A 91,683-nucleotide genomic window follows, 5' to 3' on the forward strand; every position below is an offset into this window, starting at 1 on the left:
GCCTCGACAGGCGCGGGGGCAGGGGCCGGGGCGGGCGCGACGGGTGCCACGGCAACCACGCGGTCGACGCCGACGGCGTCCTCGGGCATGACGAGGAGCCAGTTCGGATAGATGAGCCGTGCGAGCGAGAGCTCGTGACCGTCGGGCTGGTCCCGCGACCTGTTGAGCTCGTAGATCTCCTGGTACCTGCGACCGTCGCCCATGGTCCGCTCGGCGATGTCCCAGAGGTTGTCGTGGTACCGACCCTCCGGCGGGTGCACGACGTACACGCGCTTGCCAACGAGCTCCGCGCCCTGCTCCGGGCTCAGCTCGACCCCGCCCAGCTGGTAGGTGGTCCCCGCCTGTGCGACCTCGGGACCGGCCTGCACCACGGGCGCCGCCGGCGCCGTGACCTCCCCCGCGACGGCGGTCGAGGTGACCGCGACCGACGTCCCGACGTGCTCGACCGTGGTCGGCGCCGCGGCCGCCGTCGCCTGCCCCGCAGCGGTGACCAGCAGCAGGACCGCCGCGACGAGCGTGCGCGCGAGGCGCTGGCTCGGACCGGCCAGCGGGACGCGCGCGGGCAGCCCGACCCCGCGGACGGCGGAACGGAGCTCGACGATCACGCACACCGTGAACTGCAGCCACGCCAGCCAGACGACCCACAGGAGCACGCTCAGGAGCTGCGCGGTGCCGAGCGTCGCCGTGAGCTGGTCACGCGTCGGCAAGGACCTCGGGAGGCCCGGGACACCACCGAGCGCGATCAGCAGCGCGGGCACGCCGACCACGACCAGGAGCAGCACGAGTGCCGCACCGAAGGCGCCCGCGCGCGAACCGCTGGGCGCGGGGGGCGCGGGCTGGAAACGTCCCGGCCCGCTCTGCTCGGGCTGGGACCGTCGGGGGTCGACGCGTGTGCTCATGGTGCTCCCGGGAGCTCGTTGACGATGCCGACGGCGGCGCGGGCGGTCGCCTCACCGTCGACGGTGAACTCGTTGATCATGATGAGGCTGAGGAGCGACGTCGGCACGACCCGCGTGAGGACGACGTGCACCTGCGCCGCGTCCGCCTCGATGGAGACGATCTCGTCGGGACGATACCCGCGGGCGTCCAGGAAGCGCTCGGCGGCGTCGCGCGCCCCGGCGGGATCGATCCGGACGTCGCCGGTCGCGCGCAGCGTGTCGAGGTCCAGCACGTTGGCCCCGGCGCGGGCCGCCTGCTCCGCGTCGTCGGCGAGGGCCGCCCGCGCGTTGATGGCGCGACCGCCGTCGACCACGAGGCCGGCGACGACCATCAGGACCAGGACGATCCCGATGACGAAGACCGACGCGGTCCCGGACTCGTCGCCCCGCAGCCGGCGGTTCACGGCGCCCCCACGGACCGGTGCAGGTCGAGCGGGGCCGAACTCGTCGCCGAGATCGACGTCGAGCCGGGGAGCCCGAGCGCACCGAGGTTGGCGTAGGAGATGGCGCAGGTGACCGTGACCGTCAGCGTGCCGCCGGCGACGAACGCGCCGTCGAGCAGGACCGGCTCGCACTCGAGGGTGTCCGGGACGGTCGCGTCGAGCGCGTCCTGCGCGGCCAGCTGGGCGCCCTCGGCAGTGCGTGCGAGCGTCGCGGCGCGCACGGCCTCGCGCGCGGCTGCCTGCGTCTGCCCCTCGGCCGACACGTGCCGGCCGAACGCGACGACGAGCATGAGCAGCAGCATGAGCAGCGGGACGAGCACGACGATCTCGACCGCCATCGTGCCCTCGTCGTCCCGGAGCCTGGACGCGCTCACTGGTCCGGCCTGAACATCTCGACCGGACCCTGCACCACGGCCTGCACCCCGGGCGCCCAGCCGGGGATGATCTCCATCGACCGGCCGGTCACCGTCGCGCTGACGGTGCCGGGGTCCACGAGCACCACGTCCACGTCGACGTCGACGAAGGTGCCCTTGCCGATGGCCTCGGCGTAGTCCCGACCGCGCGCCTCGGCGTGGTCGAGGGCCTCGGGGGTACCGCCCTCGGCCCGCGCGACGCGGGCGGCCTCGCGGGCCGTCGCGCCGGCGATCTCCTGGCCGTACCAGCTGAGCGCGAACTGCACCACGAGGAACGTGATGAGCATGAGCAGGGGCGTGTAGAGCACCAGCTCGATCGCCGACGATCCGGCGTCGGGCGACGCGAACCGACCCCGGGCACCAAGGTGCCGGGGTGTCGGGCGCGCCGCCGCGGTCATGCCCCGCCGACCCCGCCGCCGCCGTCGGGCAGCTCGGGCACCTCGAGCTTGTCCGCGCTGTTGTTGACGAAGTTGTAGATCACCAGGCCGACCGCCGCGGCGATCGCGACGAGCACGCCGGTGATGATGACCCACTCGATCGCCGAGGCGCCGAGGTCGGGAGCGCTGCGCGCGCGGTCGAACCGGCGCCGCAGCTCCAGGTAGAGGAACCCCCACGGGGTTGCCAGGTTGTTCATTCGTCCAGATCCTTCCTTCTGCCGTCAGGGACGGGATAGGGGCGAGCGTGCAGGTCAGAGCCCTCCGAGCACACCGACCAGCGCCGGGTACATGAGGAAGATGAGGAACCCGACGCACAGCAGCAGCTGCGCGACGAGCATGGACTGCGAGCTCTCGCCGGCCCGGCCCTCGGAGTCGGCGAGCTCGCGGCGGCGCATCGAGTCGGCCCGCGCCGCGAGCGACTCGCGAACGCGGGCGCCGTCCTCCGCGACGAGGGCCAACGAGGCCGCCAGGTCGCGCAGCTCGTCGATGCGGAGCTCCTCCCCCAGCGCGCCCAGCGCCGACCACGGCGTCTGACCGCGCAGACGCGCGGCACCGAGCGCGTCGCGGATGCGCACCATCGCCCAGCCGTCGCTGAGCTCGGAGGCGCTCTGCAGCGCCTCCGGCACCCCGCGGCCGCCTGCGAGGCTCATGGCGACCAGGTCGAGGAACGACCCGACGACGTGCCGGAAGTCGCGACGGGCGTTGCGCGCCTGACCCGTCACGGCGAGCGTCGGCACCGACGCCGCCAGCAGGGCGATCAGCAGGCTCACGATCAGGGGCAGAGCCAGCGAGATCGGCGCGCCGACGGCGAAGAGCACCGTCCCCAGCACGATCGGCACGAACAGGCCGACGACCCCCGAGACGATCGTCACGGCAAGGTGGACGTCGAGCGGACGACCCAGGACGGCGAGGTCCGACCGCAGCTGGCCGAGCTGCACGCCGGAGCGAGCGAGCGACGTCGCGGTCCGCCGCCCCAGGTCGTGCATCCACCGCGAACCCGACGCGGCGCGCGGGTCGATGGCGAGGATGCCCGCGCGCTGCCGCTGCTCCGAGCGCTCGAGGTCGATCCGGGCCAACGTGGCGCCGGGCCGGTTGGTGGCCGGCGGCGCGAACGCGAGGACCATCAGCAGCACGCCGAGGCCCACGATTGCGCCGGCCAGCATCGCGCCGATCATCGGTCCTCCGTCACGACGAGGAACCGCGCGGGCGTGTCGATGCCCGACAGCCTCTTCATCCACAGGAACCCGCCGGCGAAGCACGCGACGACGACGAGCAGGACCACCTGGCCGAGCGGCGAGCCGTACGGCTCGACGAAGTTCGGGCTGAGGAACGTGATCGCCGCGATCACGAAGATCGAGAAGATGATCACGATCTGCGACGACCGTCGGGTGGCCGCGCGGGCGGCCGTCACGCGCTGCCGCATCTCCAGCTCGGCGCGGGCGGAGTCCGCGAGCGACGAGAGCACCTGCCGCAGGCCGGGCCCTCGCAGCTTGGCGTTCAGGACCAGGGCGGCCACGATGAGGTCCGCGCTGGGGTCGTCCAGGTCGTCGGCGAGCCGGCGCAGCGCGACGGGCAACGGCGTGCGCACCCGGAGGCGGTCCACGAGCAGCTGGAGCTGCGGCCGGATCGAGGGCGCCGCGGCATAGGCGGTCGCGGGGATCGCCTGCTCGAGCCCGACGGCCCCGGCGATCGTGTCGCGCAGCGACTCCGTCCACGTGGCCAGGCCCTCGAGCCGGGCCATCGCCTGGCGCTCCGCCTTCGCGCCGCCGAGCAGCGCGGGCGCGGCGACGACGAGCGCGGCCGAGGCGAGCGCGGCGACGGGCCAGCGCGTGAGGACGAGCACCAGCAGACCCACGCCGATCGCGATCAGCGTGCGCCGGCCCATCCGCTGCACGAGGCCCGGACCGGACGCGACGACCTTCGGCGCGCGCTCCCGCGGCCGCAGCGCGACGACGAGCAGGACCACGCCGGCGCCGACGACGGCGCCGAGCAGGATGATCAGGAGCGTGGACGGTGCGGGCATGCCGGTCATCTCCTCCCGACGTCGGCGAAGCCGGGGACGTAGCCCACGGCGACGAGCTCGTCGAGGCACGCGATCGGCGCCGCGGCCCGGGCGACCCCGTCCACCCCGGGCGCGAACACCTCGCTCGACAGCACGCGGCCGTCGACGCCGTTGATCTCACGGATGCTCGCCACGTAGCGACGGAGGCGCCCGCCCTGCTGGTAGTCGTTGTGCTTCTGCACGAACACGACGAAGTCGATGGCCCCGGCGATGAGCATCATCGTGGCCTCGATCGGCAGCCGCTCGGCGGACTGGATCGCGTAGGTCGAGATGCGGTTGAACACCTCGATGGAGCTGTTCGCGTGGATCGTCGACAGCGAGCCGTCGTTGCCCTGGCTCATCGCGTTGAGCATGGTGACGATCTCGTCGCCCAGGACCTCGCCGACGATGACACGGCTCGGGTTCATGCGCAGGCTGCGGCGCACGAGCTCGGCCATCGCGATCCGACCGTGGCCCTCGGAGTTGGGCAGCCGCTCCTCGAACGCGACGACGTTCGGGTGCAGGTCGGGGAACTCCCCCAGGCCCAGCTCGAGCGCGCGCTCGACCGTGATGAGGCGCTCCCCGGGCGGGATCTCGTTCGCGAGCGCGCGCAGGAGGGTCGTCTTCCCCGCGTTCGTCGCGCCCGCGATCATGACGTTCTTGCGCGCCCGCACCGCGGCCGACAGGAAGCCGGCGACGTCGGTCGAGACGGAGCCGAACCGCACGAGGTCGTCGAGGTGCACGCGAGAGAGCCGCGCGCGCCGGATCGAGATCGAGGGCCTCGCGCAGACGTCCATGACGGCCGAGAGCCGGCTCCCGTCCGGCAGGCGCAGGTCGAGCTGCGGGTTCGCGGAGTCGAACGAGCGGCTCGACAGGCCCGAGTACGCGCCGAGCACCTGCACGAGCTCGACCAGCTCGTCGTCCGAGTCGGCGATCGGCTGACCGCGCTCCTCACGCCCGTCCGCGTACTGCACGAACACGTTGTCATAGCCGTTGATGTCGATGTTCTCGATCTGCAGGTCGTCGAGCAGCGGCTGCAGACGACCGACGCCGTAGAGCGCGGCGTGGATGCCTGCCGCGATCTCCTCCTCCTCGGCAGGGGTCGGAGGGGTGCGGGCCGACGAGATCTCCGAACGGGCGTGCGCGTCGAGCACGCGGCCGATGACGGCGCGGGCGAACTGTCGCTCGTCCTCGGCCGACATGGGCGGCAGCCCCGTCGCGGCGTCCTCCCGACGCTGGCGCGCCAGGACGTCGGCGACCTCTTCGCGCAACCTGCGCACGAGTGCCTGGTCAAGCATGGTGGTTCACCCCCTGGTGTCCGTCGGCGTCGGTCACGCCGTTCCTGTCCGCACGGTGGCCCGCATGGACGCGAGCCCGCGGATCGGCTCCACGAGCTGGCGGGCCGACCGGACCAGCAGCGAGCGGTCGATCGCCCGGTCGAGGCGGCCGCCCAGCACGGCGGCGGCGCGCTCGTCGTGGGCCACGACGCCCAGCACCGGGTTGGTCAGGCCGCTGTGCGCCAGCAGGCTCTCGAGCTCGGGAGCCGCTCGGCGGTCCTTGGCGTCCGCGACGATCAGCACGCCGACGGGAGGACCTCCGCCGTTCGACGCGAGCCAGTCGGTCCAGGCGAGCCGCTCGCGCAGGTGCGCGTACGCCTCGACCTGCGGACGGACGACGAACAGGAGCACGTCCGCGGCCGTGACCAGCGGTGTCACCGGGCTGCCGACGGCGAGCCGGCCCACGTCGGCGACCACGGCACCGGGCTGGCGGACGAGGATCTCGCCGATCGTCGTCCAGACCGGTCCCATGCCGGCGACCTGCTCCGGACGGTTGACGCCGCACAGCACGTCCAGCCCGCCGTCGGTCAGCTGCAGGTGCGGTCCGACCGGAGCCTGATCGGTGCCGCGGCGCGCCGCGACCGCCAGCGACAGCAGTCCGCGTTCCGGGTCCAGCGGCTCGTGCGCGGGCGACCGGGACAGCAGCGCCGTGTCCCCGCCGGCGGGATCGGCATCGACGAGGATGGAGTCGCTGGGCCAGATCGACGCGAGCACGCGCGCGGTCGTCGTGACGCCCGGAGCACCCTTGGCGGAGGCCAGTGCGATGAGCACGTCAGCTGTCCTGGTCCAGCGGGACGCCGCGGGACAGCAGGACGACGGCGAGGTCGCCCGCCGCCGCGACCGCCGCGACGTCAGGTGCGTCGCTGCCCGACACGTTGAACGTCACGAACGTGGTGCTCGACGACATGCCACCGGAGTCGCTCGTCCGCGTCGAGCTGACGCGCGCCTGGTCCACGATCACCGAGCCGGCGCCGCCCGTCGCCGCGTCGCCGACCGCGACCAGCTGCACGAGGTCGCCCGCGAACAGGCCGTTGGCGGGCATGCGGCCCGCACCGATGGCGGCTCCCACGGCGACGTCGCCCTCCGGGATCCACGGCGTCTCGCTGATCATCGACGCGTCCAGGAGCTGCTTCTTCGTGAGCGCGACCCGGGTGTACTGGCCGACGACGGCGTCCTTGGAGGCGGCCGGGACGAGGATCGTGCCCTCGGACGCGACCGGCGTGCTGGTGAGGTCCTCCGCCGTCAGCTGCTTGCCGGCCGGCACGTCGCGAGCCACGACGAGCACGTCCACCCGGTTGTCGGCCCGCAGCGCGAGCAGCCCGGCGAGCGCGGCGCCACCGACGATCAGGAGCACGGCCAGGACGGCCAGCGCGGGCCGCCGCTCGCGCGGCGGGGGCGGCAGGCGGTCGCCGCGCTGTGCGGCGGGAGCCAGGCCGCGCTCCTCGCGGGCGCGTCGGCGGTCGTTGACGGTGTCGCGCGAAGGCGCGCCGGTGGAGCTGCTCATCTGGTCGTGTCACACCTCGCGTCGATCCGTCCGACGGTCGCCGGGACGTGTGAACTATAAGGCGACACTTCGGACATCGCCGGTCGTCACCGACCGGCGGATGCTCTGTCACCCATCTGGACGAGGGGCTCCACGCCCCGCTCGGGAGCCGTCTCCGACGCCGTGCGAGAGGCGCGTACCGCCGCTGACCAGCGAGTTCAGAACAGGACCGGCTGGGCTGAGCCGACCGTGGGCTCGAGCACGGGCATCTCGCCGGACGACATGCTCCCGGAGGGGTAGGAACCCTCCCGTGCACCGCCCGTCCGGCCCGCCCGGTGACCGGCCGGGTCGGCGAAACCGTGCCGGACCAGCAGCGGCCGGACGCGCGCGTCGAGCCAGCGCGCGTACTCGTGGGGCACGTACGCCCCCCGCCCGTACAGCGCCTCGTACCGGCGCACCAGCCCCGGCGCGTGCTCGGCCAGCCAGGCGAGGAACAGCGGCTTGACCGCGCCCCGCAGGTGGAGGGGAAGGACGGTGACCCCCGTCGCACCCGCATCGGCAAGCTTGGCCAGCAGGTCGTCGAGGTGCGCGCGGTCGTCCGTCAGCCAGGGCATCACGGGCGCGACCATGACCCCGCACGGCAGCCCCGCCTCGCGCACGGCCCGGACCAGCTCGAGGCGCGCCCTGGGCGTCGGCGTCCCGGGTTCCACCGCCTGCTGGAGCGCCTCGTCCCCGACCGCGAGCGAGATCCCGATGCCGACCGGGACGTGGGTCGACGCCTCGGCGAGCTGCGCGAGGTCGCGTCGCAGCAGCGTGCCCTTGGTAAGGATGGACAGGGGCGTCCCCGAACGCACGAGCGCCTCGATGATCCCGGGCATGAAGCGGTACCGGCCCTCGACGCGTTGGTACGGGTCGGTGTTGGTGCCTAGTGCGACCGGCTCGCGCCGCCACGACGGCCTGCCCAGCTCGGCCTTGAGCACGTCCACCACGTTCGTCTTGACGACGATCTGCGTCTCGAAGTCGCGACCGGCGTCCAGATCGAGGTACTCGTGGGTCGGGCGGGCGAAGCAGTAGGTGCAGGCGTGCAGGCACCCACGCGTCGGGTTGACCGTCCAGCGGAACGGCATGCGCGACGCCTCAGGCACCTTGTTGAGGGCGCTCTTGCAGGTGACCTCGTGGAACGTGACCCCGGCGAACTCCGGCGTCCGGACGCTGCGCACGAGCCCGGAGAGCGCGAGACCCGGCAGCGCGGCGTCGTCGGCCGCCAGCTTCTGCCCGTCCCATCGCATGCGTCCAGTCGAACACGTGTTCTAACGGGTGTCAACCGTCTGCGGTTGCCGGCGCGCCCCGTCTCCCGGAACCTCGTCGGATGGAGACGACGCAGCTCGCGGAGCGCAGTGCGACCGAGCACCCCCAGCGCGGGGTCGGGAGCGTGCTCGTCCTGGTCCTGCTCGTCGCGGTGAACGTCGCGGTCGGGGCCCTGGGCGGCCTGTCCACCGCGGACGCCGTCGACGGCTGGTACGCCGACGCCGACAAGGTGGCGTGGACCCCGCCGAACGGCGTGTTCGCACCCGCCTGGAGCGTCCTGTACGTGCTCATGGCGGTCGCGGCCTGGTTGGTGTGGCGTCGCGGCGGCTGGGCGCCTGCGCGCAACGCCCTGACGCTCTACATCCTCCAGCTGGCCCTCAACGCGGCGTGGACCCCGGTGTTCTTCAGCGGCCGGCTCGTCTGGGTCGCGCTGGCGATCATCGTCGCGCTCGACGCGGTGCTGATCGCCACGGCCGTGGCGTTCTGGCGGCACTCGAAGGTCGCGTCGTGGCTGCTCGGGCCCTACATCACCTGGGTGCTGTTCGCCACGACGCTCAACCTGGGCATCGCGGTGCTCAACTGACGGGCACGACCCGGGGCCACAGATCGTCGTCGGCGGGCGTCCAGACGGAGGCGTCGGCGTCGACCTGGTCGCCCGAGCGGATGTCCTTGACCTGGTCCGGTCCGCCGTCGGCACCGAGGAACCACACGAACGGGATCCCCCGGCGGTCGGCGTGGCGGATCTGCTTGCCGAACTTGGCCGCGCTCGGTGCCACCTCCACCGGGATGCCCCGCGACCGCAGCAGGGCCGCGACCTCGTCGGAACGCTCCCGTGCCTCCTCGGTGCCGACCGCGACCAAGACGGCGCTCGGCACGGACCGCGTCGCCCGCACGAGCCCGGCGCCGAGCAGCCGGGACACCAGGCGCGAGACACCGATCGACAGGCCGACGCCCGGGTAGGTGGTGGCGCCGTCGGAGGCGAGCGTGTCGTAGCGACCGCCCGAGCAGATCGAGCCGAGCTGCTCGTGGCCGACGAGGACCGTCTCGTAGACCGAGCCCGTGTAGTAGTCGAGCCCGCGCGCGATCTTGAGGTCCGCGACGACGACGCCGGGGGCCCGCACGGACGCCGCGCGGATCAGTGCGCCGAGCTCCGCGAGCCCCTCGTCGAGAAGGTCGTTGCTCACGCCGTGCGCGGTGGCGAGGTCGCGGACCGCGTCGATCACGCCCTCGTCGCTCCCGTGGATGGCGGCCAGCGCCAGGCACGCCCGGGCCTGCGCCTCGTCGGCACCCGCCTCGGCGACGAGCAGGGCCGCCACCTTGTCGGCGCCGATCTTGTCCAGCTTGTCGATGCTGCGCAGGACCGCCTCGACGTCGTCCAGCCCGAGGCCGCGGTAGAAGCCCTCGGCGACCTTGCGGTTGTTCACCAGGATCCGCACCGGCGGGACGCCGATCTCCTGGAGCGCGCCCAGCGCCGCCGCCATCACGAGCGGCAGCTCGACCTCGTAGTGGTACGGCAGCTCGCCGGCGCCGACGACGTCGATGTCAGCCTGCACGAACTCGCGGAAGCGGCCGTCCTGGGGGCGCTCGCCCCGCCAGACCTTCTGGATCTGGTAGCGGCGGAACGGGAAGGCGAGGTGACCGGCGTTCTCCAGCACGTAGCGCGCGAAGGGCACCGTCAGGTCGAAGTGCAGGCCCAGTCCGGCGGTCCGGTCGAGCTCCTCCTCCTGCAGCCGGCTCAGGACGTAGACCTCCTTGGAGGTCTCCCCCTTGCGCAGCAGCTGGTCGAGCGGCTCGACGGCTCGCGTCTCGATCCCCGCGAACCCGTGGAGCTCGAAGGTGCGGCGCAGGACGTCGAGGACGTGCTGCTCGACGAGGCGCCCGTCGGGCAGCCACTCGGGGAATCCGGACAACGGGGTGGGGCGGGCCATGGGGCCTGATCTTTCCAGACGGTTCAGGGCTGCAAGAACGGGTTGTGCGCGAGCTCGGACGCGATCGTGCTGGTCGGACCGTGCCCGGGGACCACGACCGTCTCAGGTGCGAGCAGCGCGACCACCTCGCGAAGGGTCTGCTGCATGGTCTCGTGGTCGCCGCCCGGCAGGTCCGTGCGGCCGATCGTGCCCGCGAACAGGACGTCGCCGGTGAACGCGAGCCGGTCCTCCTCCATCTCGACCAGGTAGAGCGTGGACCCCTCGGTGTGGCCGGGTGCGTGCCGCGCGACGATCCGCAGACCGCCGAGCTCGAGCGTCACGTCCGGGCTGCGCGGGTCGGCCGCGGCGCCGAACGTCTCGATGCGGGCCGGTGCCCGGTAGGTGGTCGGATCGAGCCCCGCCGCGGCCAGCGCCTGCGCCAGCGGGCCGCTCGGGTCGTGGACCGCGTGGCCGAGGACGCCCAGCGTCCCGAACGGGTCGGCGAGCCGGTAGGCGTCGGCCGCGTGCAGCACGACGGGCACGTCGAAAGCCTCCGAGAGGCGGGCCGCGTGCCAGGTGTGGTCGACGTGGCCGTGCGTCGCCAGGACGGCCGTCGGACGCAGGCCGCGCGTCGCGACGAGGTCCACGACGTCGTCGGCGACCCCCGCCCCGGCGTCGATGACGACGCACGAACCGTCGTCGTGGACAAGGACGCTGCAGCGCGCGCCGAACACCGGGGCGACGACCGTGATGACCTGCATGCGACGCACCGTAACGCGACCGACGTCCCGGCGTGTGGCTCAGATGGCGGAGGGCGCCCCCGCCTTGCCTAGACTGTCCCGGGTTGCTTCGTGCAGTGCGGCAGGTGAGGTGCCTGTCGTCGACGCACAACGATGCGAGGAGTAGGCGTGACCATCAAGCGCGAGCGCGAGTACGAGCGTCGCCGGTACGAGAAGTGGCAGGAGCGTCAGGCCAAGGCACGGGCCCGCAAGACGCGCCAGCGCTGGATCGTCGGGAGCATCGTCGCCGCCATCGTCCTGGTGATCTCGGCAGCCGGTCTCATCGTCCTGAACAACGACGACGGCACGCCCAGCGCGTCGCCGACCTCCCCCGCCTCGTCCGAGACGCCCGCCCCCAGCGACAACGCCGCGCAGGTGCCCGACCCGTCGCTCGCGCAGGCCCGCACGTGGACCGGACAGCTCTCGCTGACGCAGGGCGACATCGGGATCGAGCTGGACGGCGCCGCCGCGCCGCAGGCCGTCGCGAACTTCGTGACGCTCGCCGGCCAGGGCTTCTTCGACAAGACCAAGTGCCACCGCCTCACCACCGACGGCATCTACGTGCTCCAGTGCGGCGACCCCGAGGGCACCGGCATGGGCGGCCCGGGCTACTCCTGGGGCCCGATCGAGAACGCGCCCGCCGACGACATCTACCCGGCCGGCACCATCGCCATGGCCCGCCAGGGCGGCGACGGCTCCTCCATGGGCAGCCAGTTCTTCCTGGTGTACGAGGACTCAAAGATTCCCGCGGACTCCGCGGGCGGCTACACCGTGTTCGGCCACGTCACGTCCGGCCTGGACGTGCTCAAGGCCATCGCCGACGCAGGCACCGTCGAGGGGTCCGAGGCCCCGGTGTCCGACGTCATCATCGAGGGAGTGAACATCCAGTGACGCAGACCCCGACGCCCGGTCCCGTGCCCGACGACGCGGAGGTTCCCTCCGGGGGCGAAGCCGTCGACGCGCCGACCGAGGCGGCCGTCGTGTCCGACGCTCCTGACGCTCCCGAGGCCCTCGACGAGGGGGCCGTGGCCGAGGAGGTCGTCGTCGAGGACATCGTCGACGCGGTCGCCGACGAAGCCGACGATGCGGTCGCCGACGATGCCGTGGTCGTCGTCGACGAGACCGTGACCGACGCGGTCGCCGTCGTCGACGGTGACGTGGTCGAGGACGTCGTCGTGGTCGACGAGGTCGCGGTGGTCGAGGACGGCGACGTCGTCGAGACCGCCGAGGTGGTCGAGGAGACCCTGGTCGTCGACGGAGAGGTCGTGGCCGACGAGGTCACGGTCACCGACGAGGTCGTCGTGGCCGACGAGGTCACCGTGGTCGACGGGGCCGTGGTCGAGGACGTCGTGGTCGTCGACGAGGTCACCGTGATCGAGGACGGCGAGGTCGTCGAGGACACGGTCGTGGTCGAGGAGACCGTCCTGGTCGACGGAGAGGTCGTCGCCGACGACATCACGTCCGTCGACTCCGTCGCGGTCGTCGTCGAGGGGTCCGCTGCCCCTGCCCCCCGGCCGACGCCCGCGCCGCGGCCCAGCCCGCGTCCGCGGCCGGTCCCCCACCCGCCGGCCCACCCGGCACCCTCCGCGTCGACGGCGGCAGCCCCCGCCCCGGTCGCGCCCCCGCAGGACGCCGCCGAGGCCGCTATCGCGGCGACGTTCGGCAGCGTCGACGACGAAGGCACCGTGTCGGTCCGCGAGGCCGCCGGTGAGCGCGTCGTCGGGCAGTTCCCGGGTGCGACGAAGGACGACGCCCTCGCGCTCTACGTGCGGCGGTTCCTGGACCTGCAGGCCAAGGTGGCGCTCTTCGAGGCCCGCCTCGGTGCCGCCGACCTGTCGGTCAAGGAGATCGACCAGACGCTGGCCAAGCTGACCGAGGAGCTCGCCGAGCCGGCGGCCGTGGGCGACCTGGACGGGCTCCGCGCCCGCCTCGAGGCCCTGCGCGCCACCGCCGCCGAGCGTCGCGCGGTCGCCGAGGCGGAGCGCGCTGCGGCCCGCGAGGCCGCGGTCGTCGCGCGCACCCAGATCGTCGAGCAGGCGGAGAAGATCGCCGGCACCGACCCGTCGCGGATCCAGTGGCGCCCCGCGGGCGAGCAGCTGCGCACGCTGCTCGACCAGTGGAAGGAAGCACAGCGCTCCGGCCCGCGCCTCGACCGCCCGACCGAAGAAGCCCTCTGGAAGCGGTTCAGCCACGCGCGGACGACGTTCGACCGCGAGCGTCGGCACTTCTTCGCCGAGCTCGAGACCCGCAACGCGTCGGCCAAGCAGGTCAAGGAGTCGCTGGTCGCCGAGGCCGAGCGCCTGCAGTCGAGCACCGACTGGGGGGCGACCGCGGGCGTGTTCCGGGACCTCATGGTCCAGTGGAAGGCCGCGGGCCGTGCCAGCCGCGCCGACGACGACGCCCTGTGGGCCCGGTTCCGTGCCGCGCAGGACGCGTTCTTCGCCGCGCGCGACGCCCAGTCGGCCGCGACCGACGAGGAGTTCCGCGCGAACCTCGAGGTCAAGGAGGCGCTGCTGGCCGAGGCCGAGGCGCTCCTGCCGGTCACCAACCTGGCGGCGGCCAAGCAGACGCTGAACCGGATCCAGGACCGCTGGGAGGCTGCCGGCAAGGTGCCGCGCGGCGACGTCCAGCGGATCGAGGCCCGTCTGCGTGCCGTCGAGGCGGCCGTGCGCGACACCGACCAGGCACAGTGGCGTCGCACCAACCCCGAGACGCGTGCGCGTGCCGAGGGAGCCGCGGCTCAGCTCGAGCAGGCGATCGCCGGCCTCGAGGCCGACCTCGCGAAGGCGAAGGCCGCCGGTGACGCGCGCAAGATCGCCGACGCGCAGGCCGCCCTCGACGCACGGCGGGCGTGGTTGGAGCAGGTCCAGCGCGCGGCTCAGGACGCGCGCGGCTGACGCTCCGCTCGCCATCGACGCAGGGACCGGGCCCGAGTGGCCCGGTCCCTGCGTCGTTCGTGGTTGCTTCCCACCCGTCCACAGGCAGCCCGTCCGGCCCCGTCAGGAGCGTCGAGCCGGGATGCTCGTCGGATGGACGTGCTTGCCCCGTACCGCTCGCGCCCCCTGGTGCTTCCGGAGACCTTCCGCCGGTCCGACGTCGGCGCGGCGGCCTGGTGGAGGCTGCTCGACGACGGCGTCATCCGCCCGCTGTGGGGTGAGGTGGCGATCGCGGCGGACCTCGACGAGACGCCCGAGCGCCGCTCGGTCGCGATCGCGGAGCTCGTGCCGGCCCGAGGGGTCGTCGGTCGCCAGACGGCGGTCTGGCTGCACACGGGCCGGTTCGCCCCGCGCAGGGTCGACGTGCTGGTGGCGTCGCGCGCGCGGCGGGCAGAGCCCGACCCGTTGCGGACGACGGCGGAGGCGACGTTCGAGGCGGGCGACGTGGTCCAGGTCGGAGCCGTCCGGGCGACCACCGTGCAGCGCACCGGGCTGGACATCTGCCGGCACCTACCGCCCGGTCAGGCCCTGCGGCTGCTCGAGCCGCTGCTCGCGGCGGGGTTCGACCCGGCACACGGACTGACGCAGCTCGGACGCCTGGCCGGGCACCGAGGGATCTTGGGTGCGAGAGACGTCCTGCGTCGCGTCGAGGAGCCGCGCGCTGCGGTCAGGCGCGGGTGACCGGGCCGTCGGCGGACTTGGCGCCGGTGACGCGGTAGACGTCGAAGACGCCCTCGACCTTGCGCACCGCGGCCAGCACGGACGCCAGGTGCGACGGCTCAGCCATCTCGAACACGAAGCGCGAGAGGGCGACGCGGTCCCGGGAGGTCGACACGGACGCCGAGAGGATGTTCACGTGCGAGTCGGAGAGCACGCGGGTGACGTCGGAGAGGAGCCTGCTGCGGTCGAGCGCCTCGACCTGGATCTGCACGAGGAAGAGCGAGGAGCTCGTCTGGCTCCACTGGACGTCGACCATGCGCTCGGGCTCGGCCCGGAGGCTGGCGACGTTGATGCAGTCGGAGCGGTGCACGCTGACGCCGGCGCCACGGGTCACGAAGCCGACGATGTCGTCCCCGGGCACCGGCGTACAACACTTGGCCAGCTTGACCCAGATGTCGTCGACGCCCTTGACGATGACGCCGGGGTCGCCGGTGCGGACCCGGCGCTGCGTCGAACCGGGCCGGGCGACCTCGGCGAGGTCCTCCTCGTTGGCGGTCTCCCCGCCCATCGACTGCACGAGGCGCTGGACGACGGTCGCGGCCGAGACCTGGCCCTCGCCGATCGCCGCGTAGAGCGACGAGACGTCGGCGTAGCGCATCTCGTTGGCGACGGCGACGAGCGACTCGTGCGAGAGCAGGCGTTGGATCGGCAGGTTCTGCTTGCGCATCGCCTTGGCGATGGCGTCCTTGCCGTGCTCGATGGCCTCTTCGCGGCGCTCCTTGGAGAACCACTGGCGGATCTTGTTGCGGGCGCGCGGGCTCTTGACGAACCCGAGCCAGTCGCGCGACGGGCCGGCGGTCTCCGACTTCGACGTGAAGACGTCGACGACGTCCCCGTTCTCGAGCGACGAGTCGAGCGGGACGAGCCGGCCGTTGACCCGCGCGCCCATCGTGCGGTGACCGACCTCGGTGTGCACCGCATAGGCGAAGTCGACGGGCGTCGACCCGGACGGGAGTCCGATGACGTCGCCCTTGGGCGTGAACACGTAGACCTCGGAGCCGGCGATCTCGAACCGCAGCGAGTCGAGGAACTCGCTGGGGTCGGCGGTCTCCTTCTGCCAGTCCACCAGCTGCCGCAGCCACTGCATGTCGTTGCCGGAGGCGTCGGGGACGGCGCCCTTGGCGCTCTCCTTGTACTTCCAGTGCGCGGCGACGCCGTACTCGGCCCGACGGTGCATGTCGTGCGTGCGGATCTGGATCTCGACCGGCTTGCCCTCAGGCCCGATCACCGTGGTGTGCAGCGACTGGTAGAGGTTGAACTTCGGCATCGCGATGTAGTCCTTGAACCGGCCGGGGACCGGGTTCCATCGCGCATGCAGCGCACCGAGGGCGGCGTAGCAGTCGCGCACCGTGTCGACCAGGACGCGGACGCCGACGAGGTCGTAGATGTCGGCGAAGTCGCGGCCGCGAACGATCATCTTCTGGTAGATCGAGTAGTAGTGCTTCGGCCGGCCGGTGACCGTCGCCTTGATCTTGGCCTTGCCCAGGTCGGCGCCGACCTGCTCGCGGACGGTCGCCAGGTACTCCTCGCGGGCCGGCGCACGCTCGGCGACCAGGTGCACGATCTCGTCGTAGACCTTGGGGTAGAGCGTCGCGAACGAGAGGTCCTCGAGCTCCCACTTGATCGTGTTCATGCCGAGCCGGTGAGCCAGCGGCGCGTAGATCTCGAGCGTCTCGCGGGCCTTCTTCTCGGCCGAGGCGGCCGCGACGAACTTCCAGGTGCGGGCGTTGTGCAGGCGGTCGGCGAGCTTGATGACCAGGACGCGGATGTCGCGGGACATCGCCACGACCATCTTGCGGACCGTCTCGGCCTGCGCCGCGTCGCCGTAGGTGACCTTGTCGAGCTTGGTCACACCGTCGACGAGCATCGCGATCTCGGGCCCGAACTCGCGGCGCAGCTGGTCCAGCGAGTAGTCGGTGTCCTCGACCGTGTCGTGCATGAGCGCCGCAGCCAGGGTGGACGGGGTCATGCCGAGCTCGGCCAGGATCGTCGCGACGGCGACGGGGTGCGTGATGTACGGGTCGCCGCTCTTGCGCAGCTGGCCGCGGTGCGCCTTCTCGGCGACGACGTACGCCTGCTCGACGACCGCGAGGTCGGCCTTCGGGTGGTTGGTGCGCGCGGCCTGGAGCACGGGCTCGAGGGCAGGGAACGTCGCACCGTTGCGCGCGCCGAACCGCCCGAGCCTGGAGCGCATCCGACCCGAGGGCGAGCCGGGCTGGGCGTCGGACACACCGTCGACGCCGGTCGCGGGCGTGCGGACGTCTTCTGTCATCGCACCCCCTCCCTCGGTCGAGGCGTCAGTCTACGACCGCGGGAGCACAGGAAACGCACCACGCGCTCCTCAGGGGACCGTGACCAGCACGTCGATCGGCCGGCCGCCGAGCAGGTCACGCCCGTTCAGCGCCTCGAGCTCCACGAGGAACGAGAGCCCGACGACGACCGCACCGCACCGCTCGAGGAGCTCGACGGTTGCGGCCGCGGTGCCCCCGGTGGCGAGGACGTCGTCGATGACGAGGACGCGCGCGCCGGCCGGGATGGTGTCCGGGTGGACCTCGATCGTGGCGGTCCCGTACTCGAGCGCGTACGACTGGGACGCGGTCGGTCCGGGCAGCTTGCCGGCCTTGCGGACGGGCAGCACGCCCGCGCCCAGGGCGAGCGCGACCGGCGAGGCGAACAGGAACCCGCGTGCCTCCATCCCCGCGACGAGGTCAACGGGTCCCTCGACGGCGGACGCGATCGCATCGACGACCGCCGCGAAGGCGTCGGCGTCGGCGAGCAGCGGCGTGATGTCCCGGAACAGGATCCCGGGCTCGGGGTAGTCCGGCACGAGCCGGACGAGCTCGTCGACGCGACGCAGCACGGCCGCGCGGTCGCGCCGGCCGGCACGCCCGACAGGGGCGTCCGAGGACGCCCCTGTCGGGTTCGAAGCGGTGTCGGGCTGGGTCACTTCTTGGTCGGGCGGCGCTTCGGCTGGGCCGCCACGCCCTGGTGCGAACCGGCCTTGAGCGCGCCTGCCGGCACGTAGGTGGGGCCGGAGAGCGCGAGCTCGCCGTCCTCCGTGGTCCCGCCGGCCGCCGCGGCGCGCACCGCGAGGATCTTGGCGGTGTGCGCCTTGATCGCGGGCTCCCGCTGTCGCAGCACGACCTCGAACGGCGTCGCCAGGAAGATCGACGAGAACGTGCCGATGAGCATGCCGACGAAGAGGGCGAGCGCGATGTCACGCAGCGTGCCCGCGCCGAGGACGACAGCCCCGACGAAGAGGATCGCGGCGACGGGCAGGAGGGCGACGACCGAGGTGTTGATCGACCGGACCAGCGTCTGGTTGACGGCCAGGTTGGCCTTCTCGGCGTAGGTCCAGCGCGACTGCTCGAGCGTGTCCGCCGTGTTCTCGCGCACCTTGTCGAACACGACGACCGTGTCGTAGATCGAGTACCCGAGGATCGTCAGGAAGCCGATCACCGTCGCCGGCGTGACCTCCCAGCCGACCGCCGCGTAGACGCCGACCGTGATGATCAGGTCGTGGAACAGCGCGATCAGCGCGGCGAGGGCCATGCGCCAGTTCCTGAAGTACACGGTCATGACGACGGTGACCAGGAGCAGGAACACGAGGATGCCGATGATGGCCTTCTGCGAGATGTCCTTGCCCCAGGACGGCCCGATGAAGGAGCTCGTGACGTTCTCGACCGGCACGTTGTAGGCCTCGGCCAGCGCGGCCTTGACCTCCTCGACCTGCGCGTTGTCGAGCGTCGAGGTCTGGATCCGCATGCTGTCCGCACCGACGGTGGTGACGCGCGGCTCCTCGTCGGGCGCGACCGACAGCACCGTGTCGATGGCGAGCTGCTGGTCCTTGTCGGACACGCCCGCGACGACGAACTCCGAGCCGCCGCGGAAGTCGATGCCGGGGTTGAGGCCCGGCTTGATCAGGAAGATCGCCGACAGGATGACGAGGATCGTGGAGATCGTGAACCAGATCTTGCGGCGGCCGACGATGTTGTACGAGCGACGACCGGTGTAGAGGTCGTTGCCCCACTGGGCGAATCCGGCGGCCATCAGTGCTCGTTCCCCTCGGTGCGCCCGGACTCGGGCTCGGACTCCTGCGGCGGGCTGTCCACGGGGGCGTCGGTCGGCTCGGCCGCCGCCTTCTTCGCGGCCGCACGACGCTCGGCGATGGTCAGGCCCGACTCGTTCGGCGCACCGACGGTGACCGGAACGCGGGACCCGGAGTCCGCCGTGCTGGGCTTCTCGGGCGCGTCCTGGACGTCAGAGTCCGACGACGTCACGGTGACGACCCGGCCACGACCGGCGTAGCGGGTGGTCGGGACGCCGAGCCGCCTCGGGTCCAGGCCCGACAGGACGTGGCCCTGGCCGAAGAACTTGGTCTTCGACAGGAGCTCCATGACCGGGTGGGTGAACATGAAGACGACGAGGATGTCGATGAGCGTCGTCAGACCGAGGGTGAACGCGAAGCCCTTCACGCCGCCGACAGCGAGGACGTAGAGCACGCTCGCCGCGAGGAGGTTGACGGCGTCGGACGCCAGGATCGTGCGGCGCGCACGCTCCCAGCCACGCTCGACGGAGGCGACGAGGGTGCGACCCTCGCGGAGCTCGTCGCGGATGCGTTCGAAGTAGACGATGAACGAGTCGGCGGTGATACCGATGGCCACGATCAGACCGGCGACACCGGGCAGCGAGAGCCGGTAGCCGTAGAGCCACGAGAGCAGCGTGATCACCGCGTACGTGACCGTCGCCGAGACCACGAGCGAGAACACCGTGACCAGGCCCAGCGCGCGGTACTGGAACATCGAGTAGACGACGACCAGGATCAGGCCGATGAGGCCGGCGATGAGGCCCATCCGCAGCTGCTCGGACCCGAGCGTCGCCGAGATCTGCGCCTCGCTCTGGACCTTGAACGTCAGCGGCAGCGAACCGAAGTTCAGCTGGTTGGCCAGGCTCGCGGCCGACTCACGCGTGAACGATCCGGAGATCACCGCGCGGCCGTCCGAGATGACGACGCCGGGCGCGAGGCTCGGCGCCGAGATCACGAGGCCGTCGAGCACCATCGCGAACTGGTTCAGCGGCGACGTCTGGGCCTGCAGGCGCGTGGTCACGTCGGTGAACTGGTCGGTGCCCTTGGAGTCGAACGTGATGTTGACGACCCACTCGTTGCCCGTGCCGCCGCTCGGGAGCTGCTCCAGGCCGGAGTTGGCGCCACTGATCCGGGCGCCCTCGATCTCGACCGGGCCCAGGATGTACTTGGCGGTTCCGTCCTGGTCGCAGGTGACGACGGCCTTGTCGGGGTCACCCGGGACGCCGCCCTTGCGGTTGGCGGGGTCGGTGCAGTCCAACGCGTCGTAGTCGGCCTGGACCTTCGGGGTGACGTAGTACGCGGCGTCGCTCGGGCTGTCCGGGGCGGCCTTTGTCGGCTCGTCGGACGGCTCCGCGTCCTCGGGCGTCGGCGTGGGGTCCGGCGCGGCCGCCTCGACACCGTTGGCCGGGATCGTCGACGAGGGGGTCGGCTCGGTCGTCGTCGGCGTCGGTGCGCCCTGGACGAGGACCGGGCGGAACTCCATCTGCGCGGACGTCCGGACGAGCTTGAGCGTCTCCTCGCTCGGGTGGCCCGGCAGGGAGACGACGATGTTGTTGCCCTGGCTCGTGATCTCGGCCTCGGCGACACCCGAGGAGTCGACGCGCTGGCGGATCACCCCGATCGCCTGGTCGATCGTCCCCTTGGGGAGGTCCTCACCGTCGGTCGCGACCGGGGTCAGGATGATCTGCGTGCCGCCCTCGAGGTCGAGGGCGAGGTTCGGCGTCCACGAGGCATCGGACCACTTGACGCCGGCGGCGATGGTCGCGAAGAGCGCGGCGATGATGATGCCGAGCGTGACCAGCGTGCGGACGGGCCTGCGGCGGCGGGTAGGAGGAGCCAACGGAGTTCTTCTCTCGTGCGCGCACCCGCGGCGGGAGCAGCGGGTGGGGTCAAGGTCCGGGCATCGTCGCCCGGACCGAAGGCGTTACTGCTTGTCTGCGTCCCCGTCCTTGCGAGCAGGGGGAAGCGAGGACAGGTCGTCGGGCACGTCGATCACCGTGTCGTCGGCGTCGTCGAGCTGGTCGACGTCGGACACCGTGTCGTCGGAGTCCTCGTCCTCGTCGGACTCGTCCTCGACCTCGTCGACGGGAGGCTCGATCTTCTTGGAGATCGCGGCGCGGATCCAGCGGCTCCGGCTGCCCGGGGCGGACTCGAGCGTGATGACGTCGTCCTCGACATCCACGACCGTGCCCAGCAGGCCCGAGTGCGTCATGACCTCGTCGCCGGGCACCAGGTTGTTGCGGAACTCCATGGCGGAGCGCTGCTGCTTCCTCGTCCGGCTCGACATGAACAGCAGGCCGGCCACGGCGAGGATGATGATGAAGAAGAGGGGGTCCACAGCTACGAGCTCCGATCAGGGTGACGTGTCCGCCCGCAGTCTAGGCGCAGCGGCTCGCCGCTCCAACGCACGACCACGGACAGAGGTTCCGACTTTCGCCGGATTCCCGGGCTGGAACGGGCTAGAACGGCCCGGACGCGACGCCCGGGCCGACTGAACCTAGCCGAAGAGCGTCCCCGCCGTGTGCGGGACGTCGAGGCCGAGATGCGTCCAGGCCGCGGGGAGCGCGACGCGGCCGCGGGGCGTCCGGCCGACCAGCCCCTCGCGCACGAGGAACGGCTCGGCGACAGTCTCGACCGTCTCGGGCTCCTCGCCGACCGCCACCGCGAGCGTGGTGAGCCCGACCGGTCCCCCGCCGAACCGCGTGCACAGCGCCGTGAGCACCGCGCGATCCAGGCGGTCCAGGCCGAGCTCGTCGACCTCGTAGACCTCGAGCGCCGACCTGGCGGCCGACAGGCTGAGCGTCCCGTCGCCGCGGATCTCCGCCCAGTCGCGGACCCGGCGCAGCAGCCGGTTCGAGATGCGAGGTGTCCCCCGCGACCGGGACGCGATCTCGGCGGCCGCCTCGTGCTCCAGCGGGACCCCGAGCAGCCCTGCCGACCTCAGGAGCACTCGCTCCAGCTCGTCGGTGGCGTAGAAGTCGAGGTGCCCGGTGAAGCCGAACCGGTCGCGCAGCGGTGCCGGCAGCAGGCCGGCCCGGGTCGTCGCACCGACGACCGTGAACGGCGGCAGCGCCAACGGGATCGCGCTCGCACCCGCGCCCTTGCCGACGATCACGTCGACGCGGAAGTCCTCCATCGCCACGTAGAGGAGCTCCTCGGCGGGACGCGCCAGGCGGTGGATCTCGTCGATGAAGAGGACCTCGCCCTCCTCCAGCGACGACAGGACCGCGGCGAGGTCGCCGGCGTGCTGGATGGCCGGCCCGCTCGTGACGCGCAGCGACGCGGCCAGCTCGGCGGCGATGATCATGGCGAGCGTGGTCTTGCCGAGCCCGGGCGGCCCGGACAGCAGGACGTGGTCGGGTGCCCGGCCCCGCGCCTTCGCGGCCTGGAGGACCAGGGACAGCTGGTCGCGCACCACGCGCTGGCCGACGAACTCGTCGAGGTTCCGCGGTCGCAGCGCCGCCTCGGCGGCACGCTCGATGTCGTCGGCCGCCGGGCGGACCAGCGACTCGGCCCCGAACCGCTCGGTGACCATCTCCTCGTCGTCGTCAGGCATGCCCACCGCCCAGCGTCCGCAGCGCGGCGCGCAGGACCCCAGCGACCTCGTCCTCGCCGATCGGCCCCTCCGAGCCCTCGAGCACGGTCGAGACGGCGTCCCCTGCGGCGCGGGCGGTCCAGCCGAGCCCGACGAGCGCCTCCACGACCATGTCGCGGCGGTCGCCCGGGACGGCCCGCGCCGGGGCCGCCGACGCCACGGGAGCCGGCACCCCGATCCGGTCCTTGAGCTCGAGCACGATCCGCTGGGCGCCCTTGAGGCCGATCCCGGGTACGCGCTGCAGCGCCTTGAAGTCCTCGTCGAGGACCGCGCGGCGAAGGCCGTCGGGCGTGTGCACCGCGAGCATGGCCAGGGCGAGCCGCGGCCCGACGCCGCTGACGGTCTGCACGATCTCGAACACCTCGCGCTCGTCCGTGTCGGCGAACCCGAACAGCGTGAGCGCGTCCTCGCGCACGAGCAGCGAGGTGGCGAGCTGCGCCGACGAGCCGACCCGCAGGCCGGCGAGCGTGGCGGGCGTCGCGTGCACCAGGAGACCCACGCCGCCGACCTCGACGACGGCCGCGTCGAGCCGTACCGCCTGCACCGTGCCGTGGACCGAGGCGATCACCGGGCACCTCCCTCACGAACGACGTTGCGCATGCGCACATGCTGGCACACGCAGACGAACAGGTGTACGAGTGACACGCGACGCGCGCACGCGTCGGCCCACGGGTGGTCGGGCGACGGCACCCTCAGCCGCGTCGTCGGGCCGCCTGCTCCGCGGACGCCCACGCGCGCTGCGCCGCGGTCATGGAACCGGGAGCACGCTGCGGCGTCCCGAGGGCGCCGGCGGGCCTCCAGATGTGGCAGACGGCCAGTGCGAGCGCGTCGGCGGCGTCGGCGGGACGCGGGAGCTCCTCCAGGTGCAGGAGGCGCTGGACCATCGTCTGCACCTGCGCCTTGTCCGCGCGGCCGTTGCCGGTGACGGCGGCCTTGACCTCGCTCGGCGTGTGCAGCGCGACCGGGATCCGACGACGCGCCGCGGCGACCATCGCGATGCCCGCGACCTGCGCGGTCCCCATCACCGTGCGCAGGTTCTGCTGGGCGAACACGCGCTCCACGGCGACCGCGTCCGGGGCGTGCTCCTCGAGCCACTCCTCGATCTGCTTCTCGATGTGCAGCAGCCTCTGGTCCACGTCCCACAGGGCGTCCGACGTCGCGACACCCACCGCGACCATGGCGAGGCGCCGCCCCGGCAGACCGTCGACCACGCCGAGGCCGCACCGGGTCAGGCCAGGGTCGACTCCGAGGACGCGCACGCCGTCATGGTCGCAGCCGACCTGACCGGTTCCCGGGAGGCAGCGCCGACGCGAGAGGGACCCGGCCGACCGAGCGGCGGGGTCCCTCTCCAAGCGGTGGCGCGGGACTCAGTCCTCGTTCTCGAGCTCCGCCATGACCTCGTCGGAGGCGTCGAAGTTCGCGTAGACGTTCTGCACGTCGTCGGAGTCCTCGAGCGCGTCGATGAGGCGCAGGATCTTGCGCGCACCCTCGGCGTCGACCTCGATCTGCGTGGCCGGCCAGAACACGACGTCGGCCGAGTCGTACTCGATACCGGCGTTCTGCAGCGCGGTGCGCACCGGGACCAGGTCGGTGGCCTCGGAGAGGACCTCGAACGCCTCGCCGAGGTCGTTGACCTCCTCGCCGCCCGCGTCCAGGACAGCCTCCACGACCGAGTCCTCGTCCGTGCCCTCCTTGGGGACGATGACGACGCCCTTGCGGGAGAAGAGGTAGGAGACCGAGCCCGGGTCAGCCATCTGGCCGCCGTTGCGCGTGAACGCGACGCGGACGTCGGACGCTGCACGGTTGCGGTTGTCGGTGAGGCACTCGACCAGCACGGCGATGCCACCGGCGCCGTAGCCCTCGTACATGATCGTCGTGTAGTCGGCGCCACCGGCCTCCTGGCCGGAGCCGCGCTTCACCGCGCGGTTGATGTTGTCGATCGGGACCGACGACTTCTTGGCCTTCTGGACCGCGTCGAACAAGGTCGGGTTGCCGGCGAGGTCACCGCCGCCGGTGCGCGCGGCCACCTCGATGTTCTTGATCAGCTTGGCGAAGAGCTTGCTCCGCTTGGCGTCGACCACGGCCTTCTTGTGCTTGGTGGTGGCCCACTTGGAGTGACCCGACATCGCTTCAGCTACCTCTTCTCGTCCTGCTTCTCGTCCCGCGCGACCTCGACCCCGGCTGCAGCGCCGAGCCTCACAGGGTGTCGCGGACGATCTCTACGAACAGTTGGTGCACCCGGGTGTCCCCGGTGACCTCCGGATGGAACGAGGTCACGAGCAACGGGCCCTGGCGGACGGCCACGATCCTACCGGCGGCCGGGCCCGACTCCACTCGCGCGAGCACGGTGGCCGCAGGGCCGACCTCCTCGACCCACGGTGCCCGGATGAAGACGCCGTGCACGGGTCGGACATCAGTGCCGTCGATCCCCCTGATCTCCAGGTCCGTCTCGAACGACTCGACCTGCCGGCCGAACGCGTTGCGGCGCACCGTGACGTCCACCCCGCCGAGGGTCTGCTGACCCTCGATGCCGCCGAGCACGCGGTCAGCGAGCAGGATCATCCCCGCGCAGGAGCCGTAGGCCGGCATCCCGGCGCGCAGGCGGGCGCGGACCGGCTCGAACAGGTCGAACGCGCGCAGGAGCTTGTCCATCGTCGTGGACTCGCCCCCGGGCAGGACGAGCGCGTCGACGGCGTCGAGCTCGCGCTCGCGGCGCACGGGCACGGCAGCGGCCCCGACGGCGGTCAGGGCGTGCACGTGCTCGCGCACGTCTCCCTGCAGGGCGAGGACTCCGACGGTCACGGTCACAGCGGGCGATCCTAGTTCGGGTCCGCCGATCGCGACCGCCGCGCTCAGTACACGGAGCCGCTCCGCTCGTGCCGACGCCGGTGCGCGAGCAGCGCCTCGACCTCGGCCTGCCGCGCGCAGGCGTGGTCGATCAGCGCCTGGTAGATGGAGAAGTTCTCGCGCAGGCCCCTGGTGTCGAGGCCTGCGACGTCCTCCGACTCGATCTGCCAGAGCAGCGAGATCAGCCGCTCCGGGTCCTCGTTGAGCCGCGGGAGTGGCGGCGGGACCGGGAAGACGGAGCCCTCCGGTGCACCGGACCGGTACCTGGACGGGAAGCTGGACGGAAAGCTGGACGGAAAGCTGGACGGGGGGTTCTCGGGCTGCGTGCTCATTCACGACCTCCAGGACTGGTGTTCGAACAAACGTACGGACACCCACTGACATCCGGCGTGCGGTCGTAGGCTCCGGGCTGTGACCGACGCCCTCGACACCCGCGCCGCCGAGCTCGACCGCCTGCACGCCCACACCGACCTGAGGGACCGGTTCTTGCTGCCGGCCGGCACCGTCTACCTCGACGGCAACTCGCTCGGGGCGCTGCCCGTCGGCGTGCCCGAGGCGGTCTCCCGGGTGATCCGCCAGGAGTGGGGCACCGACCTCATCGGCTCCTGGAACACGCACGGCTGGTGGGACGCGCCGCAGCGGGTGGGCGACGCGGTCGGGCGGCTCATCGGCGCGGCGCCGGGGCAGGTCGTGGTCGGGGACTCCACGAGCGTCCGCCTGCACCAGAGCCTGCACGCGGTCGCCGCGATGCGGCCCGGGGCCACCGTCGTGATCACCGAGGCCGACGGGTTCCCCACGGACCGCTACATCGTCGACGGCGTCGCCGAGCAGGTCGGCTGGCGCGTGGTCCGCTCCCGGCCGCACGACATCCCCGGGCTCCTGGACGGGGACGTCGCCGCCGTCGTCCTGTCGCACGTCGACTACCGCACCGGCGAGGTGCTCGACCTGCCGGGCCTGACCGCGGCAGCCCACGACGCCGGCGCGCTCGCGGTCTGGGACCTGTGCCACTCGGCCGGCGCCATGCCCGTCGACCTCGACGCCCACGGCGTCGACCTCGCCGTCGGCTGCGGCTACAAGTACCTCAACGGCGGCCCGGGCGCGCCGGCGTTCGGCTATGTCGCGCACCGGCACCAGGAGGCGTTCGTCAACATCGTCCCCGGCTGGAACGGGGACGCCGAGCCGTTCGAGATGGCCGACGAGTACCGAGGTGCCCCGGGCATCGCCCGGGCACGCATCGGCACTCCCCCGCTGCTGTCCCTGCTCGCGCTCGAGGCGGCGCTCGAGGCGTTCGACGGTATCGAGATCGACGACCTCAGGACGCGCTCGCTCAGCCTGACCCGGTTCCTGCGCGAGTGCATCGCCGCGGTGCTCCCCGACGCCACCTTTGCGTCACCGCAGGACGACGCCACGCGCGGCTCGCAGGTGGCGGTGCGCCACGAGCACGCCTACGGCATCGTCCAGGCGCTCGCCGCCCGCGGCGTGGTCGGCGACTTCCGGACGCCCGACATCGTGCGTCTGGGCGTTGCGGCGCCGTACCTGACGCACGCCGACCTGGTCAGCGCGGCGCGCGCCCTGCAGGCGGTGCTCCGCGCCGAGGAGCACCTCGACCCCGCATGGGCCACACGCAACGCGGTGGCCTGAAGGAGAGGTACGGGGCCGACCGCTACTCGCGAGCCAGCCCCAGGTGCCGCGTGACCCCGTCCCAGGCGGGCAGCAGGCCGCGCACCAGCGCGACCAGAGTGTCCGGGAAGACCTCGATGTCGACCCGCTCGAGGTCGTCGAGCGACCACCATCTCAGCTCGTCGATGACGTCCAGCTCGAGCTCGGTCCAGCCGGCCCTGTGCCCGTCGCCGAACGCGTCCGCCGGCACCCGCGCCAGGTAGAGCACCTCGTCCTGCCGGCAGTGCTCCGCGTAGAAGTCGAAGATCGCGGAGCGCGTGAACACGGGTCCGACGAGGTCGTCGGCGCCCAGCACGATGCCGGTCTCCTCACGCACCTCGCGCAGGGCCGCGGAGGCCGCGTCCTCACCGTCGTCGATCCCGCCGCCGACCGTGAACCACCAGCTGCGCTCGGGCTGGTCCACGTCGTGCCCGCGGATGAGCAGCACGCGGTCCTTCTCGTCGAGCAGGATGACGCGCGCGGCCTCGCGGAACAGCAGGCCGTCCTCGCCGCGCCTCCACTCCGGTCCCAGCCCGTGCACGGGTCCGCCGCCATCGGCGCCGGACCTCGGAGAGACGGCTGAGGCCGCGGACGGGGCGTGCSCGGCCGCCCCCAGCGGGGCCAGGCGACACCTTGGCGATCACGTCGGGGTCGTCGAAGAACGTGGTGGCCTTGACGATCGCGGCGGCACGCTCGGCCGGGTTGCCCGACTTGAAGATGCCCGAGCCGACGAAGACGCCCTCGGCACCGAGCTGCATCATCATCGCGGCGTCCGCGGGGGTCGCGATGCCCCCGGCCGTGAAGAGCACGACGGGGAGCTTGCCGGCCTCGGCGACCTCCTTGACCAGGTCGTACGGCGCCTGCAGCTCCTTGGCGGCGACGAACAGCTCGTCCTCCGGCAGCGAGGTCAGGCGGCGGATCTGGTCGCGCAGGGTGCGCATGTGGGTCGTGGCGTTGGAGACGTCGCCCGTGCCGGCCTCGCCCTTGGAGCGGATCATGGCCGCGCCCTCGGTGATGCGGCGGAGCGCCTCACCCAGGTTCGTGGCACCGCAGACGAAGGGAACCGTGAAGCCCCACTTGTCGATGTGGTGCGCATAGTCGGCCGGGGTCAGCACCTCGGACTCGTCGATGTAGTCGACGCCGAGCGACTGGAGGACCTGCGCCTCGACGAAGTGGCCGATGCGCGCCTTCGCCATGACGGGGATGGAGACGGCCTCGATGATGCCGTCGATCAGGTCGGGGTCGCTCATGCGCGCGACGCCACCCTGGGCGCGGATGTCGGCCGGCACGCGCTCGAGCGCCATGACGGCGACGGCCCCGGCGTCCTCGGCGATCTTGGCCTGGTCGGCGGTGACGACGTCCATGATGACGCCGCCCTTGAGCATCTCGGCCATCCCGCGCTTCACGCGTGCGGTGCCGATGACGCCGGCGTGCGTCGCGGTGGTGGGCTGGCTGTTCTCGCTGGTCACGTCGAGCCTCACAGATCGTGTGCGGGTGGAACCTGAACGGGATGGCGGCCGTGCTGGCCACGAACGACAATCCTAGACCGTGCGCGTCTGGCGTCACGTCAGTGCTGGTCAGTGACCGTCGGTGCTCGCCGTGGAACGCGCACCCGGCCGGCCGAGGGTCTCGGGCCAGGTGTCGTCGAGCTCGAGGGAGTGCGGCGCGGGTGCGTGACCGGCCAGCCGCAGCAGCCGCACGAGCGGTCCGCTGCGTGCGTGAGCGGTCTGCGCGACGGCCTCGTTGTGGAACCGGCGCGCGAGCTGGACCCGGTACCAGGCCGAGGCGAGCGCGTCCGCGAGCTCGTTCCCGGTCGGGTCGGCCCGCAGCGCGGCCACCTCGTCCGGGTCGTCGAGCACCTCGCGCAGCGTCGCCGACAGCTCGCTCTCGATCCGCCCGCGGTCGACCGGCGCGGGTCGCCCGTGCGCCGGGCGATCCTCGACGACGGGCAGCGCGCCGCGGTCGGCAGCGAGCAGCCGGCGCAGGTCGGCGGGCAGCGAGCCGTCCTCGGTCACGTCCGGACCACCGGCCGAGAGCGCCGCCCAGGCGGCCTCGCCGACGAGCACCGAGCTGACGGGGTCGAACAGGCCCGAGGTCGCCAGCTCGGCGGCCACTGTCGCGCGGCGGACGAGCTGGGCGTCCACCACGGCCTTGGACGAGGAGACCTTGCGGTGCAGCCGGTCGAGGCGCGAGGCGGCGACCCAGACCCACCACAGGACCAGTGCCAGGACGATCGTGATGTAGACGAAGAGCTCCGACCAGCTCATCGGACCTCGCTCCGTCCGCGCAGCCGCGCACCGCGCTGCGACCACGGGTCCTCGCCCACCGGCTCGCGGCGGTCGGCGACGACCATCTCGTACACGGTCAGCACCTGGTCGGTCACCACCGACCAGTCGTACTGGGGCACGACCTCCTGGGCATGCGCCCGCACGGAGTCGCGCAGCGCGGGGTCGTGCAGCACTCGGATCAGCGTGCTGGCCAGGTCCTCGCTGTCGCCCGTGGTGAACAGCACGCCCGCGGCACCGTCGTCGAGCACCCGGGAGAACGCCCCCAGGTCGCTCGCGACGACCGCGGCGCCGGCGCTCATCGCCTCGACGAGCACGATGCCGAAGCTCTCGCCGCCCGTCTGGGGCGCGCAGTAGATGTCGACGGACGAGAGCAGCCGGGCCTTGTCCTCGTCGGAGATCCCGCCGAGGAACTCGACCGCACCCGCGGCCTTCTCGCCGAGCAGCTCGCGCACCTCGTCGGGACCCGTGTCCCCGCGCCCCGCGATGAGGAACCGCGCCCCGGGGATCGCCGCGAGCACGCGCGGCACCGCGTCGAGCAGCACCGGCAGGCCCTTGCGCGCCTCGTCGAGCCGGCCGAGGAAGGCGATCGTGGGAGCGTCGTGCGTGCCCGTCCAGCGCTCGTCGGGCTCCGCGTCGATGAAACCCTGCGTGTAGACACCGTTCGGGATCACCACGGCGTCCCCGCCCATGTGCTCGACGAGCGTGCGGCGCGCGTCCTCGGAGACCGCGATGCGCGCCGAGATCTTCTCGAGCGACTGGCGGACCAGAGGGTACGCCATCTGCAGCGGTCGCGAGCGGATCAGCGCGGTGTGGAACGTGGCGACGATCGGCCCGTCGGCGATCCACAGGGCGAGCATGCCGAGGCTCGGGGTCACGGGCTCGTGCAGGTGCAGGACGTCGAACTCGCCCGCCGCGAGCCACTTGCGCACGCGGGCCGCGGTGACCGGCCCGAACGTCATGCGGGCGACGGCGCCGTTGTAGCGGACGGGGATCGCCCGCCCGGCCGCCGTCATGTACTCGGGGATCTCGGTGTCGTCGTCGGCCGGGACCAGGACGGACACCGAGTGGCCGCGCGCGATCAGGGCCTCGGCCAGGTCGCGGACGTGGAACTGGACCCCGCCGGGCACGTCGTAGGAGTACGGGCAGACGATGCCCACACGCAGGGGTCGCACGGCATCGAGCTGGCTCATGCCGACCGTTCCGCTCGCTCGAGCATGCTGGCGTAGCGCTCGGGGTCGAGGTCCTCGACGAAGACCTTCTGCAGCATGTGCCAGTCCTGGGGGTTGCGTCGGATCTCGGCGCCGAGCTGGTCGACCCATGCCTGCGTCAGCACCCGGACCTGGTCGGCGCGCGGGACCCCCTCGGGCACAGGGATCGGCTCGTGGAAGTCGATGACGATCCCCCACGGCGACCGCGCCGCCCTGCGCCGAGCCCCGGACAGCCGCTCGTAGGTGATCGAGGTGGTGACCAGCGGGGCGCCGGTCGAGATCGCCAGCGCCGCGGGGCCGGCAGCGAACCGGGCGCGCAGGCCGAACAGGTCGGCCTCGACGCCCGAGGCGGTCAGGTCACGGTCGGCGAGCAGCGGGATCAGGCCGGGTCCGCCCCGCGCCGCGCGCACCAGCCCGCGGAAGACGTCGCCGGAGCCCGTCAGAGGGAAGATCGTCAGGCCGATGCTCTCGCGGAACGCGACGAACTCCTGGAACAGCTCCTCCGGCTCGAGCCGCTCCGCGACGGTCGTCACGGGCGCGATCGCCCGGGTCGCCCACGCCCCGGCGAGGTCCCAGTTGCCCATGTGGCCGAGCGCCAGCACGACCGAGCGGCTGTCCTGCGTGTACGGCAGGAGGTTCTCCACCCCGATGCCGCGCACGCGCGCGTCGATCTGGCGCTGGCTCATCGAGCCGAGCGAGAACGCCTCGCCGAAGTACCGCATGTACGACCGCATGCCGGCCCGGGTCAGGCGGCGCAGCGAGCGGGCGTCGAGGTCGGGACGGGCGCGGGCGAGGTTCTTCTCCAGCTGGATCACGCCGCCCGTGCGGCGCAGCCACGTCACGTCCGCGACGAGCGTGAACGCCCCGCGCAGCAACGACCCGGGCACCTTGCCGGCGACCTTCCAGCCGGTCGCGTAGAGCCGCGCGACGTCCACCTTCACGGGGCGACCCCCGCCGCCGCCTGCCGGTAGACCTTGCTCATCCGCTGCACGATCGTGATGGCCGACGCGACGACCAGCAGGGACAGCACCACGGTCAGCACCACGACCGGTGCGCCGAGACCGACGACGAACGTCGCGACGAGCACGAGCAGGAGCCGGTCGGCGCGCTCGGCGATCCCGCCGGACGCGGTCATCCCGAGGCCCTCGGCGCGCGCCCGGGCGTACGGCACGATCGAGCCGAGGACCAGGCAGACGAGCGCGAGGACCGCGGTGAGCCGGTCGTCGCCGCCCGCGGTGAACCACAGGACCAGGCCTGCGAAGATCGCGCCGTCGCCGAACCGGTCCATCGTCGAGTCCAGGAACGCGCCCCACGGACCCGACCGGCCGGCCTGCCGCGCCATGACGCCGTCGAGCGAGTCGGTGAGCACGAACACCGTGATGATCAGCGTGCCCAGCAGCAGGTGCCCGGTCGGGAAGGCCCACAGAGCCGTGGCGACGACGACGAGCGTGCCGCCGATGGTCACCGCGTCCGGGGAGACGCCCAGCCTCAGCAGCAGCCGGGCCAGGGGCGTGAAGAGGCGGGTCATGGCGCCCCGCAGTCCGTTCAGCACGTCAAGATCATCCCTCAGTCACCCCGTTGATCGGACCCGGCCAGGCGGCCGCGAGGCGCTCCCGCGTGTCGCCCAGGAGCTCGGGCAGGGCCCTGCTCCGGCCGACGATCGGCAGGAAGTTCGAGTCGCCGCCCCAGCGCGGGACGACGTGCTGGTGCAGGTGGGCAGCGATCCCGGCACCGGCGACGTCGCCCTGGTTCACGCCCAGGTTGAAGCCGTGCGGACCGGAGACCTCCCGGAGCACGGTCATCGCGGTCCGGGTCATCGAGGCGACCTCGGCGACCTCCGCCTCGGTCAGCTCCGTGTAGTCGGCGACGTGCCGGTACGGGCAGACCATCAGGTGCCCTGAGTTGTACGGGTAGAGGTTGAGCACGACGAACGCGACCTCGCCGCGCGCGACGATCAGCCCGTCCTCGTCGCTGCGGGTGGGAGCACGGCAGAACGGGCAGCCCGGACCGGCCTCACGATCGGTCGGCTTGTCCTGCCCGCCCAGGTACGCCATCCGGTGCGGCGTCCACAACCGCTCGAAGCCGTCGGGCACACCGGCGAGGTCCTCCGAGGGCTCGCTGGCAGGCTCGATCTCGTCAGGCTGCACCCGTCAGACCTGCACGCGATCGCGCACCGCGGCGACGATGCGCTCGATCGCCTCGGCCACGGGCACCCCGTTGTCCTGGTGCCCGTCGCGGTAGCGGAACGACACGGCGCCGGCCTCGGAGTCCTCCCCGCCGGCGATGAGCACGAACGGGATCTTCTGCGTGCTGGCGTTGCGGATCTTCTTGCCGAACCGGTCGTCGGAGCGGTCCACCTCGGCCCGGATGCCCTGGGCCTGCAGCTGCGCGACGACGTCGTCCAGGTACGGCTCGAACGGCTCGGCGACCGGGACGGCCAGCACCTGTACCGGCGCGAGCCAGGCCGGGAACGCGCCGCCGTAGTGCTCGGTCAGCACCGCGAAGAACCGCTCGACCGAGCCGAACAGCGCGCGGTGGATCATGACCGGCCGCTGACGGCTGCCGTCGGAGGCCGTGTACTCGAGCTCGAACCGCTCGGGCAGGTTGAAGTCGAGCTGGATGGTCGACATCTGCCAGGTGCGACCGAGCGCGTCCTTGACCTGCACGGAGATCTTCGGCCCGTAGAACGCGGCGCCGCCCGGGTCCGGCACCAGGTCGAGGCCCGACGCCTCGCCGACCTGGCGCAGGGTCTCGGTCGCCTCCTCCCAGACCTCGTCGGAACCCACGAACTTCTCGGGGTTCTTGGTCGAGAGCTCCAGGTAGTAGTCGTCCAGCCCGTAGTCCTTGAGCAGGTCGAGGACGAACTTCAGAGTCGTGGTGAGCTCGTCGGCCATCTGCTCACGGGTGCAGTAGATGTGCGCGTCGTCCTGCGTGAAGCCGCGGGCCCGGGTCATGCCGTGCACGACGCCCGACTTCTCGTACCGGTAGACGGTGCCGAACTCGAAGAGCCGCAGCGGCAGCTCCCGGTAGGACCGCCCGCGGGCCGCGAAGATCAGGTTGTGCATCGGGCAGTTCATGGGCTTGAGGTAGTACTGCTGCCCGGCCTTGCGCACGTGCCCCTCGGCGTCGCGCTCCTCGTCGAGGGTCATCGGGGGGTACATGCCCTCCGCGTACCAGTCGAGGTGCCCCGAGATCTCGTACAGCTTGCTCTTGGTGATGTGCGGGGTGTTGACGAACTCGTACCCGCCCTGCACGTGCCGCAGCCGGCTGTAGTGCTCCATCTCCATGCGGATCACGCCGCCCTTGGGGTGGAACACGGCCAGGCCTGAGCCGATCTCCTCGGGGAAGGAGAACAGGTCCAGCTCGGTGCCGAGCCGACGGTGGTCGCGACGCTCCGCCTCGGCGATGCGCTCGAGGTACGCGCGCAGCTCGTCCTTGGTCGGCCAGGCGGTGCCGTACACACGCTGCAGCTGCGGGTTCTTCTCGCTCCCGCGCCAGTAGGCGGCCGCCGACCGGGTCAGCTGGAAGCCGTTGCCGAGCAGCCGGGTGCTCGGGATGTGCGGCCCGCGGCACAGGTCCTGCCAGACGACCTGCTCGGTCTCGCGGCCGGCGCCGCGCACGTTCTGGTAGATGCTCAGCCCGCCCAGGCCGACCTCGACCGACGCGCCCTCGGCTGCGGTCGGGTCGCCCTTGAGCCCGATGAGCTCGAGCTTGTACGGCTCGTCGCGCAGCTCGTGGCGCGCCTCGTCCTCGGTGACGTCCCACCGTCGGAAGGTCTGGCCCTCCTTGACGATCCGGCCCATGACCTTCTCGATCGCCTTGAGGTCCTCCGGGGTGAACGGGGTGTCCACGTCGAAGTCGTAGTAGAAGCCGTCGGTGATCGGCGGGCCGATGCCCAGCTTGGCGGTCGGGACGACCTCCTGGACGGCCTGCGCCAGCACGTGCGCCGCCGAGTGCCGCAGCACGGCCAGGCCGTCGGGCTCCTCGATGGTCACGGCCTCCACGACCGCGCCCTCGGGCAGCGGCAGGTGCAGGTCGCGCAGCTCGCCGTCCACGCGGACGACGACGACGTCACGCCGGGCGGAGTACAGGTCGGTACCCGTCGTCCCCGGCTCCACCGTGGTCGCGATCCCGTCGACGGTGAGGGTGATGAGCTCGGGCACCGGTACTGCCTCCTTCGTGGCGGCCCGCCCGGGCGGCGGGCCACTCGATGCTACCGGCGGCGACGCGGAGCGCCCGACGCCTTATAGGACGCCAGAAGGGGCCGGCCCGTGGGGCCGACCCCTCCTGATGTACGTGGGCGATACCGGACTCGAACCGATGACCTCCTCGGTGTGAACGAGGCGCTCTACCAACTGAGCCAATCGCCCATCCCCGCACCGTCACCCGTCAGTCCGACACGCCGTGTCGTCCGACGAGCACCATCAGCGGGTGATGTCGATGGAATGCTACCCGGCGGGCGCCGAGATTCCGAACTGGACGTCACGTGCGGCCAACCAAGGCCTGATCAGGGCATGTTCGCGCTCTCATCGACACGTTCGTGTCAACGAGCCGGTGGGTGCTGTGACCCCTCGCCCGTTCGGGAGCGCGTCCCTCCGGGTGAACTAGGGGTAGTTACCGGTCCAATCCGGCAATCGTCCTGCCATGATGGTGCCTCCAGCCCTTGCGAACAGGAGGACCCGATGACGAGCTCGACCTACGACGTCGTCGAGGTCGTCGCCATGCAGCTCATCGGATCCGACGCAAGCGTCATCCCGGTGAGTGCCGAGTTCTCGTTCCGAACCACCGATCCGTACACGGTCCGCGCGGTCTTCACCGGCCCGCACACCATGTCGACGTGGCTCGTCGGACGCGAGTTGCTCTCCCTGGGGATGCACGCCACCGCCGAAGCACCGGCGGGAACGGGCGACGTCCAGGTGTGGCGAGACGAAGACCCCGACTACACGCTCGTATCGCTCAGTGGGGTCGAAGGCAGCGCGCTGCTCGCCGCGCCCACCGAGCCGATCGAACGGTTCCTCGCGGGTACCGAGGCACTGGTGCCTCTGGGTACCGAGAGCGACCGCATGGAAGGCGAGATCACGGCGCTCATCGCCGCGTTGCTCACCGCCTGACGATCGCCCTCCTCGCGACCGGTTCCGCTGCCGCGGGGCCGGTCGTTCCATGCCCACGTCACGGGTCGAGGTCGTCGGCCAGGCGCTTCTGGAACAGCCGCTGCGCCTCCAACGACACCGGGCCGGCCGTCACGGTCTGCCCGTCCAGGCTGACGACCGGCGAGACGTTGCGGATCGAGCCGCTCATCATCAGCTGCGCCGTCCCGGCGGCCACCTCGTCGAGCACCTCGTAGCGCAGCTCCCCCGCCGCGGCCTCGCGCACCGGCAGGTCCTCCTGCGCCGCCCACTCGAGCAGCAGCTCGCGCGTGATGCCCGCGAGGCACCCGCTGGACAGCGGAGGCGTGACGAGCTCGCCCTCGCGCTCCACGAAGACGTTGGACGCGGTGCCCTCGCACAGCTCGCCGACCGTGTTGGCCAGCACGGCCTCGTCGGCACCGCGCCGGTACGCCTCGGCCACCGCGACGACGTTCTCCGCGTACGAGGTCGTCTTCAGGCCGGCCACGGCCGACCGCTCGTTGCGGACCCACGGCACCCGGACGACGCGCGAGACGGCCGACGGGGCGGCGGGGCCCGCCAGCACGAGCAGGCTCTGGTGCTGGTCCTGCGGGGGCAACCGGTTGGAGCCGAGCGGACCGACACCGCCGGTCAGCGTGATCCGCAGGCGCCCGGTCTCCGGGCCGGCCGCGGCCAGCACCGCCCGGACACCCTCGCGCACCGTGTCGAGGTTCGGTTCCGCCAGGCCGATGCCCAGGGCGGAACGCCGCAGGCGTCGCAGGTGACGGCTCAGGGCGAACGCCGTGCCGCCGTACACGGCGCAGGTCTCGAAGACGCCGTCGCCGACCGTGAGGCCGTGGTCCACGCCCGTGACCAGCGGCTCGTCGGGACCATAGAGACGACCGTCGGACCAGATCACCACACTCATCGCATCAGTCTGTCACCGGGCCGACGTCGACGTTGGACGCCAGGCCGACGAGCCGCGCGGCCTTGAGCTCGGTCTCGGCCCACTCGGCGCCCGGGTCGCTCCCCCACGTGATCCCCGCGCCCGTGCCGAACCTCAGGACGCCGTCGGACCACCAGAACGTCCGGATGCCGACGGCCAGCTCGGCCCGGACGCTGCCGTCGTCGGCGACCTCGATCCAGCCCACCGCGCCGCAGTAGGGCCCCCGCGCCTCCCGCTCGAGCGCCTCGATGATCGAGAGCGCCGACGCCTTCGGAGCACCCGAGACCGAGCCCGGCGGGTAGGTGGCGTCGAGCAGGCGGGCCCACAGGTCGGGGGCGGCCGCGACCTCGGGATCCAGCACGCCCTGCACCGTCGAGACGAGGTGTACGAGGCCCGGGTGACGTTCCTCACCCAGCAGCGTCGTCACCTCGACCGTGCCCGGCGCGCAGACGCGCTGCAGGTCGTTGCGGACCAGGTCAGTGATCATGACGTTCTCGGCGCGGTCCTTCTCGGTCAGCGCGTCGGCAGTCACGGCGGTGCCCTTGATCGGCCCCGACGTCACGACGCCGTCGCCCACCCGCAGGAAAAGCTCGGGGGACGCCGTGACGACCCACACGGGCTCGTCCGACGCCCCGACCGGCACGTGCACGCCTCCCGCGTACGGCGCGGGGTTGCCGGCGTCCAGGACCGCGGCCAGCGCGCGGGCGTCGGGCTCGTCGGCGAGGGGCGCCGAGAGGACCCGGCAGAGGTTCGCCTGGTAGACGTCCCCCTCGCGGATCCGGTCCCGGACACCCTCGACCGCGTCGACGTACGCCTGGCGGTCCAGCGACGACGTCCACGCCCCGGCGTCCGGACCGCGCCACGACGCTTCTCCCCCGGTCCGCGCCGGTCGCACCGTCGCGAAGCGCCACGCCCGGACGCGTCCCTCGAAGTCGCCGACAACGGCCCACCAGCCCGCGGTCAGCCGCTCGGGTCGGGCTCGCACGTCCACGACCTCGACCAGATCGGTCGCCTCGACCCCGGCGAACCAGGCGCTCCCGGGGGCTCGGACGCATCGCTCGGGCACCCGCACACGGTACAGACACCCTCAGAACACCCGCAGATCCGCACGGTTGCGCGCCTGGCGTGAGCCAGTTGGACTCTCGCCGACGTCGTCGGTTAGAGTTCGGGACGCACACGGAGCACCGGTGAAAACCGGCGGACGTGCTGTGCGGACGTGGCTCAGTGGTAGAGCATCACCTTGCCAAGGTGAGGGTCGCGGGTTCGAATCCCGTCGTCCGCTCGGAGGCAGACATCCTGATCGGCGCCAGCCGCTCTGGACTGCGGTCTCAGGGTGGAGTGGCCGAGAGGCGAGGCAGCGGCCTGCAAAGCCGTATACGTGGGTTCGAATCCCATCTCCACCTCGTAGGACAAGTGCAGTTTGTTGTGCCCCGGACCAACCTCCGGGCGATTGGCGCAGCGGTAGCGCGCTTCCCTGACACGGAAGAGGTCACTGGTTCGATCCCAGTATCGCCCACCAGCATCACCGCAGGTCAGAGGGCCGTCACCGAGTGATCGGGGCGGCCCTCAGTCATGCGCCCGCAGCTCGGGACACGCCACCCGGCCAGCCGTCGGAGCGACCGCCCGGGCCATCCGAGCCCCGGCGTGCCCGTCCCGGGTCGCGGTCGGCTCGGTCCGGGGCGAGCATCGCGGGATGACCTCTGATGCCGTCTCCCGGCTGTCCGCCGCCCTCACCGAGCCGACGCCTGGCAGCGACCCGCTGATCCGTCGGGTCGCGCGTACGGCGCTCGGCGCGGGCCTGGTCTTCGCCGGCGTCAGCCATCTGACGTTCGCGCGCGAGGAGTTCCAGGCGCAGGTGCCGAGGTGGTTCCCGGTCGGCACCGACGTCACGGTGCTGGCTTCCGGCGCTGTCGAGATCACGCTCGGGACCGCGCTCGTCACGCTCACGCGCCGGCGCGCCGCGGTCGGGCTGGTTGCCGCAGCGTTCTTCGTCGCCATCTTCCCCGGCAACATCGCGCAGTGGCGCGAGCGCAAGGACGGCTTCGGCCTCGACACCGACGACCGGCGCCTTGCCCGGCTGTTCTTCCAGCCCGCGCTGGTCGCCTGGGCGCTCTGGTCGAGCGGCGCGCTCGAGGCGCTGCGTCGTCGACCGACGACGTGACGACACCCGGCCCACGTGCCGCACGTTGTCGGGACGCGTCAGTGCACGGGAACGGTCGCCGTCAGAAGCGGTAGCTCGTCTGGCCGTGCGCCCCGCCGAAGACCAGGACCTTCTCGGGCGCGACGCGGTACACGACCGCTCCGCCCTCGGTCGCGCCGCCGGAGCGGCTGCGCTCCACGAAGACGTCGCCCTGCACCTCGAAGTCCCAGTCGTCGCCGTACTTGGCGTACCAGGCCTTCGCGAGGGACTGGAGCGCATCGGCGTCGGTGACCCTCGTCGCGACGCCCTCGACCACGACGTCCTTGCCGTTGTCCCAGCCGCCCGCGCCGCCGTTCCCGGCCGTGACGGCGACGTGCCTGTTGTTGTCGAGGTTGCGCTGCTTCTGCTCCTGCTCGCCGGTGCAGAAGGCGAACGCCCCGTCGACCCAGACGCCGACCAGCGGCACCGCATGGGGCCGACCGTCCGCGCGGACGGTGACGATCCAGTAGAGCTGCGCGTCGCTCAGGAGCCGCTCGATCTCGTCCCACGCCGGTGGCTCCTGGCTGGCGTCGCCGTACCTCGGGTCGATCACTCCGGTCGTCATGGCTCAGCCGGACCAGCTGAACCGGACGTCGAGGTTGGTGAACGTCGGGGGGCCGTCGCACAGGGCGGCGAGCTGGGCCGCGAACGCGTCGGTCTCGGGCCGCGCGGAGTTCTCCATCGCCGACTCGTAGGACTCGAACTCGACGATGTTGAGGTAGCGACCTGGGTCGTCGCGGTCCGCCGTCACCACCGCCCGGACCACCCTGGTGTCGGGCTCGCCCGCCCGGGCCGCGACGTACTCGTCGCCCAACGCCTGCACCTCGTCGATGCGGGACGTCCGGAAGTCGATGATCTGCACGAACCCCGTCATGGTGACCTCCTGTGTCGTCTCCAGGCTCCTCCGGCTCCGCTGCCACTTCAAGATGGCCGGGCTGCACGTCGAGGCTTCGGCGTGCGGCCGCAGGCACCTCGGGCCACGATGCGGCCATGGTTGTCCCCCGGGCGATGCTGTCTGTCGTGGCCCTCGCGGCCGTGGCCGGCTGCGCCGTGGGGTCGTCCTCGACCCGGGCGGACGACGCCCAGGCGCTGACCGACCCGCTCGAGCAGACGTCGTCGGCAGTCGCGACCGCCGAGACGACCGTCAACCTCCTGGGCGCCGGCCGGCTCTCGCGCGCCGTCGCCGACACCGCACTGCTCGACCAGAACGCGGTCCTCGAGGATGCGGCGTTCGCCGTCTCCACACTGGTGCCCACCGACGCGACGAGCGCCGGCTGGCAGGACGACGCGCTCGCCGCGGTCCGCCAGGCGCAGGCAGCCGTCGTCGGCGCGCGGGCCTGGACCAACGACGCAGGCGCAGGCGAGGACGCGGTCTCTGCCGCCCTCGCCTCGAGCGCCGACCGGCTGGACGAGCTCACGGCTCAGCTGGCGGTCGTGCCGTGAAGCGGCTCCTCGGCCTCGCGCTCGGGATCCTCACCGCGATCGGTGGGTTCCTCGACATCGGTGACCTGGTGACCAACGCCGTGGTCGGCTCGCGGTTCGGGCTGTCGCTCGCCTGGGTCGTGGTGGTCGGTGTGGTGGGCATCTGCCTGTTCGCGCAGATGTCCGGCAAGGTGGCCGCCGTCAGCGGCCGGGCGACGTTCGAGATCATCCGCGAGCGACTCGGTCCGCGCGCGGCCGGGGCCAACCTCACGGCGTCGTTCCTGATCAACCTGCTCACCCTGACGGCGGAGGTCGGAGGCATCGCCCTGGCGTTGCAGCTGGCCAGCAGCGTCGAGCCGCGGCTCTGGATCCCGGTCGCCGGCCTGGCGGTGTGGCTCGTGATCTGGCGGACGAAGTTCTCGATCATGGAGAACGTCACGGGGCTCGTGGGACTGACGCTGATCGTCTTCGCGGTCGCGGTGTTCCTCCTCGGCCCGGACTGGAGCGAGCTGGCCGACCAGGCGTTCCACCCGCGCGTCGCCGCCCAGGAGGGGCAGGCCGTCTACTGGTACTACGCGATCGCGTTGTTCGGTGCGGCCATGACGCCCTACGAGGTGTTCTTCTTCTCGTCCGGGGCGGTCGAGGAGAGGTGGACGGTGAAGGACCTGTCGCAGTCCCGCCTGAACGTGCTGGTCGGCTTCCCGTTCGGCGGCGTCCTCTCCGTCGCGATCGCGGCGTGCGCTGCGATCGTCTTCCTACCGCAGGGCATCGAGGTGTCGTCGCTGTCCCAGATCGTCCTGCCCGTCGCGATGGCCGGCGGCAAGCTCGCGCTGGCCGTCGTGATCGTGGGCATCGTCGCCGCGACGTTCGGGGCCGCCCTGGAGACCTCGTTGTCCAGCGGGTACACGCTCGCGCAGTTCATGGGGTGGTCATGGGGCAAGTTCCGACGGCCGTCGCAGGCGGCCCGGTTCCACCTGACGATGATCATCTGCCTCATCGTCGCCGTCGCCGTCCTGATGACCAGCGTGAACCCGATCGCCGTGACCGAGTTCTCGGTCGTGTTCTCGGCGGTGGCGCTGCCGCTCACCTATCTGCCGATCCTCGTCGTCGCGAACGACCCCGAGTACATGGGAAAGCACGTCAACGGGCGCCTGACCAACGGGTTCGCGCTCGTCTACCTGGTGATCATCGTGGTGGCGTCCGTCGCTGCGATCCCTCTGATGATCGTGACGGGAGCCGGCTCATGACCGACCTGCCCCAGGACGCCCATCCGCCCGGCCTCCTGCTCGACGCGCGTCTGCACCTGCTCGACCGGCAGATCCTCGACGTCGACGGCACACCGGTGTGCACGGTCGACGACCTCGAGGTGCACGGTCTCGACGGTTCCGACGAGCCCGACGGGTCGCAGGCCGCTGTCATCACCTCGCTGCTCAGCGGAGCGGTGCTGGCCACGCGCATCTTCGGAGGCCGTCCCCCGCCGTCGCGGTGGCACCGCATCCGGTGGACCCACGTGGCCGAGGTCGGCACCACGGTCCGACTCGGCATCCGGAGCGAGGAGCTGGACGTCACCTGGCCCGAGCGCTGGGTCCGCGACCACATCATCCGCCGCATCCCCGGAGGCAGCCATGATCCTGGGTGACCTCCTCGACGCGCCGGTGACCGGCCCCGACGGCAGCCGGCTCGGTTACGTGGTGGACGTGCGGCTCGTCCTGGACGGGCCGATCGACGGGCTGCTCGCCGCACCGCGCCTGCACGGACTCCTCGTCAGCCCGCGCACAGCGACGTCCTTCCTCGGCTACGAACGCACCGGCGTGCGCTCCCCCGCCCTCGTGGCGCGCTGGTTCGCGTGGCGACACCGGGGGACCTTCCTGGTCCGCTGGGAGGACGTCGACTCCGTGGCGCCCGGCGCGGTGCGGGTGGCGGAGGGCTTTCGCCGATTCTCACCCGCCCTGCCTGGTCCTCGCTCCACCGGCGCCGCCTGACCATGCACGAACGGCGCCGCTCCCGTGTCCGGGCGCGGCGCCGCGTGATCGGCTGCCTGCTCAGCGCTCCGGTGTCTCGACGACGTCGGTGTCCTGGTCCTGCAGGCCGTCGGCCTCGATCTTCTCGGCATCGGTCAGGTCGAGACCTTCGTCGACGTCCGTGCGGTCGGGCACGATCCTCTCGTCTCTCGTCATCCGTCCTTCTCCTTCGGTTCGGTCGCACAGGGAATCGACGCCCGGAGCGGGCGGTGGGACGTGCAGCTCGCCGGCACGAGGCGTGCTGCATCGCCTTGCTCGGACGGCTCCCGCCGGTCCGACCACCGCCCGTCCGTGGCCGGCGTCGACCAGCTCGGCGCTGGCCTCCGCCGTCGTGCGTGCGGGAGTGAGGCTCGCCGGTTCTTGGGAGCGTTCGGCCGACGTTCCTCCGGTTCCACCATCGGCGCCGGAGAGAACCAGGGGCGCGGATCCCGCACCGTCGGCTCGCAGGAACCGACGGTAAGCCCGCCCGCGAGCGTCCGCACGCCCAACGACGGTCAGTCGGGAGCAGCGAACTCGGCGAGGAACGCGGTGGCGTCACGCTCGACGAGGATCGGGACGAAGTCGCGCACCGCCGACCCGTCGAACTCCGCCAGCTGGACGTCGACCTGGTCGCGGATCAGCTCGCGGGAGAGCGTCGGGTATCTCGTCGCGATGCGCGCGACGACCTCGTCGATGGCATGGTGCTCGTCGTCGATGGGCATGGGGAAACGCTCGATCGCGGGGCGCGCCGACGCAACGGCGGGTGCCCGAACAAACACCGAACAGTTGGACACGCCCCGACACGCCCCGACACGCCCAGGCGGACGGATCCGAGGTGCGCCCGGGGTTCCGTGGCGCCCCGGCGCGATGCATCCTGGACCGATGTCGGAGTTCTGGGTGGTCGCCCACGGAGGCGAGCTCGACGGTGCGGTGGGTCTGCTCCAGCTCGACGGCGACCCGGCCGGCGAGCACCTCCTCTACCGGGGAGACGCGCTCGACGAGGTCCCGTACGTGGTCACGCCCGAGCTCACCACGCTGCCCGACGGTCGACCGGCGCACATCGCTCGTCGAGAAGCCTGATCAGGTCGTCCGCACGAGCGACGCGCTGCGGTACTGCACGGTGCCCGCAGCCATCGCCTCGGGGTTCCTGGTGCCGTCGAGCCCGGCGAACGGGCGCAGCGCCCGCTGGAACGGACGCGGGATCCACTCCCGCACGAGCGCGGCTTTGCGCGCGTCGTCGAGCCGCATCGCGTGCAGGACGTCCGCCGTGATGTCCCGGTCAGCGGTCAGCACGAGTCCGCTCGACGTGAGCTGGTCGCAGGTGGTGGCGACGTCGACGGTGTCGCGCAGGTCGGCCCACACGAACCGGCCGCCCGGCCTCAGGACCCGGTGCACCTCGGCGACGAAGGTCCCCATCGAGGCGTAGCAGTGTGACGACTCCACGTTGACGACGACGTCGAAGGACCCGTCCGGGAAGGGCAGCGCCTGCGCGTCCCCGCGGACGAACCCCAGAGCAGGACCGTGGCGGTCGCGGCGGGCCAGCGAGACCGCCGAGGCCGCAAAGTCGACACCGGTCGTCGAACGCGGCCCGAGGTACCTGCTCATCCACGACGCACCCCCGCCGCGACCCGACCCGACCTCCAGGACGTCGGAACCCGCGACGTCGACGCCGTCCAGGACGTGCGCGTACAGCTGGATGCAGAAGCGGTCGGGCTCGTCGGGGGCCTCGAGGTGCGTGGGCTCGCCGACCGGCGAGACCGGGGCGAACCCGTAGTTCATGAACGCCCACTCGGGGCGGCGCACCCGCGACCCGAGCAGCTCGTAGCACGCCCGCCACGCCACCTGCCGCATCCCCATCCGCGGACCCTACCGCCCGGGTCGGCGCGCACAGCCTGGGCACAGACGACGGTCGTACGCTGCGAGGGACGAGCCCTGCCCCCAGGAGGACACCGTGGCATCAGAGTCGAACGCCGCAGAGCCGGACCCCGCACCCGCCCCACTGCCTGCTGCCCCGCTCCCCTCCGCCCCCGCACCCCAGCGACCCGGATTCACGAGCGCACCCGTCGGCTGGGTCATCGCCGCGATGCTCGTGTTCTGGCCCACCGGGATCCCGGCGCTGCTCGCCTCCCACCGAGCGGCGCGCGCCTTCGGCGCCGGCGACGTCGGCACCGCCCAGCACGAGTCGGCGAACGCCCGGCGCTGGGGCATCATCAGCGTGATCGTCGGGGCGTGCCTCGTGCTGTTCTGGATCCTGGTGTCCATCGCCTGGTTCGCGATCGTCGTGCTCGCGGTGCGCCACGGCGACGGCGAGCTCTGGCACGAGCGGCCGGACTGGTCGAACGAGCAGCCGTTCGACGACTCCCACCAGATGCCGCTCCCGCCGCACTCGTCCCGCAACGGGTAGGACGGTCTGTCACGAGCCGCAGTCACGGTTCGTGACTGCGGCTCGTCTGCTGTGACCCGTCCCCCGATCGGCGGCCCACCGTTGCCAGCGATCACCCGCGCGGGTGCACCTCGCACGCCCGGCCGGGTGAAAAGTGGACGATTGTCCGGATGTGCGGCTGCCAATGACTGCTGTCACGTCGGATTTCACTTACAGTAGGGAACGTCAGCGAGACGGCAAACCCGCTGCAAGGTGGGGACGCAAAGCCACGGGGCCTACACGGTCAGCCGGGCTACCGAACAGACGGGACTTTCACATGGACCAGCGCGGCTACCCGCTCGACCCTTCCGAGGCGGCACGGACCAACGCACTCCCCACAAGCCGGCTCCAGGCGTGGACCGCCCTGGCCGCCCGAGCCCAGGCGCTCGCCCTCGTCCCCGCGCAGGGTGTTCGCGCCGCCTGACGGACACCGGCACGGGCGGCGACGCCCGACGGTCATGATGGAGCCGTGCCGCCGCCCGAGGTGACCCCCGCTCCCCAGTCGATGGTCCGACGCCTCGGCGTGCGTGACGCGGTCGTCGTCGGCATGTCCGCGATGATCGGCGCCGGCATCTTCTCGGCGTTCGCGCCCGCCGCCGCCGCGGCCGGCTCAGGCCTGGTCATCGGGCTCGCCGTCGCCGCCGTCGTGGCCTGGTGCAACGCCACGTCCTCGGCCCGGCTGGCCGCGCTGTACCCGACCTCCGGCGGGACCTACGTCTACGCGCGGCACCGCCTCGGGGACGTGTGGGCCGGCCAGGCGGGCTGGGCGTTCATCGTCGGCAAGACGGCGAGCTGTGCCGCCATGGCGCTCACGCTCGGGTCCTACGTGGCACCCGACCACGTCCGGCTCGTCGCGATCCTGGCGGTCGTCGCCCTCACGGCCCTCGGATGGGCCGGGGTGCAGCGCTCGACGCAGCTGAGCGCCGTCATCGTCGTCGTGTCGCTCGCCGCGCTGCTGGTCGTCGTGCTGGCCTCCGTCCGCGGCGGCACCGCGGACGTGGCGCACCTGCAGCCGTTCCCCGGTGGGGACGCCGCGGGCATCCTGCAGTCCGCCGGGCTCCTGTTCTTCGCCTTCGCCGGCTACGCGCGCATCGCGACCCTCGGCGAGGAGGTCCGCGACCCGGTCCGGACCATCCCGCGCGCGATCGCGGTGGCGCTGCTCGTCGTGCTCGCCGTGTACGCGGTCGTCGGGTTCGCTGCGCTGCTCGCGATCGGAGCGACCGGGCTCGCGGCGACGCCGGCACCGCTGCAGGCCGTCGTCGAGGCCGGCTCGTGGGCCGCGTGGTCGCCCGCCGTCCGGGTCGGGGCCGCCGTCGCGTCGCTGGGCGCCCTGCTCGCACTCCTGCTCGGTGTCTCCCGCACGGTCGTCGCGGTCGCGCGTGACAGGCCCTCGATCGCCCGACTGGCCCGGCTCCACGAGGTGTCCCGGACACCGCGCACTGCCGAGCTCGTGGTCGGGGCCGTCGTCGTGGTCCTCGTCGCGACCCTCGACCTGCGCGGCGCGATCGGCTTCTCGTCGTTCGGCGTGCTCGTCTACTACGCGATCGCGAACGCGTCCGCCCTGACGCTGCGGCGCGACGAGGGTCGGCCCCTGCGGGCGATCCCCGTGGTCGGACTCGTCGGCTGCCTCGTCCTGGCCTGCACGCTGCCGATCGGGGCGGTCCTCGCCGGGCTCGGTGTCGTGGCCCTGGCGGCACTCGAGTGGGCCGTCCGCCGCCGGCACGGGCGGGGCGCTCGCAAGCCCCAGGGATAGGGGTGCAGCGTCAGCTGCGCGCCCACTGCTGGTTCTTGCCGCCGTTGCACGTCCAGAGCTGGAGCTTGGTGCCCTTGCCCGTCCCGTGCCCGGCGGCGTCCAGGCACTTGCCCGACGCGATGCTCACGATCGTGCCGTCGGCCATGACCTGCCACTGCTGGTTGGCGCCGCCGTGGCAGGACCACACGATCACCGGCGTGCCGTCGGTCGTGCCGCTGCCCTTGGCGTCCAGGCAGCGCGTGCCGTAGATCATCAGCTGCTTGGAGTAGGTCGCGGTCCACTTCTGGTTGGTGCCGCCGCTGCAGTCCCAGAGCGTGACCTGCGTCCCGCTCAGCTGCGTGGAGCTCGGCAGGTCGATGCACCGGCCGGACTCGGCGCCCTTCACCAGGCTGGACTGTCCCGCCGGCGTCAGGGTCGGCGCCGAGCCGGGCACCTTGACCGGCTTCATCGACGGGGCCGTGGGCACGTCCGACGGGGCCGCCGACGTGTCCGACGGCGTCGGAGCGGCGGCGGGAGGCGCCGCCGGGGACTGCGCCGCGGGTGCCGGCGCCGGCGGTGCGACGGGGGTCTTCGGGTCCGGCGCAGCCACCGGGGGCTTCGGCGCCGTGGTCGGTGTCACGACCGGGGGCTTCGGCGACGTCGTCGGCTTCGGGGTCGCCGTCGGTGTGGGCGTCGGCTTCGGTGTCGGCTTGGGCGTCGGGGTCGGCGTCGGTGTCGGCTTGGGCGTCGCGGTCGGCGTCGGCTTGGGCGTCGGCGTGGGTGTCGGCGTCGGCTTGGGCGTCACGGTCGGCGTCGGAGTCGGCCTGGGCGTCACGGTCGGGGTCGGCGTCGGTGTCGGGTTGGCCGCTTGCGCGCCGTTCGCCAGGGTGAGGAGACTGCCCAGCCCGAGCACGATGGTCGCGAGCACCGTCACCGATCGCCTGAGCCTCGGACTGCGCATGTGACCTTCTTCGTGAACGCGGAAGGGTGCTCGTGCGAGCTACGACTCCCGAACGGGTGAACCGTCGGGATCATGTCGTGGGGCTTATGACACCGGGAAGCAGTTCTTGCACGATTGGTCCAGATGGCCCCGCCCATATCGGGCGGAACCTGGCGATTGAGACCCTGCCGTCCGGCACCCGATCGGCGCAGTCCCTGAGCGAGAGCAGGATCATGACCAGCCAGAGCAGAGCCGTCACCGCCCAGCGCTGGCGCAGCCGCAGGTCCGCGGCCGTCGGTGGCATCGTGTTCGCGATCCTGCTCATGGCGGTGCTGGTGATCATGCGCCTGGCCGTGGCCGACCAGGACCTTGCCGAGCTCGCCGAGAACCCCGGGCGGCAGCACCTCATCAGGTTCGCCCTGCAGCTCGTGCCGTTCGCCGGCATCGCGTTCCTGTGGTTCATCGGCGTCGTCCGCGACCAGCTGGGCGCCACCGAGGACCGGCTCTTCTCGTCGGTCTTCCTCGGCAGCGGACTGCTGTTCCTGGCGATGCTCTTCCTGGGCTCGGCGATGACCACGAGCCTGATCGGCATGGTGGCCAGCCCCAACCTCGACCTCGGCCTGTGGGACTTCGGCCGGCACACGACCACGACCCTGATCAACGTCTACGCGATGCGCATGGCCGCCGTCTTCACCCTGACCGTCAGCACGGTCGTGCTGCGGACCGCCTCGGTGCACCGCGGTCTCGCGTTCGTCGGGTACGGGGCGGCGCTCGTGCTGCTGCTGACCGCAGGGAGCGACCGCTGGGTCGAGCTGCTCTTCCCCGCGTGGGTCCTGGTGCTGAGCATCGCCATCCTCGTCACCGCCGAGCGCCCGCGCGTCGAACCCTAGAGCTCGACCGCATCCCGGGCGATCGGGCAGGTCATGCAGTGCCCCCCGCCGCGGCCCCGCCCCAGCTCGGCCCCGGTGATCTCCAGCACCTCGATGCCCGCGGCCCGGAGCAGGGCGTTCGTCGTCGTGTTGCGGTCGTAGGTGAACACGACCCCGGGCTCCACCGCGACCGCGTTGTTGCCGCTGTCCCACTGCTGGCGCTCCGAGGCGTACGCGTCTCCCCCGGTCTCGATCACACGCAGGCCCGGCAGGCCGAGCGCCCCGGAGACGACGTCGACGAAGGGCGTGGAGCCCTCGTCGGTCACGTGCACGCCCGCCGGGCCGCCGGGCCGCAGCGTGAAGGCGTGGATCTGGTCGACGATGCGCGGGTACAGCGTCACGACGTCCCGGTCCGCGAACGTGAAGACCGTGTCCAGGTGCATCGCGGCGCGCAGCTTGGGCATCCCCGCCACGACCACCCGGTCGGCGGCACCCTGCGCGAAGAGCGCGGCCGCCAGCTGCGTGATCGCCTGCCGCGACGTGCGCTCGCTCATGCCGGCGAGCACGGTCCCGTTGCCGACGGGCATCACGTCACCGCCCTCGAGCGACGCCTGACCCCAGTCGCGCTCGGGGTCGCCCCACAGCACGGTCGAGCCGACGAAGTCCGGGTGGAACCGGTAGACCGCCTTCATCAGCAGCGTCTCGTCGCGACGGGCCGGGAAGTACAGCGGGTTCAGCGTCACGCCGCCGTAGAGCCAGCAGGTGGTGTCGCGCGTGTAGAGCGTGTTTGGCAGCGGCGGCATGAGGTACTCGCGGGCGTCCGGCGACGACGCGGCGAGCACGAACTGGCCGGACCGCACGTCGGCCGGCAGGTCCTCGACCGCCAGCCCGCCGATCAGCAGCTCGACCAGCTCGGAGGGGCTCAGCTGCTCGAGGTAGTCGCGGGTCGCGTCGACGAGCTCGAGCCCGACGAGGTCCGGGACGATCTTGCGGTCGAGCAGCCAGTCCCGGGCGCCGGGGACGGCCATCGTCTGCGCCAGGACGTCGTGGAGCTCGAGCACGTCGACGTCACGCACCTTGAGCTCGTCGACGAACGCGGCATGGTCCCGCTGCGCGTTCTCGACCCACAGCACGTCGTCGAAGAGGAGGTCGTCGGCGTTGGTCGGCGTGAGCCTGCGGTGCGCGAGGCCGGGCCGGCACACCAGCACCGTCCGCAGTCGCCCCACCTCGGAGTGGACGCCGTACCCGGACGACCTCGTCGACATCGCTCGCTCCGCTCGTCGGCGACCCCGCGTCGGTGCCGCGGTTGCACCCCATTGACCCCGATCACCGCCGTCCGGTCAACAGGAGCGGCCGGGCCGTGCCCCCCTCGGGCCGTCCAGCCGGTGCGGGTCATCTCGTCGCTCGGCGCGCGAAGAGCACAGCAGTGCGAAACGATCCACCAGAACCCCCCAGAAATGCCCCGAATGGCACACCCCCTTGCCGGCCCACCCCGAAGGAGCGGTCCATGAACGACTCGTCCCCGCGCAGGCGCCGCCGCCCGCGCGCCCTCGTCGCCGCCCTCGCGGCTCTTGCCACCCTCGCCACGATGCTCGTCGGAGTCGCCGGTGCCAGCACCGCGTCGGCGGCGGGCTCGACCATCGTGGGCGTCGCGTCCCAACGGTGCCTGGACGTCGTCGGGCAGAGCCACACCAACAAGGCCCGCGTGAACATCTACGACTGCAACGGCCAGAGCAACCAGGGCTGGACCCTGACGGCCGCCGGCGAGCTCAAGGTCTACGACGCCGTGACCTGCCTCGACGTGGCCGGCCAGTCCACCACCGCGGGCGCGATCGTGCAGATCTACAGCTGCAACGGCGGCCAGAACCAGAAGTGGCGGCTCAACTCGAACGGCACCATCACTGCGCAGAACTCGGGTCTGTGCCTCGACGTCACGGGGAACGCGAGCGCCAACAGCACGCTCGTCGGGCTGTGGACCTGCAACGGCCAGAACAACCAGCGGTGGACCTCGCCGCTGTTCACACCCGACGCGACGCCCCCGTCGGTCCCCGGCAACGCCCGGGTGAGCAACCTCGTCTGCGACGCCGTGACGTTCTCCTGGAACGCCTCGAACGACAACGTCGGCGTGGCGTACTACGACGTCTACCACGACGGTCAGCAGATCAAGACGGTGAGCGGCTCGACCCTCACCACCGACCTGCCGGTCGTCGCCGGTGTGCGCTGGGGGCTGTACGTCAACGCCCGTGACGCAGCCGGCAACGTCTCGCAGGCCAGCACGACCGTCTACATCACGCCGCCGGTCTGCCAGATCGACACGACTCCCCCGTCGGCCCCGACGAACCTGGCCGGCACGGCCAGCGGCACGACGGTCACGCTGACCTGGACGCACGCCACCGACAACATCGGCGTGCGCGCGTACGACATCTACCGCAACGGCGCGAAGGTCGGCACGAACACCGGTACGGCGACGCTGCTGCCGAACAACACGTTCGTCGACAGCACCCTGGCAGCGAGCACGACCTACGCGTACTACGTCGTCGCGCGTGACGCACAGCTGAACTACGGCCCGAGCAGCAGCACGGTGAACGTGCGGACCGGCACCGCCTGCGGCAGCTCGATCTGCGAGGTCACGCAGATCGGCACGGACAAGGACATCCCCTGGGGTCTGGTCACGCTGCCCGACGGCCAGATCATGTACTCGCGCCGCGACGCGCAGAACATCGTCAAGCTCAACCCGACGACGGGCGCGACTCTCGACGTCGGCACCGTCCCGAACGTCCAGAGCACCGACGGCGAGGGCGGCCTGATGGGTCTGGCCATCGCTGCGACGTACTCGTCGGACCACTGGCTCTACATCATGCACACGACGCCGACCGACAACCGGATCGTGCGCATCAAGGTCGAGAACGACAAGCTCAACCTCTCGACCGAGCAGGTCCTGGTCAGCGGCATCCTGCGCAACAAGTTCCACAACGGCGGGCGGCTGCGCTTCGGACCGGACGGCAAGCTCTACGCGAGCACCGGTGACGCGCAGAACGGCGACAACGCGCAGAACCGGAACGGCCTCAACGGCAAGGTGCTGCGGATGAACACGGACGGGTCCGTCCCGTCGGACAACCCCTTCGGCAACCTCGTCTGGAGCTACGGCCACCGCAACCCGCAGGGCCTCGCCTTCGACTCCCAGGGACGCCTCTGGGAGCAGGAGTTCGGCAACGGGATCATGGACGAGACCAACCTCATCACCAAGGGCGGCAACTACGGCTGGCCGGCGTGCGAGGGCACCAGCGGCACCTGCGGCACAGCCGGGTACATCGCTCCCAAGCGCACCTACCCGACCTCCGAGGGATCGTGCTCGGGCATCGCGATCGTGCGTGACGTGGTCTACGTCGCGTGCGAGCGCGGAACCCGGCTCGTCCGCACGCCCATCGTCGGGGACGCCCTGCCCAGCGCGCAGTCCTACTTCAACGGCACCTACGGCCGCATCCGCACCGTGGAGCCGGCGCCCGACGGTGGTCTGTGGATGACGACCACCAACCTGGGCGACAAGGACAGCATCGCGAACAACAGCGACGAGAGGCTCTTCCACGTGACGCTCGGCAGCTGAAGCCGGGACCACGGCGGCCGGCTCGCCCTGGGGTGGGTCGGTCGTCGTCTGTCCGGGACGGACCACGCTGACCCGTATATTTCCGGCCATGAACATCGTCGTGGGCGCGGCCGTCCTCATCGTCGTCACCGCGCTCACCTGCACGGCGATGCTGTTCGTGCGGCGGCGGGCACCCGTGGGGAGCTTCTTCACGGACGGAGACCGCGCGTCGGGCGTGTTCGGCGTCCTGGCGACGGGGTTCTCGGTGCTCCTCGGCTTCATCATCTTCCTGGCCTTCGACTCCTACGACCAGGCGCGCTCCGGCGCGGAGGCCGAGGCGACGATCGTCGCGCAGCAGCTGGAGACGGCCCAGTTCTTCCCGGCGGCGACGGGCAAGCAGCTGAGCGGCGAGCTCGTCTGCTACGGCCGTTCCGTCGTCGGCACCGAGTGGCCCGCGATGGCGGACGGCACGATCGGGGACTCGATCAACCCGTGGGGCGTCGCGATGTTCCGCACGCTGCAGGACTTCACGCCCGGCAGCGACACCGAGCAGTCCGCGTACGACCGGTGGATGGACCAGACGGCCGACCGCGAGCAGGCCCGTGTCGACCGGGTGCACGGCGCCGAGGGGCTGATCCCGTTCCCCCTGTGGCTGGTCCTCTACGTCATCTCCGGCGTGATCTTCGCCTACATGCTGTTCTTCGCGGACCGCGGCGAGTCCCCCAAGACGCAGGTCATGCTCATGGGCAGCGTCACGGTCGTCATCACGCTGCTCCTGCTGCTCCTCACGTTCTTCGACCACCCGCACGGCGAGGGCTTCGGCAAGCTGCAGCCCACGGCGATGCAGCGCAACATGCGGGTCATCGACGAGGAGCTGACCGCCCTCGGCCTCGACCTGTCCCTCCCGTGCGACGCGGACGGCAGAGCCACCTGAGGCTCTCGGCCCCGACCTGCGGGTCTGACGTGCACCGATGGTCCTAGTATCGAGGCGCGGACGCCGGATCTGTCGGCTTCCGCCCGTACCGGCCGGACGCCCGCCATGCTCTCTTCCCGCACTTGGAGACAGTCGACATGCTCATTCAAACGTCATCCGGCAACGGTGGGATCCTGCTCTGGATGCTCGAGTTCTTCCTGTTCGTGATCTGGTTCTGGCTCCTGATCGCGATCTTCTCGGACCTGTTCCGGGACAAGAACACCGGCGGCGGCGTGAAGGCCCTGTGGGTCTTCTTCCTGATCATCCTGCCGTTCCTCGGGATCCTGCTGTACCTGATCTTCCGCGGGAAGGGCATGGGTGAGCGTGGCGCGGCCCAGGCCGCTGCCGCGCAGGAGCAGTTCAACGCGCAGATCCGAACGGCTGCCGGCTCGACCGACTCGGCCGCCGACCAGATCGCCAAGGCGAAGGCCCTGCTCGACAGCGGCGCCATCGACCAGGGCGAGTTCGACAAGCTCAAGGCCGCGGCCCTGGCCTGAGTCGCGACGAGCCGGCTGAGGTCCCGATGACGACACCTGGGCAGTCCATCGCCCTCGCGTCCCTGCTGAACCTGCGCGACATCGGCGGTTACCCGACCGCCGACGGTCGCCGGGTGCGCACGGGCGTGGTGTTCCGGTCGACGGACCTCAGCCGGCTCGACGACTCCGACGCGCCCGTCGTCGAGGCGCTCGGTCTGCGCACGGTCGTCGACCTGCGCACCACGCCCGAGCGTGAGGCCGCGCCCGACCGCCGCCTCGAGGGCGTCGACGAGATCGTGCTGGACGTCCTGGCCGATGCCGGCGGCGACGGGCCCGAGCAGCTCCTGACGCTCATGGCACACCCGGCGCAGGCCGCGGACATCCTGGGCGCCGGCAAGGCCGTGGCGCTGCTCTCGCAGGCCTACCGCCAGATCGTGTCGCTCCCCAGCGGCCTGGACTCCTACCGGCGGCTGTTCGGCATGCTCGCCGACGGAGACGACCTCCCGCTGCTGTTCCACTGCACCACCGGCAAGGACCGCACGGGCTGGGCGGCCGCGGCCACGCTCCTGCTGCTGGGTGTCAGCAAGGACGACGTGTCGTACGACTACCTGCTCACCAACGAGCAGCTCGTGCCTCACCTGCAGCCGCTGTTCGACCAGTTCACCGCGGCCGGTGGGGACGCGTCCCTGCTGAGCCCGGTCCTCGGCGTCCGACCCGAGTACCTGGCCGCGGCGCTCGACGAGGTCGAGACGCGGTTCGGCTCGATCGAGGGTTACTTCCGGGACGGCCTCGGCGTCGACGCCGACCAGCAGCAGCGGATCCGGGACGCCCTCACCGAGTGACCCGCCGGGTGGGCTCCGCCGCGAGCGGGTCCTGTGGCCAGGCGTGCTTCGGGTACCGCCCGCGCAGCTCCGCGCGGACCTGCGGGTAGCCGTTCCGCCAGAACGACTCCAGGTCCGCCGTGACGGCCGCGGGCCGGCCGGCGGGCGAGAGCAGGTGCAGGAGCACGGGCACCCGACCGTCGGCCAGCCGCGGCGTCTGCCGCCAGCCGAACGCCTCCTGCAGCCGTACCGCGAGCACCGGCTGGTCGCCGGCGTAGTCGACGTGCGCGGTCGAGCCGCTCGGCACCGGGAGCCGCTCGGGCGCCAGGACGTCCAGTCGGGAGGCGTCGGGCCAGGGCAGGAGCCGGCGCAGCGCCGACGTCACGTCGATGCGGTGCAGGTCGGAGGGACCGCGGGCGAGGTCCGGCCCGAGCCACGTGTCGAGCGTCGCCAGGAGGGACTCGTCGGACACGTCCGGCCACGGAGCACCGAGCGCACGGTGCAGGAAGGCCAGCCGTGCACGCAGCGCCGTCGCACCGGCGGTCCACCGCAGCGCGCCGAGGCCGGCCTGGCGCAGGCCCTCGCGCACCGCCGCCTGCACGAGCGTCGGGTCGGGGTTGGCCACCCGCGACGACGCCAGCTCGATCGCGCCGAGCGACCGCACCCGCCGCGCGACCACCCGACCGTCCTGCCAGGCGACGCGCTCCTCGTCGCGCACCAGCGCCGGGGCCGCCTCGAGCGCCAGGTCCCCGTCGAACGGGGCCGCCGAGCGGATCGTCGCGTCGCGTCGGGCCGCTCCCCGGTCGGCGTCCGCCACGGCGAGCCATCCGAACCCCGTGAGCGGCGACCCCGGAGGCAGGGTCGCGCCGGTACCGGACGCCATGAGGTACGCCGACCCGCCCGGCCGCAGACGGGCGATCCGGTCGGGGTGCGCGAGGGCGACGACGAACGCCGCGGCCAGGTCGTCGGTCAGCGAGCCACCGCGGGTCCGATCCGGCAGCGCGGAGAGCAGCCGCTCGGTCTGCGCCCGCCAGCGCTCCGTGTCGGGGCTGCCGCGCCGGACCTCACGAAGGGCGGCGACGAGGTCGCCACCGGGCGCGCGCAGGTCGTCGGACAGCATCGCGACGACCTCGGCGGCCCGCCGTGCGCCCACCGCCGGCGCGCCGTCGAGGAGGGCGCGGGCGAGCCGAGGGTCGGCAGGCACGGCCGCCACCGCGCGTCCGCGCTCGGTCACGGTGCCGTCCGCCGCGACCGCGCCCAGGTCCCGGAGCGTCTGGACGGCCGACTCCAGCGCGGCCGCGGGCGGCGGGTCGAGCAGCGCCAGGTCCGACCCCGAGGGGCTCCCCCAGCACGCCAGCTCGAGTGCGAACGCCGTCAGGTCTGCCGTGCGGATCTCCGGCTCGGGATGGGCCACGAGCCGCACGTGGTCCGCCTCCGTCCAGCAGCGGTACACGGCGCCGGGGCCCTCCCGCCCGGCCCGCCCGGCGCGCTGCTCGGCCGCCGCACGGCTCACGCCGACGGTCACCAGCCCCGCCAGCCCGCGCCGGTGGTCCGTGCGCGGCTGCCGTGAGAAGCCTGCGTCGACCACCACCCGCACGCCGGGCACGGTCAACGACGACTCGGCCACCGCCGTCGAGACCACCACGCGTCGGCGCGGACCGGGAGCAAGGGCCAGGTCCTGGTCGCGCGGCGGCAGTCGTCCGTGCAGGGGCCGGACGTCGGCGTCGACGCCCGCGAGGCGCCGCGACACGGCGCCGACCTCGCCGGCGCCCGGCACGAAGACCAGGACGTCGCCCGCGCGCTCGTCAAAAGCGCGGCGGACGGTCGCAGCCACGTGATCGAGGAACCCCGGCGTGATCCCGCGCTCGTCGGTGCGGGCGACGCGCGGCGGAGCAGGGCACCAGAGCACGTCCACCGGGTGCAGGGCGCCCTCGACGGCCACGACCGGCGCGCGACCGAGCAGGTCCGCGGTGCGGGTGGCCTCGAGCGTCGCCGACATCGCGACCAGGACGAGGTCGTCGCGCAGGTGCGCGCGGACGTCGACCAGGAGCGCCAGGGTCAGGTCCCCGTCCAGGTGCCTCTCGTGCACCTCGTCGAGCACCACCGCGCCGACCCCCGCGAGCTCGGGATCACGTTGGAGCCTGCGCAGCAGGATCCCGGTGGTGACCACCTCGATCCGCGTCCGGGCGCTGGTGCGGCTCTCGCCGCGCACGCTGTAGCCGACCGTTCCACCGACCGGTTCCCCGAGGAGGTGTGCCAGCCGGCGAGCGGCCGCGCGGGCGGCGATCCGGCGCGGCTGGGTGACGACGATGCGGCCCCGGACCGCGGCGGCGACGGCCGGCGGGACGAGCGTGGTCTTGCCGGTGCCCGGCGGCGCCTGCACGACGACGACCCCGTGGGCCAGGACCGCGGCCGCGACGGCGTCGAGCGCGTCCCGGACCGGGAGCTGCGGCGGGTCCGCCAGCAGCCTCGCGATCGGGTCGTCGTCCACGGCTGGAGTCTGCCCTGGTCCGGGCTGTGGTGACGACCGCGGACGCGTCAGCCGCCAGGGGGCCGGCCCGGGTCCCGGTCGTGCGTCGTGGCGTCCATGTGCTCGACCGCCGGAGCGGGCTCGTGCACATCCGCTCCGGGACGGTTCTCGGCGGCGGCCAAGGCGTAGTCCTCGGGCACCGCGACCTTGCCGGTGCCCTTGCGCCCGGTGGCGGACGCAGGACCGTACGGCTTGCGCGCGGCCCACCAGCACGCCAGGACGAGCGCGCCACCCGCGACCGCGTCGAGGAGCCAGTGGTTGGCGGTCAGGACGACGACGGCCGTGGTCATGGTGACGTAGCCGAACGCGAGGACCTTGAGCCAGCGCCGTCGGGCGAGGCACGCCAGGACGACACTCACCCACAGGGCCCAGCCGACGTGCATCGACGGCATCGCCGCGACCTGGTTGGTGACGGTGCTGGCGTTCTGCGCCTGCTCGGCCGCCGACGGCCACCAGCCGTACTGCGAGGTCGCGGCCACGGTGTCGATGTAGCCCGCGGTGAGCCGCGGCGGGGCCGTCGGGTAGAACATGTAGCCGAGCAGCGCGATGAACGTCGCGGCGAACAGCGCCGTGCGCGCGGGCCGGTACAGCGTCGGACGGCGGACGTACAGGATCACCAGCACGGTCCACGTGACGATGAAGTGCATCGTCGCGTACCAGTACGCCGAGAAGACCGTGACCGGTGTCAGCGGAGTGACCCAGTGGTTGATGGCGTGCTCGACGTCGATGTGCAGGAAGCGCTCGACCTCGAGGATGTCCAGCGCGTGGTGCCGGGCCGCGCCCCAGTCGCCGCCGACGACGAACCGGGTGGCGCTGTAGGCCGCGTAGAGGGCAACCACGAGGGCGAGCTCGCGCACGGCTGCGCGTCTCGCGACGTTCCGGGTGGGCCCCTGTTCGACCATCGCGTCCGAGGCTAGCGGACGGCTACGACATGAATTACGGGCGAGGCCCGTCGGATGGTGTGACATCCGTCAGCAAACCTTAAGGATCCGTTCGCCCGGGTCACTCCTCGATGGCACCTTCGACCGATCGCAGGTGCTCCCGGAACGTCAGGGCGGGTTCCCGGTCCCGCCGCGCCAGGAACTCCCGGAAGCGGACCTGCGACCGCAGCGGGGTGCCGCCACGGACGAGCTCGGCCTGGCGGCGTTCCGTGTCCCGGATCCGCTCGGCCGCATCGAGCACGGCGGTCGCGCGCTCGGCGGGCACGAACAGCACGCCGTCCTCGTCCCCGAGGACCAGGTCGTCCGGCCCGACCACCCACTCGCCGACGCGCGCCCACGTCAACGCGTCCGGGTGGCGCGGCTCGACGCCCAGCGGACCGGTCGGCAGCGCGCCCTGGCTGAACACCGGCAGCCCGATCGCTCGCAGGTCGACGGTGTCCCGGTGCAGCCCCCAGATCACGATCCCGCCGATCCCCGCGGCACGCGCCTCGAGCGCGACGAGGTCGCCCACGCACGCCCGGTCGACCCGGCCGCCGTCGTCGACGACCAGGACGTCGCCCTCCCCGGCCCGCTCGAACGCCTCGAGGAACACGTCGACCGACCCCGCGTGCTGCGCCGGCAGCACGCGGCCGAAGACCTTGCCCGCCGGGAACGCGGCCCGGACGTCGGCCGGCGCGCACCGCACGTCCACGCCGACGCGGATGCAGCCGTCGGCCACGTGCGCGCTGGTCAGGCCGAGCACCCGGTCCCGCAGGCCGCTCACGCCGCCGCCGCGCTCTCCGGGACCCGGTCGCGCGCCGACTCGACCGGCAGCAGGATCGCACCGAGCAGGAAGCAGACGGCCCCCAGGAAGGTGCCCGCGTTGACGAGGGCGAGGTTGGCCAGCTCGCCGGTCGAGCGCACGTAGCGCGAACCGATCGCCGACGCCCCGAACGCGATCGATCCGAGCATGTTGAGCGCGCTGATGCGCCAGCCGGTCGAGCGGTCCGAGCGCGGCAGGATCCCGCGGTTCACCTCGGAGTAGGCGAACCAGCTGGCCACGAGGAACGCGACCGAGCCGAGCGCGTCGGGTGCCCACACCAGGTGCCGGTCCTGCGCGAGGCTCAGGTCCGCGCGCGTCGCCGCGAACGTGGTGACGTTGAAGAACAGCGTCCCGACCAGCTGGACGAACGCCGCCCAGAAGTCCAGGCGGCGCGGCTTCCAACCGATGAGCCGGCGCAGCGGTCCGCGGGTCTGCCTGTCGACGAAGATCCCCTCGGGCGCCGCCACCGTCTCCCGGTACTGCAGGTAGGCGGCGCTCGTGAAGAAGATCGAGCCGACGAAGAAGGTCCACGCGACGATCTCGGGCGCGATGTTGTCGAAGTACACCGGCAGCGAGCCGAGCGCGAAGCAGACCGAGCCGACCGCGAACAGGCTGCCGATCCACCAGCTCATCGCGCTCGGGCGGCTCGCCCAGGTCCGCGCAGGGTCCAGGACGCGGTCCTCGAGCAGGCCCAGCCCCTTGCGGTGCCGACGTGAGCTCCAGTGCACCCGCGACCCGTCGGGACGCTCCAGCACGGCGCGGGTGACGAACGATGCCGGTCCGGACGTCTCGACGACCCGCCACCCGTCGGGCAGGTCGGGAACGGTGGTGGTGCTCGTGCTCATTTCTTGGTGAAGCCCGTGCGCGCCTTGCTCTTGGCGGCGGCGTGCGCGGGCGAGGTCCAGACGTCGGGCTTGCGGGTCTGGTCGTGCGTCGGCTGCTCCGCGACGAGTGTGTCGTAGGCCAGGTGCAGGTCCTTGAGCAGCTGCTCGACCATCAGCCGGCTCAGGTCGAGCCGGACGACGACCCGCATCAGGTGGGTCTCCTGCGCGTCCGGCGGCAGGCTGTACGCGGGGACGATCCAGCCGTCCTCACGCAGCTTGGCGGACAGGTGGTACACGTCGAAGCCCGGGTCCCCCTTGAGCGTGAACGTCACCACCGGCTCGGCCAGGCCCGGGTTGAGGATCTCGAACTTGCCGCTGGCCACCAGGCTCTCGTTGAGGAAGCGGGCGTTGGCCAGCATCGTCTCGACGATCGAGGTGTACCCGCTGCGACCGAGGCGCACGAAGTTGTACAGCTGCGCCTGGATCATCGCGGACCCGCGCGAGAAGTTGAACGTGTAGGTGGGCTGCGCCCCGCCGAGGTAGTTGACGCTGAAGACCAGGTCCTCGGGCAGCTTGGAGCCGTCGCGGAAGATCAGCCAGCCGACGCCCGGGTAGACCAGGCCGTACTTGTGCCCGGAGGCGTTGATCGAGGCCACCTGCTCGAGACGGAAGTCGAACTTGAAGTCGGGCTCGGAGAACGGCGCGATGAACGCACCGCTGGCCCCGTCCACGTGCAGCGGGACGTCCCAGCCCTTCTCCTTCTTGATGCGGACCAGGAGGTCGTTGATCTCCTCGATCGGGTCGGACTCGCCGATGTGCGTGGTGCCCAGCACCGCTCCGACCGCGATGGTGTTCTCGTCGACGAGCGGCTCGACGTCGGCCGCGCTGATCACGAACCGGTCCGGCTTCATCGGGATCTTGCGCATCTCGACGTCGAAGTAGTTGGCGAACTTGTCCCAGACGACGTGCGTCTCGGCGCCGAACACGACGTTCGGCTTGTCGGTCGGCAGCCCGGCAGCAGCACGGCGGTTGCGCCACGTGCGCTTGTGCGCCAGCAGGCCGAGCATGATCGCCTCGGAGGACCCGATCGTGGCGACGCCCACGACCTGGGCGTTGTCGGGCGCGTGGAACAGGTCGCCGAGCATGTGCACGGCCGCCTCTTCGACGAGGGACGCCGCCGGGTACTCCTCGTGGTCGATGTGGTTCTTGCGGATCGTGTCGTGGATGAGCTTCTCGGCCTGCGGCTCCATCCAGGTCGTCACGAAGGACGCGAGGTTCAGCGTCTCCCGGCCGTCGAGCATCAGACCGGTGTGCAGCAGCTCGTAGGCCTCGTCGGCATCGATCCCGTGCTCCGGGAAGGTGCCGCGGTCGATGTGCTCGCGGAAGCTGGGACGCCCGTGGATCGGGCCGAACACGTCACTGCTCTCAAGCTTCTTGCTCACCGTTGCTCCTCGAGTCCATCCGCGGGTCCCTGGGCCTGCTGCCTGCGGAGATGTGCACGTGCCTGCCTGCCGAACGTAGCAGCCGAACATGACGGTACGTCCCGGTCTGTGGCGACTTCTCGGCATCTCGCTAGGGTCCGGAGGGAGGCAGCACCCTGGTCGCGGAGGGACAGCGGTGGACTGGTACCGGACGACGTTCGTCGACAGCGGCCGCTCGCCTGCTCTGTGGGCGCTGGTCGGGTTCGTGATCACCTTCGTCCTGGTCCGGACGATCACCCGTCGGATCCACGCCGCCGCGACGCGCGACGCGGGGGCCCCGCAGGGCGGCCCGGTCAAGGACGTCCACATCGGCGGCGTCCACGTCCACCACCAGGTGTGGGGCATCGTGCTGGTGCTGGTCTCCGGCCTGCTCGTCTTCCGGTTCACGCCGCAGTCGCCCGCGATCGACGTCCTCGCGCTCGCCTTCGGTGCGGGGGCGGCGCTGACGCTCGACGAGTTCGCCCTCTGGTTCCACCTCGACGACGTCTACTGGTCCCAGGAGGGCCGCAAGTCGATCGACGCGATCCTCGTCGGCGGGGCGCTCGGGTTCGCGATCCTGCTCGGTGTCTCGCCCATCGGCACCACGCGCGCACAGGGGGTGTCGGGCTGGTTGTACACCGCCGTCGTCGTCTTCCACATGCTCTTCGCGCTCGTCTGCGTGCTCAAGGGCAAGCTCGCCACCGGCATCCTGGGCGTCGTCGTCCCGGCCGTCGCCTGGATCGGTGCGGCCCGGCTGGCCAAACCGTCCTCGTGGTGGGCACTCCGGCGGTACGGGGCCAAGAAGCTGGCTCGGTCGCGCGCGAGGTTCGGAGAGCGGTACGAGCGGCGGCACAACCGGCTGCGCGACCTCGTCGGCGGGCGCCCGGAGAGCCCCTCGGGCCTGCCGGTAGACTGACCGCTCTCCCCCGCGCCCCGCTCTCGTGCTCACCTCTGCTCGTCGGCCACGGCACGACGACCACCGAGGACTCCGCACGATGACCGCACTGACCAACGCTCCCGCCACCGACGAGGTCGATGCCGTCGACCTCGAGACGTTCCTGCGCGTCGCCGAGCAGATCAGCGCGCTCCCGTCGGACCACCCGCACCTCGCGCTCGCCCGCCGTGCCACCTCGGCACTCTTCAAGGCCGCCAAGAAGCAGCGCCGCGCCGAGAAGCGCGACGCGATCAGCTCGGCCGACCGCGCGGTCATCGCGGCGACGGCCACCGGCAGCCCGGGCCGGATCGACGACGAGACCAACGGCATCCCGCTCGTGTCGTCGGCCCAGGGCGCGACCGCCGGGACGCTGCTCAAGGCCCGGCCCTGCTACATCTGCAAGGAGCCGTACGTCGACGTCGACGCGTTCTACCACCAGCTCTGCCCGGCGTGCGCGCTGCTCAACCACGCCAAGCGGGACGCCCGCACCGACCTGACCGGCAAGCGCGCCCTGCTCACCGGCGGACGCGCCAAGATCGGCATGTACATCGCCCTGCGCCTGCTGCGCGACGGTGCGACGACGACGATCACCACGCGGTTCCCCCGCGACGCCGCGCGCCGGTTCGCCGCGATGCCGGACAGCGCCGACTGGCTCGACCGGCTGAGCATCGTCGGCATCGACCTGCGCGACCCGGCCCAGGTGGTCGCCCTCGCCGACGAGATCGCCTCCCAGGGCCCGCTCGACATCCTCATCAACAACGCCGCCCAGACGGTCCGGCGCTCGCCGGGCGCGTACTCGCACCTCGCGGACGCCGAGCTGGAGCCGCTGCCCGACCGCGCGCTGCCGCCGATCACGACGTTCGGCCGGACGAGCAGCGCGCACCCGCACGCCCTGGCCGGGTCGGTCACCGAGCTGACGAGCATCGCCCCCGGCGCGGGTGTCGCCGAGCTCGCGCTCACCGCCGAGGCCGCGTCCCTCACGCGCCTGGTGGCCGGCACCGCGATCGACGCGGGCGGCCTCGTGCCCGACACCGCCGAGTCCAACAGCTGGGTGCACACCGTCGACCAGGTGGACCCGATGGAGCTGCTCGAGGTCCAGCTGTGCAACCAGACCGCGCCGTTCATCCTGGTCAGCCGCCTGCGGCACGTGATGCGCGCGGTCCCCGGCAACGCGTACGTGGTCAACGTCTCCGCGATGGAGGGTGTCTTCTCCCGTGGCTACAAGGGCCCGGGCCACCCGCACACCAACATGGCCAAGGCGGCGCTCAACATGCTCACGCGCACGAGCGCGAACGAGCTGGCGCAGGACGGCATCCTCATGACCAGCGTCGACACCGGCTGGATCACCGACGAGCGGCCGCACCCGACCAAGGTCCGGCTGGCCGAGGAGGGCTTCCACGCTCCCCTGGACCTCGTCGACGGCGCCGCCCGCGTCTACGACCCGATCGTGCGCGGCGAGGCCGGCGAGGACCTCTATGGCTGCTTCCTGAAGGACTACGTCCGCTCCGCGTGGTGACGCTGGTCACACTCGGGGGCACGTAGCCTGCGCCCAGAGGCGCCCAGGGCCGGGACCCGCCACGATCGGCGCATGCATCGCGAGATGAGCGCCCACCTGGTCCTCGACGTGACGTCGCCCGCGACGCTCGCGTTCGAGCTTGCCGTGTCCACCCAGTACGCCGTCACGGAGGCGTTGACGGTCTCGATCGACGGGACGTTCGTCGAGCCGCGCGAGCTCCTCGACCACCACGGGACGCGCCTGCACGTGCTCGACGCCGGCGTCGGCCGGCTGCTGCTCGACTACACCGCGACGGTCGACGGGCGCGCCGCCTCCCAGCCCGCCGACGAGCCCGACCTCCTGCGCTACCTCCGTCCCAGCCGCTACTGCGAGTCGGACTCGCTCGGCCCGACGGCCCACGCCGAGTTCGCCGGGCTGCACGGGTACGACCTGCTCGCCGCCGTGAGCTCCTGGGTGGGTTCGCGGCTGTCGTACGTCCCGGGCTCGAGCCTGCCGACCGACGGTGCCGTGCGGACGTTGCTGGCCCGCGAGGGCGTGTGCCGCGACTACGCGCACCTCGTCGTCGCCCTCCTGCGCGCCCTCGACGTACCCGCCCGGCTGGCCTCGGTCTACGCGCCGGGGCTGCAGCCGATGGACTTCCACGCGGTCGCCGAGGCCTACCTGGACGGGCAGTGGTACGTCGTGGACGCGACCACGCTCGCTCCGCGGTCGACGCTCGTCCGGATCGCGACCGGGCGCGACGCCTCCGACACCGCGTTCCTCAACGTCCACCACGGGTTCGCCGACCTGGTCGAGCTCGAGGTCAGAGCGGTCGCCGAGACACTGCCCGACGACGACGTGCGGGACCTGGTCGTCATCGGCTGAACCTTCGCCGGGCGGACCATGACCGCTGCTAACCTCCCGAACGTGAGCGCCGAGGAGCCGCAGGAACCCGCCGAGACCAAGCGCACGAGACGGACCTGGTCCGAGCGCCGCCGCGAGCCGGACCGGTTCGCCCTGGTACTCACGCTCCTGGTCACCGCCTATGTGACCTCCGCCCTGGGGGGCGAGGAGTGGGTGCAGGTGGGGGTGGCGTTCCTCTACGTCGGCGCCCTGTTCGTCGCCATCCGGTCGTCGCGCGTCGAGGGGCGCGCGCGGATCGTCGTGCGCACGGTTCCCGCCGTCGCCGCGGTGGTCAGCGTCAGCGCTTTTCTCGTCCTGCCGCGCGAGGACGCCTACGGCGTCCTGAACGCGGCCGTCGCGAGCATCCTCATCACCGCTCTCGTCGTCATCCTCGACCGGATCCTGCGCCGCACTGCGGTGACGCTGCAGTCGATCTTCGGGGCGCTGAGCGCGTACCTCCTGATCGGCATGATCTTCACCGCGATATTCGGCGTGCTCGCCTGGCTCGGACCCCAGCCGTTCTTCGCGGGCGGTCAGGCGACGAGCCAGCAGGCGCTGCAGTACTTCTCGTACACGACGCTCACCACGCTCGGCTACGGCGACTTCACCGCCGCCCAGTTCCCGGGCCGCAACCTCGCCACGTTCGAGGCGCTCGTCGGCCAGGTGTTCCTCGCGACCCTGGTGGCTCGGCTCGTCGCGTCCTTCACTGTCACGCCGCGCCGGTCGCGCCTCACAGGTCCGGCAGAGCCCCCCGACTGAGGTTCGTCACCGTCGCCGTCATCGACCGTGCCCGGTCGGACGCGAGGAAGGCGACGACGTCCCCGAGCGCGTCGAGCGTGAGCTCGTCGGCCAGCAGTGCCCCGGGCACGCCGAGGCCCGCGGCCATCGCCTGCTCCAGGGTGGATCCCCGGGCCCGTGCCGCGCGCGACCACATCGCCGCCGCGTGCGAGCCGTGCGCGACCGAGCCGGGGATGGCGTCGGCCCGGACGCACACGACGCGCACCCCGCGGGGACCGACCTCTGCGGCGAGCTGGCGGGCGAACGCCTCGACGGCCGCGCACGCCGGACCGAAGCCGTCGGAGGGCAGCCCGACCCGCGCCGCGGTCGTCGACAGGACGACCACCACACCGCCGCCCGCCGCGACCATCCGCCGGGCCGCCGCGGTCGCCGTGACGAACTGCGTCGTGGTGACCGCGACGATCGGCTGCAGGTAGTCGTCGAGTGCGAGGTCGCGCAGCGGGACGCCCTGGACGTGGTCGGCCCCCACGGCGTTCACCTCGATGTCGACGTGCCCGATCCCCGCCAGGTGCGCGTCGACCGCCCCGGGGTCCGTCGCGTCCACCAGGGTGGCGGTGCCCCCGACCTGCGCGGCGAGCGCCTGGAGGGGCGCCAGCGTCCGGCCCGCCAGGTGGACCGTCGCGCCGTCGCGCGCCAACGCACGCACGATCGCGCTCCCGAGCGCCCCGGCCGCGCCGTGCACGACCGCCACCGATCCGTCGAGCTCCATGCCGCCTCCCCGTCCGTGAGTCCGTCGACGGGGTGACGCGCGGGGCGGGCCGGAATCGACTAGGCGGTGATCCCTGACGTCGACGCGACGACGTCGGCGATCTTGCGGGACAGCGCCTCGTAGAACATCGACAGGGGGAACTCGTCGTCGAGGACCGCGTCGGTCAGCCCCTTGGGCGGGCCGTCGAGCGGCAGGTCGCGCACGGCCCACCGGGACGCCGGGTGCGGCGTCAGCGTGCCGGACACCAGCTCGTACGCGGCGAGCCAGTGCGCGGTCTTCGGGCGGTCGATCGAGCGCCAGTACAGCTGCTCGATCTGCTCGGCCAGCGCGATGACGGCGTCGGGGACCTGCGGCCAGTCGATGGTCAGGCGCGAGTCGGTCCAGTGCAGGACGTGGTGCTGGTGCAGCCAGGCGAACAGCAGCTGGCCGCCGAGCCCGTCGTAGTTGCGCACACGCGTGCCCGTCACCGGGAACCGGAAGATGCGGTCGAAGAGGATCGCGTACTGCACGTACCGCGCGTGCGGGACGCCGTCGGCCTCGAGGCGCACCGCGGCACGGAACGCGGTCAGGTCGCAGCGCAGCTCCTCGAGCGAGTACAGGAAGAACGGCATCCGCTGCTTGATCATGAACGGGTCGAACGGCAGGTCGCCGCGCATGTGCGTGCGGTCGTGGACCAGGTCCCAGAGGACGAACGTCTCCTCGGCGAGGCGCTGGTCCTCCAGGAGCCGGGCCGCGTCCGGGGGCAGCGCCAGGCGGGTGGTGTCGGCTGCCGCCCGCACGACGCGCCGGAACCGTGCGGCCTCCCGGTCGGCGAAGATCGCACCCCAGGTGAACGTCGGCACCTCGCGCACGGCGACGGTCTCGGGGAAGAGCACCGCCGAGTTGGTGTCGTAGCCCGGCGTGAAGTCGAGGAACGTCACGGGCACGAACAGTGCGTTGCTGAACTGCGTCGCCTCCAGGTCCGCGACGAGGTCGGGCCAGCGCACCCGCAGCAGCACGGCCTCGACGCGCCGGTCGGTGCTGCCGTTCTGCGTGTACATCGGGAACACGACCAGGTGCACCAGCCCGTCGACGCGCTGCGTCTCGGGTCGGAACGCGACCAGCGAGTCGAGGAAGTCGGGGACGACGAAGCCCGCGTCGGACCACCGCTGGAGGTCCTTGCCGACCGCCGTGAGGTACTCCTCGTCGTGCGGGAGCACGGGGACGAGCGCGGCGACCGCCAGGTCGATCGCGGTCACCAGCTCGCGGGCGCGCTCGTGCAGCGACGGGTCGGCGATCGAGCCGTCCTTCACCTGGAGCTGCTGGAGCTCGGTGACGTCGGCCTTGAGCCGCTGCCAGGAGGGGTGGTCGACCAGCGGGTCCCGGCTCGCCGAGCCGGCCGGCGCGGGTGCCGCAGCCCAGCTGACCGCATTGAGCAGCACCTCCGGCGTCCCCACCAGGGGATCCACGCCCAGGACGAGGAGCGCCGCGCCCGTCTCGTCCCGCACGCCTGCGGCGACGACCGGGCCGCGCTCGCCGAGCCGCAGCATGGGCACGGCGGGGGCGTCGACGTCGAGCACCGCCCGCACCGGGAGCGTCAGATCGCCCGTCCAGGCCAGCAGGTCCGGGACCCCGATGCCGGCGACCGCGAGCGACCCGGTCGCCTGCGACGGGCGGCTCACGATGCCGCGCGAGGCCAGGAGCGCGACCGTCGCCGGCCCGTCCTCCCCCGTCGCGACGACGATCGTCCCGGCCCCGGTCTGCGCGGGCTCCGTGCCCGGCAGGACCAGGACGACGTCGGGGTCGTCGTCGACCCCGACCAGAGCGATCCCGTGGTGCTCGAGGTGGGACCGGTGGGCGGGCGGGAGGTCCCCGGTCGCGTGCAGGGTCGGAAACAGGCTCATGCGCGTATCTCACCATCCGGACGTCAGCGTTACCGCACGGTACGGTCTGGCGGCTGCGCGGTCAACGAGAGGCGTCAGGTCCCGGAGCCTTCGCGACGAGCAGGTGATGCGGGTGCATCCTGCCCACGTCGAGGCGTCGCATTCGGACGCGGAGACCCTCGTCAGCCAGCCAGCCTGCCATTACACCGGGGTCCACGAAGTCGAACGACGAGCCCTCGGTGATCCGCAGGACCTTCACAGAGATCGTCTCTTGGAGGATGTTCCAGCGGACCTTCCAACGGGGGCGTGCACCCATCTCCTTGACGACCACCGACCCACCCGGCGCCAGCATCCCGACCGACTCCGCCAGGAGCCTGCGTTGCTCGTCAGCCGGTAACAGGTACAGGACGTCGACGAAGACGATCGCGTCCCACGGCCCGTCGGGCACTGCACCGTCCGGAGCGATCCTAAACGCGAGCCGATCCAGGCCGTTGGCTGCGACTACCGCGGCCGCGATCTTGCTCCCGTCGATGTCTACGCCGAGAACGTCCCGGCCCGGCGCGTCGAACGCGGCGTATGCGCTGAACAGCCCGTGCCCGCACCCGATCTCCAGGATCGCGCCGGACGTCGGGAGCGCGTCTGCAACCGACCGGAACGGCGCGCTCCACCACCGGATCGTGACGTGTGCCCGCACGGATACCGGTGCGTAGCGGTAGAGGGCAAGCGCCTCGCGTGCCGGACCGTCCGGGCGACGCCGCAGTATCAAGCGGCTTCCCCGGGCAAGGCCGCGAAGCCGCCGAGACGATATCCGGCGTCATCGACCGCGCGTCTCGATCGCGGGTCTAGGAGCATCGTCAGCTCGTCGGCCCATCGGTAGCCCCAGGTGAACCGCTGCAGATCGGCGTCGTCCGCGAGCGCCGGGTGGCAGTTGATCTCGAGCGTCTCGGCACCCCGGCGAGCAGCGCGCTGTACGGTGTCGACGAATCGGACAGTATCCAGTCGTCCCGCTTCGTCCAGACCGGCGTAGTCCTGCGTCGTCGAGAGGCCGGCGCGGCGGATCTGAGTACGGGTGCGTCGGGCGAGCGCCCGAACGCCGAGGCCGACAGGTCCGCACGAGTGGCTGGCAGGCAGCCGAACCGCAAGAATGCCGGCTCGTGCAGCCAGTTCGGCGACCACGGCGCCCACGGTCGGCCACAGATGAGTGTGCTGGTGCGTGTCTACGTGGGTCACGGGGACGCCGATCCCCCGAACACGCTCCAGCTGGGCACCGAGCTCGCGCCGCACGTCATCTGGATCGATCCGGCCCGTCAGGCCTCGTCGCACGACGACGCGGTAGCTGAGCGGGAACGCGCCGCGGGCGTCGACAAGGCTCGGCACCTCTCGTGCCGAGAGGAGGGGCGGGTCTTCCCCGACGAGAGCGAGGTGCGCACCAAGCTCGAGCGCAGGGAGGTCACGGACGAGCGCGGCAGCGTCGTCGAACGCCTTCCCGACCGCGAGCAGCGACGCCGCTGTCACCAGGCCGCCCTCGTGCCCTCGCCGCACCGCCTCGTTCACCCCGCGGGTGAGGCCCAGGTCGTCAGCGGTGACGACGAGCAGCCGGCTCACGGCTGACACCCGGCCCCGGCGACCGGCTCGAGGCTCCGCAACTCACGGCGCAAGTGCCACATCTCGCCGATCATGCCCTTGATGACGCTCGGCGAGGACAGCGTCGAAACACCGCGAGTCCGCGGGAAGTAGTCGACGCCGATCTGCAAGATCTGGAAGCCGGACCGCTGTGCACGGATGATCAGCTCGGCGTCGATGAACGAGCCCTCGCTCTTGAGCGTCACATGGTCCAGGACGCGGCGCCGGCAAACCTTGAACGCGAAGTTGATGTCCCGCAGCCGCGTGCCAAACAGCAGCTGTACGAGCCAGTTGTAGATGAACGAGTAGATCGCCCGGCGCGGCCCTTCGCCCGTGCGGTCCAGGCGGTACGCGCTGACGACGTCGACCTCGTAGGTCTGCAGGACACGCAGCGCCCGCACCAACTCCTCCATCTCGAACGGCAGGTCGGCATCCGTGTAGAGGACGACGTCGCCCGTCGACGCAGCGAAACCGCTCTTGATCGAACCGCCGAGCTTGCGGTTGCGCAGGTGATGAACGACCCGTACGTGCCGATCGTCGACCGAGAGCTTGTCCGCGAGCTCCGGGGTAGAGTCGCTGGACGCGTCGTCGACGACGATGATCTCGTAGTCGAGGATCTGCCCTCCCTCGAGCAGCGCCTCGCATACCTGGCGCGCTGCCCCGACGGCTCGGCGGATGTACTCCTCCTCGTTCCACATCGGGAAGAAGATCGACAGTTTGGCAAAAGGGTTGTACGTCGCGGGTTCGCGGGTCATGAGACCTCGACCGACCTTCCGAAGAGTGCAGTGAGCAATACGAGCGCCGCGGTGCACAGGCCGAGGATGGCCCAGCACACCCAGCGGTGCCGGAGGCCGGCGAGGTAGTCGCCCGCAGCAGCCATCACCGGGAACGCGGCGAGCACGTAGCGCCCCGTCCCCATAAAGTCCTTGGTGCCGAGGATCGGGATCAGGAGCACGACCGCCGCGTACGCCGCGTACCCCCAGCCGAACCGCTGCCACACCCTGCGCAGCAGGAGCACGGCGCACAAGCACGCGGCCGCCTGCAGGACGAGGAGTCCCGCGATGTCGTAGGGACCTTTGACCAGCGTCCCCAGGAAGACGATCTTGAACCACGTCCTGGGCCCGACACCCTGGTTCCAGCCAGGTGCCGACTCGGCTTCGACCCATGCCAGGGGGTGGCCGAACGTGACGCCGAGCCAGATGCACCACGCGACGACCCCCGCGAGCGAGGCCAGGACGCCGAGCTGGCGAACACGGACGTCGCGCAACGCACCGACCAGTTCTCGCCAAGTTGAGTGCACGACGATCGTGCCGCCGACGACGGTGGAGGTCCCGCCTGGCTCGGACCGGGCCCGACGGTCGTCGGCCAGGATCTCGACGGTGCGCACAACGAGACCGACCACGACGGCGATGCCCACCGGGCGGCCGGCGGTAGCCAGAGCGCCGGCAAGGCCGGCGGCGAGATACCACCGACGTTCGACGAGGACAAAGGCGCCGATCGCGCACAGCAGGAACAACGAGTCGGCGTACATCGCCCCGTAGAGAAAGAACGAGTAGGGGTAGACGAGCAGGATCGCGATGGCAAGCACGGCGGAGCGCCTCGGCAACCGGGTCCAGACCCACCGGGCGAACAGCAGTACCGCCGCCGCCCCGGCGACGACGGCAATCAGAGTGCCAGCGAGCTGGAAGTTGTCGCCCAGCAGGTTCCCAGGAACACGCAACGCGAGTGGATAGGTGGGGAAGAACGCGATCGACGACTGCTGCCCGGGGACGAAGAAGTACCCCGAGTCCGCGATCCCCAGGTACCAGCCCGCGTCACCTTGGTACCACCCGTTAAGCCACAGCGGTCCCGGCTCGGACGGCTGCAGCCCGCCGCTCCCCCGGTTGCGCTCCATCTGCGCCACGAGAAGCGACAGGGCGACCGCTACCAGCGCGAACAACAAGAGCACGCTTCGCCACGGCAGCGGACCTCCTGAGGAAGCAGGTTCGACCCCGTTCCCCACCTTCCTCTTCCTGACGAACCCCATCTGCATGATCTGCCCCCTGGCCTGCGTCGTCCACGACGCTTCAGCGTGGAGCATAGGGTTTCGACGCGCGCTGCGTGGCGAAGTTCGTGACGAGTCACATGACTGGGGTGGATGTGGGGGCAGCTCTGCTGTGCGTGGCCCTGGCTGTCCTGTGCTCGGGGACCGCCATCGTGCTCCAGGCCGTCGCGGTGCGGCAGCTGCCTTCCGACACCGGCCTCGACGCGTCGCTGGTCGGGGGCCTGCTCCGCAGCCGGCTCTACCTTCTCGCCCTCGTGCTCGTAGCGGCCGGCTTCGGCCTGTCGTTCGTCGCGTTGCAGACCCTGCCCCTCTTCGCGGTACAGGCGGGCCGCGCCTCGAGCCTTGGCGTGGCAGCCGTGCTTTCGGTCATCGTGCTGCACTCTCGCCTGCGCTGGACCGACTGGCTCGGCCTGGTGTCAGTTGCCGCCGGACTCGTTGTCCTCGCGATGTCGGTGACCTCGCAGACAGCAGACTCCTCCGGCACGCACGTCTCTTGGTTTGCCCTGGTCGCAACAGTTCTGCTCGCAGGCGCCGCGGCTTTCACATCGCTCGGACTGCCGACGCCCCGGCGGGGATTCGTCCTCGCCGTCGTCGCTGGCTCTTGCTTTGGAGTCCTCGCCCTAGGCGCCCGCACTGCGCCCGGATGGTCTCCGGCCAACCTCGTAGCGGAGCCCGTCGTCTGGTGCGCGGTCATGTGTGGCGGACTCGGACTGGCCGCGTCGGCGCTCGCGCTGCGGCGGGCTCCGGTTGTGCCGGTGACGGCAATCATGGTCGGAACCGAGACTGTTGCCGGCGCACTTCTCGGCATCGTCTTCGCCGGCGACCGCCCTGCCGATGGCGCGGCCATCGCTTCGTTCGTGGCGTTCCTCCTCGTGCTCGGGGGCGCGGTAGTCGTCGCGCGCTTCGGTGTGCCGGACGCCGACCGGCTCGCCAAACCAGCTTCCTAACGTCGGGTCCAGGCTGTCCAAGCCGATTCGAGCATGTCGCGCAGCGACCTCCTGCTGGTCCAGCCCAGGACGTCATGGATTCTCTTCACGTCGGCGACGACGTGAGCCGAGTCGCCGACCCGGCGGCCGACGAGCTCCGGGGTCGTGTCCAGGCCCGTGATCGAGCCCAGAGCGGCGAGCACGTCCAGCACGGACGCGCCCCGGCCAGTGCCGACATTGAGCGTGTACTCGACCAACTCGGGGGACGCCTGCAACCGCGCGAGGGCCGCCACGTGGGCTTCCGCGAGGTCGAGCACGTGCACGTAGTCGCGCACGCAGCTGCCGTCCGGGGTCGGGTAGTCGGCACCGAACACCTGCGGACGCAGCCCCCGACCGATGCGGTCCAGGACGCAGGTGACGAGGTTCGCGACGACGGTGTCGCCGAGCTCCGGGGCGCCCGCGCCGGCGACGTTGAAGTAGCGCAGGGCGACGGCGCGCACCCCGCGCGCCCGGACGGCGTCCCGCACGAGCCACTCTCCTGCGAGCTTTGTGCGCCCGTACGGGCTCATCGGTGCCAGGGCGACGTCCTCGGTGACGAGCTCGTCGGGGACGCAGCCGTACACAGCGGCCGACGAGGAGTACACGATGGTCCCGACCGACGCCAGGTCCATCGCGCCCAGGACGTGCGACAGCCCGGAGAGGTTCTGGTCGTAGTACCAGAGCGGGCGCTCGACCGACTCGGACACCTGCTTGCGCGCTGCGAGGTGGATCACCGACGTGACGCCGTGCTCGCGCATCGTCGCGGCGAGCGCCGCCGGGCTCGGCGCGAGCGCGAGGTCCAGACGCACCAGAGGCACGTCCGGGACGCGTCCGGCGTCGCCGCTGCTCAGGTCGTCGACGACGACGACCGCATGCCCAGCCGACTGCACCGCGCGCACCACGTGCGCCCCGATGTAGCCCGCTCCCCCTGTCACGAGCACTGCCACGCCCGGAGACTAGCGCTCACCGACCGGGCAGGTGGGTGGATCGGCGAGGGTTGCCGAGCGCGTCGCAGAAGACTCCCCCAGACTGAGCCGATGCGGAGCGTCGGCGTCGAGGAGGAGTTCCTGCTCGTCACGCCCGAGGGGCAGCCCCACGCGGTCGCCCCCGCGGTCCTGCGGCACGCCGCGGACGAGCCGTCGTCCGGCGACGAACCCGGCGGCGACCTGGAGAAGGAGTTCAAGCAGGAGCAGATCGAGACGTCGACGCACCCGTGCACGGACCTCGCGGACCTCATCGAGCAGATCCGGTCGGGCCGCTCCCGGGCGGACGAGCTGGCCGGTCGGGCGGGCGCGCGGGTGGCCGCCCTGGCCACGCCCCCGCAGGCCGTCGAGTCGACCGTCCTGCCCGACAAGCGCGCGTACGCGATCCGGGCGGAGTTCGGGCAGACGGCGCGGGACCAGCTGACGTGCGGGTGCCACGTGCACGTCGAGGTCGCCGACGACGAGGAGGGCGTGCGGATCCTCGACGACCTGCGGCCCTGGACGGCGATCCTGCTGGCCCTCTCCGGCAACAGCCCGTCGTGGCAGGGCACGACCACCGGGTACGCCAGCTATCGCTCCCAGGTCTGGGGGCGCTGGCCCACCGCGGGCCCGACCGCGCCGTTCGGCGACGCGGCCGGCTACCGCGCGGTCATCGACGGCCTGCTGCGCACGGGCGCGATCCTCGACGAGGGGATGGTCTACTTCGACGCCCGGCTGTCGTCGCGGTACCCGACCGTCGAGGTCCGGGTCGCGGACGTCTGCCTCGACGCGGGCGACGCGGCGCTGCAGGCCGCCCTCGTCCGCGCGCTCGCGGACACCCGCGCCACGATCGAGCAGCCCCGGACGGAGCTCCTGCGGGCGGCCGGCTGGCGGGCCGCGCGGTCAGGGCTGTCCGGCGACCTCGTCGACCCCTTCACCGGCACGCCCGTCCCTGCGGCGGAGGCCGTCGGCACGCTCGTCGACCACGTCCGGCCCGCGCTGCTGGCGAACGGGGACCTGGAGTGGGTCGAGCACCAGGTGACGACCTTGCTGCGGCGGGGCAACGGCGCGATCCAGCAGCTGGGCTGGCGGGCCCAGGGGGCCGACGACGACGAGGTGGTCCGTCGCGCGGTCGACCGGACGCTGGCCTAGACGCACGAAAGGAAGGAGGCCTGGCCTCCTTCCACTTCCAAGGTATAGCGCGACCGGGGGCTTGCGGCAAGGCCCCCGTCGGCGCGCAGAATCGCCAGCCGTGACCACCATCCACGGACATCGGAGCACCGGTGTGAGCGCGTTCGACCTTCCCGACCGACTCGCCGCCAAGGCCGACCCGACGCTCGTCGCGGACGACGAGGAGCACTTCGCCGCCATCGCTGCGACTCTCGAGGAGAGCATCGCGGACCTGTCGACCCGGCTCGACGCCGAGCGCAGGGCGCCGGGCCGCGGCGGCACGCAGGCGCTGGAGCGCGACCAGGAGGTCCACCGGCTGACCGCCCGTCTGCGGACCCTGCGCCGGTACGGCCTCGACCTCTGCCTCGGCCGCGTCGTCACCGCCGACGGTCCCGTCTACGTCGGACGACTGGGCCTCACGGACGCCGCGGGCCGGCGGCTGCTCCTCGACTGGCGCTCCCCCGCCGCCGAGCCGTTCTTCGGCGCCACCCACGCGAACCCGATGGGACTGGTCAGCCGCCGCCGGTACCGGTGGACGCGCGGGCGCATCGGCGACTACTGGGACGAGGTCTTCACCCCCGAGGGGCTCACCAGCAACGCCGCGCTCGACGACCAGTCCGCGTTCGTCGCGAGCCTCGGCACCGACCGCTCGGCACGGATGCGCGACGTCCTCGGCACGATCGCGGCCGACCAGGACGCGATCATCCGCGCCGGGTCCCGCGGCGCGCTCGTCGTCGACGGCGGACCCGGGACCGGCAAGACCGTCGTGGCCCTGCACCGCGCGGCCTACCTGCTCTACTCCGACCCGCGCCTCGGCCACCATCGCGGCGGGGTGCTGTTCGTCGGCCCGCACGAGCCGTACCTGGCGTACGTCGGCGACGTCCTGCCCAGCCTCGGCGAGGAGGGCGTCCAGACCTGCACGCTGCGCGACCTCGTCCTGGAGGGAGCCACCGCGCGGGTCGAGGCCGACCCCGAGGTCTCCCGCCTGAAGTCGTCGGCAGCGATGGTGGGGGCGATCGAGCCCGCCGTCCGGTTCTACGAGCGGCCGCCCACCGAGGGCATGGAGGTCGAGACGGAGTGGGCCGACCTGTGGCTCAGCTCGGCGGACTGGGCCGAGGCGTTCGACGCGCCGGAGCCCGGCACGCCGCACAACGAGGCCCGCGAGCAGGTCCTCGACGCCGTGCTCACGATCCTGGCCGACAAGGTCGACGACGACGACGTCCCCGCCGACGTGCTCCGGCGGGCGCTCCTCGGCAACAAGGACCTCGTCCGCACCCTGAACCGCGCCTGGCCGATGCTCGAGCCCACCGACCTCGTCGGCGACCTGTGGTCGGTGCCCGCCTACCTGCGCCTGTGCGCACCGTGGCTCGAGCCGTCGCAGGTCCGGGTGCTGCAGCGGGCCGACGCGCAGGCGTGGACCGTGGACGACCTGCCGCTCCTCGACGCCGCACGCCAGCGACTGGGCGACGCGGAGGCGTCGGAGCGCAGGCGGCGGCACGAGGCGACGCTCGCGGCCGAGCGCGAGTACATGAACCAGATCGTCGACGACCTCATCGAGTCCGACGACTCGGAGCTCGCCGTCATGAGCATGCTGCGCGGCCAGGACCTGCGCGACGCGCTCGTCGACGAGACCGCGCTGCCCGCCCCGGACCCGGACGTGCTCGCCGGGCCGTTCGCGCACGTCGTCGTGGACGAGGCCCAGGAGCTGACCGACGCGCAGTGGCGGATGCTGCTGAGCCGATGCCCGTCGCGGAGCCTCACCATCGTCGGGGACCGCGCGCAGGCCCGGCACGGGTTCACCGAGTCGTGGCAGGAGCGGCTGGAGCGTGTGGGCCTCGACCAGCTCACGCTCGCGACGCTGAGCATCAACTACCGGACGCCCCAGGAGGTCATGGAGCAGGCCGAGCCGGTCATCCGGGCCGCACTGCCCGACGCGAACGTGCCGACCTCGATCCGCAGCACAGGGGTCCCGGTCGCGCACGGCTCGGTGGCCGACCTCGACACGATCCTCGAGGACTGGTCCGCGGAGCACGCCGAGGGCATCGGCTGCGTGATCGGCGACCCGTCCTTCGTCGCGACACCACGCGTCCGGTCGCTGACGCCCGAGCTGGCCAAGGGGCTCGAGTTCGACCTGGTCGTCCTGGTCGACCCCGACAGGTTCGGCGAGGGCATCGAGGGGGCGGTCGACCGCTACGTGTCGATGACCCGCGCGACGCAGCAGCTCGTCGTCCTCACGAGCCGCTGACCACCTCGCCCAGCGGCACGTCCAGGTCGGCCAGCCGGTCCGCGTCGACCTGGGCGCGCGAGCGGATGAGTGCCTGCACGTCGTCGACCACGTCCCACACGTTGACGTTCATGCCGGCGAGCACGCGACCGTCCCGCAGCCAGAACGCGATGCACTCGCGCCCGACCAGGTCGCCGCGCACCACCACCCGGTCGTAGCCGTGCGGTCCCACCCAGCCGACGTACTCCATGCCAAGGTCGAACTGGTCCGAGAAGAAGTAGGGCAGCTTGTCGTACGGCTCGTCGCGGCCGAGGATCGTGGCCGCCGCGGTGGCGGGCTGGTTCAGCGCGTTGGCCCAGTGCTCGACCCGGACGTGGGTGCCCAGGAACGGGTGGTGGGCGCGGGCGATGTCGCCCACCGCGAGCACGTGCGGGTTCGACGAGCGCAGGTGGGCGTCGACGAGGACACCGTCCTCGACGCTCAGCCCGGCGTCGCGCGCCAGGTCCACCCGCGGTGCCGCGCCGACGCCGACGACGACCAGGTCGGCGTCGACGAGCGTGCCGTCCGCCAGCTCGACGGCGCCGACGTGCGTGCCGTCGCCGGCCGCGACGATCGCCCCGACCTCCGTCCGGACCTGCAGGTCGACGCCGTTCTCCCGGTGCAGGTCCGCGAAGGTCTCGGCCAGCTCCGGTCCGAGCACGGCCAGCAGCGGCAGCGGGTCGCGGACGAGCACGGTCACCTCGCACCCGGCGGCCCGCGCGGCCGCGGCGACCTCCAGGCCGATCCACCCGCCGCCGACCACCACGACGCGACGGCCGGGCACGAGGGAGGCCCGGAGCCGGTCGGAGTCGTCGAGGGTGCGCAGGTGCACCACCCCCGTCAGGTCGGCTCCGGGGAAGTCGAGGCGCCGCGGCTCGGACCCCGTCGCGAGCACCAGGTGGTCCCAGCCGGTGCGGGTGCCCGAGCTGTCGAGGACGTCGTGCGCGGCGAGGTCGAGACCGGTCACAGCGACCCCGAGCCGCAGGTCGACGTCGTGCGACGCGTACCAGCCGGCGTCGTGGACGAAGGCACCCTCGCGCTCGTCGGAACCCTGCAGGTAGCCCTTGGACAGCGGCGGGCGCTCGTAGGGGCGCTCGGTCTCCGCCCCGAGCAGGACGACGCGCCCGTCGAACCCGCCGCCGCGCAGCGCCTCCACGGTCTTGGCGCCTGCCAGACCACCCCCGACGACGACCACCGATGCGCTCATGCCAGCCAGCGCACCAGGTCGCCGCCCGATCCGCAACGTCTGCGGGTGTGGTGAAGTCCACCCGTGCTTCCGCTGTGCACCACGCGCCAGAAGACTCCAGGGCTGGCACCCTGGGGCGCATGCAGATGTGGCCTGGACGTCCCTATCCCCTGGGCGCCACCTACGACGGGACCGGGACGAATTTCGCCCTGTTCTCCGAGGTGGCCGAGCGGGTCGAGCTCTGCCTGATCGACGCGGACGGGACCGAGACGCGCGGGGACCTCACGGAGGTCGATGCGTTCGTGTGGCACGGCTACCTGCCGGCGATCTCGCCCGGCCAGCGCTACGGGTTCCGCGTGCACGGGCCGAACGACCCGGCCAAGGGCGACCGGTGCAACCCCAACAAGCTGCTCCTGGACCCGTACGCGAAGGCGATCGACGGTCAGATCGACGGCGACCCTTCGTTGTACTCGTACCAGTTCGACGCGCCCGACGAGCGCAACGACGACGACTCCGCCGGGCACACCATGACGTCCGTGGTGATCAGCCCGTACTTCGACTGGGGCAACGACCGCCCGCCGCAGCACGAGTACCACGAGTCCGTGATCTACGAGGCGCACGTGCGTGGCCTCACGATGCAGCATCCGGCGATCCCCGAGGAGCTGCGCGGAACGTACTCCGGCCTCGCGCACCCCGCGGTCATCGAGCACCTGACCTCGCTGGGCGTGACGGCCGTCGAGCTCATGCCCGTGCACCAGTTCGTCAACGACCCGTCGCTCGTCGAGAAGGGTCTGTCCAACTACTGGGGCTACAACACGATCGGCTTCTTCGCCCCGCACAACGGCTACTCGGCCTTCCCGCAGGCCGGGCAGCAGGTGCAGGAGTTCAAGGCGATGGTCAAGGCGCTGCACCAGGCCGACATCGAGGTGATCCTCGACGTGGTCTACAACCACACGGCCGAGGGCAACCACATGGGCCCGACGCTGAGCTTCCGCGGCATCGACAACGCCAACTACTACCGGCTCGTCGACGACGACCAGGCGCACTACTTCGACACCACGGGCACCGGGAACTCGCTGCTCATGCGCTCGCCGCACGTGCTGCAGCTGATCATGGACTCGCTGCGCTACTGGGTGACCGAGATGCACGTCGACGGGTTCCGGTTCGACCTGGCGGCCACTCTGGCCCGGCAGTTCCACGAGGTCGACCGGCTCTCGGCGTTCTTCGACCTGGTGCACCAGGACCCCGTCGTCTCGCAGGTCAAGCTCATCGCCGAGCCGTGGGACATCGGTGAGGGCGGCTACCAGGTGGGCGGCTTCCCGCCGCTGTGGTCGGAGTGGAACGGGAAGTACCGCGACACCGTGCGCGACTTCTGGCGCGGCGAGCCCTCCACGCTCGGGGAGTTCGCCAGCCGGCTGTCGGGCTCGTCGGACCTGTACGAGCACACCGGCCGCCGCCCGATCGCGAGCGTCAACTTCGTCACCGCGCACGACGGCTTCACGCTGAACGACCTCGTGTCCTACAACGAGAAGCACAACGAGGCGAACGGCGAGGGCAACAACGACGGCGAGAGCCACAATCGGTCGTGGAACTGCGGCGTCGAGGGCCCGACGAAGGACAAGGACGTGCTCGCGCTGCGCGCCCGGCAGCGCCGCAACTTCATCGCCACGCTGCTCCTGTCGCAGGGCATCCCCATGCTCGCGCACGGTGACGAGCTCGGCCGGACCCAGCAGGGCAACAACAACGTCTACTGCCAGGACGGCCCGATCTCCTGGGTCGACTGGGACCTCGACGAGACGCAGAACGCGCTTCTCGAGTTCACGCGGCGCGTCGTGCGGCTCCGTCAGGACCACCCGGTGTTCCGGCGACGTCGGTTCTTCGCCGGCTCCGCCGAGCACGGCGGGGAGTCGGACCTGCTCGACATCGCGTGGCTCGCACCGGACGGCCACCACATGCGCGACGAGGCGTGGGGCGCGGACCAGGCTCGCGCCGTGATGGTCTTCCTCAACGGCGACGCGATCGTCGAGCCCGACGATCGCGGCCAGGAGATCGTCGACGACAGCTTCCTGGTGCTGTTCAACGGGCAGCCCGACACGGCCACGTTCACGATCCCCGAGGTCGCCTACGGCCAGACCTGGACCGCCGTCTTCGACACGGACTCCCAGGTCGAGTCGGGGACCACCGTCGAGTCCGGCAAGGACCTGACCCTCGCCCAGAAGTCCGTCGTGGTGCTCACCCGGGCGCCGATGACGCCGACTGCCTCGTCGTCGGGCACCGGGGCGGTGGCGGAGGCGTCTCGCGAGGCCGCCAAGCAGGCCAAGCGGCGCACGGCCTCGGCGGGCGCCACGGACGAGAAGCCGAAGCGACGCACCACCAAGCCGCGCCCGACGGCATGAGCGATCAACGACCGACCCCGACCCGACGGCTCCCCACGGCGGGGCGGCCGGTGCCGGTCTCGACGTACCGCGTGCAGCTCGGCACCGACCTGACCCTGCTCGACGTCGCCGACCGGGTGCCGTACCTGGCGTCGCTGGGCGTCACGCACGTCTACCTCTCGCCGATCCTGCGGGCCGCTCCCGGCTCCACCCACGGGTACGACGTCGTCGACCACGACGAGGTCGCGCCCGAGCTCGGCGGCCTGCCCGCCCTGGAGCACCTGGCCGAGGTGGCCCACGACGCCGGCCTCGGGCTCGTGCTCGACATCGTGCCCAACCACATGGCCGTGCCGACGCCCGTCTGGCACAACCGCGCCCTGTGGTCGGTGCTGGGCGAGGGGCCGGACTCCCCGTACGCCGACTGGTTCGACGTCGACTGGTCGGCGGGCGACGGCGCGGTGCTGATGCCCGTGCTGGGCGACCGGATCGGCGCGGTCCTCGGCCGCGACGAGCTCCAGCTCGACGAGGTCGAGATCCCCGGCGAGGGCACGCGGACGGTCCTGCGCTACTACGACCACGTGTTCCCCGTCCGGCCGGGTACCGAGAACCTGGCCCTGGCCGAGATGGTGGAGCGCCAGCACTACCGGCTCGCGTACTGGCGGGTGGCCGACGAGGAGCTCAACTACCGACGGTTCTTCGACGTGGGCACGCTGCTCGCCATCCGGGTCGAGGACCCCGACGTCTTCGACGCGACGCACCGGCTCGTCCTTCGGCTGCTCGCCGATGGCGTGATCGACGGCCTGCGGATCGACCACCCCGACGGGCTCGCCGACCCGGCGGGCTACCTCGCGCGCCTGCGCGCCGAGAGCGACGGCGCGTGGGTCGTCGTCGAGAAGATCCTCGAGGGCGAGGAGACGCTGCCCGCCGACTGGGAGACCGCCGGAACGACGGGCTACGAGGCCCTCTGGCGGATCCAGCAGACGTTCGTCGACCCCGGCGGCGCGGCCGTGCTCGACGCGGTCATGCACCGGCTCACGGGCGACACCTCCGACGCGTTCCCGGGGATCGCCGAGCAGGCCAAGCGCGAGATCGTCGACGGCCCGCTGTACGCGGAGGTCTACCGGCTGACGACCCTGGCGGCGAGCATCTGCCACGACGACCTGCGCCTGCGCGACCACACCTGGCGCGCGCTGCAGGATTGCCTGGTCGAGCTGCTCGTCGCGTTCGACCGGTACCGCGCCTACGTCGTGCCCGGCGAGCCGGTGCACCCCGAGTCGCTCGAGGTGCTGCACGCCGCCGCCCGGCACGCACGCCGACGGCTCTCGCCGGAGCGCGAGTCCACCATGGACGTGCTCGTCGACCTGCTCCTGGGCCGCGAGGTCGGGAGCGCCGGCCAGACCCGCGGCGCCCGTCGCGACGAGCTGATCGTGCGCTTCCAGCAGACCTGCGGGGCCGTCATGGCCAAGGGGGTCGAGGACACCGCGTTCTACCGCTGGACGCACCTCGTGGGCCTCTGCGAGGTGGGCGGGGCGCCCGAGCAGTTCGCGCTGACGCCGACGGACCTCTCGGCGTGGGCGGCGCGGATGCAGGTGGCGTCGCCGCTCGGCATGACGACCCTGTCGACGCACGACACGAAGCGCGGCGAAGACACGCGTTCGCGGCTCGGGGTGCTCAGCGAGCTTCCCCGCGAGTGGTCGCAGCTCGTCGACCGGCTCAGAGCCGCCACGGCCCCGTACCGCAGCGCGCTGCTGGACGGCCGGACCGAGTACCTGCTGTGGCAGACGCTCGCGGGCACGTGGACGGACCACGGCCCGATCGCCGAGGACCGCCTCGTGGAGTACCTGACGAAGGCGATCCGGGAGGCCAAGTCCCGCACCACGTGGACGGCGCCCGACGAGCCCTACGAACGCGCCGTGCTCGACGCCGCGCGTCAAGCCCTGGTCGATCCCACGGTCGCCGCACTGTTCACGGAGTGGGAGGTCCGCACGCGGCCCGCGGTCCGGGCGGCGACCCTCGGCACCAAGCTCGTCCAGCTGACCCTGCCGGGTGTCGCGGACGTCTACCAGGGCACCGAGGTCCCCGACCCCGTGCTCGTCGACCCGGACAACCGCCGGTTCGTCGACGTCGCACCGCTCGCCGCCCGGCTCGTCCGGCTCGACGACGGCGCCGGCCCGCGCGACCTGGCCGACGAGAAGCTGCTGGTCACCTCCCGCGCGCTGCGCCTGCGGCACGACCTGCCCGACGCGTTCGTCGGGCCGACCGCGGGGTTCCGGCCGCTCGCGCACTCGTCCGGGCACTCGCTGACGTACGCCCGGACCGTGGACGGCGTCCCCCAGGTCGCCGTCGTCGCGACCCGGCTCGCGGCGGCCGTCGACCGGCTCGGCGGGTGGGCCGACCACTCGGTCGCGCTGCCCGACGGCGACTGGTTCGACGTCCTGACCGAGCGCGCCGTGAGCGGCGGCGTGGTCGACGTGGCGGGCATCCTGGACCGGCTGCCCGTCGCCCTGCTCGTCCGGGCACAGGGCTGAGGATGCTGCCTCGCGTCTGGGCGCCGAACGTCTCCCGCATCGATCTGGTCGTCGGTGACGAGCACGTGCCGATGGAGCGCGCCGATGCCTGGTGGGAGACCGACCGAGACCTCCCGTCCGGGACGGACTACGCGTTCTCCCTCGACGGCGGCCCGCCCCGACCCGACCCGCGCAGCGCGTGGCAGCCGGCCGGCGTGCACGGTCCGAGCCGCGTGTTCGACACGTCCGCGTTCGACTGGTCCGACGAGTCGTGGGAGGGCGTCGACGTCCGCGGAGCGGTCCTGTACGAGCTGCACGTCGGCACGTTCACGCCCGGGGGCACTCTCGAGTCCGCCGCGGCCGAGCTGCCGTCGCTGGTCGCGCTGGGCGTCGACGTGGTCGAGCTCATGCCGATCGCCCCGTTCGACGGCGACCGCGGCTGGGGCTACGACGGCGTCGGCCTGTACGCGGTGCACGAGGCCTACGGCGGGCCGGCGGCGCTGCAGCGGTTCGTCGACACCGCCCACGGCCTGGGACTGGGCGTGTGCCTCGACGTCGTCTACAACCACCTCGGCCCGTCGGGCGCCTACGTCGGCGAGTTCGGCCCGTACTGGACCGACGCGCACGAGACGCCGTGGGGTGCGGCGATCAACCTCGACCAACCAGGTTCCGACGAGGTCAGGCGCTGGATCATCGAGAGCGCGCTGCGCTGGTTCTCCGACTTCCACGTCGACGCCCTGCGCCTCGACGCCGTGCACGCCCTCGCCGACGACCGCCCGGTCCACCTGCTCACCCAGCTGTCCAACCGGGTCGCAGCCCTCTCGTCGACCGTCGGGCGACCGCTCTCGCTGGTCGCGGAGACCGACCTGAACGACATCGTCTCGGTCACGCCGACGGCCGACGGCGGGTGGGGCATGACCGCCCAGTGGGCCGACGACGTCCACCACGCGATCCACGCCCTGCTCACCGGCGAACGGCACGGCTACTACGCCGACTTCGGCACGCCGTCAGCGTTGCGCCAGGCGCTGACCAGGGCCTTCGTGCACGACGGCGGCTTGTCCACCTTCCGCGGTCGGATCTGGGGCCGCCCGGTCCCCCCGGAGACCGACGGCCACCGGTTCGTCGTCAGCGTCCAGACCCACGACCAGGTGGGCAACCGCGCGATCGGCGACCGCCCGTCGCGGCAGCACCCCGATCTGGTCCTCGCGGCGTCTGCGGCGCTCCTGATCCTGTCGCCGTTCACCCCGATGCTCTTCATGGGCGAGGAGTGGGGAACCCGCACGCCGTTCCAGTTCTTCACGTCCTACGCCGACCCGTCCCTGGCGGCCGCCGTGCGCGAGGGCCGCACCCGCGAGTTCGGCGGCCACGGCTGGGCCGAGCTCTACGGCGGCGACGTCGAGGTGCCTGACCCGCAGGCACCGTCCACCTTCCGGGCCAGCACGCTCGACCGCACCGAGCTCGACGATCCGGCGCACGCCCGGATGCTCGACTGGTACCGCACCCTCCTCGGGCTCCGCCGCTCCGTGCCGGACCTTGCCTCCGGCGACCTCACCGCGACGGACGTGACCTGGGGCGGCGGCTCGGGCGAGGGTCCGTGGGACGGCTGGCTCGTGCTGCGGCGGGGGGCCGCCCACGTCGTCGTCAACCTCTCCGACGAGCCGCTGCCCCCGGCCGCCGGGACCGGCGAGGCGCTCGCCGTCGTGGCCGCCTGGAGGAGCACGGAGCACGAACCGGTGGTCGGGGCGCCGCGGTCGATCACCGTGCTGGCCTGACGCTCGCGCACCACCATGAAGGCACGGGCGTGTCCGGGCTCGACATCTCGCCGGCCATGGTCGCGCGGGCCGGGGAGAAGCTCGGCGACGCGGACGACGACGAGCGGTTCGTGGTCGCCAGCCGCGCCTGACCGCTACCCCGCCAGCGCCGCCCGGACCAGCGCGGAGAGCTTCTTGCCGTCGGCGGCGGTGCCCGCTCGGGCCGTCGCCTCCTTCATGACCCCACCCATGTCCTTGATGCTCGTCGCGCCCACGGACGCGATGACGTCGGTCACGAGGGCGGCGAGCTCGTCGTCCGAGAGCCGCGCGGGCAGGTACGTCTCGATCGCGTCGGCCTCGCGCGTCTCCACGTCCGCACGCTCGCCTGCGCCGGCGTCCGTGTAGATCTGCGCGCTCTCGCGCCGCTTCTTGACCTCGCGGGCCAGCACCTTGAGCACGTCGTCCTCGGTGAGCTCCTTGACCTCGGGTCCGGCCTTCTCCTCGGCCCGCACGGCGCCGATGAGCTGGCGCAGGATGCTGGTGCGGTCGGCGTCGCGCGCCTTCATGGAGGTGGTCAGGTCGGCGGTCAGGCGGTCGAGGGTCTCGGAGCTCATGCGGCTATCGTCCCCCGTCCCGCGCCGGGCGCGAAGCGCGGATCCGGTCCTCCCACTCCTCGCGCAGGTCGCACAGGGCCACGAGCCCGGCACGGAGCCCGTCCAGCTGGTCGGCGGTGAGCCGCTCCCGGAGCTGCCCGTCGACCTGCTCGACGCCGCTGCGGACCGCCGCGGCGGCACCGCGCCCGCGGGTCGTGGGGACGACGGTCATCCGGCGGCCGTCCTGCGGGTCCGCGACGCGCTCGAGGTAGCCGCGCACGACGAGCGTGTCGACCAGCTGGCTCGCCGCCTGCTTGGTGACGCCGAGCTCACGCGTGAGCCCCGAGACGCTCCCGCCGTGGTTGACCAGACCCCCGAGCACGAACGGGCCGTTGCGCGGCACGTCGTCGAAGCCACCGGCGACGAGCTCGGCGTGGATGACGTGGCTGTAGGCGCCACGGGCGGCGCGGAGCAGGGCGGGGAGAACGACGTCGTCGGCCATGTGGTCAATCTACTTGACCAGCGCAGCCCCGTCAGCCGCGAGCGAGCCGAGCCGGGACAGCGCCCGGTAGTACTTCTTGCGGTACCCGCCGGCGAGCATGTCGGCGGAGAACAGGTCGCGCTCCCCCGACCCGCCCAGCACGACCGGCACGTCGCGGTCGTAGAGGCGGTCGACGAGGACGACGAGGCGCAGGGCGACGTCCTGCGTCGGCACGGGTCCCACGGCGGTGAGCCCGACGAGGCCGACGCCGTCGAGCAGCGCGCCGTACCGGGAGGGGTGGACCGTCGCCAGGTGCGCGAGAAGTGCGTCGAAGTCGTCCAGGGTCGCGTCCGGACGGCCCGCGACCGCGGAACGGACGTCGGCGTCCCGCATCCCGGAGGCATCCGTGACCAGCGAGCGGTGCCGGTAGTCGTCGCCGTCCACGCGCAGCACCTCGAAGCGCGCGGACAGGGCCTGGATCTCGCGCAGGAAGTCGTCGGCGGCGAAGCGCCCCTCCCCGAGCGAGCCGGGCAGCGTGTTCGAGGTGGCGGCGAGCGCCACGCCCCGGTCGGCCAGCTCGCGCAGGAGGCGGGACATCAGGACGGTGTCGCCGGGGTCGTCCAGCTCGAACTCGTCGATGCAGACCAGCCGCCGGGTGGCGAGCGCCTCGACGGTGGGCAGGAAGCCGAGCGCGCCGACGAGGTTCGTGTACTCGACGAACGTGCCGTACGCCGCGTCGCCGACGGCCCGGGCGAGCGACGTCAGCAGATGGGTCTTGCCGACGCCGAACCCGCCGTCGAGGTAGACCGCGGGGGCCGGGGCCTTCTTGCGCCAGCGTCGGCCCCCGCCATCGCGGATCTGCGCGGCGACCTGGGTCAGACGCTCGACCGTGGCCCGCTGCGACGGGTGCGAGGGGTCGGGACGGTAGGTGTCGAAGGACTCGTCGGCAAAGTGTCGGGGCGGGACCATCTCGGCCAGCAGCCGGTCGACGGGGACCTGTGGCCGACGATCGCAGAGCGCGGCAGGTGGCGCATCGACGGCGCGGGACTCTGGCACGAGGAGAGAGCGTACGCGGCTAATCCCGACTCAACTGGACCGCTTTTAGTGGACTGTCGGGCGGTTGTCCATATGTCGGCGAGTGCATCTCAGATGCCGGAACGGCCCTCCCGCACAGGGCGGACGTCCGTCATCCTCAGGGGGTGATCATGTCCGGGACGTCCGCCTGTCGGTGCCACTGCGCCGCCGCGGCCCTGGCCATGCGCTGCTGCTGTCCGCGGAGCAACTGACCCCGCCCACGTCCCCCCTCGGGCGCGCGGTCTGTGTCCGATCGCCGCTCCCCCGAGCGCAGGGTGCAGTCGCACGTCCATGTTCACCCGGAGGTAGCGCCCTATGGCGCAGACCAGGATCGCCCCGCCCGCGGCTCGCCCCGAGGGCCAGTGGGCGTTCGACCAGAAAGAACCGCTGAACGGCAACGAGCTCTTCAAGCAGCAGGACGACGCGCTCAACGTCCGCCAGCGGATCGAGGACGTCTACTCCCGCGAGGGCTTCGCCAGCATCGCGCCCGAAGACCTGCGCGGACGTATGCGCTGGTGGGGGCTCTACACGCAGCGCAAGCCCGGCATCGACGGCGGCAAGACCGCGACGCTCGAGCCGCACGAGCTGGACGACGAGTTCTTCATGCTGCGGGTGCGCTGCGACGGCGGCGCGCTGAGCCTGCGGCAGCTGCGCACCATCGCGGACATCTCGGTCGAGTTCGGCCGCGGGACCGCCGACGTCACCGACCGGCAGAACATCCAGCTGCACTGGATCCGTGTCGAGGACGTCCCGGAGATCTGGCGCCGCCTCGAGGCCGTCGGGCTGAGCACCCAGGAGGCCTGCGGCGACTGCCCGCGCGTCGTCCTCGGGTCCCCCGTCGCCGGGGTCGCGGCCGACGAGATCATCGACGGCACCCCCGCCGTGCGCGCGATCGTCGACAACTACATCGGCGACCCGCGGTTCTCCAACCTGCCGCGCAAGTTCAAGACCGCGATCAGCGGCTCTCCGCACCACGACGTCGCGCACGAGATCAACGACGTCGCGTTCGTCGGCGTGGTGCACCCCGAGCTCGGCCCGGGCTTCGACCTCTGGGTCGGCGGCGGCCTGTCCACCAACCCGAAGCTCGGCGTCCGACTCGGCGCGTTCGTCACGCTCGAGCAGATCCCGGATGTGTGGGTCGGCGTCGTCAGCATCTTCCGCGACTACGGCTACCGCCGGCTGCGCACCCGTGCGCGCCTGAAGTTCCTCGTCGCCGACTGGGGACCCGAGCTGTTCCGGCAGGTGCTGGAGGGTGAGTACCTCGGGTTCACGCTCGAGGACGGCCCCGAGCCGCCCGCACCGCCGACCGGTCGTCGCGACCACGTCGGGGTGCACCCGCAGAACGACGGCCGCTTCTACGTCGGCATGGCGCCGACCGTCGGCCGCATCTCGGGCGAGCTGCTGCAGCAGCTGGCCGACCTCGTCGAGACCGCCGGTTCCGACAAGGTCCGGCTCACGGTCGAGCAGAAGATCGTCGTGCTGGACGTCGCGCCGGCGAAGGTCGACCCTCTCGTCGAGGGGCTGGAGGCGCTCGGCCTCGTCGTGCGCACCGCGAGCACGTTCCGCCGCGGCACGATGGCCTGCACCGGCATCGAGTTCTGCAAGCTGGCCATCGTCGAGACGAAGGCGCGCGCCACGCACCTGATCGGCGAGCTGGAGAACCGGCTGCCCACGTTCGACCAGCCGATCACGATCAACCTCAACGGCTGCCCCAACTCGTGCGCCCGCATCCAGACGGCCGACATCGGCCTGAAGGGCGCGCTGGCGAACGGCGAGGACGGCTACCAGGTCCACCTGGGCGGCGGGCTCGGTCTGACGAGCGGTCTGGGGAAGACCCTGCGCGGCCTGCGCGTTCCTGCCGAGGAGCTGCCGGACTACGTCGAGCGTGTCGCGACGAAGTTCGACGAGCAGCGCACCGAGGGCGAGCTCTTCGCCCAGTGGGTGCAGCGAGCCGACGAGGAGGACCTGCGATGAGCGGAACATCGGGCGAGCGGGCGGTGCCGTACTACTGCCCCTTCTGCGCCAGCGAGGACCTCTGGCCCGCCGGCGAGACGCACGGGCAGTGGGAGTGCCGCTCGTGCACCCGCGCGTTCGCGCTCAAGTTCGTGGGGCTGGTGAGCCGCGCATGAGCACACTCGAGACTGCCTCGCTGCGCGAGCAGGCCGAACAGGCCGGTCGGGACCTCGAGGGTGCCCACCCCGAGGAGATCATCGCCTGGGCGGCCGCCACCTTCGGCGACGACCTCGTCGTCGCGTCGTCGATGGGCGACGAGATCCTCGTCCACATGGCCGCCAAGGCCGCGCCCGGCGTCAACGTGATCTTCCTCGACACGGGCTACCACTTCGCCGAGACCATCGGCACGCGGGACTACTACGCCGAGTTCACGGACATCAAGCTCCGCACCGTCCTGCCGCTGCGCACCGTGCAGGAGCAGGACGCCGAGCACGGCGAGAAGCTGCACGACCGTGACCCGAACCTCTGCTGCGCGATGCGCAAGGTCGAGCCGCTCGAGCGCGGGCTCGCGCCGTACACGGCGTGGGTCACCGGCATGCGCCGCGAGGACGCCCCGACCCGCACCGACATCACCGTCGTGGGCTGGGACGAGAAGCGGGACAAGGTCAAGCTCAACCCCCTGGCCGCCTGGACGCAGGAGCAGGTCGACGCCTACGTGGAGGAGAACCACGTCGTGCTGAACCCGCTGCGCCAGGCCGGCTACACGTCGATCGGCTGCGCCCCCTGCACGCGTGCGGTGGCGCCCGGTGAGGACCCTCGTGCCGGCCGCTGGTCCGGCACGGGCAAGATCGAATGCGGGTTGCACACGTGAGCACACTCTCCGGACCAAGCACGTTGACGCAGCTGGACGCCCTCGAGTCCGAGGGCATCCACATCATGCGCGAGGTGGCCGGCGAGTTCGAGCGGCCGGTGCTGCTGTTCAGCGGCGGCAAGGACTCGATCGTCATGCTGCACCTGGCGCGCAAGGCGTTCTGGCCGTCGGCCGTGCCGTTCACGCTCATGCACGTGGACACCGGGCACAACTTTCCCGAGGTCATCGAGTACCGCGACCGCGTCGTCGAGCAGTACGGCCTGCGACTCGTCGTGGCCAGCGTGCAGGACGCCATCGACGACGGCCGCGTGACCGAGCGCCCCGACGGCTCGCGCAACGCGCTCCAGACCGTCCCGCTGCTCGACGGCATCATCGAGAACAAGTTCGACGCGGTCTTCGGCGGCGGTCGTCGCGACGAGGAGAAGGCCCGCGCCAAGGAGCGCGTGTTCTCCCTGCGCGACGAGTTCGGCCAGTGGGACCCGCGCCGGCAGCGCCCTGAGCTGTGGGACCTGTACAACGGCCGGCACAAGGTGGGCGAGCACGTGCGCGTCTTCCCGCTGTCCAACTGGACCGAGCTGGACGTCTGGCGGTACATCGAGCGCGAGGACATCGAGCTGCCGTCGATCTACTACACGCACGAGCGCGAGGTCTTCCTGCGCGACGGCATGTGGATCGCGCCCGGCGAGTGGGGCGGCCCGAAGCCGTCCGAGACGCTCGAGACGCGCACGGTCCGCTACCGCACCGTCGGTGACATGAGCTGCACCGGCGCCGTCGAGTCGTATGCCTCCACGGTGCCCGAGGTCATCGCCGAGGTCGCCGCGAGCCGGCTGACCGAGCGCGGCGCCACGCGTGCCGACGACCGCGCCTCCGAGGCCGCGATGGAAGACCGCAAGCGCGAGGGGTACTTCTGATGGGGGCGATCGTAGAGGAGCACGCGCCAGTGACCGAAGAGCTGCCCGAGCACGCGACGCGGGACCTCCTGCGCCTGGCCACGGCCGGATCAGTCGACGACGGCAAGAGCACCCTGATCGGCCGGCTGCTCTACGACACGAAGTCGGTGCTCGCGGACCAGCTGAGCGCGGTCGAGGCAGCAACTGCTGCCCGTGGTGGCGGTCAGGTCGACCTGGCGCTGCTCACCGACGGCCTGCGCGCCGAGCGTGAGCAGGGCATCACGATCGACGTCGCGTACCGCTACTTCTCCACCGCGACCCGCGCGTTCGTGCTGGCCGACACCCCCGGGCACGTCCAGTACACCCGCAACATGGTCACCGGCGCCTCGACAGCCGAGCTCGCGATCGTGCTCGTCGACGCGCGCAAGGGGGTGCTCGAGCAGACCCGTCGGCACGCCACGATCACGGCGCTCCTGCGCGTCCCGCACGTCGTGCTCGCCGTGAACAAGATGGACCTCGTCGACTTCGACGAGGCCACGTTCCGCGCGATCGCGGACGAGTTCACCGCCTACGCGGCGGGTCTCGGCATCGCCGACGTCGTCGCGGTGCCGCTGTCGGCGCTCGCCGGCGACAACGTCGTCGACCGCTCCACGCGGACGCCCTGGTACGACGGCCCGACGCTCTTGGAGCACCTGGAGGGCGTCGAGGTCGGTCGCGACGCACAGTCCGAGGCGTTCCGCTTCCCCGTGCAGGTCGTCATCCGGCCGCGCACGCCCGAGCACCCCGACTACCGCGGGTACGCGGGCCGGGTCGCCTCGGGCGTCGTCTCGGTCGGCGACGAGGTCACCGTCCTGCCGTCGGGCAAGACGAGCGTCGTCGTCGGCATCGACACCTTCGACGGACCGCTGCAGGAGGCGCACGCGCCGCAGTCGGTGACGCTCCGGCTCGCCGACGACGTCGACGTGGCCCGCGGCGACGTGCTCGTGCCCACCGGCTCGTCCGTCACGGTCGGGTCCGACCTGGTCGGGACCGTCTGCTGGCTGGCCGAGAAGCGCAGCGTCCTCGGCGCGCGCCTGCTCGTCCGGATCGGCACGCGCACGGTCCGGGCGCTGCTGCGGGAGGTCAACGCCCGCCTGGACGTCGACACCCTGACGGTCGACCGCTGGGAAGGCGTCGACACCCTGCACGCTGTGGACGCGACCGACACGTCGTCGGACATCCCGCCCCGGGCGCTGTCCCTGAACGCGATCGGCCGGGTCAAGATCCGGCTCGCCGAGCCCGTCGTGCTCGACGACTACGCGACCCACCGCCGGACGGGCGGCTTCCTGCTGGTCGATCCCGCGGACGGCACCACGCTGGCCGCCGGGATGATCGGCGAGACGCTGCTGGACCGGATCGCACCGACGGCCGCTCCACAGGACGATCAGGACTGGCTGGCGGGCGCGGGGATATGACCGGCCGCCACCCCCTGCTCCTCGACCTCGCGGGTCGCCGCGTCGTCGTGGTCGGCGGCGGCCCGGTGGCGGCGCGTCGGACCCTTCGCCTGGTCGAGGACGGGGCCGACGTGGTCGTCGTCGCGCCGGCGCTGTGCGAGGACCTGGTCGAGCTGCTCGACCGGGTCACCTGGCGGCAGCGCCAGTACCTGGCCACCGACCTGGACGGCGCCTGGCTCGTGCACACGGCCACGGGCGACCGGGCGGTCGACGACGCCGTCGCGGCGGACGCCGAGGCCGCGCGCCTCTGGTGCGTCCGGGCCGACGACGCCGCCGTGTCGAGCGCCTGGACCCCCGCGGTCGCCCGCTCGGGCGATGTCACCGTGGCGG

93 protein-coding genes, 4 tRNA genes, 1 pseudogene and 1 riboswitch are annotated in these 91,683 nt (G+C 72.1%); of the genes and pseudogenes, 40 read left to right on the forward strand and 58 right to left on the reverse strand.

Annotation, left to right across the window (positions count from 1 at the left end; all coding sequences use genetic code 11):
• The 11 genes from AC1DUE_RS15675 to AC1DUE_RS15725 form a co-directional block, all read right to left on the reverse strand.
• The coding region (locus AC1DUE_RS15675; protein ID WP_477040343.1) for a LysM peptidoglycan-binding domain-containing protein at positions 1 to 899 on the reverse strand (899 nt) is incomplete at its 3' end.
• Positions 896 to 1,342 carry a TadE/TadG family type IV pilus assembly protein gene (locus AC1DUE_RS15680; protein ID WP_477040344.1) on the reverse strand — a complete coding sequence of 149 codons (447 nt, stop codon included), beginning with the start codon at positions 1,340 to 1,342 and terminating at the stop codon, positions 896 to 898. The genes AC1DUE_RS15675 and AC1DUE_RS15680, both read right to left, overlap by 4 nt.
• Positions 1,339 to 1,755, reverse strand: coding sequence for a TadE/TadG family type IV pilus assembly protein (locus AC1DUE_RS15685; RefSeq protein ID WP_477040345.1), 417 nt, complete (start codon positions 1,753 to 1,755; stop codon positions 1,339 to 1,341). Before AC1DUE_RS15685 ends, AC1DUE_RS15680 begins: the two co-directional genes overlap by 4 nt.
• Positions 1,752 to 2,192, reverse strand: a complete 441-nt coding sequence (locus AC1DUE_RS15690) for a TadE family protein (protein WP_477040346.1) — start codon at positions 2,190 to 2,192, stop codon at positions 1,752 to 1,754. Before AC1DUE_RS15690 ends, AC1DUE_RS15685 begins: the two co-directional genes overlap by 4 nt.
• Positions 2,189 to 2,428, reverse strand: a complete 240-nt coding sequence (locus AC1DUE_RS15695; protein WP_477040347.1) for a hypothetical protein — start codon at positions 2,426 to 2,428, stop codon at positions 2,189 to 2,191. The genes AC1DUE_RS15690 and AC1DUE_RS15695 overlap by 4 nt, the downstream gene beginning before the upstream one ends.
• Before the next feature lie 54 nt (positions 2,429 to 2,482).
• Complete coding sequence (locus AC1DUE_RS15700; RefSeq protein WP_477040348.1) at positions 2,483 to 3,406, reverse strand: type II secretion system F family protein; 924 nt, start codon at positions 3,404 to 3,406, stop codon at positions 2,483 to 2,485.
• Positions 3,403 to 4,254, reverse strand: coding sequence for a type II secretion system F family protein (locus AC1DUE_RS15705; protein ID WP_477040349.1), 852 nt, complete (start codon positions 4,252 to 4,254; stop codon positions 3,403 to 3,405). The genes AC1DUE_RS15700 and AC1DUE_RS15705 overlap by 4 nt, the downstream gene beginning before the upstream one ends.
• Before the next feature lie 5 nt (positions 4,255 to 4,259).
• Positions 4,260 to 5,570: a CpaF family protein gene (locus AC1DUE_RS15710; protein ID WP_477040350.1), complete on the reverse strand. Its 1,311-nt coding sequence runs from the start codon at positions 5,568 to 5,570 to the stop codon at positions 4,260 to 4,262.
• Positions 5,571 to 5,603: 33 nt separating this feature from the next.
• Positions 5,604 to 6,380 carry a CpaE/TadZ family protein gene (locus AC1DUE_RS15715; protein ID WP_477040351.1) on the reverse strand — a complete coding sequence of 259 codons (777 nt, stop codon included), beginning with the start codon at positions 6,378 to 6,380 and terminating at the stop codon, positions 5,604 to 5,606.
• Between the two features lies 1 nt (position 6,381).
• Complete coding sequence (locus AC1DUE_RS15720; protein ID WP_477040352.1) at positions 6,382 to 7,113, reverse strand: SAF domain-containing protein; 732 nt, start codon at positions 7,111 to 7,113, stop codon at positions 6,382 to 6,384.
• A gap of 197 nt (positions 7,114 to 7,310) precedes the next feature.
• The gene (locus tag AC1DUE_RS15725) at positions 7,311 to 8,381 is read right to left on the reverse strand and encodes an Rv2578c family radical SAM protein (protein ID WP_477040353.1); all 1,071 of its coding nucleotides are present in this window, start codon (positions 8,379 to 8,381) and stop codon (positions 7,311 to 7,313) included.
• An 80-nt stretch (positions 8,382 to 8,461) separates the two neighbouring features.
• On the opposite strand from AC1DUE_RS15725, the gene AC1DUE_RS15730 reads away from it, so the two are divergent.
• The gene (locus AC1DUE_RS15730) at positions 8,462 to 8,983 is read left to right on the forward strand and encodes a TspO/MBR family protein (protein ID WP_477040354.1); all 522 of its coding nucleotides are present in this window, start codon (positions 8,462 to 8,464) and stop codon (positions 8,981 to 8,983) included.
• On the opposite strand, the gene hisS is transcribed toward AC1DUE_RS15730, so the two are convergent.
• Complete coding sequence (hisS, locus tag AC1DUE_RS15735) at positions 8,976 to 10,328, reverse strand: histidine--tRNA ligase (RefSeq protein WP_477040355.1); 1,353 nt, start codon at positions 10,326 to 10,328, stop codon at positions 8,976 to 8,978. The genes AC1DUE_RS15730 and hisS overlap by 8 nt on opposite strands.
• Before the next feature lie 23 nt (positions 10,329 to 10,351).
• Entirely contained in the window at positions 10,352 to 11,068 is a 717-nt protein-coding gene (locus AC1DUE_RS15740; protein WP_477040356.1) for an MBL fold metallo-hydrolase, read from the reverse strand.
• Positions 11,069 to 11,215: 147 nt separating this feature from the next.
• Between AC1DUE_RS15740 and AC1DUE_RS15745 the strand changes: the two genes are divergently transcribed.
• From AC1DUE_RS15745 to AC1DUE_RS15755, 3 genes are all read left to right on the forward strand, one after another.
• On the forward strand, positions 11,216 to 11,977 hold the full coding sequence (locus AC1DUE_RS15745; RefSeq protein ID WP_477040357.1) for a peptidylprolyl isomerase: 762 nt from the start codon (positions 11,216 to 11,218) through the stop codon (positions 11,975 to 11,977).
• Positions 11,974 to 13,983: a DUF349 domain-containing protein gene (locus AC1DUE_RS15750; RefSeq protein ID WP_477040358.1), complete on the forward strand. Its 2,010-nt coding sequence runs from the start codon at positions 11,974 to 11,976 to the stop codon at positions 13,981 to 13,983. Before AC1DUE_RS15745 ends, AC1DUE_RS15750 begins: the two co-directional genes overlap by 4 nt.
• Positions 13,984 to 14,115: 132 nt before the next feature.
• Complete coding sequence (locus AC1DUE_RS15755) at positions 14,116 to 14,703, forward strand: hypothetical protein (protein WP_477040359.1); 588 nt, start codon at positions 14,116 to 14,118, stop codon at positions 14,701 to 14,703.
• Here AC1DUE_RS15755 and AC1DUE_RS15760 read toward each other — a convergent pair.
• The 11 genes from AC1DUE_RS15760 to AC1DUE_RS15810 all read right to left on the reverse strand — a co-directional run bounded on the left by AC1DUE_RS15760 (position 14,690) and on the right by AC1DUE_RS15810 (position 25,603).
• Positions 14,690 to 17,014, reverse strand: coding sequence for a RelA/SpoT family protein (locus tag AC1DUE_RS15760; protein ID WP_477040360.1), 2,325 nt, complete (start codon positions 17,012 to 17,014; stop codon positions 14,690 to 14,692). The two genes, AC1DUE_RS15755 and AC1DUE_RS15760, sit on opposite strands and share 14 nt — an antisense overlap.
• Before the next feature lie 69 nt (positions 17,015 to 17,083).
• The gene (locus AC1DUE_RS15765; RefSeq protein WP_477040361.1) at positions 17,084 to 17,602 is read right to left on the reverse strand and encodes an adenine phosphoribosyltransferase; all 519 of its coding nucleotides are present in this window, start codon (positions 17,600 to 17,602) and stop codon (positions 17,084 to 17,086) included.
• An 83-nt stretch (positions 17,603 to 17,685) separates the two neighbouring features.
• The gene (gene secF, locus AC1DUE_RS15770; RefSeq protein WP_477040362.1) at positions 17,686 to 18,792 is read right to left on the reverse strand and encodes a protein translocase subunit SecF; all 1,107 of its coding nucleotides are present in this window, start codon (positions 18,790 to 18,792) and stop codon (positions 17,686 to 17,688) included.
• Positions 18,792 to 20,669, reverse strand: coding sequence for a protein translocase subunit SecD (secD, locus tag AC1DUE_RS15775; RefSeq protein WP_477040363.1), 1,878 nt, complete (start codon positions 20,667 to 20,669; stop codon positions 18,792 to 18,794). The genes secF and secD overlap by 1 nt, the downstream gene beginning before the upstream one ends.
• A gap of 84 nt (positions 20,670 to 20,753) precedes the next feature.
• Complete coding sequence (gene yajC / locus AC1DUE_RS15780; protein WP_477040364.1) at positions 20,754 to 21,167, reverse strand: preprotein translocase subunit YajC; 414 nt, start codon at positions 21,165 to 21,167, stop codon at positions 20,754 to 20,756.
• A gap of 159 nt (positions 21,168 to 21,326) precedes the next feature.
• Positions 21,327 to 22,385 (reverse strand): Holliday junction branch migration DNA helicase RuvB, encoded by a 1,059-nt coding sequence (gene ruvB, locus AC1DUE_RS15785; RefSeq protein ID WP_477040365.1) that lies wholly within the window; start codon positions 22,383 to 22,385, stop codon positions 21,327 to 21,329.
• Positions 22,378 to 22,992, reverse strand: coding sequence for a Holliday junction branch migration protein RuvA (gene ruvA, locus AC1DUE_RS15790; RefSeq protein ID WP_477040366.1), 615 nt, complete (start codon positions 22,990 to 22,992; stop codon positions 22,378 to 22,380). Before ruvA ends, ruvB begins: the two co-directional genes overlap by 8 nt.
• 124 nt (positions 22,993 to 23,116) lie before the next feature.
• Positions 23,117 to 23,683: a crossover junction endodeoxyribonuclease RuvC gene (ruvC, locus tag AC1DUE_RS15795; RefSeq protein ID WP_477040367.1), complete on the reverse strand. Its 567-nt coding sequence runs from the start codon at positions 23,681 to 23,683 to the stop codon at positions 23,117 to 23,119.
• A gap of 108 nt (positions 23,684 to 23,791) precedes the next feature.
• Positions 23,792 to 24,550 (reverse strand): YebC/PmpR family DNA-binding transcriptional regulator, encoded by a 759-nt coding sequence (locus AC1DUE_RS15800; RefSeq protein WP_477040368.1) that lies wholly within the window; start codon positions 24,548 to 24,550, stop codon positions 23,792 to 23,794.
• 70 nt (positions 24,551 to 24,620) lie between these two features.
• Positions 24,621 to 25,232, reverse strand: coding sequence for a pyridoxal 5'-phosphate synthase glutaminase subunit PdxT (gene pdxT / locus AC1DUE_RS15805; RefSeq protein WP_477040369.1), 612 nt, complete (start codon positions 25,230 to 25,232; stop codon positions 24,621 to 24,623).
• Between the two features lie 44 nt (positions 25,233 to 25,276).
• Complete coding sequence (locus AC1DUE_RS15810; RefSeq protein WP_477040370.1) at positions 25,277 to 25,603, reverse strand: hypothetical protein; 327 nt, start codon at positions 25,601 to 25,603, stop codon at positions 25,277 to 25,279.
• A gap of 79 nt (positions 25,604 to 25,682) precedes the next feature.
• On the opposite strand from AC1DUE_RS15810, the gene AC1DUE_RS15815 reads away from it, so the two are divergent.
• The gene (locus AC1DUE_RS15815; RefSeq protein WP_477040371.1) at positions 25,683 to 26,912 is read left to right on the forward strand and encodes a kynureninase; all 1,230 of its coding nucleotides are present in this window, start codon (positions 25,683 to 25,685) and stop codon (positions 26,910 to 26,912) included.
• Between the two features lie 22 nt (positions 26,913 to 26,934).
• On the opposite strand, the gene AC1DUE_RS15820 is transcribed toward AC1DUE_RS15815, so the two are convergent.
• From AC1DUE_RS15820 to AC1DUE_RS15860, 9 genes and pseudogenes are all read right to left on the reverse strand, one after another.
• Positions 26,935 to 27,378, reverse strand: a complete 444-nt coding sequence (locus tag AC1DUE_RS15820) for an NUDIX hydrolase (RefSeq protein ID WP_477040372.1) — start codon at positions 27,376 to 27,378, stop codon at positions 26,935 to 26,937.
• Positions 27,379 to 27,550: 172 nt separating this feature from the next.
• A pseudogene (gene pdxS / locus AC1DUE_RS15825) lies at positions 27,551 to 28,399 on the reverse strand (pyridoxal 5'-phosphate synthase lyase subunit PdxS); the annotation flags it as partial.
• 108 nt (positions 28,400 to 28,507) lie between these two features.
• Positions 28,508 to 29,197 (reverse strand): hypothetical protein, encoded by a 690-nt coding sequence (locus AC1DUE_RS15830; RefSeq protein ID WP_477040373.1) that lies wholly within the window; start codon positions 29,195 to 29,197, stop codon positions 28,508 to 28,510.
• Positions 29,194 to 30,408 carry a glycosyltransferase family 4 protein gene (locus tag AC1DUE_RS15835; RefSeq protein WP_477040374.1) on the reverse strand — a complete coding sequence of 405 codons (1,215 nt, stop codon included), beginning with the start codon at positions 30,406 to 30,408 and terminating at the stop codon, positions 29,194 to 29,196. Before AC1DUE_RS15835 ends, AC1DUE_RS15830 begins: the two co-directional genes overlap by 4 nt.
• Positions 30,405 to 31,367 (reverse strand): phosphatidylinositol mannoside acyltransferase, encoded by a 963-nt coding sequence (locus tag AC1DUE_RS15840; protein WP_477040375.1) that lies wholly within the window; start codon positions 31,365 to 31,367, stop codon positions 30,405 to 30,407. The genes AC1DUE_RS15835 and AC1DUE_RS15840 overlap by 4 nt, the downstream gene beginning before the upstream one ends.
• Positions 31,364 to 31,978, reverse strand: coding sequence for a phosphatidylinositol phosphate synthase (pgsA, locus tag AC1DUE_RS15845; protein WP_477040376.1), 615 nt, complete (start codon positions 31,976 to 31,978; stop codon positions 31,364 to 31,366). Before pgsA ends, AC1DUE_RS15840 begins: the two co-directional genes overlap by 4 nt.
• A gap of 7 nt (positions 31,979 to 31,985) precedes the next feature.
• Positions 31,986 to 32,573, reverse strand: coding sequence for an HIT family protein (locus AC1DUE_RS15850; RefSeq protein WP_477040377.1), 588 nt, complete (start codon positions 32,571 to 32,573; stop codon positions 31,986 to 31,988).
• A 3-nt stretch (positions 32,574 to 32,576) separates the two neighbouring features.
• Positions 32,577 to 34,589: a threonine--tRNA ligase gene (thrS, locus tag AC1DUE_RS15855; protein ID WP_477040378.1), complete on the reverse strand. Its 2,013-nt coding sequence runs from the start codon at positions 34,587 to 34,589 to the stop codon at positions 32,577 to 32,579.
• Positions 34,590 to 34,723: 134 nt separating this feature from the next.
• A tRNA-Val gene (locus tag AC1DUE_RS15860) sits at positions 34,724 to 34,796 on the reverse strand.
• Positions 34,797 to 35,147: 351 nt separating this feature from the next.
• On the opposite strand from AC1DUE_RS15860, the gene AC1DUE_RS15865 reads away from it, so the two are divergent.
• Positions 35,148 to 35,537: an SsgA family sporulation/cell division regulator gene (locus AC1DUE_RS15865; protein WP_477040379.1), complete on the forward strand. Its 390-nt coding sequence runs from the start codon at positions 35,148 to 35,150 to the stop codon at positions 35,535 to 35,537.
• 58 nt (positions 35,538 to 35,595) lie between these two features.
• Here AC1DUE_RS15865 and AC1DUE_RS15870 read toward each other — a convergent pair whose 3' ends face one another.
• Both AC1DUE_RS15870 and AC1DUE_RS15875 read right to left on the reverse strand, forming a co-directional pair.
• Complete coding sequence (locus AC1DUE_RS15870) at positions 35,596 to 36,459, reverse strand: aminotransferase class IV (RefSeq protein ID WP_477040380.1); 864 nt, start codon at positions 36,457 to 36,459, stop codon at positions 35,596 to 35,598.
• 4 nt (positions 36,460 to 36,463) lie between these two features.
• Positions 36,464 to 37,543, reverse strand: a complete 1,080-nt coding sequence (locus AC1DUE_RS15875; RefSeq protein ID WP_477040381.1) for a chorismate-binding protein — start codon at positions 37,541 to 37,543, stop codon at positions 36,464 to 36,466.
• 144 nt (positions 37,544 to 37,687) lie between these two features.
• On the opposite strand from AC1DUE_RS15875, the gene AC1DUE_RS15880 reads away from it, so the two are divergent.
• The 4 genes from AC1DUE_RS15880 to AC1DUE_RS15895 all read left to right on the forward strand — a co-directional run bounded on the left by AC1DUE_RS15880 (position 37,688) and on the right by AC1DUE_RS15895 (position 38,638).
• Positions 37,688 to 37,759, forward strand: a tRNA-Gly gene (locus tag AC1DUE_RS15880).
• 50 nt (positions 37,760 to 37,809) lie between these two features.
• Positions 37,810 to 37,880, forward strand: a tRNA-Cys gene (locus tag AC1DUE_RS15885).
• A gap of 41 nt (positions 37,881 to 37,921) precedes the next feature.
• Positions 37,922 to 37,996 (forward strand) — tRNA-Val (locus tag AC1DUE_RS15890).
• Positions 37,997 to 38,170: 174 nt separating this feature from the next.
• Positions 38,171 to 38,638 (forward strand): DoxX family protein, encoded by a 468-nt coding sequence (locus AC1DUE_RS15895; protein ID WP_477040382.1) that lies wholly within the window; start codon positions 38,171 to 38,173, stop codon positions 38,636 to 38,638.
• A 61-nt stretch (positions 38,639 to 38,699) separates the two neighbouring features.
• Here AC1DUE_RS15895 and AC1DUE_RS15900 read toward each other — a convergent pair whose 3' ends face one another.
• Positions 38,700 to 39,221, reverse strand: a complete 522-nt coding sequence (locus tag AC1DUE_RS15900; protein WP_477040383.1) for a pyridoxamine 5'-phosphate oxidase family protein — start codon at positions 39,219 to 39,221, stop codon at positions 38,700 to 38,702.
• Between the two features lie 3 nt (positions 39,222 to 39,224).
• Positions 39,225 to 39,530 carry a putative quinol monooxygenase gene (locus AC1DUE_RS15905; RefSeq protein ID WP_477040384.1) on the reverse strand — a complete coding sequence of 102 codons (306 nt, stop codon included), beginning with the start codon at positions 39,528 to 39,530 and terminating at the stop codon, positions 39,225 to 39,227.
• A 116-nt stretch (positions 39,531 to 39,646) separates the two neighbouring features.
• On the opposite strand from AC1DUE_RS15905, the gene AC1DUE_RS15910 reads away from it, so the two are divergent.
• Genes AC1DUE_RS15910 through AC1DUE_RS15925 form a run of 4 tightly spaced genes read left to right on the forward strand, consistent with a single transcriptional unit; the run spans position 39,647 to position 42,060 of the window.
• On the forward strand, positions 39,647 to 40,099 hold the full coding sequence (locus tag AC1DUE_RS15910; protein ID WP_477040385.1) for a hypothetical protein: 453 nt from the start codon (positions 39,647 to 39,649) through the stop codon (positions 40,097 to 40,099).
• Positions 40,096 to 41,325, forward strand: a complete 1,230-nt coding sequence (locus AC1DUE_RS15915; RefSeq protein ID WP_477040386.1) for an NRAMP family divalent metal transporter — start codon at positions 40,096 to 40,098, stop codon at positions 41,323 to 41,325. Before AC1DUE_RS15910 ends, AC1DUE_RS15915 begins: the two co-directional genes overlap by 4 nt.
• Positions 41,322 to 41,717, forward strand: coding sequence for a hypothetical protein (locus AC1DUE_RS15920; RefSeq protein WP_477040387.1), 396 nt, complete (start codon positions 41,322 to 41,324; stop codon positions 41,715 to 41,717). Before AC1DUE_RS15915 ends, AC1DUE_RS15920 begins: the two co-directional genes overlap by 4 nt.
• Positions 41,704 to 42,060 (forward strand): PRC-barrel domain-containing protein, encoded by a 357-nt coding sequence (locus AC1DUE_RS15925; RefSeq protein ID WP_477040388.1) that lies wholly within the window; start codon positions 41,704 to 41,706, stop codon positions 42,058 to 42,060. The genes AC1DUE_RS15920 and AC1DUE_RS15925 overlap by 14 nt, the downstream gene beginning before the upstream one ends.
• A 60-nt stretch (positions 42,061 to 42,120) precedes the next feature.
• Here the strand turns inward: AC1DUE_RS15925 and AC1DUE_RS15930 are convergent, their stop codons facing one another.
• Together AC1DUE_RS15930 and AC1DUE_RS15935 are read right to left on the reverse strand one after the other, a co-directional pair.
• Positions 42,121 to 42,255, reverse strand: coding sequence for a hypothetical protein (locus tag AC1DUE_RS15930; protein WP_477040389.1), 135 nt, complete (start codon positions 42,253 to 42,255; stop codon positions 42,121 to 42,123).
• A 338-nt stretch (positions 42,256 to 42,593) separates the two neighbouring features.
• Positions 42,594 to 42,800 carry a three-helix bundle dimerization domain-containing protein gene (locus tag AC1DUE_RS15935; RefSeq protein WP_477040390.1) on the reverse strand — a complete coding sequence of 69 codons (207 nt, stop codon included), beginning with the start codon at positions 42,798 to 42,800 and terminating at the stop codon, positions 42,594 to 42,596.
• Between the two features lie 160 nt (positions 42,801 to 42,960).
• Here AC1DUE_RS15935 and AC1DUE_RS15940 point away from each other — a divergent pair, with 160 nt between their 5' ends.
• On the forward strand, positions 42,961 to 43,158 hold the full coding sequence (locus AC1DUE_RS15940) for a hypothetical protein (RefSeq protein WP_477040391.1): 198 nt from the start codon (positions 42,961 to 42,963) through the stop codon (positions 43,156 to 43,158).
• Here AC1DUE_RS15940 and AC1DUE_RS15945 read toward each other — a convergent pair whose 3' ends face one another.
• Positions 43,159 to 43,935 carry a class I SAM-dependent methyltransferase gene (locus AC1DUE_RS15945; protein WP_477040392.1) on the reverse strand — a complete coding sequence of 259 codons (777 nt, stop codon included), beginning with the start codon at positions 43,933 to 43,935 and terminating at the stop codon, positions 43,159 to 43,161.
• Between the two features lie 94 nt (positions 43,936 to 44,029).
• Here AC1DUE_RS15945 and AC1DUE_RS15950 point away from each other — a divergent pair, with 94 nt between their 5' ends.
• The 3 genes from AC1DUE_RS15950 (at position 44,030) to AC1DUE_RS15960 (ending at position 46,253) form a co-directional block, all read left to right on the forward strand.
• Positions 44,030 to 44,482 carry a CD225/dispanin family protein gene (locus AC1DUE_RS15950; protein WP_477040393.1) on the forward strand — a complete coding sequence of 151 codons (453 nt, stop codon included), beginning with the start codon at positions 44,030 to 44,032 and terminating at the stop codon, positions 44,480 to 44,482.
• A gap of 204 nt (positions 44,483 to 44,686) precedes the next feature.
• Positions 44,687 to 44,761: riboswitch (cyclic di-GMP riboswitch) on the forward strand.
• Between the two features lie 16 nt (positions 44,762 to 44,777).
• A complete protein-coding gene (locus tag AC1DUE_RS15955; protein WP_477040394.1) occupies positions 44,778 to 44,924 on the forward strand; it encodes a hypothetical protein in 147 nt (48 codons plus the stop codon).
• Positions 44,925 to 44,969: 45 nt separating this feature from the next.
• Positions 44,970 to 46,253, forward strand: a complete 1,284-nt coding sequence (locus AC1DUE_RS15960) for an APC family permease (RefSeq protein WP_477040395.1) — start codon at positions 44,970 to 44,972, stop codon at positions 46,251 to 46,253.
• 10 nt (positions 46,254 to 46,263) lie between these two features.
• On the opposite strand, the gene AC1DUE_RS15965 is transcribed toward AC1DUE_RS15960, so the two are convergent.
• Positions 46,264 to 46,701 (reverse strand): RICIN domain-containing protein, encoded by a 438-nt coding sequence (locus tag AC1DUE_RS15965; protein ID WP_477040396.1) that lies wholly within the window; start codon positions 46,699 to 46,701, stop codon positions 46,264 to 46,266.
• Here AC1DUE_RS15965 and AC1DUE_RS15970 point away from each other — a divergent pair.
• Positions 46,688 to 47,197, forward strand: coding sequence for a hypothetical protein (locus tag AC1DUE_RS15970; RefSeq protein ID WP_477040397.1), 510 nt, complete (start codon positions 46,688 to 46,690; stop codon positions 47,195 to 47,197). The genes AC1DUE_RS15965 and AC1DUE_RS15970 overlap by 14 nt on opposite strands.
• 208 nt (positions 47,198 to 47,405) lie before the next feature.
• Positions 47,406 to 48,062, forward strand: a complete 657-nt coding sequence (locus AC1DUE_RS15975; protein ID WP_477040398.1) for a hypothetical protein — start codon at positions 47,406 to 47,408, stop codon at positions 48,060 to 48,062.
• On the opposite strand, the gene AC1DUE_RS15980 is transcribed toward AC1DUE_RS15975, so the two are convergent.
• Entirely contained in the window at positions 48,059 to 49,306 is a 1,248-nt protein-coding gene (locus tag AC1DUE_RS15980) for an arginine deiminase (protein WP_477040399.1), read from the reverse strand. The two genes, AC1DUE_RS15975 and AC1DUE_RS15980, sit on opposite strands and share 4 nt — an antisense overlap.
• Positions 49,307 to 49,548: 242 nt before the next feature.
• Between AC1DUE_RS15980 and AC1DUE_RS15985 the strand changes: the two genes are divergently transcribed.
• From AC1DUE_RS15985 to AC1DUE_RS16000, 4 genes are all read left to right on the forward strand, one after another.
• Positions 49,549 to 51,645: a PQQ-dependent sugar dehydrogenase gene (locus tag AC1DUE_RS15985; RefSeq protein WP_477040400.1), complete on the forward strand. Its 2,097-nt coding sequence runs from the start codon at positions 49,549 to 49,551 to the stop codon at positions 51,643 to 51,645.
• A gap of 88 nt (positions 51,646 to 51,733) precedes the next feature.
• The gene (locus AC1DUE_RS15990) at positions 51,734 to 52,558 is read left to right on the forward strand and encodes a bestrophin-like domain (RefSeq protein WP_477040401.1); all 825 of its coding nucleotides are present in this window, start codon (positions 51,734 to 51,736) and stop codon (positions 52,556 to 52,558) included.
• Between the two features lie 137 nt (positions 52,559 to 52,695).
• On the forward strand, positions 52,696 to 53,094 hold the full coding sequence (locus AC1DUE_RS15995; RefSeq protein WP_477040402.1) for an SHOCT domain-containing protein: 399 nt from the start codon (positions 52,696 to 52,698) through the stop codon (positions 53,092 to 53,094).
• 26 nt (positions 53,095 to 53,120) lie between these two features.
• Positions 53,121 to 53,915 (forward strand): tyrosine-protein phosphatase, encoded by a 795-nt coding sequence (locus AC1DUE_RS16000; protein WP_477040403.1) that lies wholly within the window; start codon positions 53,121 to 53,123, stop codon positions 53,913 to 53,915.
• Here the strand turns inward: AC1DUE_RS16000 and hrpB are convergent.
• The 5 genes from hrpB to gad all read right to left on the reverse strand — a co-directional run bounded on the left by hrpB (position 53,905) and on the right by gad (position 60,433).
• Positions 53,905 to 56,385: an ATP-dependent helicase HrpB gene (hrpB, locus tag AC1DUE_RS16005; RefSeq protein ID WP_477040404.1), complete on the reverse strand. Its 2,481-nt coding sequence runs from the start codon at positions 56,383 to 56,385 to the stop codon at positions 53,905 to 53,907. The two genes, AC1DUE_RS16000 and hrpB, sit on opposite strands and share 11 nt — an antisense overlap.
• Before the next feature lie 47 nt (positions 56,386 to 56,432).
• A complete protein-coding gene (locus AC1DUE_RS16010; protein ID WP_477040405.1) occupies positions 56,433 to 57,326 on the reverse strand; it encodes a phosphatase PAP2 family protein in 894 nt (297 codons plus the stop codon).
• 100 nt (positions 57,327 to 57,426) lie between these two features.
• Positions 57,427 to 58,128, reverse strand: coding sequence for an RraA family protein (locus tag AC1DUE_RS16015; protein WP_477040406.1), 702 nt, complete (start codon positions 58,126 to 58,128; stop codon positions 57,427 to 57,429).
• The gene (locus AC1DUE_RS16020) at positions 58,125 to 59,012 is read right to left on the reverse strand and encodes a hypothetical protein (RefSeq protein ID WP_477040407.1); all 888 of its coding nucleotides are present in this window, start codon (positions 59,010 to 59,012) and stop codon (positions 58,125 to 58,127) included. Before AC1DUE_RS16020 ends, AC1DUE_RS16015 begins: the two co-directional genes overlap by 4 nt.
• Positions 59,009 to 60,433 carry a glutamate decarboxylase gene (gad, locus tag AC1DUE_RS16025; protein WP_477040408.1) on the reverse strand — a complete coding sequence of 475 codons (1,425 nt, stop codon included), beginning with the start codon at positions 60,431 to 60,433 and terminating at the stop codon, positions 59,009 to 59,011. Before gad ends, AC1DUE_RS16020 begins: the two co-directional genes overlap by 4 nt.
• A gap of 175 nt (positions 60,434 to 60,608) precedes the next feature.
• Between gad and AC1DUE_RS16030 the strand changes: the two genes are divergently transcribed.
• The 4 genes from AC1DUE_RS16030 (at position 60,609) to AC1DUE_RS16045 (ending at position 64,542) form a co-directional block, all read left to right on the forward strand.
• Positions 60,609 to 61,367 carry a hypothetical protein gene (locus AC1DUE_RS16030; protein WP_477040409.1) on the forward strand — a complete coding sequence of 253 codons (759 nt, stop codon included), beginning with the start codon at positions 60,609 to 60,611 and terminating at the stop codon, positions 61,365 to 61,367.
• 79 nt (positions 61,368 to 61,446) lie between these two features.
• Positions 61,447 to 62,901, forward strand: coding sequence for an SDR family NAD(P)-dependent oxidoreductase (locus tag AC1DUE_RS16035; RefSeq protein ID WP_477040410.1), 1,455 nt, complete (start codon positions 61,447 to 61,449; stop codon positions 62,899 to 62,901).
• Positions 62,902 to 62,973: 72 nt separating this feature from the next.
• Entirely contained in the window at positions 62,974 to 63,765 is a 792-nt protein-coding gene (locus tag AC1DUE_RS16040) for a transglutaminase-like domain-containing protein (RefSeq protein ID WP_477040411.1), read from the forward strand.
• Between the two features lie 42 nt (positions 63,766 to 63,807).
• Positions 63,808 to 64,542 carry a potassium channel family protein gene (locus AC1DUE_RS16045; RefSeq protein ID WP_477040412.1) on the forward strand — a complete coding sequence of 245 codons (735 nt, stop codon included), beginning with the start codon at positions 63,808 to 63,810 and terminating at the stop codon, positions 64,540 to 64,542.
• On the opposite strand, the gene AC1DUE_RS16050 is transcribed toward AC1DUE_RS16045, so the two are convergent.
• From AC1DUE_RS16050 to AC1DUE_RS16075, 6 genes are all read right to left on the reverse strand, one after another.
• On the reverse strand, positions 64,514 to 65,290 hold the full coding sequence (locus AC1DUE_RS16050; RefSeq protein WP_477040413.1) for an SDR family NAD(P)-dependent oxidoreductase: 777 nt from the start codon (positions 65,288 to 65,290) through the stop codon (positions 64,514 to 64,516). The two genes, AC1DUE_RS16045 and AC1DUE_RS16050, sit on opposite strands and share 29 nt — an antisense overlap.
• 59 nt (positions 65,291 to 65,349) lie before the next feature.
• Complete coding sequence (locus tag AC1DUE_RS16055) at positions 65,350 to 66,729, reverse strand: DUF6421 family protein (protein ID WP_477040434.1); 1,380 nt, start codon at positions 66,727 to 66,729, stop codon at positions 65,350 to 65,352.
• Between the two features lie 505 nt (positions 66,730 to 67,234).
• Positions 67,235 to 67,846 (reverse strand): class I SAM-dependent methyltransferase, encoded by a 612-nt coding sequence (locus AC1DUE_RS16060; RefSeq protein ID WP_477040414.1) that lies wholly within the window; start codon positions 67,844 to 67,846, stop codon positions 67,235 to 67,237.
• Between the two features lie 68 nt (positions 67,847 to 67,914).
• Positions 67,915 to 68,757 carry a ChbG/HpnK family deacetylase gene (locus AC1DUE_RS16065; protein WP_477040415.1) on the reverse strand — a complete coding sequence of 281 codons (843 nt, stop codon included), beginning with the start codon at positions 68,755 to 68,757 and terminating at the stop codon, positions 67,915 to 67,917.
• On the reverse strand, positions 68,754 to 69,530 hold the full coding sequence (locus tag AC1DUE_RS16070; RefSeq protein ID WP_477040416.1) for a glycosyltransferase family 2 protein: 777 nt from the start codon (positions 69,528 to 69,530) through the stop codon (positions 68,754 to 68,756). The genes AC1DUE_RS16065 and AC1DUE_RS16070 overlap by 4 nt, the downstream gene beginning before the upstream one ends.
• Positions 69,527 to 70,723, reverse strand: a complete 1,197-nt coding sequence (locus AC1DUE_RS16075; protein ID WP_477040417.1) for a hypothetical protein — start codon at positions 70,721 to 70,723, stop codon at positions 69,527 to 69,529. Before AC1DUE_RS16075 ends, AC1DUE_RS16070 begins: the two co-directional genes overlap by 4 nt.
• Positions 70,724 to 70,875: 152 nt before the next feature.
• On the opposite strand from AC1DUE_RS16075, the gene AC1DUE_RS16080 reads away from it, so the two are divergent.
• Positions 70,876 to 71,766 (forward strand): hypothetical protein, encoded by an 891-nt coding sequence (locus AC1DUE_RS16080; protein ID WP_477040418.1) that lies wholly within the window; start codon positions 70,876 to 70,878, stop codon positions 71,764 to 71,766.
• Here AC1DUE_RS16080 and galE read toward each other — a convergent pair.
• The gene (gene galE, locus AC1DUE_RS16085; protein WP_477040419.1) at positions 71,763 to 72,731 is read right to left on the reverse strand and encodes a UDP-glucose 4-epimerase GalE; all 969 of its coding nucleotides are present in this window, start codon (positions 72,729 to 72,731) and stop codon (positions 71,763 to 71,765) included. The genes AC1DUE_RS16080 and galE overlap by 4 nt on opposite strands.
• Before the next feature lie 90 nt (positions 72,732 to 72,821).
• Here galE and AC1DUE_RS16090 point away from each other — a divergent pair, with 90 nt between their 5' ends.
• A complete protein-coding gene (locus AC1DUE_RS16090) occupies positions 72,822 to 73,898 on the forward strand; it encodes a carboxylate-amine ligase (protein ID WP_477040420.1) in 1,077 nt (358 codons plus the stop codon).
• 100 nt (positions 73,899 to 73,998) lie between these two features.
• Positions 73,999 to 76,161 carry an RNA polymerase recycling motor ATPase HelR gene (gene helR, locus AC1DUE_RS16095; protein ID WP_477040421.1) on the forward strand — a complete coding sequence of 721 codons (2,163 nt, stop codon included), beginning with the start codon at positions 73,999 to 74,001 and terminating at the stop codon, positions 76,159 to 76,161.
• Here helR and AC1DUE_RS16100 read toward each other — a convergent pair.
• Positions 76,148 to 77,386, reverse strand: a complete 1,239-nt coding sequence (locus AC1DUE_RS16100; RefSeq protein ID WP_477040422.1) for an NAD(P)/FAD-dependent oxidoreductase — start codon at positions 77,384 to 77,386, stop codon at positions 76,148 to 76,150. The genes helR and AC1DUE_RS16100 overlap by 14 nt on opposite strands.
• A 119-nt stretch (positions 77,387 to 77,505) precedes the next feature.
• On the opposite strand from AC1DUE_RS16100, the gene glgX reads away from it, so the two are divergent.
• Genes glgX through treZ form a run of 3 tightly spaced genes read left to right on the forward strand, consistent with a single transcriptional unit; the run spans position 77,506 to position 84,019 of the window.
• Entirely contained in the window at positions 77,506 to 79,761 is a 2,256-nt protein-coding gene (glgX, locus tag AC1DUE_RS16105; protein ID WP_477040423.1) for a glycogen debranching protein GlgX, read from the forward strand.
• Positions 79,758 to 82,268, forward strand: a complete 2,511-nt coding sequence (gene treY / locus AC1DUE_RS16110; protein ID WP_477040424.1) for a malto-oligosyltrehalose synthase — start codon at positions 79,758 to 79,760, stop codon at positions 82,266 to 82,268. Before glgX ends, treY begins: the two co-directional genes overlap by 4 nt.
• A gap of 2 nt (positions 82,269 to 82,270) precedes the next feature.
• The gene (gene treZ, locus AC1DUE_RS16115; protein ID WP_477040425.1) at positions 82,271 to 84,019 is read left to right on the forward strand and encodes a malto-oligosyltrehalose trehalohydrolase; all 1,749 of its coding nucleotides are present in this window, start codon (positions 82,271 to 82,273) and stop codon (positions 84,017 to 84,019) included.
• Between the two features lie 134 nt (positions 84,020 to 84,153).
• On the opposite strand, the gene AC1DUE_RS16120 is transcribed toward treZ, so the two are convergent.
• Genes AC1DUE_RS16120 through zapE form a run of 3 tightly spaced genes read right to left on the reverse strand, consistent with a single transcriptional unit; the run spans position 84,154 to position 86,128 of the window.
• Positions 84,154 to 84,612, reverse strand: coding sequence for a GatB/YqeY domain-containing protein (locus AC1DUE_RS16120; RefSeq protein WP_477040426.1), 459 nt, complete (start codon positions 84,610 to 84,612; stop codon positions 84,154 to 84,156).
• Between the two features lie 4 nt (positions 84,613 to 84,616).
• Complete coding sequence (locus tag AC1DUE_RS16125; RefSeq protein WP_477040427.1) at positions 84,617 to 85,093, reverse strand: MarR family winged helix-turn-helix transcriptional regulator; 477 nt, start codon at positions 85,091 to 85,093, stop codon at positions 84,617 to 84,619.
• Positions 85,094 to 85,102: 9 nt separating this feature from the next.
• Positions 85,103 to 86,128 (reverse strand): cell division protein ZapE, encoded by a 1,026-nt coding sequence (gene zapE / locus AC1DUE_RS16130; RefSeq protein ID WP_477040428.1) that lies wholly within the window; start codon positions 86,126 to 86,128, stop codon positions 85,103 to 85,105.
• A 333-nt stretch (positions 86,129 to 86,461) separates the two neighbouring features.
• Here zapE and AC1DUE_RS16135 point away from each other — a divergent pair, with 333 nt between their 5' ends.
• From AC1DUE_RS16135 to AC1DUE_RS16160, 6 genes are all read left to right on the forward strand, one after another.
• The gene (locus AC1DUE_RS16135) at positions 86,462 to 88,120 is read left to right on the forward strand and encodes a nitrite/sulfite reductase (RefSeq protein WP_477040429.1); all 1,659 of its coding nucleotides are present in this window, start codon (positions 86,462 to 86,464) and stop codon (positions 88,118 to 88,120) included.
• On the forward strand, positions 88,117 to 88,275 hold the full coding sequence (locus AC1DUE_RS16140; RefSeq protein WP_197030011.1) for a hypothetical protein: 159 nt from the start codon (positions 88,117 to 88,119) through the stop codon (positions 88,273 to 88,275). Before AC1DUE_RS16135 ends, AC1DUE_RS16140 begins: the two co-directional genes overlap by 4 nt.
• Positions 88,272 to 88,970, forward strand: a complete 699-nt coding sequence (locus AC1DUE_RS16145; RefSeq protein ID WP_477040430.1) for a phosphoadenylyl-sulfate reductase — start codon at positions 88,272 to 88,274, stop codon at positions 88,968 to 88,970. Before AC1DUE_RS16140 ends, AC1DUE_RS16145 begins: the two co-directional genes overlap by 4 nt.
• Complete coding sequence (gene cysD, locus AC1DUE_RS16150) at positions 88,967 to 89,881, forward strand: sulfate adenylyltransferase subunit CysD (protein ID WP_477040431.1); 915 nt, start codon at positions 88,967 to 88,969, stop codon at positions 89,879 to 89,881. The genes AC1DUE_RS16145 and cysD overlap by 4 nt, the downstream gene beginning before the upstream one ends.
• Positions 89,881 to 91,314: a sulfate adenylyltransferase subunit 1 gene (locus tag AC1DUE_RS16155; RefSeq protein ID WP_477040432.1), complete on the forward strand. Its 1,434-nt coding sequence runs from the start codon at positions 89,881 to 89,883 to the stop codon at positions 91,312 to 91,314. Before cysD ends, AC1DUE_RS16155 begins: the two co-directional genes overlap by 1 nt.
• On the forward strand, positions 91,311 to 91,683 hold a 373-nt coding region (locus AC1DUE_RS16160; RefSeq protein WP_477040433.1), incomplete at its 3' end, for an NAD(P)-dependent oxidoreductase. The genes AC1DUE_RS16155 and AC1DUE_RS16160, both read left to right, overlap by 4 nt.

Source organism: Cellulomonas sp. P4_A2 (genome assembly GCF_056402515.1).

Coding starts and splice junctions, on each gene's coding strand:
- AC1DUE_RS15700 (WP_477040348.1), bottom strand. CDS start 3,406: ATGATCGGCGCGATGCTGGCCGGCGCAATCGTGGGCCTCGGCGTGCTG.
- secF (WP_477040362.1), bottom strand. CDS start 18,792: ATGGCCGCCGGATTCGCCCAGTGGGGCAACGACCTCTACACCGGTCGT.
- AC1DUE_RS15975 (WP_477040398.1), top strand. CDS start 47,406: ATGACCAGCCAGAGCAGAGCCGTCACCGCCCAGCGCTGGCGCAGCCGC.
- AC1DUE_RS15740 (WP_477040356.1), bottom strand. CDS start 11,068: ATGCAGGTCATCACGGTCGTCGCCCCGGTGTTCGGCGCGCGCTGCAGC.
- AC1DUE_RS16090 (WP_477040420.1), top strand. CDS start 72,822: ATGCGGAGCGTCGGCGTCGAGGAGGAGTTCCTGCTCGTCACGCCCGAG.
- AC1DUE_RS16020 (WP_477040407.1), bottom strand. CDS start 59,012: ATGAGCACGAGCACCACCACCGTTCCCGACCTGCCCGACGGGTGGCGG.
- AC1DUE_RS15945 (WP_477040392.1), bottom strand. CDS start 43,935: ATGGGGATGCGGCAGGTGGCGTGGCGGGCGTGCTACGAGCTGCTCGGG.
- AC1DUE_RS16050 (WP_477040413.1), bottom strand. CDS start 65,290: ATGGAGCTCGACGGATCGGTGGCGGTCGTGCACGGCGCGGCCGGGGCG.
- AC1DUE_RS16035 (WP_477040410.1), top strand. CDS start 61,447: ATGACCGCACTGACCAACGCTCCCGCCACCGACGAGGTCGATGCCGTC.
- AC1DUE_RS15920 (WP_477040387.1), top strand. CDS start 41,322: ATGACCGACCTGCCCCAGGACGCCCATCCGCCCGGCCTCCTGCTCGAC.
- AC1DUE_RS16135 (WP_477040429.1), top strand. CDS start 86,462: ATGGCGCAGACCAGGATCGCCCCGCCCGCGGCTCGCCCCGAGGGCCAG.
- treY (WP_477040424.1), top strand. CDS start 79,758: ATGAGCGATCAACGACCGACCCCGACCCGACGGCTCCCCACGGCGGGG.
- AC1DUE_RS15965 (WP_477040396.1), bottom strand. CDS start 46,701: ATGAAGCCGGTCAAGGTGCCCGGCTCGGCGCCGACCCTGACGCCGGCG.
- AC1DUE_RS15995 (WP_477040402.1), top strand. CDS start 52,696: ATGCTCATTCAAACGTCATCCGGCAACGGTGGGATCCTGCTCTGGATG.
- AC1DUE_RS16120 (WP_477040426.1), bottom strand. CDS start 84,612: ATGAGCTCCGAGACCCTCGACCGCCTGACCGCCGACCTGACCACCTCC.
- AC1DUE_RS15895 (WP_477040382.1), top strand. CDS start 38,171: ATGACCTCTGATGCCGTCTCCCGGCTGTCCGCCGCCCTCACCGAGCCG.
- AC1DUE_RS15955 (WP_477040394.1), top strand. CDS start 44,778: ATGGACCAGCGCGGCTACCCGCTCGACCCTTCCGAGGCGGCACGGACC.
- glgX (WP_477040423.1), top strand. CDS start 77,506: ATGCAGATGTGGCCTGGACGTCCCTATCCCCTGGGCGCCACCTACGAC.
- AC1DUE_RS16040 (WP_477040411.1), top strand. CDS start 62,974: ATGCATCGCGAGATGAGCGCCCACCTGGTCCTCGACGTGACGTCGCCC.
- AC1DUE_RS16155 (WP_477040432.1), top strand. CDS start 89,881: ATGGGGGCGATCGTAGAGGAGCACGCGCCAGTGACCGAAGAGCTGCCC.
- AC1DUE_RS15935 (WP_477040390.1), bottom strand. CDS start 42,800: ATGCCCATCGACGACGAGCACCATGCCATCGACGAGGTCGTCGCGCGC.
- AC1DUE_RS15910 (WP_477040385.1), top strand. CDS start 39,647: ATGGTTGTCCCCCGGGCGATGCTGTCTGTCGTGGCCCTCGCGGCCGTG.
- AC1DUE_RS16000 (WP_477040403.1), top strand. CDS start 53,121: ATGACGACACCTGGGCAGTCCATCGCCCTCGCGTCCCTGCTGAACCTG.
- AC1DUE_RS15725 (WP_477040353.1), bottom strand. CDS start 8,381: ATGCGATGGGACGGGCAGAAGCTGGCGGCCGACGACGCCGCGCTGCCG.
- AC1DUE_RS15835 (WP_477040374.1), bottom strand. CDS start 30,408: ATGAGCCAGCTCGATGCCGTGCGACCCCTGCGTGTGGGCATCGTCTGC.
- AC1DUE_RS16125 (WP_477040427.1), bottom strand. CDS start 85,093: ATGGCCGACGACGTCGTTCTCCCCGCCCTGCTCCGCGCCGCCCGTGGC.
- ruvB (WP_477040365.1), bottom strand. CDS start 22,385: ATGCCTGACGACGACGAGGAGATGGTCACCGAGCGGTTCGGGGCCGAG.
- AC1DUE_RS16070 (WP_477040416.1), bottom strand. CDS start 69,530: ATGACCCGCGAACCCGCGACGTACAACCCTTTTGCCAAACTGTCGATC.
- AC1DUE_RS16140 (WP_197030011.1), top strand. CDS start 88,117: ATGAGCGGAACATCGGGCGAGCGGGCGGTGCCGTACTACTGCCCCTTC.
- AC1DUE_RS15930 (WP_477040389.1), bottom strand. CDS start 42,255: ATGACGAGAGACGAGAGGATCGTGCCCGACCGCACGGACGTCGACGAA.
- AC1DUE_RS15980 (WP_477040399.1), bottom strand. CDS start 49,306: ATGTCGACGAGGTCGTCCGGGTACGGCGTCCACTCCGAGGTGGGGCGA.
- AC1DUE_RS15810 (WP_477040370.1), bottom strand. CDS start 25,603: ATGAGCACGCAGCCCGAGAACCCCCCGTCCAGCTTTCCGTCCAGCTTT.
- AC1DUE_RS15755 (WP_477040359.1), top strand. CDS start 14,116: ATGGACGTGCTTGCCCCGTACCGCTCGCGCCCCCTGGTGCTTCCGGAG.
- hisS (WP_477040355.1), bottom strand. CDS start 10,328: ATGGCCCGCCCCACCCCGTTGTCCGGATTCCCCGAGTGGCTGCCCGAC.
- AC1DUE_RS15925 (WP_477040388.1), top strand. CDS start 41,704: ATGATCCTGGGTGACCTCCTCGACGCGCCGGTGACCGGCCCCGACGGC.
- AC1DUE_RS15690 (WP_477040346.1), bottom strand. CDS start 2,192: ATGACCGCGGCGGCGCGCCCGACACCCCGGCACCTTGGTGCCCGGGGT.
- AC1DUE_RS15710 (WP_477040350.1), bottom strand. CDS start 5,570: ATGCTTGACCAGGCACTCGTGCGCAGGTTGCGCGAAGAGGTCGCCGAC.
- AC1DUE_RS15870 (WP_477040380.1), bottom strand. CDS start 36,459: ATGAGTGTGGTGATCTGGTCCGACGGTCGTCTCTATGGTCCCGACGAG.
- AC1DUE_RS16010 (WP_477040405.1), bottom strand. CDS start 57,326: ATGGTCGAACAGGGGCCCACCCGGAACGTCGCGAGACGCGCAGCCGTG.
- AC1DUE_RS15760 (WP_477040360.1), bottom strand. CDS start 17,014: ATGACAGAAGACGTCCGCACGCCCGCGACCGGCGTCGACGGTGTGTCC.
- AC1DUE_RS15730 (WP_477040354.1), top strand. CDS start 8,462: ATGGAGACGACGCAGCTCGCGGAGCGCAGTGCGACCGAGCACCCCCAG.
- AC1DUE_RS15900 (WP_477040383.1), bottom strand. CDS start 39,221: ATGACGACCGGAGTGATCGACCCGAGGTACGGCGACGCCAGCCAGGAG.
- AC1DUE_RS15695 (WP_477040347.1), bottom strand. CDS start 2,428: ATGAACAACCTGGCAACCCCGTGGGGGTTCCTCTACCTGGAGCTGCGG.
- AC1DUE_RS15905 (WP_477040384.1), bottom strand. CDS start 39,530: ATGACGGGGTTCGTGCAGATCATCGACTTCCGGACGTCCCGCATCGAC.
- AC1DUE_RS15800 (WP_477040368.1), bottom strand. CDS start 24,550: ATGTCGGGTCACTCCAAGTGGGCCACCACCAAGCACAAGAAGGCCGTG.
- AC1DUE_RS16145 (WP_477040430.1), top strand. CDS start 88,272: ATGAGCACACTCGAGACTGCCTCGCTGCGCGAGCAGGCCGAACAGGCC.
- AC1DUE_RS15705 (WP_477040349.1), bottom strand. CDS start 4,254: ATGCCCGCACCGTCCACGCTCCTGATCATCCTGCTCGGCGCCGTCGTC.
- AC1DUE_RS15720 (WP_477040352.1), bottom strand. CDS start 7,113: ATGAGCAGCTCCACCGGCGCGCCTTCGCGCGACACCGTCAACGACCGC.
- AC1DUE_RS15985 (WP_477040400.1), top strand. CDS start 49,549: ATGAACGACTCGTCCCCGCGCAGGCGCCGCCGCCCGCGCGCCCTCGTC.
- AC1DUE_RS15940 (WP_477040391.1), top strand. CDS start 42,961: ATGTCGGAGTTCTGGGTGGTCGCCCACGGAGGCGAGCTCGACGGTGCG.
- AC1DUE_RS15990 (WP_477040401.1), top strand. CDS start 51,734: ATGAACATCGTCGTGGGCGCGGCCGTCCTCATCGTCGTCACCGCGCTC.
- AC1DUE_RS15830 (WP_477040373.1), bottom strand. CDS start 29,197: ATGAGCTGGTCGGAGCTCTTCGTCTACATCACGATCGTCCTGGCACTG.
- AC1DUE_RS15865 (WP_477040379.1), top strand. CDS start 35,148: ATGCAGCTCATCGGATCCGACGCAAGCGTCATCCCGGTGAGTGCCGAG.
- AC1DUE_RS16100 (WP_477040422.1), bottom strand. CDS start 77,386: ATGAGCGCATCGGTGGTCGTCGTCGGGGGTGGTCTGGCAGGCGCCAAG.
- treZ (WP_477040425.1), top strand. CDS start 82,271: ATGCTGCCTCGCGTCTGGGCGCCGAACGTCTCCCGCATCGATCTGGTC.